The sequence below is a fragment of the Campylobacter sp. MIT 97-5078 genome (genome assembly GCF_006864455.1).
Lineage (GTDB): Bacteria > Campylobacterota > Campylobacteria > Campylobacterales > Campylobacteraceae > Campylobacter_D.
This window is the reverse complement of sequence record NZ_QHLK01000002.1, coordinates 1-115,343: the sequence shown is the minus strand read 5'-3', so window position 1 is coordinate 115,343 and position 115,343 is coordinate 1. Positions and strand designations below refer to the sequence as shown.

Annotated in this window: 116 protein-coding genes and 4 pseudogenes (1 of these 120 running past the window's edge); 61 read left to right on the top strand and 59 right to left on the bottom strand. The window is 34.0% G+C overall.

Annotated elements, in window-relative coordinates:
- Together lon and bamD are read right to left on the bottom strand one after the other, a co-directional pair.
- Positions 1–2,091, bottom strand: the 5' portion of a protein-coding gene (gene lon / locus DMB91_RS01830) for an endopeptidase La (RefSeq protein ID WP_034905210.1). Its footprint begins 279 nt before the window's first position; 2,091 of the gene's 2,370 nt are visible here — the first part of the coding sequence; the start codon lies at positions 2,089–2,091; its stop codon lies off the left edge, out of view.
- A gap of 12 nt (positions 2,092–2,103) precedes the next feature.
- Positions 2,104–2,742, bottom strand: coding sequence for an outer membrane protein assembly factor BamD (gene bamD, locus DMB91_RS01825; RefSeq protein WP_034905212.1), 639 nt, complete (start codon positions 2,740–2,742; stop codon positions 2,104–2,106).
- Positions 2,743–2,893: 151 nt separating this feature from the next.
- Between bamD and fliW the strand changes: the two genes are divergently transcribed.
- The 14 genes from fliW to DMB91_RS01755 all read left to right on the top strand — a co-directional run bounded on the left by fliW (position 2,894) and on the right by DMB91_RS01755 (position 14,534).
- Positions 2,894–3,286, top strand: coding sequence for a flagellar assembly protein FliW (gene fliW, locus DMB91_RS01820; protein ID WP_034905213.1), 393 nt, complete (start codon positions 2,894–2,896; stop codon positions 3,284–3,286).
- 5 nt (positions 3,287–3,291) lie between these two features.
- A complete protein-coding gene (locus tag DMB91_RS01815; RefSeq protein WP_081946922.1) occupies positions 3,292–4,038 on the top strand; it encodes a pyrroline-5-carboxylate reductase in 747 nt (248 codons plus the stop codon).
- The gene (locus DMB91_RS01810) at positions 4,031–4,336 is read left to right on the top strand and encodes a type II secretion system protein J (protein WP_034905216.1); all 306 of its coding nucleotides are present in this window, start codon (positions 4,031–4,033) and stop codon (positions 4,334–4,336) included. The genes DMB91_RS01815 and DMB91_RS01810 overlap by 8 nt, the downstream gene beginning before the upstream one ends.
- Entirely contained in the window at positions 4,320–5,054 is a 735-nt protein-coding gene (locus tag DMB91_RS01805) for a hypothetical protein (protein ID WP_034905218.1), read from the top strand. Before DMB91_RS01810 ends, DMB91_RS01805 begins: the two co-directional genes overlap by 17 nt.
- Positions 5,051–5,485, top strand: a complete 435-nt coding sequence (locus DMB91_RS01800; RefSeq protein ID WP_034905220.1) for a hypothetical protein — start codon at positions 5,051–5,053, stop codon at positions 5,483–5,485. Before DMB91_RS01805 ends, DMB91_RS01800 begins: the two co-directional genes overlap by 4 nt.
- Before the next feature lie 252 nt (positions 5,486–5,737).
- A complete protein-coding gene (locus DMB91_RS01795) occupies positions 5,738–7,030 on the top strand; it encodes an MFS transporter (RefSeq protein WP_034905222.1) in 1,293 nt (430 codons plus the stop codon).
- A complete protein-coding gene (tcuA, locus tag DMB91_RS01790; RefSeq protein WP_052043211.1) occupies positions 7,005–8,432 on the top strand; it encodes an FAD-dependent tricarballylate dehydrogenase TcuA in 1,428 nt (475 codons plus the stop codon). The genes DMB91_RS01795 and tcuA overlap by 26 nt, the downstream gene beginning before the upstream one ends.
- On the top strand, positions 8,429–9,496 hold the full coding sequence (tcuB, locus tag DMB91_RS01785) for a tricarballylate utilization 4Fe-4S protein TcuB (RefSeq protein WP_034905225.1): 1,068 nt from the start codon (positions 8,429–8,431) through the stop codon (positions 9,494–9,496). The genes tcuA and tcuB overlap by 4 nt, the downstream gene beginning before the upstream one ends.
- A 212-nt stretch (positions 9,497–9,708) precedes the next feature.
- On the top strand, positions 9,709–10,152 hold the full coding sequence (gene rplI, locus DMB91_RS01780) for a 50S ribosomal protein L9 (protein WP_034905543.1): 444 nt from the start codon (positions 9,709–9,711) through the stop codon (positions 10,150–10,152).
- Positions 10,152–10,697, top strand: a complete 546-nt coding sequence (hslV, locus tag DMB91_RS01775; protein ID WP_034905545.1) for an ATP-dependent protease subunit HslV — start codon at positions 10,152–10,154, stop codon at positions 10,695–10,697. The genes rplI and hslV overlap by 1 nt, the downstream gene beginning before the upstream one ends.
- Positions 10,694–12,013 carry an HslU--HslV peptidase ATPase subunit gene (hslU, locus tag DMB91_RS01770; protein WP_034905547.1) on the top strand — a complete coding sequence of 440 codons (1,320 nt, stop codon included), beginning with the start codon at positions 10,694–10,696 and terminating at the stop codon, positions 12,011–12,013. The genes hslV and hslU overlap by 4 nt, the downstream gene beginning before the upstream one ends.
- Positions 12,010–12,879: a GTPase Era gene (gene era, locus DMB91_RS01765; RefSeq protein WP_034905549.1), complete on the top strand. Its 870-nt coding sequence runs from the start codon at positions 12,010–12,012 to the stop codon at positions 12,877–12,879. The genes hslU and era overlap by 4 nt, the downstream gene beginning before the upstream one ends.
- Positions 12,869–14,011 carry a hypothetical protein gene (locus DMB91_RS01760; protein ID WP_034905551.1) on the top strand — a complete coding sequence of 381 codons (1,143 nt, stop codon included), beginning with the start codon at positions 12,869–12,871 and terminating at the stop codon, positions 14,009–14,011. Before era ends, DMB91_RS01760 begins: the two co-directional genes overlap by 11 nt.
- Positions 14,004–14,534: a hypothetical protein gene (locus DMB91_RS01755; protein WP_034905553.1), complete on the top strand. Its 531-nt coding sequence runs from the start codon at positions 14,004–14,006 to the stop codon at positions 14,532–14,534. Before DMB91_RS01760 ends, DMB91_RS01755 begins: the two co-directional genes overlap by 8 nt.
- Before the next feature lie 180 nt (positions 14,535–14,714).
- Here the strand turns inward: DMB91_RS01755 and DMB91_RS01745 are convergent, their stop codons facing one another.
- The 15 genes and pseudogenes from DMB91_RS01745 to rpmH all read right to left on the bottom strand — a co-directional run bounded on the left by DMB91_RS01745 (position 14,715) and on the right by rpmH (position 30,165).
- Positions 14,715–14,921 (bottom strand): hypothetical protein, encoded by a 207-nt coding sequence (locus tag DMB91_RS01745; protein ID WP_034905556.1) that lies wholly within the window; start codon positions 14,919–14,921, stop codon positions 14,715–14,717.
- A gap of 216 nt (positions 14,922–15,137) precedes the next feature.
- Positions 15,138–15,764: pseudogene (locus tag DMB91_RS01740) on the bottom strand (methionine ABC transporter permease); the annotation flags it as partial.
- Between the two features lie 32 nt (positions 15,765–15,796).
- The gene (locus tag DMB91_RS01735; protein ID WP_034905560.1) at positions 15,797–16,759 is read right to left on the bottom strand and encodes a methionine ABC transporter ATP-binding protein; all 963 of its coding nucleotides are present in this window, start codon (positions 16,757–16,759) and stop codon (positions 15,797–15,799) included.
- Complete coding sequence (locus tag DMB91_RS01730) at positions 16,746–19,367, bottom strand: valine--tRNA ligase (protein WP_034905563.1); 2,622 nt, start codon at positions 19,365–19,367, stop codon at positions 16,746–16,748. The genes DMB91_RS01735 and DMB91_RS01730 overlap by 14 nt, the downstream gene beginning before the upstream one ends.
- A gap of 220 nt (positions 19,368–19,587) precedes the next feature.
- Entirely contained in the window at positions 19,588–20,466 is an 879-nt protein-coding gene (locus DMB91_RS01725) for an OmpA family protein (RefSeq protein WP_052043221.1), read from the bottom strand.
- 199 nt (positions 20,467–20,665) lie between these two features.
- Positions 20,666–22,201 carry a bifunctional phosphoribosylaminoimidazolecarboxamide formyltransferase/IMP cyclohydrolase gene (purH, locus tag DMB91_RS01720; RefSeq protein ID WP_034905565.1) on the bottom strand — a complete coding sequence of 512 codons (1,536 nt, stop codon included), beginning with the start codon at positions 22,199–22,201 and terminating at the stop codon, positions 20,666–20,668.
- A gap of 80 nt (positions 22,202–22,281) precedes the next feature.
- On the bottom strand, positions 22,282–22,551 hold the full coding sequence (locus tag DMB91_RS01715; protein ID WP_143116781.1) for a hypothetical protein: 270 nt from the start codon (positions 22,549–22,551) through the stop codon (positions 22,282–22,284).
- Positions 22,544–23,332, bottom strand: a complete 789-nt coding sequence (locus tag DMB91_RS01710; protein ID WP_034905568.1) for a TerB family tellurite resistance protein — start codon at positions 23,330–23,332, stop codon at positions 22,544–22,546. The genes DMB91_RS01715 and DMB91_RS01710 overlap by 8 nt, the downstream gene beginning before the upstream one ends.
- Positions 23,332–25,527 (bottom strand): phosphoribosylformylglycinamidine synthase subunit PurL, encoded by a 2,196-nt coding sequence (purL, locus tag DMB91_RS01705; RefSeq protein ID WP_034905570.1) that lies wholly within the window; start codon positions 25,525–25,527, stop codon positions 23,332–23,334. The genes DMB91_RS01710 and purL overlap by 1 nt, the downstream gene beginning before the upstream one ends.
- Before the next feature lie 17 nt (positions 25,528–25,544).
- Positions 25,545–26,888 carry a tRNA uridine-5-carboxymethylaminomethyl(34) synthesis GTPase MnmE gene (gene mnmE / locus DMB91_RS01700; protein WP_034905604.1) on the bottom strand — a complete coding sequence of 448 codons (1,344 nt, stop codon included), beginning with the start codon at positions 26,886–26,888 and terminating at the stop codon, positions 25,545–25,547.
- Entirely contained in the window at positions 26,881–27,786 is a 906-nt protein-coding gene (locus DMB91_RS01695) for a Jag N-terminal domain-containing protein (protein WP_034905573.1), read from the bottom strand. The genes mnmE and DMB91_RS01695 overlap by 8 nt, the downstream gene beginning before the upstream one ends.
- A complete protein-coding gene (yidC, locus tag DMB91_RS01690) occupies positions 27,783–29,393 on the bottom strand; it encodes a membrane protein insertase YidC (RefSeq protein WP_034905575.1) in 1,611 nt (536 codons plus the stop codon). The genes DMB91_RS01695 and yidC overlap by 4 nt, the downstream gene beginning before the upstream one ends.
- Before the next feature lie 6 nt (positions 29,394–29,399).
- Complete coding sequence (gene yidD, locus DMB91_RS01685; RefSeq protein ID WP_034905577.1) at positions 29,400–29,720, bottom strand: membrane protein insertion efficiency factor YidD; 321 nt, start codon at positions 29,718–29,720, stop codon at positions 29,400–29,402.
- Complete coding sequence (gene rnpA / locus DMB91_RS01680) at positions 29,708–30,031, bottom strand: ribonuclease P protein component (RefSeq protein WP_052043222.1); 324 nt, start codon at positions 30,029–30,031, stop codon at positions 29,708–29,710. The genes yidD and rnpA overlap by 13 nt, the downstream gene beginning before the upstream one ends.
- Positions 30,031–30,165 carry a 50S ribosomal protein L34 gene (gene rpmH / locus DMB91_RS01675; RefSeq protein ID WP_004277342.1) on the bottom strand — a complete coding sequence of 45 codons (135 nt, stop codon included), beginning with the start codon at positions 30,163–30,165 and terminating at the stop codon, positions 30,031–30,033. Before rpmH ends, rnpA begins: the two co-directional genes overlap by 1 nt.
- Before the next feature lie 142 nt (positions 30,166–30,307).
- Between rpmH and DMB91_RS01670 the strand changes: the two genes are divergently transcribed.
- The 3 genes from DMB91_RS01670 to DMB91_RS01660 are packed head-to-tail and all read left to right on the top strand — an operon-like array spanning position 30,308 to position 32,471.
- Positions 30,308–30,784 (top strand): GNAT family N-acetyltransferase, encoded by a 477-nt coding sequence (locus DMB91_RS01670; RefSeq protein WP_034905583.1) that lies wholly within the window; start codon positions 30,308–30,310, stop codon positions 30,782–30,784.
- Entirely contained in the window at positions 30,781–31,395 is a 615-nt protein-coding gene (locus tag DMB91_RS01665; protein WP_034905585.1) for a uracil-DNA glycosylase family protein, read from the top strand. Before DMB91_RS01670 ends, DMB91_RS01665 begins: the two co-directional genes overlap by 4 nt.
- A 32-nt stretch (positions 31,396–31,427) precedes the next feature.
- Positions 31,428–32,471, top strand: coding sequence for a hypothetical protein (locus DMB91_RS01660; protein ID WP_052043223.1), 1,044 nt, complete (start codon positions 31,428–31,430; stop codon positions 32,469–32,471).
- On the opposite strand, the gene DMB91_RS01655 is transcribed toward DMB91_RS01660, so the two are convergent.
- Genes DMB91_RS01655 through DMB91_RS01630 form a run of 6 tightly spaced genes read right to left on the bottom strand, consistent with a single transcriptional unit; the run spans position 32,452 to position 37,781 of the window.
- Positions 32,452–32,841 carry a YbgC/FadM family acyl-CoA thioesterase gene (locus DMB91_RS01655; RefSeq protein WP_034905587.1) on the bottom strand — a complete coding sequence of 130 codons (390 nt, stop codon included), beginning with the start codon at positions 32,839–32,841 and terminating at the stop codon, positions 32,452–32,454. The genes DMB91_RS01660 and DMB91_RS01655 overlap by 20 nt on opposite strands.
- A 27-nt stretch (positions 32,842–32,868) precedes the next feature.
- Complete coding sequence (locus DMB91_RS01650) at positions 32,869–33,747, bottom strand: 1-aminocyclopropane-1-carboxylate deaminase/D-cysteine desulfhydrase (protein ID WP_034905589.1); 879 nt, start codon at positions 33,745–33,747, stop codon at positions 32,869–32,871.
- On the bottom strand, positions 33,737–34,579 hold the full coding sequence (locus DMB91_RS01645; RefSeq protein ID WP_034905591.1) for a hypothetical protein: 843 nt from the start codon (positions 34,577–34,579) through the stop codon (positions 33,737–33,739). The genes DMB91_RS01650 and DMB91_RS01645 overlap by 11 nt, the downstream gene beginning before the upstream one ends.
- Positions 34,576–35,886, bottom strand: coding sequence for a MotA/TolQ/ExbB proton channel family protein (locus DMB91_RS01640; protein ID WP_034905592.1), 1,311 nt, complete (start codon positions 35,884–35,886; stop codon positions 34,576–34,578). Before DMB91_RS01640 ends, DMB91_RS01645 begins: the two co-directional genes overlap by 4 nt.
- Before the next feature lie 6 nt (positions 35,887–35,892).
- Entirely contained in the window at positions 35,893–36,957 is a 1,065-nt protein-coding gene (gene fbaA, locus DMB91_RS01635; protein ID WP_034905593.1) for a class II fructose-bisphosphate aldolase, read from the bottom strand.
- Positions 36,957–37,781, bottom strand: coding sequence for a peptidylprolyl isomerase (locus DMB91_RS01630; RefSeq protein WP_034905594.1), 825 nt, complete (start codon positions 37,779–37,781; stop codon positions 36,957–36,959). The genes fbaA and DMB91_RS01630 overlap by 1 nt, the downstream gene beginning before the upstream one ends.
- A gap of 76 nt (positions 37,782–37,857) precedes the next feature.
- Here DMB91_RS01630 and nth point away from each other — a divergent pair, with 76 nt between their 5' ends.
- The 3 genes from nth to DMB91_RS01615 are packed head-to-tail and all read left to right on the top strand — an operon-like array spanning position 37,858 to position 40,047.
- Entirely contained in the window at positions 37,858–38,484 is a 627-nt protein-coding gene (nth, locus tag DMB91_RS01625; protein ID WP_034905595.1) for an endonuclease III, read from the top strand.
- A 47-nt stretch (positions 38,485–38,531) separates the two neighbouring features.
- Positions 38,532–39,455, top strand: a complete 924-nt coding sequence (cmoB, locus tag DMB91_RS01620; RefSeq protein WP_081946931.1) for a tRNA 5-methoxyuridine(34)/uridine 5-oxyacetic acid(34) synthase CmoB — start codon at positions 38,532–38,534, stop codon at positions 39,453–39,455.
- Positions 39,456–39,459: 4 nt separating this feature from the next.
- Positions 39,460–40,047 (top strand): hypothetical protein, encoded by a 588-nt coding sequence (locus DMB91_RS01615; protein ID WP_231549677.1) that lies wholly within the window; start codon positions 39,460–39,462, stop codon positions 40,045–40,047.
- Here DMB91_RS01615 and DMB91_RS08780 read toward each other — a convergent pair whose 3' ends face one another.
- Together DMB91_RS08780 and DMB91_RS01610 are read right to left on the bottom strand one after the other, a co-directional pair.
- Positions 40,048–40,221, bottom strand: a complete 174-nt coding sequence (locus DMB91_RS08780; RefSeq protein WP_185900250.1) for a hypothetical protein — start codon at positions 40,219–40,221, stop codon at positions 40,048–40,050.
- On the bottom strand, positions 40,221–40,760 hold the full coding sequence (locus DMB91_RS01610; protein ID WP_034905597.1) for a thermonuclease family protein: 540 nt from the start codon (positions 40,758–40,760) through the stop codon (positions 40,221–40,223). The genes DMB91_RS08780 and DMB91_RS01610 overlap by 1 nt, the downstream gene beginning before the upstream one ends.
- A gap of 119 nt (positions 40,761–40,879) precedes the next feature.
- Between DMB91_RS01610 and DMB91_RS01605 the strand changes: the two genes are divergently transcribed.
- Entirely contained in the window at positions 40,880–41,935 is a 1,056-nt protein-coding gene (locus tag DMB91_RS01605) for a hypothetical protein (protein WP_034905598.1), read from the top strand.
- A gap of 236 nt (positions 41,936–42,171) precedes the next feature.
- On the opposite strand, the gene rpsR is transcribed toward DMB91_RS01605, so the two are convergent.
- From rpsR to DMB91_RS01575, 6 genes are all read right to left on the bottom strand, one after another.
- Positions 42,172–42,432, bottom strand: coding sequence for a 30S ribosomal protein S18 (gene rpsR / locus DMB91_RS01600; protein ID WP_034906620.1), 261 nt, complete (start codon positions 42,430–42,432; stop codon positions 42,172–42,174).
- A gap of 12 nt (positions 42,433–42,444) precedes the next feature.
- Positions 42,445–42,996, bottom strand: coding sequence for a single-stranded DNA-binding protein (locus DMB91_RS01595; RefSeq protein ID WP_034906617.1), 552 nt, complete (start codon positions 42,994–42,996; stop codon positions 42,445–42,447).
- 9 nt (positions 42,997–43,005) lie between these two features.
- Complete coding sequence (rpsF, locus tag DMB91_RS01590; protein WP_034906615.1) at positions 43,006–43,380, bottom strand: 30S ribosomal protein S6; 375 nt, start codon at positions 43,378–43,380, stop codon at positions 43,006–43,008.
- A gap of 213 nt (positions 43,381–43,593) precedes the next feature.
- Positions 43,594–44,190 (bottom strand): NAD(P)/FAD-dependent oxidoreductase, encoded by a 597-nt coding sequence (locus tag DMB91_RS01585; protein ID WP_034906613.1) that lies wholly within the window; start codon positions 44,188–44,190, stop codon positions 43,594–43,596.
- Between the two features lie 69 nt (positions 44,191–44,259).
- Complete coding sequence (gene holA, locus DMB91_RS01580; RefSeq protein WP_034906610.1) at positions 44,260–45,240, bottom strand: DNA polymerase III subunit delta; 981 nt, start codon at positions 45,238–45,240, stop codon at positions 44,260–44,262.
- Positions 45,240–47,174 (bottom strand): RNB domain-containing ribonuclease, encoded by a 1,935-nt coding sequence (locus tag DMB91_RS01575; protein WP_034906608.1) that lies wholly within the window; start codon positions 47,172–47,174, stop codon positions 45,240–45,242. The genes holA and DMB91_RS01575 overlap by 1 nt, the downstream gene beginning before the upstream one ends.
- A 128-nt stretch (positions 47,175–47,302) precedes the next feature.
- On the opposite strand from DMB91_RS01575, the gene DMB91_RS01570 reads away from it, so the two are divergent.
- The 4 genes from DMB91_RS01570 to DMB91_RS01555 are packed head-to-tail and all read left to right on the top strand — an operon-like array spanning position 47,303 to position 50,483.
- Positions 47,303–48,466: a divergent polysaccharide deacetylase family protein gene (locus tag DMB91_RS01570; RefSeq protein ID WP_052043253.1), complete on the top strand. Its 1,164-nt coding sequence runs from the start codon at positions 47,303–47,305 to the stop codon at positions 48,464–48,466.
- Positions 48,459–49,232, top strand: coding sequence for a DNA-processing protein DprA (locus DMB91_RS01565; RefSeq protein WP_034906626.1), 774 nt, complete (start codon positions 48,459–48,461; stop codon positions 49,230–49,232). Before DMB91_RS01570 ends, DMB91_RS01565 begins: the two co-directional genes overlap by 8 nt.
- A complete protein-coding gene (gene ruvX, locus DMB91_RS01560; RefSeq protein WP_034906606.1) occupies positions 49,229–49,606 on the top strand; it encodes a Holliday junction resolvase RuvX in 378 nt (125 codons plus the stop codon). The genes DMB91_RS01565 and ruvX overlap by 4 nt, the downstream gene beginning before the upstream one ends.
- Complete coding sequence (locus tag DMB91_RS01555; protein ID WP_143116780.1) at positions 49,593–50,483, top strand: RsmB/NOP family class I SAM-dependent RNA methyltransferase; 891 nt, start codon at positions 49,593–49,595, stop codon at positions 50,481–50,483. Before ruvX ends, DMB91_RS01555 begins: the two co-directional genes overlap by 14 nt.
- A 158-nt stretch (positions 50,484–50,641) precedes the next feature.
- Here DMB91_RS01555 and DMB91_RS01550 read toward each other — a convergent pair whose 3' ends face one another.
- The 7 genes from DMB91_RS01550 to DMB91_RS01520 form a co-directional block, all read right to left on the bottom strand.
- The gene (locus tag DMB91_RS01550) at positions 50,642–51,205 is read right to left on the bottom strand and encodes a 2-oxoacid:acceptor oxidoreductase family protein (RefSeq protein WP_034905988.1); all 564 of its coding nucleotides are present in this window, start codon (positions 51,203–51,205) and stop codon (positions 50,642–50,644) included.
- On the bottom strand, positions 51,202–52,047 hold the full coding sequence (locus tag DMB91_RS01545; RefSeq protein WP_034905991.1) for a 2-oxoglutarate ferredoxin oxidoreductase subunit beta: 846 nt from the start codon (positions 52,045–52,047) through the stop codon (positions 51,202–51,204). The genes DMB91_RS01550 and DMB91_RS01545 overlap by 4 nt, the downstream gene beginning before the upstream one ends.
- A 1-nt stretch (position 52,048) precedes the next feature.
- Complete coding sequence (locus tag DMB91_RS01540; RefSeq protein WP_034905994.1) at positions 52,049–53,173, bottom strand: 2-oxoglutarate synthase subunit alpha; 1,125 nt, start codon at positions 53,171–53,173, stop codon at positions 52,049–52,051.
- Positions 53,174–53,178: 5 nt separating this feature from the next.
- The gene (locus tag DMB91_RS01535) at positions 53,179–53,493 is read right to left on the bottom strand and encodes a 4Fe-4S dicluster domain-containing protein (RefSeq protein WP_034905996.1); all 315 of its coding nucleotides are present in this window, start codon (positions 53,491–53,493) and stop codon (positions 53,179–53,181) included.
- Positions 53,494–53,530: 37 nt separating this feature from the next.
- A complete protein-coding gene (locus DMB91_RS01530; protein ID WP_034905998.1) occupies positions 53,531–54,433 on the bottom strand; it encodes a malate dehydrogenase in 903 nt (300 codons plus the stop codon).
- Entirely contained in the window at positions 54,430–56,637 is a 2,208-nt protein-coding gene (locus DMB91_RS01525; RefSeq protein WP_034906001.1) for an NADP-dependent isocitrate dehydrogenase, read from the bottom strand. Before DMB91_RS01525 ends, DMB91_RS01530 begins: the two co-directional genes overlap by 4 nt.
- Before the next feature lie 108 nt (positions 56,638–56,745).
- Complete coding sequence (locus tag DMB91_RS01520; RefSeq protein ID WP_034906005.1) at positions 56,746–59,115, bottom strand: AsmA-like C-terminal domain-containing protein; 2,370 nt, start codon at positions 59,113–59,115, stop codon at positions 56,746–56,748.
- A 124-nt stretch (positions 59,116–59,239) separates the two neighbouring features.
- Between DMB91_RS01520 and mltG the strand changes: the two genes are divergently transcribed.
- From mltG to DMB91_RS01495, 5 genes are all read left to right on the top strand, one after another.
- Positions 59,240–60,208: an endolytic transglycosylase MltG gene (gene mltG, locus DMB91_RS01515; RefSeq protein ID WP_409513459.1), complete on the top strand. Its 969-nt coding sequence runs from the start codon at positions 59,240–59,242 to the stop codon at positions 60,206–60,208.
- Between the two features lie 176 nt (positions 60,209–60,384).
- A complete protein-coding gene (gene flgB, locus DMB91_RS01510) occupies positions 60,385–60,816 on the top strand; it encodes a flagellar basal body rod protein FlgB (RefSeq protein ID WP_034906021.1) in 432 nt (143 codons plus the stop codon).
- A gap of 10 nt (positions 60,817–60,826) precedes the next feature.
- On the top strand, positions 60,827–61,321 hold the full coding sequence (gene flgC / locus DMB91_RS01505; RefSeq protein WP_034906009.1) for a flagellar basal body rod protein FlgC: 495 nt from the start codon (positions 60,827–60,829) through the stop codon (positions 61,319–61,321).
- A 15-nt stretch (positions 61,322–61,336) separates the two neighbouring features.
- A complete protein-coding gene (gene fliE, locus DMB91_RS01500; protein ID WP_034906012.1) occupies positions 61,337–61,639 on the top strand; it encodes a flagellar hook-basal body complex protein FliE in 303 nt (100 codons plus the stop codon).
- 3 nt (positions 61,640–61,642) lie between these two features.
- A complete protein-coding gene (locus DMB91_RS01495) occupies positions 61,643–63,430 on the top strand; it encodes a peptidoglycan D,D-transpeptidase FtsI family protein (RefSeq protein ID WP_034906015.1) in 1,788 nt (595 codons plus the stop codon).
- 7 nt (positions 63,431–63,437) lie between these two features.
- Here the strand turns inward: DMB91_RS01495 and DMB91_RS01490 are convergent, their stop codons facing one another.
- The 4 genes from DMB91_RS01490 to DMB91_RS01475 all read right to left on the bottom strand — a co-directional run bounded on the left by DMB91_RS01490 (position 63,438) and on the right by DMB91_RS01475 (position 69,423).
- The gene (locus DMB91_RS01490; RefSeq protein ID WP_143116779.1) at positions 63,438–66,347 is read right to left on the bottom strand and encodes an FAD-binding and (Fe-S)-binding domain-containing protein; all 2,910 of its coding nucleotides are present in this window, start codon (positions 66,345–66,347) and stop codon (positions 63,438–63,440) included.
- A gap of 194 nt (positions 66,348–66,541) precedes the next feature.
- The gene (hemH, locus tag DMB91_RS01485) at positions 66,542–67,453 is read right to left on the bottom strand and encodes a ferrochelatase (protein ID WP_034906116.1); all 912 of its coding nucleotides are present in this window, start codon (positions 67,451–67,453) and stop codon (positions 66,542–66,544) included.
- Complete coding sequence (locus tag DMB91_RS01480) at positions 67,453–68,337, bottom strand: Gfo/Idh/MocA family protein (protein ID WP_034906117.1); 885 nt, start codon at positions 68,335–68,337, stop codon at positions 67,453–67,455. The genes hemH and DMB91_RS01480 overlap by 1 nt, the downstream gene beginning before the upstream one ends.
- Entirely contained in the window at positions 68,338–69,423 is a 1,086-nt protein-coding gene (locus DMB91_RS01475; RefSeq protein ID WP_081946936.1) for a DegT/DnrJ/EryC1/StrS family aminotransferase, read from the bottom strand.
- 92 nt (positions 69,424–69,515) lie between these two features.
- On the opposite strand from DMB91_RS01475, the gene alaS reads away from it, so the two are divergent.
- The 3 genes from alaS to DMB91_RS01460 are packed head-to-tail and all read left to right on the top strand — an operon-like array spanning position 69,516 to position 74,556.
- Positions 69,516–72,050: an alanine--tRNA ligase gene (gene alaS / locus DMB91_RS01470; protein ID WP_034906123.1), complete on the top strand. Its 2,535-nt coding sequence runs from the start codon at positions 69,516–69,518 to the stop codon at positions 72,048–72,050.
- The gene (gene maf / locus DMB91_RS01465) at positions 72,050–72,622 is read left to right on the top strand and encodes a septum formation inhibitor Maf (RefSeq protein ID WP_034906126.1); all 573 of its coding nucleotides are present in this window, start codon (positions 72,050–72,052) and stop codon (positions 72,620–72,622) included. The genes alaS and maf overlap by 1 nt, the downstream gene beginning before the upstream one ends.
- Positions 72,622–74,556, top strand: coding sequence for a penicillin-binding protein 1A (locus DMB91_RS01460; protein WP_034906134.1), 1,935 nt, complete (start codon positions 72,622–72,624; stop codon positions 74,554–74,556). Before maf ends, DMB91_RS01460 begins: the two co-directional genes overlap by 1 nt.
- Positions 74,557–74,613: 57 nt before the next feature.
- Here DMB91_RS01460 and DMB91_RS01455 read toward each other — a convergent pair whose 3' ends face one another.
- Both DMB91_RS01455 and DMB91_RS01450 read right to left on the bottom strand, forming a co-directional pair.
- Complete coding sequence (locus DMB91_RS01455; protein WP_034906136.1) at positions 74,614–74,916, bottom strand: TRL-like family protein; 303 nt, start codon at positions 74,914–74,916, stop codon at positions 74,614–74,616.
- A 356-nt stretch (positions 74,917–75,272) separates the two neighbouring features.
- Entirely contained in the window at positions 75,273–77,846 is a 2,574-nt protein-coding gene (locus DMB91_RS01450) for an ATP-dependent Clp protease ATP-binding subunit (RefSeq protein ID WP_143116778.1), read from the bottom strand.
- A 403-nt stretch (positions 77,847–78,249) separates the two neighbouring features.
- Between DMB91_RS01450 and DMB91_RS01445 the strand changes: the two genes are divergently transcribed.
- From DMB91_RS01445 to DMB91_RS01400, 10 genes are all read left to right on the top strand, one after another.
- Positions 78,250–78,645: a capsular biosynthesis protein gene (locus tag DMB91_RS01445; RefSeq protein ID WP_034906940.1), complete on the top strand. Its 396-nt coding sequence runs from the start codon at positions 78,250–78,252 to the stop codon at positions 78,643–78,645.
- A complete protein-coding gene (locus DMB91_RS01440; RefSeq protein WP_034906943.1) occupies positions 78,642–80,204 on the top strand; it encodes a hypothetical protein in 1,563 nt (520 codons plus the stop codon). Before DMB91_RS01445 ends, DMB91_RS01440 begins: the two co-directional genes overlap by 4 nt.
- Complete coding sequence (locus DMB91_RS01435) at positions 80,201–80,956, top strand: glycosyltransferase family 2 protein (protein WP_034906945.1); 756 nt, start codon at positions 80,201–80,203, stop codon at positions 80,954–80,956. Before DMB91_RS01440 ends, DMB91_RS01435 begins: the two co-directional genes overlap by 4 nt.
- 163 nt (positions 80,957–81,119) lie before the next feature.
- A complete protein-coding gene (locus DMB91_RS01430; RefSeq protein ID WP_034906891.1) occupies positions 81,120–81,755 on the top strand; it encodes a hypothetical protein in 636 nt (211 codons plus the stop codon).
- Positions 81,742–82,374 carry an HAD family phosphatase gene (locus tag DMB91_RS01425; RefSeq protein ID WP_185900249.1) on the top strand — a complete coding sequence of 211 codons (633 nt, stop codon included), beginning with the start codon at positions 81,742–81,744 and terminating at the stop codon, positions 82,372–82,374. Before DMB91_RS01430 ends, DMB91_RS01425 begins: the two co-directional genes overlap by 14 nt.
- The gene (locus DMB91_RS01420; RefSeq protein ID WP_034906884.1) at positions 82,371–83,096 is read left to right on the top strand and encodes a glycosyltransferase family 2 protein; all 726 of its coding nucleotides are present in this window, start codon (positions 82,371–82,373) and stop codon (positions 83,094–83,096) included. The genes DMB91_RS01425 and DMB91_RS01420 overlap by 4 nt, the downstream gene beginning before the upstream one ends.
- On the top strand, positions 83,089–83,256 hold the full coding sequence (locus DMB91_RS01415; RefSeq protein WP_143116777.1) for a nuclear transport factor 2 family protein: 168 nt from the start codon (positions 83,089–83,091) through the stop codon (positions 83,254–83,256). The genes DMB91_RS01420 and DMB91_RS01415 overlap by 8 nt, the downstream gene beginning before the upstream one ends.
- A gap of 100 nt (positions 83,257–83,356) precedes the next feature.
- Positions 83,357–83,689 (top strand): hypothetical protein, encoded by a 333-nt coding sequence (locus DMB91_RS01410; protein WP_034906881.1) that lies wholly within the window; start codon positions 83,357–83,359, stop codon positions 83,687–83,689.
- Positions 83,685–84,410 carry a glycosyltransferase family 2 protein gene (locus tag DMB91_RS01405; protein ID WP_034906897.1) on the top strand — a complete coding sequence of 242 codons (726 nt, stop codon included), beginning with the start codon at positions 83,685–83,687 and terminating at the stop codon, positions 84,408–84,410. Before DMB91_RS01410 ends, DMB91_RS01405 begins: the two co-directional genes overlap by 5 nt.
- Positions 84,411–84,453: 43 nt before the next feature.
- Positions 84,454–85,311, top strand: a complete 858-nt coding sequence (locus tag DMB91_RS01400) for a hypothetical protein (RefSeq protein WP_052043264.1) — start codon at positions 84,454–84,456, stop codon at positions 85,309–85,311.
- A gap of 172 nt (positions 85,312–85,483) precedes the next feature.
- Here DMB91_RS01400 and DMB91_RS01395 read toward each other — a convergent pair whose 3' ends face one another.
- Complete coding sequence (locus DMB91_RS01395; protein ID WP_143116776.1) at positions 85,484–85,756, bottom strand: metal-sensing transcriptional repressor; 273 nt, start codon at positions 85,754–85,756, stop codon at positions 85,484–85,486.
- 160 nt (positions 85,757–85,916) lie between these two features.
- Here DMB91_RS01395 and DMB91_RS01390 point away from each other — a divergent pair, with 160 nt between their 5' ends.
- The 6 genes from DMB91_RS01390 to DMB91_RS01365 are packed head-to-tail and all read left to right on the top strand — an operon-like array spanning position 85,917 to position 90,646.
- Complete coding sequence (locus tag DMB91_RS01390) at positions 85,917–87,209, top strand: S41 family peptidase (protein ID WP_052043256.1); 1,293 nt, start codon at positions 85,917–85,919, stop codon at positions 87,207–87,209.
- 4 nt (positions 87,210–87,213) lie between these two features.
- Complete coding sequence (gene purC / locus DMB91_RS01385) at positions 87,214–87,924, top strand: phosphoribosylaminoimidazolesuccinocarboxamide synthase (protein ID WP_034906707.1); 711 nt, start codon at positions 87,214–87,216, stop codon at positions 87,922–87,924.
- Positions 87,925–87,932: 8 nt separating this feature from the next.
- Positions 87,933–88,169, top strand: a complete 237-nt coding sequence (gene purS, locus DMB91_RS01380; RefSeq protein WP_034906709.1) for a phosphoribosylformylglycinamidine synthase subunit PurS — start codon at positions 87,933–87,935, stop codon at positions 88,167–88,169.
- The gene (purQ, locus tag DMB91_RS01375; protein WP_034906712.1) at positions 88,166–88,810 is read left to right on the top strand and encodes a phosphoribosylformylglycinamidine synthase subunit PurQ; all 645 of its coding nucleotides are present in this window, start codon (positions 88,166–88,168) and stop codon (positions 88,808–88,810) included. The genes purS and purQ overlap by 4 nt, the downstream gene beginning before the upstream one ends.
- Positions 88,810–89,964, top strand: a complete 1,155-nt coding sequence (locus DMB91_RS01370) for a hypothetical protein (protein ID WP_052043257.1) — start codon at positions 88,810–88,812, stop codon at positions 89,962–89,964. Before purQ ends, DMB91_RS01370 begins: the two co-directional genes overlap by 1 nt.
- Positions 89,939–90,646, top strand: coding sequence for a lysophospholipid acyltransferase family protein (locus DMB91_RS01365; RefSeq protein WP_034906715.1), 708 nt, complete (start codon positions 89,939–89,941; stop codon positions 90,644–90,646). The genes DMB91_RS01370 and DMB91_RS01365 overlap by 26 nt, the downstream gene beginning before the upstream one ends.
- Before the next feature lie 169 nt (positions 90,647–90,815).
- On the opposite strand, the gene DMB91_RS01360 is transcribed toward DMB91_RS01365, so the two are convergent.
- The gene (locus DMB91_RS01360) at positions 90,816–91,727 is read right to left on the bottom strand and encodes an FkbM family methyltransferase (RefSeq protein ID WP_143116775.1); all 912 of its coding nucleotides are present in this window, start codon (positions 91,725–91,727) and stop codon (positions 90,816–90,818) included.
- A 164-nt stretch (positions 91,728–91,891) separates the two neighbouring features.
- Positions 91,892–92,056: pseudogene (locus DMB91_RS01355) on the bottom strand (peptidase C39); the annotation flags it as partial.
- A gap of 82 nt (positions 92,057–92,138) precedes the next feature.
- On the opposite strand from DMB91_RS01355, the gene DMB91_RS01350 reads away from it, so the two are divergent.
- Both DMB91_RS01350 and DMB91_RS01345 read left to right on the top strand, forming a co-directional pair.
- Complete coding sequence (locus DMB91_RS01350) at positions 92,139–92,357, top strand: hypothetical protein (protein ID WP_143116774.1); 219 nt, start codon at positions 92,139–92,141, stop codon at positions 92,355–92,357.
- A gap of 86 nt (positions 92,358–92,443) precedes the next feature.
- Positions 92,444–93,406, top strand: coding sequence for a hypothetical protein (locus DMB91_RS01345; RefSeq protein ID WP_143116773.1), 963 nt, complete (start codon positions 92,444–92,446; stop codon positions 93,404–93,406).
- Positions 93,407–93,454: 48 nt separating this feature from the next.
- On the opposite strand, the pseudogene DMB91_RS09265 reads toward DMB91_RS01345, so the two are convergent.
- Positions 93,455–93,562: pseudogene (locus tag DMB91_RS09265) on the bottom strand (hypothetical protein); the annotation flags it as partial.
- Between the two features lie 264 nt (positions 93,563–93,826).
- On the opposite strand from DMB91_RS09265, the gene DMB91_RS01335 reads away from it, so the two are divergent.
- The 10 genes from DMB91_RS01335 to hisIE all read left to right on the top strand — a co-directional run bounded on the left by DMB91_RS01335 (position 93,827) and on the right by hisIE (position 104,021).
- Entirely contained in the window at positions 93,827–94,459 is a 633-nt protein-coding gene (locus tag DMB91_RS01335; RefSeq protein ID WP_143116771.1) for a hypothetical protein, read from the top strand.
- A gap of 6 nt (positions 94,460–94,465) precedes the next feature.
- Positions 94,466–95,665: a Cj0814 family flagellar-dependent secreted protein gene (locus tag DMB91_RS01330; RefSeq protein ID WP_143116770.1), complete on the top strand. Its 1,200-nt coding sequence runs from the start codon at positions 94,466–94,468 to the stop codon at positions 95,663–95,665.
- 496 nt (positions 95,666–96,161) lie between these two features.
- Positions 96,162–98,009, top strand: coding sequence for a molecular chaperone HtpG (gene htpG, locus DMB91_RS01320; RefSeq protein WP_034906491.1), 1,848 nt, complete (start codon positions 96,162–96,164; stop codon positions 98,007–98,009).
- On the top strand, positions 98,006–98,356 hold the full coding sequence (locus DMB91_RS01315; protein ID WP_052043247.1) for a rhodanese-like domain-containing protein: 351 nt from the start codon (positions 98,006–98,008) through the stop codon (positions 98,354–98,356). Before htpG ends, DMB91_RS01315 begins: the two co-directional genes overlap by 4 nt.
- Positions 98,353–98,799 carry a hypothetical protein gene (locus DMB91_RS01310; protein ID WP_034906495.1) on the top strand — a complete coding sequence of 149 codons (447 nt, stop codon included), beginning with the start codon at positions 98,353–98,355 and terminating at the stop codon, positions 98,797–98,799. The genes DMB91_RS01315 and DMB91_RS01310 overlap by 4 nt, the downstream gene beginning before the upstream one ends.
- 480 nt (positions 98,800–99,279) lie before the next feature.
- Entirely contained in the window at positions 99,280–101,022 is a 1,743-nt protein-coding gene (locus DMB91_RS01305; RefSeq protein ID WP_231549686.1) for a Na/Pi cotransporter family protein, read from the top strand.
- 305 nt (positions 101,023–101,327) lie between these two features.
- Positions 101,328–101,912 carry an imidazole glycerol phosphate synthase subunit HisH gene (hisH, locus tag DMB91_RS01300; RefSeq protein ID WP_034906499.1) on the top strand — a complete coding sequence of 195 codons (585 nt, stop codon included), beginning with the start codon at positions 101,328–101,330 and terminating at the stop codon, positions 101,910–101,912.
- Positions 101,912–102,649 (top strand): 1-(5-phosphoribosyl)-5-[(5-phosphoribosylamino)methylideneamino]imidazole-4-carboxamide isomerase, encoded by a 738-nt coding sequence (gene hisA / locus DMB91_RS01295; RefSeq protein WP_034906502.1) that lies wholly within the window; start codon positions 101,912–101,914, stop codon positions 102,647–102,649. The genes hisH and hisA overlap by 1 nt, the downstream gene beginning before the upstream one ends.
- Positions 102,631–103,398 carry an imidazole glycerol phosphate synthase subunit HisF gene (gene hisF, locus DMB91_RS01290; protein WP_034906504.1) on the top strand — a complete coding sequence of 256 codons (768 nt, stop codon included), beginning with the start codon at positions 102,631–102,633 and terminating at the stop codon, positions 103,396–103,398. The genes hisA and hisF overlap by 19 nt, the downstream gene beginning before the upstream one ends.
- A 2-nt stretch (positions 103,399–103,400) precedes the next feature.
- The gene (gene hisIE, locus DMB91_RS01285) at positions 103,401–104,021 is read left to right on the top strand and encodes a bifunctional phosphoribosyl-AMP cyclohydrolase/phosphoribosyl-ATP diphosphatase HisIE (RefSeq protein ID WP_034906506.1); all 621 of its coding nucleotides are present in this window, start codon (positions 103,401–103,403) and stop codon (positions 104,019–104,021) included.
- A gap of 86 nt (positions 104,022–104,107) precedes the next feature.
- Here hisIE and DMB91_RS01280 read toward each other — a convergent pair whose 3' ends face one another.
- From DMB91_RS01280 to DMB91_RS01235, 11 genes and pseudogenes are all read right to left on the bottom strand, one after another.
- Positions 104,108–105,043 (bottom strand): FkbM family methyltransferase, encoded by a 936-nt coding sequence (locus DMB91_RS01280; RefSeq protein ID WP_143116769.1) that lies wholly within the window; start codon positions 105,041–105,043, stop codon positions 104,108–104,110.
- Between the two features lie 2 nt (positions 105,044–105,045).
- Positions 105,046–106,245 carry a methionine adenosyltransferase gene (metK, locus tag DMB91_RS01275; RefSeq protein WP_143116768.1) on the bottom strand — a complete coding sequence of 400 codons (1,200 nt, stop codon included), beginning with the start codon at positions 106,243–106,245 and terminating at the stop codon, positions 105,046–105,048.
- Positions 106,246–106,317: 72 nt separating this feature from the next.
- Positions 106,318–107,295, bottom strand: a complete 978-nt coding sequence (locus tag DMB91_RS01270; RefSeq protein ID WP_260604865.1) for a DUF2972 domain-containing protein — start codon at positions 107,293–107,295, stop codon at positions 106,318–106,320.
- Positions 107,273–107,719 carry a hypothetical protein gene (locus tag DMB91_RS09035; protein WP_260604864.1) on the bottom strand — a complete coding sequence of 149 codons (447 nt, stop codon included), beginning with the start codon at positions 107,717–107,719 and terminating at the stop codon, positions 107,273–107,275. Before DMB91_RS09035 ends, DMB91_RS01270 begins: the two co-directional genes overlap by 23 nt.
- Positions 107,720–107,732: 13 nt before the next feature.
- Positions 107,733–108,260 carry an adenylyl-sulfate kinase gene (locus DMB91_RS01265; protein WP_034906750.1) on the bottom strand — a complete coding sequence of 176 codons (528 nt, stop codon included), beginning with the start codon at positions 108,258–108,260 and terminating at the stop codon, positions 107,733–107,735.
- On the bottom strand, positions 108,254–109,027 hold the full coding sequence (locus DMB91_RS01260) for a sugar phosphate nucleotidyltransferase (protein WP_034906749.1): 774 nt from the start codon (positions 109,025–109,027) through the stop codon (positions 108,254–108,256). The genes DMB91_RS01265 and DMB91_RS01260 overlap by 7 nt, the downstream gene beginning before the upstream one ends.
- 21 nt (positions 109,028–109,048) lie before the next feature.
- Complete coding sequence (locus DMB91_RS01255) at positions 109,049–109,666, bottom strand: gamma-glutamyl-CDP-amidate hydrolase (RefSeq protein WP_034906746.1); 618 nt, start codon at positions 109,664–109,666, stop codon at positions 109,049–109,051.
- Positions 109,657–111,993, bottom strand: coding sequence for a PEP-utilizing enzyme (locus tag DMB91_RS01250; RefSeq protein WP_034906762.1), 2,337 nt, complete (start codon positions 111,991–111,993; stop codon positions 109,657–109,659). The genes DMB91_RS01255 and DMB91_RS01250 overlap by 10 nt, the downstream gene beginning before the upstream one ends.
- 38 nt (positions 111,994–112,031) lie before the next feature.
- On the bottom strand, positions 112,032–112,805 hold the full coding sequence (locus DMB91_RS01245; RefSeq protein WP_143116767.1) for a class I SAM-dependent methyltransferase: 774 nt from the start codon (positions 112,803–112,805) through the stop codon (positions 112,032–112,034).
- Between the two features lie 81 nt (positions 112,806–112,886).
- Positions 112,887–113,659 (bottom strand): annotated as a pseudogene (locus tag DMB91_RS01240) (class I SAM-dependent methyltransferase).
- Positions 113,660–113,750: 91 nt separating this feature from the next.
- Positions 113,751–115,343 (bottom strand): DUF2972 domain-containing protein (locus DMB91_RS01235; RefSeq protein ID WP_143116766.1); only part of this gene is annotated, 1,593 nt, incomplete at its 5' end.

The following is a 115,343-nucleotide window of genomic DNA, read 5'->3' as shown; positions in this document are numbered from 1 at the left end:
ACCCGCACTTGGTCCATCTTTTGGAGTTGCTCCATCTGGAACATGTAGGTGGATGTTGTATTGATCATAAACATTTTCTTTTAGCTTGTAAAAAAGCTTTTTAGGCACTTTAAGCTTATTTTCATCGATTAAAACCTTCACTACGCTAAAAGCTATGCGCGCACTTTCTTTCATTACATCGCCTAATGAACCAGTAAGCACAAGCTCGCCCTTACCTTTGATCTTAATAGCTTCGATTTTAAGCACATCTCCACCCACAGCCGTCCAAGCAAGTCCATTGACTTGTCCGATCTCATCTTTTCCATTTTGTTTTTCGATCTCATAGACTTTTTTATCTAAAAAAGCATTTAAATTCTTAGCTGTGATGCTGATCTTTTTATTTTCTTCAAGTAAAAGTTTTTTTGCTGCTTTGCGACATAGCTCAGCTATTTTTCGCCTTAGTGTTCTTACCCCTGATTCTCTTGTATATTCGCTAATCATCAGTTCAGTTACTTCTTTACTAATGCTTAATTCTGTGCTTTTTAAGCCATGTTTTTTAAGTTCATCAGGGATAAGATAGTTTTTAGCTATAGCAAATTTTTCACTTGGAGTGTAAGAACTAAGCTCTATAAACTCCATTCTATCTCTTAAAGGTGCTGGAATTTGGCTAATATCGTTTGCTGTAGCGATAAAGATGATCTTGCTTAAATCTATATTGAAATTCAAATAATAATCCCTAAATTTAACATTTTGTTCTGGGTCAAGTATTTCTAAAAGGGCTGCACTTGGATCGCCTCTAAAGCTTCTGTTGATCTTATCGATTTCATCAAGCACGACAACTGGATTGATCTGCTTTGCCTCTATAAGCCCTTGCACTATGCGTCCGGGCATGGCTCCTATATAAGTTCTTCTATGTCCTCTTAACTCATTTACATCCTCAAGTCCGCCCAAAGCTATACGTATAAGCTCTCGTTTTAAAGCCTTAGCTACTGAGTTTGCAAGGCTCGTTTTACCAACACCAGGAGGTCCATACAAACACAAAATTACCTTAGCCCCGTCCTTATCAGCAATCCCTCTTTTTTCCAAAAGTTCACGCACAGCAAAATACTCTTCTATTCTTTCTTTTGGCTTATCTAGAGCGTAATGATCTTTATTGAGCTGTTTATGCACTTCTTTGATATCAAGCTTTTTTTTTGCTAGCTTTTCAAAAGGCACTTCAAGAGCTGTTTCTATATAGGTTTGAAGCATACTTGCTTCTGAGTTATCTTGATGAATGCGTTCAAATTTTTCGATTTGCTTTTTGATTTCTTTATAGGCTTCTTCATATATGAATTTTTTCTTCGCCTCAAGCTTGGTATGATAATCCCTAGCTTCGTCCTCTTTTTGTGCGTCAAAACCAAGCTCTTTTTGAATTTGTCTTAATTGCTCTTTTAAAAAATACTCTTTATTGACTTTATCGATCTTTGAATGCACCTTACTTTTGATCTCTTTTTGAAGCTTGTTTGTTTCTATTTCTTCAGCGATTAAAGCGATGAGTCTAAGCATTTTTTGCTCTAAATCAACCTCTATAAAAAATTCATACGCCGTTTGTTTTTTAATGCGTATAGTATTTAAGATAAGATCGCAAATTCTTGCACTATCAATGCCTTCTTCTATACTTCTTAACAAATCAGGACTAAAATAATGGCTCATTGAAGCTAAGGCACGCACTTTTTCTTTTAAAACAGCAAGTAAGGCTTCGTTTTTACTGACTTCTGGGATTTTTTGTTGGATCAAATCAACTTCAGCCGTTAAAGGCTTTTGTCCGCTTTGTTTGATGATCTTACCCTTAGCATAACCTTGAAAAAGGATTTTTATGCGTCCATCAGGTAAAGGCACTTTACGCATAATCGTACCTATAACCCCACAATCATAAATTTCATTAAAGGTTCTTGCACCTTCAAATTGAGAAGGAGCGACAAAGATCATACTTTCATTTTTAAGTGCAAGCTCAAGAGCTTTGATATTGTCAATATCGCTTAAAAAAATCGGCGTTATCATAAAAGGATATAAAAAAAGTTCATCTTCAACCAAAACAGGAAGTTTGGCTGGGTAGTTTTGCACCATTTGCATTATCGTTTTTCCTTATTCAAAAATTCGTCTATACCAAGCAACTTTAGCCTTAATCATAGGCACATCGTTAAATTCAGACTCTTGCAATCTTTGCTGATAAACTTCATAGCTTTGTTCTCTATCCGTGCGTTTGTAAAGGCTGGCTATGTTTTCATCTAAAGCAAAAATGGCAAGGTTAAATTTCGTAAGCATGGTTTGCACCAAAGGAGCATACTCAGTTTGTGGATAAGTCTTTGAAAATGTAGCGATTTGATCCCTGCCAGCTAACAAAAGAGCTTGTTCTCTGTTTGGCTGAGCAAAGGCTTCAAATTTAGCCTTAATTTGCAAATAACGGATAAAATCAAGATTTTGAGAATTCCCAAATTTTTTCGCATTTTCTTCCAAATAAAAATCAGCAAGTTTATATTCTTCTTCTTCAATATGCATTTGAGCTAATATAAGCTGTATAGGCTCTAGCAAAGCATCAGCACTATGCTCGCTCGCCATAGAAGTATAATGTTCGTCAGCTTTTTCAAGATCATTATCCTGTATATCTTTGATGATTTGTTCGTGCCACTGCAAGGCACTTAGGTTGTAAAGTTCATCATTTCTCGTGCTACATGCTAAAAATAAAAAACTTACACTTAAGAAAAAAAGAAGTCGTGTTTTCATAAAAATTTACCTAAATATTTTGTATTTTATTTGATTTTTTCAAAATTATAGTAAAAAAAAATAAATAATTTAGTTTTTTGGAACCCCTTTTGCTTATTTTATGGTAGAATTCTTAAATGAATTCTAAATCAAAAAAACAAAGGATGCAAAGATGAACCTTGCTGTAAAATGCCCTATATTAGGGTTTGAAGAAACTAAAACTATGGAATTCAAGCCAGTAGATGAGCTTTTTGCCGAGCTTAAAAGTCTAGATGGAAGAGACTTTAAATTCGTTCTTGTCAATGCTCAAGTGATCCGCCCTGGCTATGACTTTGAAGTGCCAACGTATTATCAAGAATTGCTTGATTTAAATGCTGATTCAAAAAGAGAAGCTTATATCATCATGGCTATGCACAAGGATTTAAGCGAATCAAGTTTAAATTTCCTTGCTCCTATCGTGATCAATTGGGATAATAACTCCTTAGCTCAAGTGATCTTAGATTCAGCAACTTATCCGGAATATTTTCAAGCGGATAAAATTTCAAATTATGTAAAGAAAGATTAAAACCCTTGAAAGAGCTTTTTATCCTTGCAAGCGGAACTATGGCTAGAGCTCTTGCAAATGGGCTAAAAGATAAGTATAAGATCAGCTTCGTAGGACGCAACATTACTCAGCTTGAAGCCCTAAAACACGATGGTTTTAACACGATTTTGTATGAAGACTTTAACTTAGAAGGCAAGGACATTATACTTGCTTTTAAGCCTTATGCCCTAGATGAAGTCTCAAACAAACTTAAAGCTAAGGCTCGCTTGCTTATATCTGTGCTTGCAAACACCGATCTTAAGAGTTTAGAAGTGATAAAAGCGGATAATTACGCACGCATAATGCCAAACATCGCAGCTACTTTTAAGGCTTCGACTACGCCTTTTATTTGCAAGAATGAACTTTTTAAAGATGAAATTATAACCATTTTACAAAGCTTTGGACAGGCTTTTGAGCTTGAAAAAGAAAGTCAAATGAATGCAGCCATGGCACTAAGTGGTTGTGCTCCAGCCTTTTTGGCAATGGTAGCTGAAAGTATGAGCAATGCTGGTGTATATGAGGGCTTAAGTGTTGATTTAAGTTCAAAGCTTATGAAAGCAACTTTTCAAAGTTTTTCTGCTCTTGTGCAAGATATACACCCAGCTCTCATTAAAGAGCAAATTTGTTCCCCCGGTGGTGTTACGATCAAAGGCGTGCGTGCTTTAGAAGATAAAAACCTTCGCTCAGCTTTTTTTAAAGCTATTCACGCAAGCGCAAATAATCTTAATGACTAGGGCATTCTCCTTACTTGAAAGCGTTTTTGCCCTACTTGTTTTAGCCCTAATTTTTTCTTTTGCTTATTTTGCCTTAAACCAAATTCTTAAAAATCAAAACATCTCTTTGCAAAGCTTATATGAAGCTCAAAAAGAGCTTAAAAACGCTCCTTTAAAGCCATTGCGTTTAAAACCTGACGAACTTCTTGAGCTTGAATTTAAAGAAAAAACAAGTTCAAACTCAACCTTTAAACTTAAAAGTTTAAAGCCAGCACATAGACATTATGAGGCAGAATTTAAAGATGAAAAAAGCTTTTAGTCTCTTTGAATGCTTACTGGTGCTTGTTTTATCTTGTGCATTTGCATTTATTATTTTTCAACCCTTACAAAATCTTTTTTCTTTGTATTCATCACAGCAAAGTCAAAAAGCTTTAGAGCTTCACTCAAGCTTTACATTCATAGAAAAACTTTTAAGACGTTGTATCAAACTTCAAATTTCTTCTCAAAACATATCTTGTCTTTTAGAGGATAAAAACAATATCCTATTACAACGTTCTTTACACACTTTTATTGGTAGTTCAGGACTTTTACTTCAGGATCAAAACAAAAGCTTTTATGCTCCTAAAAGCCATTTTATTCACGAAATCGTAAGCAATAATAAAAAAATACAAGTTGGCGTTTTAGCCCAACAACTCGCCCTTAGAAACCAAAAAAATCATTTTTTATACCTTTACAACCTTGAAACAAAGCAGATTTATGAGCTTGAAGTTTTAAGTGATACAGAACTTAAATTTAGTCAAAATACTGAATTTAAGGGCTTTTATAAACTTGTTGAAGCAAATATACTCATTAGTTTTCAACAAAACTCGCTTAGCTACGAGTACACAGCTTATTCAAGCACAAAATCTCAAAAAGCCATTCTTTTAGAAGAAGTGCAAAGCTTTGCTATCAGCCAAAATGCTTCAACTTATACCATGAAAATCTGTCTTTTTGATAAAACAAAGCCTATTTGCTTAGAAAAAGAGCTTTTGCTATGAAAAAAGCTTATATTTTACTTGCTAGCCTTGCCTTACTCGCCTTTTTTAGCTTTACTATCATCTTTTATCTCAAGCAAACAAGCTACACGCCAAAAAGGTTAAAAGATGCTATTTTACACACTCAAGCTCAAATTCTCTTGCAAGACTTTAAAGAGCTTTCAAAACTTTTTTTGTATGAAGCCAAACTTCAAGGCAAAGACTGCCTTGAAAGTGTGAGTTTAAACTACCCAAATCCAAATGATTTTATCGTTATTAGGTATTTTTACCCATTAGGCAAATGTGAGAATTTTAAGCTTACTCAGCTTAATACAGACGCAAATTTAAGCAAAGATAAACTCATCATCGCTCACATCAACATACTCTTAAACAGTCAAAAGGTTGTTAATGATGAAATTTTTATTCAAGATACTTTCACATTGTATCCAAAGTGAGAATTGACTTGAAAATTTCAAAGTCAATTGTGAGTTCAATCTTGAGAAGTCATAAACATAACGAATGTCGGTTGTTTCTGGTTGAATAATTTTTTGTCGTTGATAGCTCGCATTGCCGTCTTTATCAACAAATTATACCCCTAGCAAAAATCTTCTGTATAGTTTTGAAACTTAAAAAAAATACTTTATGAATATTTTAGAACTAAAAAATCCTAAAACTGATTTATAATGGAATAAAAAAAAGGAAACTATATGGAAAGAAGGTCTAAAGGCAATGCTCGAATTATTTTTAGTGTTGCTAGTGGTAATTTTTTAGAGATGTATGATTTTGCGGTTTATGGTTTTTATGCTGCTTTTATTGCCAAAGTATTTTTTCCTGCTCAAAATGAGTTTATTTCTTTAATGCAAAGTTTTATGGCTTTTGGGGTAGGCTTTTTGATGCGTCCCATCGGAGCTATAGTTCTTGGGTCTTATATGGATAAATATGGTAGAAAAAAAGGACTTGTTGTAACTTTAGGTATTATGGCTCTTGGAACCTTAACTATAGCTTGTTGTCCTGGTTTTGAAAGTATAGGAATTTTGGCTCCCATTATAATAGTAATTGGAAGGCTTTTGCAAGGTTTTAGTGCTGGAGCTGAAATAGGAGGAGCAAGTATTTATTTAGCAGAAATTGCACCAAAAAATTTACGTGGTTTTTATGTTTCTTGGCAAAGTGGATCTCAGCAAGTCGCCACAGTTTTTGCAGGTGCTTTGGGTGTATTTTTACATTATCTTATGGGTGATGTTATTATGCAAACTTGGGGTTGGAGAATTCCTTTTATAGTTGGATGTTTAGTCGTGCCTTACATTTTTTATATAAGGAGAACTCTAGATGAAACACCTGAATTTAAAGCCAAAATTCACCAAGCTCCAAAAACTCTCGGAGCTATTTTCAAAAGTATTAGAGAAAATATATCTATAATAGTTTTTGGAATTATGTTTGTAATGATGACGACAATAACTTTTTATTTTATTACTTCTTACACTCCAACTTTTGCTAATAAAGTCTTGCATTTTACTAAATTAGAAAGTTTTACAATCACTGCTATTATAGGACTTAGTAATCTTTTTTGGTTGCCACTTTCAGGCTTTATAGGCGATAAAATAGGAAGAAAACCTATTTTACTTGTGATCACTTTTTTAGGAATCATCAGTGCTTATCCTATGCTTAATTTTTTAACTCATAATATATCTTTTACAAATTTACTTATCGTTGAATTATGGTTTAGTTTTATTTTTGGTGCTTATAATGGAGCTATGGTTGTTTCATTATCAGAAATTATGCCAAAAAATGTAAAAGCTATGGGTTTTTCTTTTTCTTATTCTATAGCAACAGCGATTTTTGGAGGATTTACTCCTGCAGTTTCAACTTATTTGATAGAAAAAACTAACAATCCTGCTTCTCCTGCGTTTTGGCTTACTTTTGCGGCAATTTGTTCTTTTATAGCTTCTTTGGTTATTTTTAAAAAAGGTGGGGTTTATGAAAAACAACAAAAAGGAGAATAAGATGGAATTTGATGTAGCTGTTATAGGCGGTGGTAATGCGGCTCTTTGTGCAGCTATAGCAACAGCAAGCCAAAAAACAAAGTTAAAAATAGCACTTTTAGAAAGTTCTCCAAAGGAATGGCGTGGTGGAAACTCCCAACATACTAGAAATTTACGCTCTATGCATGATGCACCTACAGACGTCTTGGTTAAAACTTATAGCGAAGATGAGTTTTTTGAAGATGTTTTTAAAGTAACCAAGGGACAAACCAATGAAGAATATGCTCGTTTTGTCATCTCTCATACGCCTAAAGCAGTGGAATTTGCCAAAAAACATGGAGTGCGTTTTCAACCTTCTATGCGTGGAACTTTGCACCTAGGACGCACAAATGCTTTTTTCTTAGGGGGTGGAAAATCTTTGATTAATGCTTATTTTAATGCCGCAATAAATTTAGGTGTTGAAATTTTTTATGAATTTGAAGCTTTGGATTTAATCATAGACAAAGGAATTTGTAAGGAAATTTTAGTTTTCGATAAGAAGCAAAAACGAGAAGTGAAATTTAAATCTAAGGCTGTGATTATTGCAAGTGGAGGCTTTGAGTCTAATTTGGAATGGCTTGAAAAAGCTTGGGGAGAAAAAGCAAGAAATTTCATCATTCGTGGGACTCGTTTTAATCAAGGTAAAATGCTAAAAGCTTTACAGAAAAATCGTGCACAAATCATAGGTGATCCCACTCAAGGGCATATGGTTGCTATCGATGCAAGGACTCCAAAATACGATGGGGGCATTGCTTCAAGGGTAGATTGCGTATCCTTAGGTATAGTGGTGAATAAAAAAGCACAAAGATTTTATGATGAGGGTGAGGATTTTTGGCCAAAACGTTATGCAATTTGGGGGCGTTTGGTGGCAAATGAAGAGGATCAAATTGCTTATTCTATAACCGATTCTAAAGTGCAAAAATGTTACATGCCCTCACTTTTTGAACCTATAGTGGCAAATTCTATTGAAGAATTAGCCTTTAAGATAAACTTAGATCCAAAGGCTTTAAAAATAACTATAGATGAATATAATCAAAGTGTTGTAGAAGGAGAATTTGATCATACTATACTAGATAATTGCCACACTCAAGGTTTAAAAATAGAAAAAACGCATTGGGCTTTAAAAATAGACACTCCGCCGTTTTATTGTTATCCTTTACGTCCAGGAGTTACTTTTACCTATATGGGGGTGAAAGTGGATAAAAATGCAAGGGTGTATCAAGAAAATGGAGAGCTTTTTAAAAATATCTTTGCAGCCGGTGAAATCATGGCAGGAAATATTTTAACCCAAGGCTATGTTGCAGGCTTTGGTATGAGTATAGGAAGTGTTTTTGGACGTTTAGCCGGCGAAAATGCATTTGAGTTAGTAAAGGATATGAAATGAAAATTACAAAAAATTATGAAGAAGTGCATAAATCTTGTATTATATGCAATTCTTGCCGCTATTGCGAGGGGCTTTGTGCAGTGTTTCCAGCTATGGAAAAAAAGCGTGAATTTTCCTTAAAAGATATGGATTATTTGGCTAATTTATGCCATCAATGTTCTGAATGTTTTTATGATTGTCAATACGCTCCACCGCATGAATTTAACGTTTCTATTCCTAAACAATTTGCAGCTCTTAGACAATACAGTTATGAAAAATACGCTTTTCCTAATTTTTTAGGCTTAGCTTTTAGGAAAAATGCAGTTTTAAGTAGTGCTATTTTGATCTTTTCCTTATTTTTTGGATTTTGGAGTGCTAGTGTTTATAAAGGTGAAAACACTCAAGGAGATTTCTTTGCTATTGTTTCTTATGATTATATGGTGAGTGTTTTTGGCATAGTTGTGCTTTTGATGGTTTTAGCTTTGGCGGGCAGTGTAGCAAAATTCTACCATGCTATAAAATTAAAAAATCTTAATATTGCTGTTTTTATAAAAAGCTTAAAAGATGCTCTAAGTCTTAAATATCTAGGTGGGCATAAAAACGAGGGTTGTACTTATCCTAATGAAAAGCGTTCTAGCGTAAGAAAAATATTTCATCATTTTACTGCTTATGGTTTTTTATTTTGCTTTATAGCCACATGCTTAGGAGCATTTTATCATCATTTTTTAAATTTAGCAGCCCCTTATGATTTTGCCCAACTTCCTAAAATTTTTGGGGTCATAGGAGGTATTATGCTTTGCATAGGCACTTTGGGACTTTTTGTTTTAAAATGTATAGCAGATAAAAACATAGTAGATGATCAAAGTGTAGGGATGGATTATGTCTTTATTTTCATGCTTTTTTTAGTAAGTTTTACAGGACTTTTACTTATGTGTTTGAAGCAAAACTCTTTATTGCCTTATATGCTTTGGTTGCATTTAAGTTGTGTTTTGGCTTTTTTTATCATGGCACCTTATTCTAAATTTGTGCATATGTTTTATCGTTTTATTGCACTTTTAAAATATAATAGCGAAGAAGAAATTTGATATAATAATGCTTTTTTTAAGGCATTATTTATGAAAAATATTTTTATGTATTTTAAAAAACAAAATTATATTTTTGTGAAATCAATTTAGAGACTTTACACGCAAAAACTGCTTTGATTTTATTACATTATTAAATTCCAAATTTTCAGCTTTTAAAACCAAGATTAAACATAAAAATGTTAAAATATTTGTTTTCAAAAAAAGGATAAGCAATGAAAGTATTACTCATTAAAGATGTTAAAGCTCTTGGTAAGGCTGGAGAGATCAAAGAAGTCAAAGATGGCTACGGACAGAATTTTTTAATTGCTAAAGGCTTAGCTAAAGCTGCAACAAATCAAGTTTTAAAGCAGTTTGATGCCGAACAAAGAAAAAAGGCTGAGAATTTGCGTTTTGAGCTTGCAAATTTAGAAAAACTTAAAAGTGAATTAGCCAAAGTAAGCTTAGAGATCAAAAAGCCAGTCGGTGCGAATGGCTCGCTTTTTGGCGGGGTTACAAAAGATGAGATTGCTATAGCTTTAAAAGAACAATGCGGTTTTGAGCTTGATAAAAAAAGTTTAGAATGTGAAACTATAAAAACGCTTGGTTTGCATGAGATTGGCGTTAAGCTAGGACACGCTATACATGCAAGCTTTAAGCTTGAAGTAAAGGCTGAGTAATGTTTCACGCAACAACTATACTCGCTTATAAGGGCAAAAACAAATCAGTCATAGGCGGGGACGGACAAGTAAGCTTTGGCAATACTGTGCTTAAAGGCAATGCTGTAAAAATTCGCAAACTCAATAACGGCAAGGTTTTAGCCGGCTTTGCAGGAAGCACAGCTGATGCTTTTAATCTTTTTGATATGTTTGAAAATTTACTCAGTGCTTCAAAGGGTGATTTACTTAAGGCTGCGATCGATTTTTCTAAAGAATGGCGAAAAGACAAATACCTAAGAAAGCTTGAAGCTATGATGCTTGTGCTTGATAGAGAACATATCTTTTTGCTTTCTGGCACAGGTGATGTGGTTGAACCAGAAGATGGGCAAATCGCAGCCATAGGAAGTGGCGGAAATTTCGCCCTTAGTGCAGCTAGAGCCTTAGCTAAACACACAGAGTTAGATGAAGAAGTACTGGTAAAAGATAGCCTACAAATTGCAGGCGAGCTTTGCATATATACAAATACAAACATAAAAACTTATAGCATAAAGGATACAGAAAAATGAATTTAACTCCAAAAGAAATCGTTGAATTTTTAGATGATTATGTTATAGGACAAAAAAACGCCAAGAAAATCATAGCCATAGCCTTAAGAAATCGTTACCGAAGAATGAAGCTTTCTAAAGAACTTCAAGAAGATATCACCCCTAAAAATATCTTGATGATAGGCTCAACTGGTGTTGGAAAAACTGAGATCGCAAGGAGATTGGCTAAGATGATGGGCTTTCCTTTTGTCAAGGTTGAAGCGAGCAAATACACTGAAGTTGGCTTTGTAGGACGTGATGTAGAAAGCATGGTAAGAGACTTAGCAAATGCAGCTTTAACTTTAGTTAAAAACGAACAAAGAGAGAAAAATCAAGAAAAAATTGATGAATTTATAGAAAATAAAATCCTTGAAAAACTCCTGCCGCCCCTACCAAAAGGCATAAGCGAAGAAAAACAAAACGAATACGCAAACAGCCTTGAAAAAATGCGTGCAAAGCTTAAAGATGGCAAGCTTGATGAAAGCGTGATCGAAGTAGAAATTTCACAAAGTATGTTTGATACTAATCCAAATTTACCGCCTGAAATGGGAGCTATGCAAGATATAGTAAAAGTTATAGGCGTTGGAAGCAAAAAAGTCAAAAAAGAAATGAAGATAAAAGATGCCAAAAATGCTCTTCAAAACGAAGCAAGCGAGAAAATTTTAGATATGGAAAGCATTAAAAGCGAGGCTTTAAAAAGGGCTGAAAATGAAGGCATTATCTTTATCGATGAGATCGATAAAGTCGCTGTTTCAAGTGCAAACTCAAGCAGACAAGATCCAAGCAAAGAGGGTGTGCAAAGGGATTTGCTACCTATAGTAGAAGGCTCAAGCGTGCAAACAAAAATCGGCACGCTTAAAACCGATCACATACTTTTCATAACAGCTGGAGCTTTTCACTTAAGTAAGCCAAGCGATTTAATCCCAGAACTTCAAGGACGTTTTCCTTTAAGAGTAGAACTTGACAGCCTTGATGATAAGGCACTTTATGCCATACTTACTCGCCCTAAAAATTCGCTTCTTAAACAATACAAACAGCTTTTAGCTACTGAAAAAGTAAAACTTGAATTTAAAGACGAAGCCATTCACAAAATCGCACAAATCACAAGCAAAGCAAATAAACAAATGCAAGATATAGGTGCAAGAAGATTGCACACTGTGATTGAAAAGCTCCTTGAGGATTTAAGCTTTGAGGCTGATTTACACGCTGGTAAGAACTTTGTGATTGATGAGGCTATGGTTGAAGAAAAACTTGGCTCTATCATAGAGGATAAAGATTTGGCAAGATATATATTGTGAGAAGTGGTTTTATAAGTGTCATCGGGCGAACAAATGCTGGCAAAAGCTCGATGATCAATTCCTTGCTAGGTGAAAATCTCACTATCATTTCTCATAAAAGAAATGCCACGCGTCGCAAAATCAATGCCATTATCATGCATGAAAACAATCAACTCATTTTCATCGATACACCCGGACTTCACAAAAGCCAAAAAATTTTTAATCAAAAACTCGTAGAAATCGCTCTTAAAAGCATAGAAGGGGCTGATCTTGTGTTTTTTGTAGCAAGCGTTAAAGATGATTTAAGTGAATACAAAGACTTTTTAAGCTTGGCTTGCAAAGTTCCACATATCGTGATTTTAAATAAGGTTGATTTGGTGGATAATGCGTATTTGCTTACAAAGATGAATGAGTATTCAAGCTTAAGCGAGCATTTTAAGACTTTGCTTCCCTACTCAAGTAAGCAAAAAAGTGCCAAAAAAGCTTTACTTGATGCTGTAGTTAAATTCTTACCTGAACACCCACACTACTATGATAGCGAACTCTTAAGCAGTGCAAAAGAAAAGGACATTTATAAGGATTTTATACTTGAAGCGATTTTTCAGAGCTTTAGTGATGAGCTTCCTTATCAATGTGAGCTTGAAATTTCACGTTTTGAGGCAAAAGAACATATACTTTTTATTGACGCAAACATCATCACTTCAAGCCATAACCATAAAGCTATGATTATTGGCAAAAACGCTACAGCTTTAAAAAGACTTGGCAAAAACGCAAGGATAAGGATAGAAAAATTTGCCCAAAAAAAGCTTATGCTAAATCTTTTCGTGCAAGTGAAAAAAAATTGGGATAAAGATGAAGACTTTCTTAAGCAAATTCTTGAACTTTAAGCCCTTTAAAACCCAAGACATAAAAATACAAATTGTCGCGTTTCAAGATATTTTATACACCAATTTCAGGCTTGATAAGCTCGAAAATATCGATGAAGAAAGCTTGTTTGAAAGGGCTTTAGCCGAATTTGATATACAAGAAAATCTAAGCTATGTGATGAGCTTTATCAAAAGTAAAGAAAGGGTGCATATCTTTTTAACTCTTTTTGAAAATTTATACACAAAAGAAGATTTTGCCTTAAGTGAAGCTGTGATTTTAAGAAATTTGCAAAACCTGTATGTGGATTTAAACCAAACATTTGCAGTGCTTGTTTTACAAGATAAGTATGCTTTTATCGCCTTTTTTAAGCAAGATGAACTTTTGTATTGCAAAAATATCCCCAAACTTTGCCTTAATGTTTTTAAAAATAAAAATACTCAAGAACAAGAAAAATTTTTTATAGAAATTTTACTCACTCAAGCCAAATGTGAGACGCTTTTAAAGCAGTATCAAAGCCAAACACTTTTGATTATCAATGATCATTTTAATCTTAGTAAAATACTTCAAAATAAGCTTTTTATACAAATTTATAAAGATGCAACAGAGCAAGATGAGCTTTACAAAAAGCTTGCAAAACTTGAGATAGAGCAAAATCAACCCCAAGCTAATTTTTTAAGAAATACAAAACAAAGCTCATTTAGTGCTTTAAAAGGCTTGGTTTTGAGTTTTTCATTTGCTTTTGTGCTAAGCTTTTGTGGTGGTTTAATCCATGCTTATCTTACACACCACACGCTTAAGACAGACTTTCACAAGCAAGTCGATCAACCTTCATTAAACGAGCTTGAAGAGCTTACTCAAAGCATAAATTTAAAACTTGAGCAAAAGCAAAATTTAATCAAAAGCTTAGAATCAGAGCTTGCTAGCACGATCACAAGCCCTCTTTATACTCTTAGCAAGCTCTTTGCTTTTTTAGATGAAAATGATATAAAAATCATAAGTTTAGAGCTTGAAAATGAAAACTTAGTTAAAATCGTTACGCAAGGTAATGAGAACAAATTTGAAAAACTTTATAACAATGATGATTTTATACTCAAGCAAAAAATAAGCAAAGATGATATACATGAGTTGCATTTAAGGATAAAAGATGAGTGAGAAGTTGGGCTTTTATCTTGATAGATTAAGCTTAAGAGAAAAAATTCTTCTTGGTATTATAAGTTTGCTTTTGGGTGTATTTTTAGGCTTAAAATTAGCTCAAATATTGAGTTTTTGGTATTATGATCCACAAAATTTAGAACGCTTTTCAAACGAACAAAGACAAATTCTAAAACTTTCTTTACTCAAAGAAGAACAAAAACTTAATCTTAATGAGCTTGAAAAAACACTTTTAAATTTTAAAGTTCCCTATCAAAAGCAACTTGATGAGCTTTATAAACTTGCCAATGCCAAGCACATACATTTTAATTCTATCAAAGATAAAAAAATAGAAAAAGAGTATTTTATAAGTCATGAACTTGAGCTTAAATTTGAGGCTGAATTTATGAAAGCTATGCAGTTTTTAAAGGCTTTAGAGCAAATAAATATTGGTTTAAAGGGTTTAAATCTTGTAAAAGATCAAGATAAAAAAGGACTTAAAGTCGTGATTTATCTTGATTTTCTTGTTTTGAAAGCTTATTGAAGGTGAGTTTGTAAAGCTGGCGATTCAAAGCACAAAACGTTTTTGCTCTTTTTAAGCTCAACACCCCCTCCTTTTTTTTAAAAAAAGAAGCTAAAAGTGCATTTTAAAACGTCATTGCTTCTGGATCACAAAGCATCTTCGTGGAGCCTGAATTTTCAGCAACGCTAAGCTTATTTTTATCTAAACTAAATTCGCCAAAAAAGTAGCTACAATCCCGAATTCGCCCTTTGAGAAGTTGATATTTGGCTTTTCTTCGCCTTTATACTCAAGTTCATTACCCAAAGCTACGATTTTAGCAATCGTAATTTCTTTATCTTCAAAGTCTAAAACCTGATCTTCACAGCCCAACAAAAACCTGCGAGCAAGCAAGCTAAAACGGTTTTTCATTGTTTTTCTTACTCATTATATGTTAAGTTTATGGCATTTTCATAAAGCATTATAAAGAAAAAGATTACCCACAAAGTGTAATTTATACAGAGTTAAAACAAATTTTGAGCTACATTTAAAGAAATGTGAATTGAGGTAGGGAAAGGATAAAATGCTGTATATAAATTTAAGAAAGGAAAGTGCTAGGCTAGAGCCTTATAAAATTAAAAATTATTTTTTAGTAATTTTATAGGCTAGATTTCCTAGAATTTGTATAACTTGCACCAAAACAAGCAAAACAATCACGGTTAAAACCATCACATCGCTTTGAAAACGCTCATAACCATATCGTATAGCCACATCACCTAAGCCTCCGCCTCCAACCGTACCAGCCATAGCTGAAAAGCCTACTACTACGATAAGCGTTAGTGTTATGCCATTAATAAGGCTTGGCAAGCTTTCTACAAACATTACCTTAAAGATGATTTGGGCGTTGCTTGCTCCATAAGACTTTGCCGCTTCTATAATGCTTTTATCAACTTCTTTTAATGAACTTTCTATCATTTTGGCTAAAAATGGAGCTATACCCAAAGTTAGCGGCACTATGGTCGCTGTTGTGCCTATGCTTGTGCCTGTGATGATACGCGTTAGTGGCATTAAGACTATGATTAAGATGATAAAAGGAAAAGAACGCACTATATTGACAAAAAAATCAAGCACAGCATATAAGCTTTTATTTTCACTGAGTCCTCCTTTATCCCACACCGCAAGTAAAACGCCAGGGATTATAGCCAGTAAAAAACCAGCAAAGGTTGAAACAAAAGTCATATACAAGGTTTCAAGTAAAGCTGGACTTAAAATATCTAGTAGTATCATTTCTAATCTTTCAGCTTGCATTAGGCTACCTCCCATAAAACGCCACTTTTTTGAATAAAGTTAAGCACTTTTTCTTTATCCTTTTCAGCTACATTAATCACTAAATTTCCTAAAGCGATGTCATTAAGCTTTTCTATCTTGCCCCAAACTATGTTAAAATCTATATTTAATGCCCTTGCCATACTTGTGATCACGCTATGTTGAGCCACTTCTTTTGGAAAGAAAAGCTTGATATTTACTCCTGTTTGAGGCAAAAAGTCGTTTTCGCCTAAAAATTCTTGCATTTTAGCATTTGGTTTTAAGAAAAGCTCGTGAATTTCCCCACTTCCTATGATATGTCCGTGGTCAAGCAAAGTAGCCTTGCTTGCGATTTCTTTTACTACTTCCATTTCATGAGTGACTAAAACTACGCTTATGCCAAGCTCATTATTGATCTTTTTGATAAGCTCTAAAATATTTTTGGTTGTATTTGGATCAAGTGCTGAAGTTGCTTCATCACTGAGTAAAATTTTAGGCTTTAAAGCCAAAGCTCTAGCTATAGCTACTCTTTGTTTTTGCCCTCCGCTTAGCTCGTTTGGATAGGACTTTGCTTTTTGTTCCAAGCCTACCATAACAAGGAGTTCTTTTACTCTTTTGTCAATCTCGTCCTTTTTAAAACCATGAATTTGCAAAGGCATAGCCACATTTTCAAAGACATTTTTTCTACTCATCAAAGCAAAATGTTGAAAAATCATACCTATATCTTTACGAAACATTCTGAGTTCTTTAGGATTTTTTGCTACTTGCGAAATTTCTTTACCAAAGACTTTTAAAGAGCCATTTTGATAATTTTCAAGCGCGTTTATGCACCTTAAAAGTGTGGATTTTCCAGCCCCACTATGCCCTACTATAGCAAAAATTTCTCCAGCCTTAACACTTAAACTTACCTCATCGATGACAAGTTCTTTGCCGTAGTATTTTTTTAATTTGTTAATCTCTATCATTTTTACCCTTTAAATTTTCAAGTTCAAGTTCTATCTTTTCAAGCTGGACTTGAAGCGTGTTTAAGGCTTCTTGATTTTGTGCGATAACTTCTTTTGGAGCCTTGCTTATGAATTTTTCATTTTTAAGCATATTTTCAAGCTTGCTTTGCTCTTTTTGAATTTTAAGCTTTTGATTTTCAAGCCTTTGTAAAACTGCACTAAGATCAATATTTTCAAGCGGTATAAATACGCTCAAGTTTTCACTTACATCAGCACTTGCATTGCTTACTTTTTCAGTGATAAACTCCACTTCCTCACTCTTTGAAAGCAAGGTAATAAAATGTGTGTAAGCTTTTAAAACCTCATTTAAGCTTATATCATTGAGCTTGATAAAAGCCTTTTTGATCTTGTTTTGCTCAATCAAGGCTTTAGCACGGCGGATACTCACTATGCTTTCTATGATGAGCCCAAAAAGCTTTTCACTTTTTTCATTTTGTGCTTTAAAACACGGAAATTTTGCTATCATCAAAGAAGGGGCGTTTATAAGCTCTGTATTGCTAAGCTTATGATATAAATACTCGCTAATAAAAGGCATAAAAGGATTTAAAAGCTTTAAAGCCTCTTTAAATATACTGCCAAGCTCTTTTACACTGCTTTTTTCAGCCTTGCTTAGCTCTATACCCCAGTCGCAAAACTCGTCCCAAAAGAAGCGATAAAGAGTATTTGCAGCATCATTAAAGCGGTATTGCTCTAAATTTGCTCTTAGCTCTTTTATGCAAGCTTCAAGCCTACTTTGCATGTATAATCCAAGCTCACTTTTTAGCTCTATCTTTTCTAGTTCAGCAAAGCTTTGTTCATTTAGGAGTAGATAATTTGCAGCATTATAAAGCTTGTTTGTAAAATTACGAATTTGCATAAGTTTATCATTACTTAGCCTTATATCGCGTCCTTGCACGGCTGAAATAGCTAGAGTAAAACGCAAGATATCTGCACTATATTCTTTGATAAGTTCATTTGGATCGATGATATTACCAAGTGATTTGCTCATCTTTCGCCCAAGCTCATCTTTAACTAAGGCGTGTAGATATACCTGCTTAAATGGTAGCTTGTGCAGTGCGTTTGTGCTTTGAAAGAGCATTCTTGCTACCCAAAAAAAGAGTATATCAAAGCCAGTGATAAGTAAAGAATTTGGATAAAAGTCCTTTAAATCATCTTTTTGATAAAGCTTACCCTCTCCTAAGCCTTCATTGCCCCAGCCTAAAGTGCTCATCGCCCAAAGTCCCGAGCTAAACCAAGTATCAAGCACATCTTCATCTTGCTTAAACTTTACACTCTTGCATTTTGGACACTCACTTGGCATTTTTTCGCTTGCAAACTCAGCCCCACATTTACAATAAAAAACTGGAATTTGATGCCCCCACCAAAGCTGTCTTGAAATACACCAATCCCTCAAATCTCTCATCCACGCATTAAAAGAATTGATCCAATGGCTTGGAAAAAAGCTTATTTCTCCAGCATTTACCCTCTCAATGCTTTCTTTAGCCACTTTAGCACTGACAAACCATTGCTTTGAGATATAAGGTTCAACCACGCTTTTACAACGATAGCAAAGTCCGATTTGATTGTCATAATCCTCTATCTTTTCAACAAAGCCGTGTTTTTCAAGTTCATTTATGATAAGCTCTCTTGCTTCAAGCCTTTCAAGCCCCTTAAACTGCAAACAATGATCGTTTAAAATGCCTTTTTCATCAAAGATAGTAATAAATTCTAAACCATGCCTTAAGCCCACCTCATAGTCGTTATGATCATGAGCTGGTGTAACCTTAACCACTCCTGTTCCAAAGCCCATATCCACATGCTCATCAGCGATAATCTCAAGTTCTTTATTTACAAGGGGTAAGATGAGTTTTTTACCTACTAAATGCTTATACCGCTCATCGTTTGGATTGACCATTACAGCTGTATCGCCAAAATAAGTCTCTGGACGCGTAGTAGCCACGACAAGATAGTCTTTGCTTTCTTTTAAAAAATACCTTAAATGATAGAGTTTGCCCTTATTTTCTTTATACTCAACCTCTATATCGCTTAAAGCGCCGTCCTTACAGCACCAATTAATCATTCTATCACCTCTAAAGATCAAGCCTTGATTATAAAGTGAGATAAAAGCTTTTTTTACAGCATTTGCAAGCTCTTGATCCATGGTAAAACGCAAACGACTCCAAGCCGGGCTAATGCCAAGAGTTTTCATCTGTTCTACTATCTTACCACCGCTTTGTTCTTTCCACTGCCATACTTTTTTGATGAATTCTTCTCTACCGATTTGCTCTTTTTTTATGCCTTGAGCTAAAAGCTGTTTTTCAACTACATTTTGAGTGGCAATACCAGCATGATCAAGTCCGGGTTGATACAGCACCCTAAAGCCGTCCATTCTTTTATAACGCGTGATAATGTCTTGCAGGCTAAAAGTAAGCGCATGTCCTATGTGAAGCACACCTGTAACATTAGGTGGAGGCATCATAATGCAAAAATTTTTGCCTTCGCTTTGTAAATTTAAATTCCCATCAATTTCAAAATACCCTCTCTCCTCACATATCTTATAATACTCTTGTTCAACGCTTTTATCATACATTTTAAAATAGCCTTTTTACAATAAAATAGCTAGATGATACCCAAATTTGCCTAAGTTTTTCTTGAAAAAGAGCCAAGAATAAACAAAAAAAGCGGAAGAAAAAGATATTCTACACGAATTTAAGATCATGAAAGAAAACTCAAAAAGCTTGTTTGAATAGTAAAAAAAGCTTGACAAACAAACAACCATAGAAAAAAAGAGCTAGAATATCTTTTGTTATTTATTCAAAAAGGGTTTCAACGCGACGGTTGATATAACGCTTACTCTCGTCCATATCGTGAGTAAGTTGCTTGTCTTTTCCATAGCTTTGAATAATGATTTTGCCACTTATCCTTAAAAACTCACTTGCTACAGCTGCACTTCTTTTAAGCCCGAGCATATAATTATATGCCGCATTTCCTATCTCATCGGTATGTCCGCTTAAAACAATGCTTTTAATCTTGCTTTGTGGCTTAAGCGTAGCTTTAAGATCATTGATATAAAAGCTATTTTTAATGCTTTGCATTGAGCTTTGGTTGAATTTAAACCAAAGAGGTGGTAAGGGTTTGAAACTTGTGATAAAGTTTATTTCATCAAGTAAGCTTTTATTAAAAAGCGTGATTTTAATATTTTCTGTGTTTGCTTTTTCAACAAATAAAGCGTATTCTAAAAAGCCTCCTCTTCTGGAAAGCGTGGTAGTGATAGAATTGATCGTTTTTCTTTCATTTGCATGAAGCTTTTGCGAATCAACAATATACACATCATATCTTGGCTCGCCAAGACTTCTATCATGTTTAGAACGTTTTAATAAGGCTTCATACTCGCTTCTTAAGCTCTGCATTGCTGGGGCTGAATTTGGCTTTGAATCTCTTTGTGTGTTTGCTAGTGTGTTTTCCTCAAAAGCTTTGTTTTGAGAAAAGTTTTGAGCTGGCATAGTATTTTGTTGTGGTGGAATTTGTTGGGGTTGAGCTTGACTTGTTTGAGCACTTTGAGGGGAAGTTTGTGTTTTTGGCTCGTAAAAACTGATATTTTTAGGTTCTGAACTCGTAAGCACATAATATCCAACAGCACACAAAATGAGCACCGTAAGAATAAGTAAAATCATAAGCTTATTTTTCATCATTTTTCCTTAAGATGTATAAATTGCAAAAGCTATTTAAATGCCAAATTTTAAAGCATTTTAATTGAATAGTTTCCTTTTTCATAACACTACCAAAAAAAGCCTTATTTGTCAAATTTATACGCAAGCCCTTGTCAATTTCACATAGAAATTCTTTACAGCAAGCTCAATCAAAAAAAGCTCTGATTTGTGCTTAAATTTAATGCAAAAAATGCCTTACACCAGTAAAATATAAAGCCATGCCATGCTCATTGGCTGCTTGTATAACCTCATCATCTCTTATACTGCCTCCTGGTTCTACTATAGCTTTAACCCCAACCTTACTTGCCTCATCTATGCTGTCTCTAAAAGGGAAAAAAGCTTCACTTGCCAAAACACAGCCTTGCAAATCAAGCCCTAAATCTTTAGCTTTAGCGATGGCTACCTTTGCTGCATCAATGCGGCTTGTCATACCCATACCAATGGCTAGCATGGCTGAATCTTTAACATAGACTACATTATTTGACTTAGTTAAAGCTGCTATTTTAAGAGCAATTTCTAAGTCTTTAAATTCTTCTTTACTAGCTGCTCTTGTGCTTTTTAAAGACGCTTCTTTAAGCTCGTTTAAGCCTACCTTATCACTGCTTTGATACACAAAGCCCCCACCTATGTGTTTAAAATCAAAGTCATCATAAGCAGGATTCAAAAACTTACTTTCTTGAGTAAAAATTTTTATACGCTTTTTATTCTCAAATACTTCCAAAGCCCTTTTATCCACACTTGCAGCAATGATAACCTCAACATAAATTTCATTTATCTTTAAAGCTAGAGCCTCATCTAAAGCACCATTTATCGCCACTACACCACCATAAGCACTCACTGGATCACATTTTAAAGCCTGTATATAACTTTGCATTAAGTTTTCTTTCACAGCAAAACCGCAAGGATTAGCATGCTTTATAATAGCTACAGCTGGCTCTTTATCAAAACTTGAAGCTAAATTTAAGGCTGCGTTAATATCGGTAAGATTATTAAAACTTGCTTCACCCTTTAGAGCTTTAAAATGCTTGCTGAAAAAATCTTCAAATTCATATAAAGCTCCTTGCTGATGAGGATTTTCGCCGTATTTGGTGTCAAAAACTTTGCGTCCTATGATAAATTTTCTTGTTCCAAAGCCTTTGTTAAAACGATCGTTAAGATAATTTGCGATAAAACTATCATAATTTGCACTATGCTCATAGGCTTTTATCATTAAAGCTAGTCTAAATTTCTCATCAACCCTGCCCTCTTTTAAAGCAGCTAATACTTCAGCATAATCAGCCTTATCACAAAGCACTAAAACACTTTTATAGTTTTTTGCCGCTGCTCTTAGCATACAAGGACCACCTATGTCTATGTTTTCAACAATCTCATCAAAATCATCAGTTCTTTTAGTCGTTTCTTTAAAAGGATATAAGTTCACACATACTAAATCAATAGCCTCAATGCCTTGCTCCTTAGCTTCTTGCTCGTGAGCCTTATCCTCTCTTTTATATAAAATACCCCCATGAATTCTTGGGTGCAAGGTTTTAACGCGTCCTTCAAAAAGCTCATTTTGTCCTGTAAAATCACTCACTTCTTGCACTTTTAAACCCTCTTGCTTAAGCAAATTATAAGTGCCTCCAGTTGAAAGCAAGTCAAAGCCTAGATTTTCAAGCTCTTTGGAAAATTCTACTATGCCCTCTTTATCACTTACGCTTAATAATGCTTTTTTCATTGTATTCCTCCTTATTTTCAATACATAAAATAAATTTTCATCTATCTTGTATATATCCTTTTAAAAACTCATAGGCTTCATTAATATCTTTCATTTTTTATCTTTGTATTTGTTATATTTATTTTCCTCTTCAACGCGTCTGTAATGCCAATCTTGCAAGAAATTATAAATTTAATGAAAATAGCAACAAGAATAGAATGCTCTAAACTCATAAATTTTAAAAAATCAAAAATAGCACCTTTTTTGAATTGATAATAAGATATAGCCATCATAATAGAATTCCAAAGTGCCGATATACCAGATACAAGATAAAACAAAAAGATGATAATGTCTTTTAATCCTTTAAGCATAATTATCACTTTCCAAATGTTTTTTAAGCTTTTCATAAGCTTCGTTAATCTCTTGAAACCTTGCTGCGCCCTGTTTAAGCTCTGCTTCACTGACATTATTTGCATTTAAGATATCTGGGTGGTATTTTTTAGCTAAGGCTCTGTATCTTTTCTTAAGCTCGTTTATATCAGCATTTTTATCAAGTTCTAGCACCTTATAGGCTTCATCAAGGCTAAGTTCTTTGGAGCTTGAGTTATACCTAAAACTTGCGATGAAACTTTCAAGCTCTGAAGCACTTACACCAAAGGCTGAAGCGATGAGGCTTAAAAGCTTGATCTTAGTATCATTAATCACTCCATCTATACTTGCAACATACACAAACATTCTTAAAACATTCAAACGCTCATTTTGAGGCAGTGGCACCTCACGCATAAACTCATACGCCACGCTTTGCGTATCATTAAGCTCGTTTTTATGCTCGTTAAAACTTGCCTTTAAAAAAGCTCTTTCTTTCTCATCACTTGCATTAGCATTTAAAATTTGAGTGATCATATCCGCTTCGCTTTGAGAGACCCTACCATCGCTTTTTGCGATCTTAGCCAAAAGTGCAACAACATAATAATTCATCTTTTTTTTGTATTCATCAAGTCTTTGCTCATAAATGCCTTGAGCAAAACTTTTGCCAAAGCCTTTGCTTGCTCTTGTGAATTTTTGAAAAGTGCTTGATGATTGCCCTGCCATGTGGTTTTTATAATACCAAACAAAGGCAAAAATTGCCAAAAGTAAAAGTATAAAAGCCATTATAAAAATTCCTTTTTAAAGCTTGAAAAATAAAGCTCATTAAGCTCTTGCTTGCTTAAATTAATATCATTAAGCCTAAAAAATTGTTCTTTTGTGCTTACGCCAAGTTTAGTATAATTTACTCCAAATTCTTTTACAAACACTTCAAAACTCGCCTCATCACTTACGCCCACTACTGCCCTACTTGCACTCTCATCAAAAAGCAAAGCTTCATCGCTTGTTTTTGGGTGTTTAAAGCAAATATCAGCTTTTATGCCAAATTCACTAATAGCACACATTTTTGCTAAACATATAGCCAAACCTCCTACACCAACGCTACTAGCACATTCTAAAAGCTTATTTTCATTTGCCTTTAAAAGCAAATCCCAAAGTTTAAGCTCCGCATTAAAATCAAGTTCATTTAACTTGCCCTCGCACAGCTTATCTTGCACCTTTGCCACAAGCGAGCCTGCAAACTCACCTTTGGTATCGCCAAGCACATAAAGACTGATATTTTCTTTTTCAAGGCTTGATTTTAAGGAGTTTTGAGCATTCTCATTTAAGCCAACGCACACTATAGTCGGGCTTGGGTAAATGCTTGTCCCATCAGTTTCATTATACAAGCTTACATTTCCACTCACAACAGGCGTATTTAAAGCCTTACACGCTTCTTTTATACCCTCGCAACCTTGAGCAAATTGCCACATTACCTCAGCATTTAAAGGGCTACCATAATTTAAACAATCACTAATCGCCAAAGGCTTTGCCCCAGCACACGCTACCTTGCGTCCAGCGTTCATCACATTTAAAGCTGCACCTTTATACGGATCGATGAAATTTAGCCTTGAATTACACTCCACAGCCATAGCTAAAGCTGCATTATTTTCTTTAACACGAATCACGCTTGCTCCTAGCTTGCCATCAGCTTTGATTGTGTTTGTTTGCACGCTTGAATCAAATTGATCATAAATGAAAGCTTTATCAGCGATATTTTCATTGCTTAGAAGCGTTTTAAACGTATGAGTTGTTGGGTTTTTAAGCACAAAAGCAAGCTCTTTCATAAGCCCTAAATACTTTGGCTTTTGCGTTTTTCTATCTAAAATAGGTGCTTTTTCGCTCAAAGGTGCAATCGGTATCTCTCCCACAAGCTCATTATGCCAAAAAAGCTCCATTTTGCCTGTATCGCTTACCTCACCGATTACTGCTGCATCAAGAGCGTATTTTTCAAAGATCGCAATCACTTCTTTTTCTTTGCCCTTTTTTGCACAAATAAGCATTCTTTCTTGACTTTCACTCAACATAAGCTCATAAGGACTCATACCCTCTTCTCTCATCGGCGTTTGATCAAGGTAAAGTTTCATACCAGAGCCACTTTTGCCAGCCATTTCAAAAGAGCTTGAAGTAAGCCCAGCCGCACCCATATCTTGAATGCCGATGATAAGGTCTTTTTTAAATAGTTCTAAACAACTTTCCATTAAGAGTTTTTCAGTGAATGGATCGCCAATTTGCACAGTTGGACGTAAGTTTTTACTATCTTGACTAAAACTATCACTTGCCATAACAGCACCACCAAGCCCATCTCTACCTGTCTTTGAACCCACATAAATCACTGGATTTCCCACACCTTCAGCCTTAGCATAAAAGAGCTCTTCTTGCTTGCAAATGCCAAGTGCAAAGGCATTAACTAAGATATTGCCATTAAAGCATTCATCAAAATTACATTCTCCACCTATAGTAGGCACACCCATGCAGTTTCCATAATGTGCTATGCCACTTACCACGCCTTTAACAAGGTATTTTTGATGTTTAGTTATCTTAGCATCGTGTATATCGCCGAATTTTAAAGAATTTAAGCTAGCAACCACGCGTGCGCCCATAGTAAAAACATCACGCATAATCCCACCCACACCAGTGGCTGCTCCTGCAAAAGGCTCAATAAAGCTTGGATGGTTATGACTTTCTATTTTAAACACGGCTGCCATACCTCCGCCTATATCGATTACACCAGCATTTTCTCCGGGTCCTTGTATCACCCAAGGCGCTTTTGTGGGAAAGCCATTAAGATATTTTTTGCTCGACTTATACGAACAATGCTCGCTCCACATAGCTGAAAATACACCAAGCTCAAGTAAATTTGGCTCTCTGCCTAGAATTTTAAGTATTTCTTTATACTCTTCATCGCTGATTTTATGTGCTTTTATAATGTCCTTATCCACACTCACTCCTTTTAAATTTATTTACCCAAACAAAAATGGCTAAACATTGCATCAAGCACTTCGCTGTGTTCTATCTTTTGCGTATATTTAGCGATTTCATCTAAAGCCAAATGAAGTTCAAAAGCAAAAAGTTCAAGTGAATTTTCTCCAATTAAAACCTTAGCCCTTTGCAAAGCCTTACTCGCCTTTTCAAAAGAATGCACTAGTTCTAAATTTGGCAAAACAAACTCCACACTTTCTAAAGAATTTAAATATAGTTCTAAAGCCTTTAAAAGCTCATCTAAAGGCTCTTTGGTGCAAAGTTTTATGGAAGATAAGTCCTTTGGAAAATCAAATTTGGGCTCTAAATCGCTTTTATTGAGCAGTAAAAAAACTTTTTTTTCGCTTTTATCACTCAAAAAAGGCTTAACAAGCTCTAAAATTTCAGCATCTTCTTCATCAAAAGCCCTTGAGTTATCAAACACAGCAATAATAATATCAGCCTTTACAATGGCTTCTTTACTCAGCTTTATACCCATTTGCTCTATAGTATCACTTGAGTTTCTAATGCCGGCTGTATCGATGATTTTTGCTAGATGAGAGCCGATTTTTAGGCTTTCTTCTATGGTATCTCTTGTGGTGCCAGCTGTATTTGAAACTATAGCTCTTTCATAGCTTAGAAGAGCATTTAAAAGCGAGGATTTACCAACATTTGGCTTGCCAATGATAGCGATTTTAAAGCCCTCGATAAGTCCTTTTTTTGTTTTTGAGATTGAAGCGATTTGCTCAAGCTTTTTGGCATTTTGCTCGCACATACTTTGAATATCTTTGAGTAAATTCAAAGGTAGATCATCATCAGCATAATCAATGCTTGTTTCAACAAAAGCAAGGCTTTTAAGCAGATCATTTCTCATTTGTTCTAAGAGCGTTTGAAGCCTGCCTTCTAAATTCCTTGCGATAAGTTTTGCACTAAAGGCTGATTTGGCTTTGATAAGCTCGCTGATATGCAAGGCTTTTAAAAGACTCATTTTATCATTAAGATACGCTCTTTTACTAAATTCACCAGCATTTGCCAAACGAACCCCATACTTCAAAAGCTCTTCAAGCAAAACAAAAGCGACACTAAAGCCACCATGGCTTTGAAACTCAACTACATCTTCACCTGTAAAGCTATGAGGAGCTTTAAAAAAAAGAAGGATTACTTCATCGATAAGTTCATTGTCTTGAGTGTAAATTTTGCTTAAATGAGCGTAGCGAGGTTTTAAATGCGTTCTTTTACTTATCAAAAGTGCGATTTCATAAGCTTTAGCCCCACTTAATCTAACTATAGATATGGCAGCTTCGCCTTGAGGCGTTGCTATAGCAGCTATGGTTTCATTCATCTTTTTTGAAAAAGTCATTCACCACAACGAATTTTTGATCACCGTTTTGTCTTATGCCTACATATTTGTTTGGAAAGCGTTCTCTTAGCTTTTCAAGAGCGATTTTTACAAGCACTCCATCTAAATGTTTGGTTTGTGCGCGTCCTATAGCCTCAACTTTTTCGATGATATTTTTAAGATAAAAGTCCATGCCTTGTTCTTGATTTTTTAAAAATTCAGCAATTTCAAGTCTAACCAAAAGCTTATATTTTGAATTGATCCAGTTATGAAGCAAATAAGACAAAGCTTTATAACGATACCCTTCCTTACCTATCAAAAGTGCCGCATCTTCGCCGTCAAGCTTAATATAAATACTATCTTTGCTATATACTCTAAGCTCGCTAATAGCTATCTTAAAGCCTGAAATAGCCATTAGGTTTTTAAGCTGGGTTTTGATCTCCTCAAGATAAAACTTCGGATCTTTAAGCTCTTGCTCTTCTTTATGAAAGCTTACAAAAATGCTTTCCTCTTTGATCGTGTATGATGGGGCTTTGAGTCTTTCTTTGCTTTTGTATCCTTGAGTTTGTTTTTCAAGTGTTTTATCGGTATTTTTTTCACTTGCCCTTTCCTCTAATCTTTCATCATAAGACTTAATATATGGCTTTTTCTCATAAGAAAAGTTTTTATCTTCAAAACTTTGGGGCATTTTATCAAATTCTCTTTTTTTGTTTTGTCTATCTGCTTTGTGATAAGGCTTTTTCTTGTTTTTTGCTTCTATGATCGCATTTTTTTGAAAAAAACCCAAAAAGCCTTTACTTGCTTGTTGAATAACTTCATATTCTAAATCCATAACAGAACAAGATAAGTTCTGTGCTGCCTGCGTTAAGGCACTTTGTAAATCTTTTGCTTCAACTCTCATTGTATTTTTTCCACTTCTTTATTTTTGTGATGTTCTTTTGCGAAAAGCTTATTTATAACCCATTGCTGCAAAAGCGAGCAAAGGTTATTGGTGCACCAATACAGCGTAAGTCCAGCCGGAAAAGTAATGAAAAAGAAAGTAAAGATGATAGGCAAAAACTTCATAATCTTAGCCTGAGTTGGATCTTGTATAGCCATAGGTGTGATAAGCTGCTGTAAAAACATAGTCGCTCCCATAAAAATAGGCAAGATAAAATACGGATCCATCACAGACAAATCATGTATCCAAAGCGCCCAAGGAGCAGCTTTAAGCTCGATAGCATTTAAAAGCACACGATAAATCGCAAAGAAAATTGGAATTTGCAAAAGTATAGGCAAACACCCAGCAAAAGGATTTGCTCCGTGTTTTTTGTATAGCTCCATCATATGAGTATTCATTTTTTGCGGATCGCCTTTGTATCGCTCACGAATTTCTTTCATCTTTGGAGCTAAATCCTTGAGCTTATTCATAGAAATCATTGATTTGTAAGTTAGTGGAAATAATATGAGGCGGATCACAAGCACAAGCACAACTATAGCCCAGCCCCAATTTCCAAGATAGCTATGTAAATAATTTAAAAACCAAAATACCGGCTTAGCGATAAAGGTAAACCAGCCGTATTCTATGACGTTAATCAGCCTTTTATCAATACTTTCAAGTATGATATGTTCTTTTGCACCTATGTATGCTCCACTTTTAAATTCATTGTTTGAACTCACAAAGATCAGTGAATTTCCTGCCTTATCCTTGCTAATCACAGCATTTAAGCCTTCATTAAAATTATAAAAAAGCGAGGTATAATAACGATCAAAACCAGAAGCAAGATACACCAAACCAACACTTTCATCATCTTTTACATCGCCATCTGCAAAGGTATGAATAGTATCTTCTTTATCAAGGAACAAAGCTCCATGAATCGTATAAGAATCAACCGTCTCACTCGGACGCGAACCGGGGGTGATAAAGTATTGTGCGTTTTTACTAAGTTTTACTTCTATAGTGTAATTACCCTTTGCGTAAAAAGTAAGAATTTTTTCAATGCTAAGCTCTCCTAAATTTTGAGTGAGTTTAAGCGTAGCAGGGGAGTTTTCGCTTACAAGAATTTCATTTTTATCGCTTGTATAGCTGGTGCTAAAAGCAAGTGCGTTGATACGAGCATCATTAAATCTTAGCTCTAAAGGCAAAACTTGAGCGTCTTTAGCGATAAGATTAATCGCTTCTTTTGCTTCGTTTTGATATTTGCTGTCTTTTAAAATAAAACTTGAAATGCGTCCTAGCTCATCGATGCTTGCTTTAAAATGCTCGCTTTGGATATTAGCGATAATTTTTTTACTCGCACTTTCTAAAGCGCTTGCTGGACTTTGTGAATTTGAGCTTACTTGAGTGTTTATGCTTGGAGCTTGATTTTGCGTAGAGATGAGACTTTCATTGACTTCTTGGCTTATATTTTGCTCGACATGAGCTGGTTTGCTTACAAAAAATTCTCCATACACAATGAAAAATAAAAAAGATAAAACAACGGCGAGAATGACTCGTTTTTGCTGACTTGGATTAGATGAATTCACGATTTTCCTTTAAAAAACTTTTTTAACGATATAAAATTTTTGATGTGCGTAAGGGATATAAAAAAATTTAATCTTTATGTCTGCTTTGTATGAACTAGGTTTAAAATCAAGCTTAGCGATCTTTGGATAATCAAATCCACCTTGAAAATAAGGATTACACCTTAAAATTCGCCACAAACTTAAAACAAAAGCGACAAAAAAATTTCTTTTTTCAAATTGCCATTTAGCGTATTCAGAACAGCTTGGATAAAAGCGACAAACTCTAGGTTTTAATGGGCTTAAAAAATGCTGATAAAAAGCTATAGTCTTAACGCAAATCATCTTAAACATTGCAATTTCTTAAGCCCCCATTTGATATTTTTCTCAAGCTTGTGAAAATTTAGCTCATTGATCTCATCTTTGGCAATAAAGACATATTTGCCCTGTATGAGTTCTTTTTCTACCTTACAAAAGAGCTCCCTTAAAAGCCTTTTTGCTCGGTTTCTTAGCACTGCTTTGCCAACTTTTTTGCTTGCAACTACTGCCATTTTATTGCAAAAATGGGCTTGATAGTAGATGATAAAGCCTTCGCAGTGCCACTTCTTCCCTTCTTTGTAAAGGCGTAAAAATTCCCCAGCATCATTTATACTCGGTGTTTTCACTATACAGCCAATCTTTTTCTGCCCTTTGCTCTTCTTGCATTAATTACCTTGCGTCCGTTTTTTGTTTTCATACGCACTCTAAAGCCGTGTGTGCGTTTTTTAGGCGTCTTATGCGGTTGGTAAGTTCTTTTCATTTATTATCCTTAAAAATATAAAATTTAAAGCTTGCTATTATAATCAAATATTACTTAAATTTGCTTTTAATTCACATATTTTAAGAGTATTTTTTATAATAATTTGTTAAATTTCATTTTCAAATCAAAAAAAGGAATCAAAATGTTCAGCATACAAGAAGCATGTAAAGAAGATTTAAATGAAATTTTAGAAATGGTAAAAGAACTCGCCGAGTATGAAGATATGCTTGATGAGCTTGTTTGCACCAAAAAAGACTATGAAGAAAGCTTTTTTAAAGACAATTACGCTAAAGCTCTCATCTTAAGAGAACAAGGCAAAGCAGTTGGTTACGCGATGTATTTTTATACCTTTTCAAGTTTTTTAGGTAGAGGTGGGATGTATCTTGAGGATTTATATATCAAAAAAGAATTTCGCAAAAAGGGCTACGCAAAGGCTGTTTTTAACCATCTTGCAAATATATGCAAAGAAAAGGGTTTGAAACGTCTTGAATGGGTTTGTCTTCACGATAATGAACTTGGCATTAATTTTTACACACGCTTAAATGCTGAAAATATGTCGCTTAAATGGCGAACTTACCGCCTAGCAGGCGATATGCTCAGTAGGCTTTTTCCTCAATGAATAATATTCGCTCTTTGTATTATCTTAAGGCTTTTGGGTATGAATTTATCGACAAAAAACTTGATTTTATGCCTCAAAGTAAAGATTATGAAGAGTTGCGTTTAAGGGTGCAAAACTGCCAACTTTGCCCGCTTTCAAAAAGAAGACGATTTTGCATTATGCAAAATACTTTTAAGCACTATGACTTAATGGTTGTTAGTGATTTTTTATCAACAAGTGAAAATGAAAGCAAAACACTTTTAAACTCTACTGAAGGTATGAAACTTAAGCTTTTACTTAAAGAAAATTTAGGTTTAGGGCGAGAGGATTTTTATATGAGCTATATTTACAAATGCTATAGCCAAAACAAAGACGATGATTTTGCACTCAAGCAATGCTTGCCCTATCTTTTTGATGAACTTTTTTTTATCAACCCAAAGATCATTCTTTGTCTTGGAAAGCAAAGTTTTTATCATCTTGGCTTTGAGGATTTTACGCGTCTTAGGGGCGAAATTTTACATTTACATCAAAGCTTGATTATGCCAAGCTTTGATGTAAAATTTATACTCAAAAATCCAAGTTTTGAACAAGAATTTATCAAAGATTTAACAAAACTCAAAGCATTTTTATGAAACAATAAGTTTTTAATACTCAAGGAGAAAAGATGAAAAACATTTTTTATACTCTTGTAATAGTCGTTTTTTTCAGTGCTTGCACACTTACTCAAGCTCCAAAAACGATCATTGTTGGCGAAAGCAACACAAGCAAAAAAGATTTTTCTAAAGATTCTTTAAATAAGCTTGCTATCATTATTCCAGAAAAAACGATAAAAAGCTACTCAAACACCATTATCAACGCGAGCTTTGCTTACCTTTTAAGACAAAATGCAAAGATTGATACTAAGGTTTTTCTTATCGGCACCGAAGATGAAGCAAGGATCAATCAAGTTTTAGCAGAGCTTGAAGCTGAGAATTTCCGTTTTGTAATCGCTGGTTTTACCTTAAAGGGTGCAAATATACTTGCAAAACATTCAAATGATATGATGTTTTTTATCCCTACACTACATAAAAAAAATACTAACATAGACGCAAAAAATATCTACTTTGGACGAATTGATTATGATGCTCAAATAGATAAACTTTTAAGCGAAGTAAATTCAAATAACATCGCTAGTTTTTATGATAATTCTGTGCTTTCAAACACGCTTCATCAAAGCATACTAAAAAAAGTCCCAAATGCAAGAACTTATAAAATCGAGGGCGAAAAGATTAATTTTGCTTCTGTGCTAAAGTCTAAGGGTCCTTTGCGTGGATCAAATATTTTTTTAAACACACCTTTGGTTACAAGTGCAATCATAAGCTCTCAACTTAGAGTTAATGATATAGAAGTTCAAAACATACTTTCTACGCAGATTGGCTACAATCCTATGCTTTTAAGCCTTACACAAAAAGGAGATAGAGCAAAACTTATCATTGCAAATTCTATAGCCAACAAAGATAAAATTCTAGCCTATTTAAATGAAAATTTTTCTCAAAGCATAGAATACAACTGGCTTGCATACGCCACTAGTGTAGGACTTGACTTCTTTTATACTTCTTTTATGGATAAAAGAAGCTCTTCTTTGTTCAACGAAAGCATAAAAGATACTCAAGTCGTTTATAATATAAAGTTGATGAAGGCTTTAGAATTTAACTTTGCTGAGTATTAAAAAGCCTTATAAATGTCTCTTTAAGTTCCTTGCTCATCGCTTGGGGCTTACTTTCTTTTACATATACAAGCACAAATTCAGCACTAAAAACTTTCTCTTTGCCCCTAAACAACTCTTGCTTAAGTAAAACAGAAGCATTTTTAACTTCTAAAAGCTCATTTTTAACTTCTAAAATATCGCCTAATTTTGCTGACTTCACAAAAGTACAATTTGCCTTTGCAAGCAAAAAATGTCCTGCTTTTGCTTCAAAAATACTTGGATAAAGCTCAAAAAATAGCTCACTTCTTGCCCTTTCGCAAAATTTTAAATAATTACTATGATACACCACCCCGCCCGCATCAGTATCTTCATAATATACTCTAATTTTCATTGTCTTTCCTTTCTTTTGTATTATATCCTAAAAAGAACCGAATTTGTGCTTATAACGCTCAAGCATACTTTTATTTCCTAACAATCCACCTTGATGGATGTATAACACAGGCTTTGTAAAAGCTTTTTGATGAGCTAAAAGCGTTAAAAGTGCCACACTATCATACAAAAGATCAAACTCGATTTTACATTGCTTTAAAGCCTTATGATAGATATTTAAAAGCTCTTTTTGAGGCTTTGCAAAATGAAGTTTCAAAGCTGGCTCTAAAAAAAACAAATTTGAAAAATCATAATGCGGAATAAGCTTTGTAATCTGGGCCTTCACATATGCCTTATCACCTACACATGCACATGAAAAAACCTTAAAACAAGAATGTTTTGCTAAAAAAGCCGCACTTGTGCCTGTGCCTGAAGGCAAAAAAAGATCAAATTCTAAACCCAACTGCTCACTTTGCCTTTCAATTTCTTCAGCAAGCTTTTGAAGCCCTAGTTCAGCTTGTTTGCATGCCACTCCACAAGGGATAAAAACATCATCTTTTTCAAGCAAGCTTAAAGCCTTTTGCTCTAAACTTAAATTTGAGATATTTTCGACGATAAATGCTTGATTTTTAAGAGCATAAGCAAAATTACCTTGAGGATTTTCTTTTAAAAAATTTGAAATTTTTGGTGTAATAAAAAGAAGCCTAAAGCCATTTTGTTTTGTAAAATCACTCAAAGCAGCCAAAGCATTACTTTGTGTTGAACCAAAACTTACAAAACGAGTGTAAGGCTTGTATAAAGCCTTATTTTGCAAAAAATAATACAATTTTCTTAATTTGTTGCCATTGATTAGTCCTAAGGCATCATCTCTTTTGACATAAAATTCAAAGCCTTCAAGCGTAATTTTTTGTATAATGCTATCTTGCATCAAAAAACTGCTCAAGTCTTTTCAATAAAGCTTGGTTTGAAATACTAAAATCGATCTTTATATAAGAATCTTTATTATCGATTTTTGGGCTAACAAGCAAGAGTTTTTCCAAACGTTCATCTTTATAAAAAGAAAAAATAAAACTCATTAGCTCAAATGCCCTTCTTGAGGATAAATCAAGCCTATATGCAAACGAAGAACCTTCGTTGCTATAAGTTTCAATAATGATATTTTCAATACTTAAAGCCAAATTTTCATCTTTTAAAAGCAAATCAAAATACTCAGTTAAAACCTGCTTTAGCCTTGCTTTTACATCTTCTTTAAGCACATAAGAGCCTTCATCAAAAAGCATATTTGCGTTTAAATTCATCGAAGCAGTGTCTAAATCAAGCGTGATTTGAGAATCAAGCTTGGCTTGAAGTTCTAAGATCAAAGCACTTTTTTGCACACCAAAGCCATTAAGTTCGTCTTTAAGTTTGTTAAAATCAGCCCTAAAAGAGCTTAGTTGCTCTTCTTTTTCATTTAAATGTGCTAGAAGGGTTAAAAACTCCTTATCTTGAATGCTTAAGGTGCTTATATTAAAGTCTTTTCCTAGCTTCTCTCCAAGCTCATAAAGGCGGTTTTGACTTTGAACAAATTCCTTTTTTTCAAGCTCAAATTTTTCTTTTTGATTTTTTAAGTTTTTTTGTTCGCTAACAATTTCAGTTTTTACAAGAGAATTTTTAAGCAAGAGCACCACAATAATAAGCAAAAAAACAAAAAGCAAGCCAGCTAATAAATTTGCATAAGTCAGATAAAAAAGACCACTATCTTGCTTATTTTGTTTTTTCATTTCTCTTCGCTGTTTTTGTTTAACTTGGCAATCACTTCACTTGCTTCATTATCAAGCTCGCTCATTTCAGCTTTAAGCTGACTCATCATTTCAATCTTATCATCTATACTTTTTTCTTCTTCATACACTTCTTTAAATTCACGCATACCCTGAAGCAAACTATTTTTAAAACCTATAAAAATCTTTTCTTGATTTTCAAGCATAAGGTCTTGATAATGCTCAAAATTGCGTTTGAAATTCTCGATCTTTTCATCTAAGGAAAGCAAAGTTCGATCAAGATGTTGAGTTTTTTCAGAACTAACATCTAAAAGGCGGTTGTATTGTTCGCTCATCCTTGCGGTAATTTCTTTTAAATTTTGATTGAGTGTATTGATATTTGTCGTCATTTCAAGATAAATTTTACTTAAATCTTTTTGATTTCTGTGTGCTCTATTAAGCTCGCTCATCGTTTGTTTGATATGCTCACTACTCACTCGAATAGCCTTTTCTTCAACATTAAGCATTTCTTGAAACAAGCCAAATTTTCGCTCTATACTATGATCAAGCTCTTTGAAAAACTCTTCATTACTGACTTGCTCAAAAACCACAGCAATTTTTTCAAAATGCTTTAAACCCTGAGTAAGATACCTTTGCTCAAGTTCTTCTTTGCTCCAAAAAAAGCCGCTTGTAGAACTTTTTTGTCTGTCTAAAAGCTTTTGAATCTTACTTTGTCCAAATTTTTCAAAAAATACCCACCACAAAGCCAAAAAAATTCCATAAATGCTGACATAAAAAGCTGTAGATATACTACTTAAAAACTCAGAAAGTGCCAACTCAAAAGAACTTAAATCACTGCCCTTAAAGCTTGGCATAGATAAAGCTATGCTAATAAAAGTGCCTAAAATTCCCATCACAGCAAAGGAGCTTGGTGCTACGCTTGCAAAATTTTCATTACGATTAAAACGTATATAAGTATAAGCAAAATCATCAAAGCTCGCATTTGACTTTGTTTCTTTACCTATGCTAAGAAAATTTTTCATAATATAACGTTTTAAGGCTTGTTTAAATTCATCTTTTTGCTGCCAAAATATACAAGAAGCGTATTCTGCATTATGTCTTGCAAAAAACAAGGCGATAAATAAAATAACACCCATTAAAATGAGATCGCGAAGCTCTACCTTAAAATCAATATAGTCAAAATAACCAGCCACAAAAAAAAGATAGAGCAAAATAGGAAAGAAAACGATCTTTGAATATACTAAAAAATCTTTTCTCTCCTTGAGCTCTGGTAAAATAAGTTCTGAAATTTCTTGCTTATCTTTATCCATAAACGCTTAATTCCTTGCTATGCAGTTTAAGTCCTCAAAGGCTATCTCAAGGCGTTTGATCATACTTTCTTCTCCTGCTCTTAGCCATACTCTAGGATCATAATACTTTTTATTTGGTTTGTCTTCACCTTCTGGATTGCCAATTTGAGCTTGTAAATACGCCTTATTTTTCGCCTCATAACCACGCACGCCATCCCAAAAAGCCCACTGCGTATCAGTGTCGATATTCATCTTAATCACACCATAACTCACAGCGTCTTTGATATCTTTTAGCTCACTTCCGCTTCCACCATGAAAGACAAAATTTACAGGCTTGTTGCTTGCAAGTTTAAACTTCTCTTTAACAAAAACTTGTGAGTTTTTCAAAATTTCAGGCTGCAAGCTTACATTGCCCGGTTTATATACTCCATGCACATTACCAAAACTCGCGGCGATTGAGAAATTTGGGCTGATTTTTAAAAGTCTTTCATAGGCTAAAGCCACATCTTCAGGCTGAGTGTAAAGCTTAGCATTATCAATGCCTGTATTATCCACGCCATCTTCTTCACCACCCGTACAGCCAAGTTCTATCTCTAAGCTTATGCCAAGTGAAGCAAGTTTTTTAAGATAAGCTTCGCAAGTGCTTAAATTTTCTTCTAAACTTTCTTCACTTAAATCAAGCATATGAGAACTAAAAAGGGCTTTTCCGTATTGCTTTTTATGATCCTCGCTAGCCTTAATAAGCCCATCAATCCAAGGCAAAAGTTTGCGTGCTGCATGATCTGTGTGTAAGATCACAGGCACACCATAATGTTTAGCAAGCAAATGCACATGTAAAGCACCACTCATCGCTCCTAAAACATCAGCATTTTCGCAGTTTTTTCCAGCTACAAATTTAGCTCCACCATTACTAAACTGAATGATAACGGGCGAATTGACTTTTTTTGCACTTTCTAAAACAGCATTGATTGAATTTGTGCCAACGACATTTACAGCCGGTATTGCAAAACCTTCGCTTTTGGCGTATTCATAGACTTTGTTAAGCTCATCACCACTAACTACGCCAGCTTTTACAAATTCTAAAACGCCCATTATTTAATCTCAACTTTTGCTTTTGTGAATAGTTCTTGAGCCTTTTGTTGCAAGATTTTATTCACTTCTTCTTTTTTAAGTTCGTTTTCTACAACATCACGCACTTGTTTATCTTTTTCAGTGTATTGTTTTCTTGCTCTTGAATCTTCTTTAAGGATGATATGGTAGCCAAATTGTGTTTTTACCGGTGTTTTTGAAATTTCACCCTTTTTTAAAGAAAAAGCTGCATCAGCAAATGGTTTTACCATACTTTGAGCATCAAACCAACCAAGATCGCCTCCTTTTGCTGCTGAACCCGGGTCTTTTGATTTTGTGCGAGCAAGTTCGGCAAATTTTTGAGTTAAAGCATCACCTTTGAGGTTTTTAAGCTCATTAATAATATTTTTTGCTTCAGCTTCATTTTCCACTAAGATATGACGTGCTTTTGCAGCGGCTGGATCAACAAAAGCTTGTTTGTTTTTATCATAAAAAGCTTTGATTTGTGCGTCGCTTATTTTTACATTTTGAGCAAGTTTTTGTTGATACACAATCATAGAAATCTGGTTTTTAGCTCTTTCAAGTTCTTTTGCATACAAAGGATCTTTTTCAACATTGGCTTTTTTAGCTTCTTCGAGTATAAGTTGTTCAGCTATATACTGGGTAAGCACCATTTGTTTTTGTTGAGCTGGTAGGGTAGTAATGCTTTGTCCTCTTAAAAGTGGAGCTAAGTCTTCATTGACTTGAGTATCTGTGATATCTTTACCATTAACGCTTGCGACTACGGCGGCATTTGCAAGTGTGCCAGCAACAAGTAAACTTGCTGTGATGAGTGAAAGTTTTTTCATTATTTTTCCTTTTAAAAATGAGATTTGTTTAAATTATAACGAAGTTTTGTTAAGGCTAATTAACTAAAATAAAAAAATGAAAAGAAACTTAGAAATCAAAAATTTATTTTTAAAGCATTTTGATAAGGCTAGGACAGAGCTTGTGTTTTCCAACCCTTATGAACTCATAGTTTGTGTTATGCTCTCAGCACAATGCACTGATAAAAGAGTGAATTTAATCACGCCGTCTTTGTTTCAAGCTTATCCAGATGTAAAAAGCCTTGCAAAAGCAAATTTAGCAAGTGTAAAAAGCTTCATTCAAAGCTGTTCTTTTTTTAACAACAAAGCTGAAAATCTCATCAAAATGGCTAAAGCAGTGTGCGAAAAATTTAAGGGTGAAATTCCACTTAATGAAACGGATTTAAAGTCTTTAGCTGGCGTAGGACAAAAAACAGCTCATGTGGTGCTTATAGAATGGTGTGGGGCAAATTTTATGGCAGTTGATACGCATGTATTTCGAGTCTCTCATCGCTTAGACTTAAGCAAGGCAAAAACTCCTGAAGCAACTGAAGAGGATTTAACGCGAATTTTTAAGGATAATCTCAACACCCTTCATCAAGCTATGGTGCTTTTTGGGCGATATACCTGCAAGGCTAAAAATCCACTTTGCAAAGAATGTTTTTTAGCTCATTTATGCAAAAGTAAAGATAAAATTCTAGCTTAAAAATACCTTATATTTGGAATAAAATCGAATATATAAAAGAGGAAAAAATGAATAACATTCAAAAACAACTCCTTGAAAATAAGGAGTTTAAAGCTATAAATGAGCTTAATCATTTGCTTACGCCAGATTTTAAAGCAAATCTAAGTTTTAACGAGGCCGTGAATTTAAACTTTGATGAAACCCATTTAAAACACTCAAATTTAAGCTTAAAAGCCTTAAACGAAAGAATAAAGGAGCTTGCTTTAAGACTAAAACCTTGGCGAAAAGGACCTTTTAAAGTCAATGAGCTTTTTATCGATAGCGAGTGGCAAAGCTTTGTTAAATTTAATATTTTAAAGCCTTTTATGAATAATCTTGAAAATAAAATCGTTGCTGATGTGGGATGCAATAATGGTTATTATATGTTTAAAATGCTTGAATTTAAGCCTGCAAAAATCATAGGTTTTGATCCTTGTTTGCGTCCTTTTTTGCAATTTTATCTTTTAAATACGCTTGCAAAATCCAAAATTTGCTTTGAGCTTTTAGGCGTTGAGGATTTAAGTGCATTTTGTGTGCAAGCCAAGCTTAAATTTGACTTTATTTTTTGTCTTGGTGTTTTATATCATAGAAGCAATCCGCTTCAAACTTTAAAACAATTAAAAAGTGCTTTAAACAAAGGTGGAAGCGTATTTTTAGATACCATATATATAGAAGATGAAAGAGAAATTGCTTTGATTCCTCGAAAAACTTACTCAAAAATTGCAAATATTTTTTTCATTCCGTCGATATTAGGCTTACGCAATTGGTGTGAAAAAGCTGGTTTTTCTCATTTTGAAGTATTAGCTACTAGGGATACGGACGAATTTGAACAAAGAACAACAGCTTGGAGTGAAGGATACTCGCTTAAGGATTTCTTAAGTGAAGAGGATCATAAGAAGACTTTAGAAGGTTATGATGCACCTAAACGCGTATATGTTAAATTAAAGGTTTAAGATGATCAAACAAAATTCAAATTTTGACGATTTTACTCAACTTGAGCAGTATGTAAATCAAGAAGAACTTGCTCATATCAAAACCGAGCTTATGACTTGCCCTGAGATAAATAATACTTTGTGCGGCACGATATGCGAGCTTTCTAAAAATCATGCCAAATCTGTTTTTATCAGTTCTCCTGAAATGGTAATTGATGATCAAGGCTTGATCTTTGAAGGTTTTGTCTTTGCTGCTGCAAATTATGTCGCTCAAGCCGCTATAAACAAAGAATACTCCATTATCATATCAGCAAGGTCTTCATTTTACGCCCCTTTAAAACTAGGTGATGTGCTGATATTTGAAGCCCAAGCTTTATTTGATGAGACTTCCAAAAAGCGAGAAATACGAGTTGTAGGGCATGTAAAGGATATAAAAGTATATGAGGCAAGCATGCAAGCTGTGGTAACTGAACAGCATATATTCAAGCTCAAACGCCCACCAAGCAATATAATTCAAGCTCCAACAACCGAAGAAAAAAATCCAGCAAATCCAGCACCAGCGGTAAATCCTGACGCAATAGCCCTTGCCACGCTTAATTCACCTGGCAAATAATTATCTTGGTGCAAGGGGCAGGTTGATCCAATTCTTAGGGCATTCTTCATGATAAGTCCCGCTTGCATCATAATAAGGCTTGCAATCATCATAAAAGCGATTTGATATGCCCCTTTCGCTGATATAGCAAGCACTTAACGCAAGCACACACACACACAATGCTAACTTTTTCATTATTTTTCCTTGAAAGAATGAGTTTTTCGCCATTTATAAGGCTCTATAGGCTTTTTATCCGCCCAAAGCCCGAGTTTTTTGCTTTTGGCTAAGTTTTGCTCAGCAACATAGGCTTCCGTATAGTAACTATACGCCCATGCAAAGCCATTTTCTACCATTATTTTATTGATGTCTTTACCCTCAAGCTCGATCACGGCTAAGGTTCTATTATATTTATCTGTGTCTTTTTTGATAATTTTTACTTCTTTACCAGCGACAAGCGAGGCTAAAAATTCCTTTGATTTTTTGCCAAAGGCTTGATTTGACTCGGGTGCGTCTATGCCAAAAAAACGCACTCTATAATTTTTCTTATTCTTATCTAAAACCTCGATAGTATCACCATCTATCACTCTTACAACTTGGGCTTTAAAGCTGGTATTATAGCTCGCAAAAGAGTTTAAAAGAAAAATCAAGCCAAAGGCTATGAGTAAAAGTATAAGGCGTTTTGGATCGTTAATTGCTTTTCTTAAATTCAACGCATTTTTATAATTTATCTTCATTATAAGCCTTGTGTTTTTTGTAATTATAGTAAATTTTTATGCAAATTATGGTAAATTCTATTTTTATTTAATATAATATCTTGCGATATGCCTTTATTTTGAGTGTTTGAAGTATGTTTATGCGTTGTATTTATATCATTTTTTTTGCAGTTTTGAGCTTGTATTTTTTAACTCCGATTTTTTATAGCTCAAATCAAAATATAAATTTAAAAGAACAAAACTTGAGCATCATAGAACAAAACTCAAGTTTTGTTTTAACCGAACTTAATAGCACCCAAACCCAGCCCCAAATTCAAGACAATAATACAAGCAAAACAATACAAGAAAAAAGCTTACTTGAAATTTTTGCTTTTGTGCAAGATGATGAAAGTATTTATTTTTCATGTGAAAAAAAAGATGAAAATACGAGCTGCAATGAAGCTAAGCTTGACTTTTTTATCAATGAAATTCAAAGCCAAAGTTTAAGAGCTATACAAAAAAATAAAGATTCTTTTATTTTTGAAAATTCCTTTTATCTTTATGAGTTTATACCCAAACGCCACATTCTTAAAATCAAAAATAAGACAAATTTACTTTTTTCTCAAGAGTTTGTTTTACATAAAATGCCTTTTTTAAAAACAAGTTTAACACAAAGTAAATTTAAGCCCGATGAGCTTGTGTTTGAAAGCTCAAATTTAAATCTTGAAAAAAAGCTTTTTGATGATGAAATGAAACTTTTTAGCGACAAAAAGCATTGGCAATTATGGCGAGATAATAGCTTAAAAAACTATTATCTACACACGCTCATCAATTCAACTTGGTATCTCTATCAAAATGAATTTAACAAAGCTTTTTTAAGTGATGAATTAAGCATAACTTTACAAAAAAAGGATAAGGACTTTTTCATCGCTTTTGTTACGCCAAAGCATTATAAAAAAATGCGAATTTTAGATCTAAAACATATTGAAAATTTATATATTTTTAAGCTTGATGGGCTTGATTTTATGCTTGTGGCTGAGATGATAAATGCTCATTTTACACAATGGTGGAAAATAAAACTTGATGCTATGGGTGTAAGAGCAAAGACTTTTGGCACGCAAGATCCAAACGCTCTTTTTAGCAATAATACGCAAAGCTTGGAGCTAAGACTAAGTGATATGGGATGCAAGGATTGTAATGAAATAAATGAAGAATAAATAAGGCTGATGAAGCTATCTAAAAATCAAAAATCACTAAACATTAAAGTTAAAAAATAAGCTCTCATCGATATAAGTTTTAAAGATAAAAATGCCACATTGCCTTAGACTTTTAAAATCCTGCAACAATAAATAATTTTTGCACGCAAGACAAATTGAAAAAGTTTTTATAAAGCTGTCTGAAATAAAAATTAAAAAATATAAGCATAAAAAGCCCTTGCAAGGGCTTTTTATAATCACAAACCTTCAAAAGGATTTGTAACTACATTTTTTCTATCAACGATATATGGGATCAATGCAACATGTCTAGCACGTTTGATCGCTTTTTCTACCATTTCTTGGTATTTTTTGCTTGTGCCTGTTAAACGACGTGGCATAATCTTAAATCTCTCAGATAAAGCGTGCTTAAGCATCGCTGTGTCTTTATAGTCGATAAATTCAACCTTTGCTTCAGTGTATTTGCAATATTTGCGTGAGTATTTTCTCTTTTCAGCCATTGTTTTTCCTTTTTAAAATGGTAATTCGCTTTTATCATCGACATCATAATCATCAATATCGATTTCTTTTAGCTTTTCTTCTTGATAATTTTGGTTTTGATTGGCTCGCTTGCTGGCGTTAAAATTACTATTTGAAGTATTTTTATTCATATCGCTTGCGTATGGATCATAACTTTGTTGTGCTTTATTTGGTGCATAATTTTGATTTGTATTGCCTGCGAAATTTCCTTGTGGGTTTGGACTTGAGCCTAGCATTTCCATACTTTCTACATATATGCTGTGTTTTGAGCGATTCTGTCCGTTTTGATCGCTCCACTGCTCAAATCGAAGCCTTCCTTCAATAAGCACTTTACTTCCCTTTGAAAGATATTGATTAGCTACTTCTGCTGTGCGTCCAAAAAAACTTATATCGATGAAACAAGTTTCTTCTTTTTTTTCGCCATTTGCTCCACTATACTTTCTTGTTACAGCGATCGCTGAAGAACCTATAGCACTGCCTGAAGGCATATAACGCATTTCTATATCTCTGGTTAAATTGCCTACCAAAACAACTTTATTAAACATTGAATTTCCTTAAACTTCTGGAGCGTCTAAAGGTTTGATTTCCTTTTTAGTTTGTTTGATACCATCACTAAGCTTTTCCCAAGCAGCGATTTCTTGCTTATTTTCATACTTAACGATTAAGAATCGTATCACTTCTTCGGTGATTTTAAGCACTCTTTCAAGCTCGGTAATAAAACTTGGCTCGGCTTTAAAATAAATCACAAAATAGGTCCCTCTTTCGTATTTTTTGATCACATACGCAAGCTTTCGTGTTCCCATTGGGACAACAGACTTAATTTGTGCGTTATTTCTAGTGAGGAGTTCTTTAACGAATTCCAACTTTGCATTCACCTCTTCTTCGGTGAGCGTAGGTTTTAAGATAAATAAAACCTCGTAATGTCTCATTTTTTCTCCTTATGGATAATATAGCCTATTTTCATAGGCAAGGATTTTGCTTTTTTTAGAGCAGGGTTTTATTATATTAAAATTTTACTTAAGTTTTAATGAAAGCAAAAAACTTTAGTTTTTTAAGGTAATATGTTAAATTTTTTGAAAAAATTAAATTTCAAGATAAATAAAGATTAAATAAGCTCAAGCCAAAAGACTTGAGCATAGGTTTTATGCACGACTTGTTGGTGTGTCATGCACTATGCTTACCGCACATTTTATATCACTAAGCACGGCACAAGCTGCTTCTGCACCACTTCCCATTGCACAAGTTACCATAGTTGTAACCCCAGAAGCCAAACCACCTACATAAATACCCGGTTTTACTTCTTGGCGTCCGCTGTAGGCAAGGCGAATTTTACCCGGTTTGTTCATCAACTCATGAGGCTTAACTATATCGCCTAAGCCTGAAATTTCAAACCTTGAAGCACCTGTAGCAAGGATAATATACTCAACTTTTATCTCCTGACTAGCACCCTTAAGGCTAAAATCTCCCTTAGAGCCACTAATTTCGCTAATCGTACCACTTACATACTTCACTTTTAGCAGATCATCGATTTGTTTTTTTGTGTGTTCAATAATTTCTTTACCTTGAATTCCTTTTGGAAACAAAGGCACATTATAAATCGCGACAGCCTTCAAATCTGCCTTGTCATCATCGATAATAGTGATTTCAAAATCAAGTTCAGCATTTTTTGCCGAAGCTAAAACTAAAGCCGCACTCAATCCTGCTATACTTCCACCAACTATGGCTACTGATTTTTTCATCTTTTCTCCTTTTATTTTAAATATGAAAAAATTGTAACAGCGAAGCTTAAATAAATGATAAATAAAGCCTTATTTAAATTCTTTTTTATTTTTAAGGATTTGACTAAGCTCGAGCAAAGTGGAGATAAGAAACTCTTTTTTGGTAAGTTTTGAATTTGTTTTAAGTTCATATTCGCTTTGCAAGCATAAAAAAAAGATTTTTTGATATTGAGCTAGACTTAATGCAAAGGCTTGTGTTTGAAGCTTGCTAGCTACATTTGGTGGTGGAACATAGCCTAAAAGTTCTTTTAAATCAACCTTGCCGTGAATTTTAGCGTATAAGTTAATCTTAAAAAGACGATAAAAATTGCTTGATAAAGAGTTAAGCAAGGCAATTTCGTTGAAATTTTCTAAGAATTTTTCAAGCTCAACTCTTAAGTCCTTGCCTTGCAAAAGCTGTTCAAAAAAACTTTCAAAACCAAGCACACTAAGACTAAAACAATACTTTTCAACCATGTTTTCATCTATACTTAAACCAGCAAATTTATTAAGCTCACTTGAAGCAAGATATAAGTTTTCATCAAAATTTTGATATAAAAAAAGCAAGGCATTATGCGTTGCGTTAATGTCAAGTTCTTTTGCTTTTAAACTTAAAAGTTCTATACCTTCTTTGGCTGAGTTTGGTTTAAAAAATCGTGCAAAATTATTCTCAAAGCTTTTTTCAAGCTCATTTTGTTTGCTTGATTCATCATATAACTCAAATAAAAAGAAATTATCTTCGCTTTGCTTGCAAAGACTGATTAAGGCTTCAAGCTCTTTTTTGCTGGGCTTTTTAAAGCATTTTAATTCAAGCAGTTTTTTTTCACTAAACAAAGAAGTGCTCGCCAAATAATCGCTCGCCCTTGCAAAATCATACTCCTCAAAATAAAGCTTTAAGCATTCATCAACGCCAAATTTTTCTTTGATAAAGCTTGCAAAAAGCTCGGTTTGAAAATCATCTGCCCCATATAAAGCAAAAAAATGCGGAAAATAATTGCCTTTTAATAAATTCTGCAAATCCTTTCTATACATTATTTTCGCTCCAAGCTCTCTAAATTTTGTGTAATTTTAGCAAAAATTTTCGCCATTATAATATCAACATCACAAATTTCAAGCTCAACTTTCTGAAGCAAATTGACACTTTCATCAAGCAAAATCAACTCTGCACCTTTAAACTCATCATCGAGCTTGGCTATGTTAATATTGATATTTTCACTCACGAAAGCTCTGAAACGCTCGTGCAAATGTTTTTTTGCCCAGCGAGCAAATTTCCTATCCATAAAGTCAAACGCTACCTTATCAGCTTCTCTTTCAAGCACGCTTAAACTTTCACAAGTGTTATTTATATTTAAAAGCAAATATTTAAATGTTTTTTCATCTTTTCTTAATTTTGCTTTTAAAAGTCTATGCAAAACAAGATCAGAATACCTTCTAATAGGACTTGTAAAATGAGCATAACGCTCAAAACCCAAGCCAAAATGTCCTAAATTTTCACTCGCATATTCAGCCCTTTTTTGTGCTTTAATGATAAGTTTATCAACTTCTTCTCTAATGCCTAAATCTTGAGCTAAAGCTTGCACATCTTTGATAAACTCAAACAAATTTGCTTTTAATTTTGCGTCAATGCCAAGGCTAGCTAGCTCTGCGATGAGTTTGGTGATTTTTTTGCGATCAGCTGGAAGATGATTTCTAAAAACACCCGTTTCTATGAGCTTTGCAGCCGCTTTGTTTGCCAAAAGCATACAATCTTCGATCAAAGCATGCGAGGGCGTATCGCTCTCATAACGTGTAGCTACAAGCTCTTGCTTTTCATTTAGGATCATTTTAAGCTCTAAAGTATGGAACTCAAAGGCATTTTTAAGACGTCTTTTTCTGAGTATTTGCGTCAGCTTAAAAAGCGCATAAAGCCAGTTAAACGCACTTAAATTTGGCTTTTTCTCCAAAAATTCATCAACCTCATCATAATGAAATCTTGCTTTTGAATTAATAATCCCCTCAAAAAGCTCTTTTTTAAGCACTTCGCCAGTTTCATTAAAACTAAATTTAAAACCAAAAACAAGACGATCTTCATTTGGCTTTAAAGAACAGATATTTTCGCTTAATTTTTGAGGCAACATAGGAATGGCTTTATGTGGAAAATAGATCGAAAAACCCCTTGCTCTTGCTTCTTTATCTAAGGCACTATAAGCAGCCACATACTCGCTCACATCAGCAATCGCCACAAAAAGTTCTCTTGCTTTTTCATCATAAAAGATCGCATCATCAAAGTCTTTTGCGTCGATTGGATCAATAGTGCAAAAGTTTAAATGCCTCAAATCAAGCCTATCTTCATACATACTTGCTTCAACAAAATCCCCATATGCTTCAGCTTCCTCAAGACAACTTTGCGTAAAAACCTCGTTTTTATTATATAAAGCAAGTGAAATTTTTTCATCAACACATTCATCATCAATATGTCCTAACACCTCAATTATGGTATTGTTTTCATTTTCTACCTTAAGTATAGTGCCAAGTGGCAGAGCTTTAAGGCTTTTTTGACTTGCTTTTAAGTTTTGCATTAAGCCTGTTTTGATATTCATGCCAAGTATAAGATTACCTTGTTTTTTACTAACAAGCAAGGAGCTTTTATTTGCCCTTTTAAGCACCATTACAACTTTAGCTTTTGGACGTTTTTTACGCGAGGGCAAAAGCTTGCAAACGACTATATCTTGATAATTTGCTGTGTTTAAGTCTTTGTGTTCTATAAGCAAATCTCTTTCAAAGCCTTCATTAAAGACTTCTAAAAAGCCTGTTTGTTTGCTTGAAATATCTATTTTTCCAAAAACAAAGCTGTTGTTAAGGTAAAATTTATGCTTGTATTCTTTAACTATGTCTTTTGAAACAAGCTCTCTTAAAATTTGTTTAAATTCATTGAGAAGCTGTTTTTCTTCAAGTCCAAAGCTGAGTGCTTTTAAAAATTCTTTCACTTTTTTTATCTTTATAAATACGTATTTTAGGTTTTAAACACAATTTTACACAAAAAATATTTAAAAAGAATGTTTATTTGTTATAATTTCCTAATTTTTTAAAAATAAAAGGCTGAATACAATTCATTATGTTTAAAAATAAAACCCTTATTCTTTTTATATTTATTGGCATTACCCTGCTTTGCGGGCTATTTTTTGTTTTTATGGATTTTAATCCTAAAAAAGAACTTAAACTCGCACAAGAAGATACGCTTCATCAAATTCAAACACAAGAAGAAAATGAAAGTAAAAAGCTTATAAAAGGCTTATTTGCTGATTATATAGCTGATGATGAAAATAACACAAACAAAGACACCTCCGCTCTTTGGCAAAGTCAAGAAAAAAACACTACAGAAACAAATGCTACAAATGAATTTTTTGCAAATTTCAAACTCAATCAAAATCAAATTTTACTTAATCAAAAAGCATATTTTGACTTTTTTGCATTTCCTTTAGAACCCTTAAAAGAAGAAAATTTAAGCACTTTTTCAAATAAAAACGAAGCAAATATCACACTTGAATTCAATGCAAGTTTAAGTCAAAACGACGCGTCACAACTCCCTCAAAAACCACAAAACATAAATTTCAAAAATGATACAAAAAAAGCCAAACTCGCTATCATTATCGATGATATGGCAAGCAAAGATCAAGTAAAAGCACTCAAAAAAACAGGGCTTAAACTCATACCCTCTTTTTTCCCAAGCGATAAAAACCACCCTCACACGAAGGAATTTGCAAGAGAATTTGACTTTTTTATGGTGCATTTACCTTTAGCTGCTCTTCATTTTAAAAGAGAAGAAAGAAGAACTTTGCAACCAAACGATACTCAAGAACAAATTGATGCAAGGATAGCTGAAATTTATAAAGATTTTACTGGCTTAAAATTTATCAATAACCATACAGGGAGCTTATTTACCAGTGACGAAAAAGCAATGGAAAAGCTATTTAAAGCTTTTAAAAAATACAATTTTATCTTTGTAGATTCTATAACTATAGGCTCGAGCAAAGCTGTTAAGCTTGCACCTCAATTTCAAAAGTTGTATATCAAAAGAGATATTTTTCTTGACAATGAAGATGAGGTGAAAAAGATCAAAAAAGAACTTGCAAAAGCTGTTGCCTTAGCTCAAAAAAAAGGCTTTGCTATAGCCATAGCACACCCACGCAAAAACACTTTTAAAGCTTTAGAGCAAAGCAAAGATCTGCTTCAAAGTGTTGAGCTTGTGTATTTGAATGAAGTGTATAAGTATGATTAAAGTGCTTAATGATCTACCAAACGAACTCTTAAGCCTTAAAAATCCACCTTCAAAGCTGTATTACAAAGGCAATATACACTTACTGAAAAAGCCAAAAGTTGCGATTATTGGTTCAAGAAAAATGAGTGTTTATACCAAAGAATGTGTTTTAGAGCTAGCCTCTTTGCTCTCAAAACTTGGTGTTTGCGTGGTAAGTGGCGGAGCAATCGGCGTTGATATTAACGCTCATTTAGGAGCTATGCCTTGCACTATAGGTATTTTTGCTAATTCACTTGATTTGATTTATCCTCAAAGTAATGCCCCTATCATCAAACAAATTTATGAAAAAGGTTTAGCCCTAAGTGAAAAAGAAAAAAAATATAGCCCAAAACGCTACGACTTTTTACTAAGAAACCGCCTTATCATAGCACTTTGTGAGCATATTATCATCGCTGAAGCGGATTTGAAAAGTGGTTCTTTTGCAAGTGCAAATTTAGCCTTAAAGTTTGAAAAAAAACTTTTTGTGCTGCCACAAAGAAAGGGTGAAAGCGAGGGCACAAATTTTTTGCTTGCCCAAAATAAAGCTCGTCTTATTTATGACTTTCATGACTATGCCTCGCACTTTGGCACGATCATGCAAAAAGAACAAAATGATGAGTTTTTAAGCTTTTGCAAGCAAGGTGTAAGCTTAGAAGAGGCCTTAGCTCGATTTGGAGCAAAAGTCTATGAATATGAGCTTGAAGGCAAAATAGACATACAAGGCGTGTTTATAAAGGTGCTTGATTGAATGCTTTAGTGCTTGATTGGGGTTTAAAACGCATGGGTATCGCACTGTGCATAAATTCTCAAGTTGCTATCCCTCTTCAAGCTATATTAAGAAAAAATCGCAATCAAGCCGCAAATGAGCTTAAAAAACTTTTAAAAGAGTATCAAATTTCGCTCTTGCTTGTTGGCAAAGGTTCAAATTCTGATGAAAGTATGCAAAAAAGGATAAAACATTTTATCTCTTTGCTTGATTTTAAGGGTGAAATTTGCTTTATAGATGAAAGTTTTACAAGCAAAGATGTTTCAAAACTTCGCTCTTTAAGCACACAAAAAGACGGCAAGAGTGATTCTTTAGCAGCTTTACTCATGGCAAAGGATTATTTTGGCTTACTTTGACTTAAAAGCTTATCTTATAGAACTTTACGGACAAGACTTAAGCCAAAGAATTTTACACTCTTTTACACAAAATAAAGACATAGGCGTGTTTGTAAATAGTTTAAAATGCAATATTTTAAATTTTGAAAAAGAACTTACAAAAGCAAATATCACTTTTAAAAAAATCGATGAAAATTTTTATAAAATCGCCTTTGGAGACAAAGGCATACTCACTCATCTTCAAATTTTCTCGCAAGGCTTTTTTTATGTGCAAAATTACAGCTCATACTTGTGTGCAAAAAATCTTGATCCAAAAAGCGATCAAAAGGTGCTTGATCTATGCGCAGCTCCGGGTGGAAAGAGTATAAATTTAGCCAATTTTATGTGCAATAAAGGCGAATTAGCTTGTGTTGAGGCAAGCAAAGAACGCTTTTTCACACTTAAAAATAATCTTTTACGTTATGGGATAAAGGCAAAAGCTTTTCATAAAGATGGCAAAATCATAGGGCGACTTTGTCCTTTGAAATTTGATAAAATCTTGCTTGATGCTCCATGCTCAAGTTTTGCAAAATTTGGACTCAAACTAGAAAAAAATCCAAAAGAACTTAAAAACATAGCCTTGCTTCAAAAAAAGCTCTTGCATTCTGCTTTAAAAGCCTTAAAAGTAGGTGGTGAGTTAGTATATAGCACCTGCACTTTTTTAAAAGAAGAAAATGAAGAAGTGCTTGAAAATGCTTTAAATAGTGAATTTAAATTTGAGTTTTTGCCTTTAAAGCTTGAAAATACTGCAAGCATTCAAGCCTTTTCAACACATAAAAACCTTGCAAATAATGCTAGAAGAGTCATCGCTGATGATTTTAATGATGGCTTTTTTATGGCTAAGATTAAAAAGTTGTAAAGGCTTATTTTATTTCTAAGGACTATGGTCTGTAGTCGTCTGTTTTGTATTTTTTACATTTTTTAGAATATACTCTTTAAGTAATGGATATGTATTAAGTTTGAACCTTAAAAATAAGGCTCAAGAAGAAAAAACAAGAAAGAATCTTTACAAAATTATTAATCAATTTTTTTAGGCTTTGCCTCTTTAGCGTATTTAAGCCCTAAATCATAAGCTTTTGCATTTGCTTCTCTTGTTTTTGGTGGCACGCTTTCAAGCATGATTTCTTTTAAAAGCTCTAAATCTATACACTTGCTCATAAAAGCTGCTATTGCTAGAGCAACGACAGATTGAGTAGCCACATTGCCAGCTTCATCTTTGGCTATAGTGATGATAGGAATTTCAAATATCTGCCATTTTTTATAATCCTCATCCTTTGCATGTACCAAATTTGGCTCGATAACAATGATACCTCCAGGTTTTACTCCATCTTTAAAGCCATGATAGCCCTTATTAGCAGTTGCAAGCATAAACTCGATCTCACCTTCTGTTGCATAAGGAAAAAGTATGTCCTTATCATCAATAACTATATCAACTTTTGTAGGACCACCTCTTACTTGAGAGGTGTAGGTTGAAATTTTAAAAGCAAAACGCCCACTTTTAATCGCCGCGTCAGCTAAAATTTCACCAGCTGTAATTACACCTTGTCCGCCTTCGCCTCCAAATCTAAGCTGATGTCTCATTTTAACACTCCTAAATCAACCATTCTTTTTTCTTTCATCGCCCTACGCACTTCTTCATACGCATGACAATACTCTGCCCTACTTTCATCTTGATGAAGTATGCCTGTAGGGAATTTATCCACCCTTTGCTCATAATCCATCTTTTCAAATTTATCCTTATCCACAACCCTGCCCTTAATCCAATCAAGCATTTGCACAGCTTCACCCATCTTGTTTTTGCGTCCTAAGTTAATGTGGCAGTTTGAAAAAACATCAACAAAGCTATAGCCATTATGAGCTAAGGCTTTATAAATGAGATTTTCAAGCTTAGTTGCTTCGATAACATTTCCTCTTGCAACAAAACTTGCACCAGCTGCGATAGTAAGCTTACATGCGTCAAAATTTGGATCGATATTGCCCTTTTGAGCTGTAACTGTGTAAAAACCAAGCGGAGTTGTAGGCGAAGTTTGCGAATTTGTAAGTCCATAAATGAAGTTGTTAATTAAAATATGAGTTAAGTCTATATTACGTCTGCAACCATGTATGGTATGATTGCCACCAATTGCCAAAGTATCGCCGTCTCCACTTACCACGATGACTTTTTTGTTTGGATTTGCCAACTTTATGCCTGTGGCATAAGCAATAGCCCTGCCATGCGTTGTATGAACAGTGTTACAATTCACATAAGAACTCATACGCCCAGAACAGCCAATACCAGAAACTAAACACACATCATCCATCTTCCAGCCTATCTTTTGCACTGCTCTGATGATACATTTTAAAACCACTCCATCTCCACAGCCCCAGCACCATTGTGTAGGCATCTTATCTACGCGTAAATATTCATCATAATCAAAAGCCATTTTATAAATTCTCCTTAATCTTTACCATAATCTCACTTGGTGTTAAAGGGCGTCCATTTGCTCTTAAACAAGGGATAAGATCATCTCTTTTACTCGCTCTTTGCACTTCTTCAAGATACTGCCCCATATTAAGCTCGCATACCATTACTTTTTTGAACTTATTTACCACTTCAGCGATCTTTTTTTCATGCACTGGATAAAGTGTGATGGGACGGAAAAGCCCTACTTCTATACCTTGATCTTTAAGCCTTGTAATAGCTTCCTTTACTGATCTGCTCGTGCTTCCATACGCGATGATGAGAAGCTCGGCTTTTTCTAGATTGTATTCTTCAAATTTACAAATTTCATCTTTGCGGCTGTGAATTTTGCCAAATAAACGCTCGATATTATATTTGACTATATCGCCATCTTCTGTTGGAAAGCCTATGTCTCCGTGATGAAGTCCAGTAATGTGATAGCGGTAGCCCTCAAAGAAAGGATTAAGCGTAGCTGGCTCATTCATAGCTGCAGCATAAGGCTTATACTCTTTTTTATCGCCACTAAATTTAGCTCTATTAATGATCTCAAGTTCATTTAGTTCTGGTAATTTTGCCTTGCCATTCATATGTCCTACGGTTTCATCAAGAAGTAAAAATACCGGAGTCATAAGCTTTTCAGCCAAATTAAAAGCACGAATAGTTTCAGTGTAGGATTCTTCTAAACTTGCTGGAGCTAAAGCAATGCTTACAAAATCCCCATGTGTAGGAGCTTTTGCCTGCCAAAGATCGCCTTGTGCTACGCGTGTAGGAAGTCCAGTTGAAGGACCGCCTCGCATAACATTTACGATAACCAAAGGAATTTCAGCGATAAAAGCATAGCCGATTTGCTCGCTTTTAAGTGAAATTCCCGGACCCGAACTTGCCGTCATAGCCTTAGTTCCACTCATTGAAGCACCTATACTTACGCTAATGCCTGAAATTTCATCTTCCATTTGAATGAAAGTGCCATCATTTAAAGGTAAAAGCTTTGAAAGCTCATGTGCGATTTCTGAACTTGGAGTGATAGGATAGCCTCCAAAAAACCTACAACCACATTCTATGGCTGCTTTTGCCACTAGGACATTGCCCGTTGATATTAATTCTCTCATTATAATCAGCCTTGTAATTTTTTATATTTATTTTGCTTTACAGCTTCTGCTCTTTCTTTGGCTTCTGAGGTAAGTTTTGCGAATTTAAACTCATCTCTTTTCGCCACCATAATAGCAAAATCTGGACAATGCACCTCGCATTCCATACAACCTATACAAGCTTGAGGATACACAACCTCGATCATCTGACCTAGCACAGCATGAATATCATCACGCATAGCCAAAACACCAGCAGGGCAGTAGCTTACGCAGATATTACATGCTTTGCACCTTCGCTCATTCACCCAAACGGGCGTATCTTTAGGAGCAATAACACTCATTTTTTTTCCTTATTATTTTTTTTAAACACAACTCAAATTAATCTTTTATATAATTATACTTTTGAAGTGATTTTTTAAGCTTGTTTTTTTCTTCTTCATCAAGTTCAAGACTTAAAAGTTCAATCACTCCATTTAAATTTATCCTTGCTAAAACCCCAAAAGCTTTATTTTCTATGCCAAATTCGCCATGCAAAATCACGCTCATAGGCAAAAATTCACCTGTTCGAATAGCTTCTACCATTCTTATACAAGCTACTGCTGGGGCAAGATAAGCTGAAGTTTTAAGATGCTTTATAACCTTTGCACCACCTGTTTTTACTTCATTTTCTATATCGTCAAATTCCTCTTCGTCTAAAAGCTCGCTAATCTTTTGTCCTTTGTATAGTGAATGTGATTTTAAAAGCACCATATCATCATTATGAAAACCCAAAAGCTTTGTATCTATGTCTTTAGTGTTACACTCGAATTTCTTGGCAAGCTCGTATTTAAAGCGCGCATTATCAAGTGTGCCTGCCATAGCAATGATCTTTTTAGAATCAAAGATATTATGCTCAAAAAGAGTATTAAGCAAAAAATCCACCGGATTAGTCAAGATAATAAAAAGCGGATCATTCACAAAGACTTTCACCTTTTTTGCACAATTAAGCATAATATCGGCATTTACCTGCAAAAGCTCATCTCTACTTTGTCCGTCTTTTCGTGCAAGTCCAGCACAAAAAATAACTATATCACTTCCCGCACATTCATCATATTCGCTTGTGCAAGTAAGCTTGATATTTAAATTTAAAGCTGCTATGCTTTGTCCAAGCTCTAAATCCCTAGCAAGCAGTAAAGTTTCATTTCTATCAATCAAAACAAGTTCACTTGCGACATTTCTTAATATCATCGCATAGGCAACGCTTGATCCAACATTACCAGCTCCAATAATCGTTATTTTCATCTTCCACCTATGCTTTCTAAGATCTCATTAAAAGTTTTACTTGCTCTCATCACAGCATTTGCTTTTGTATCATCAAATTTATAATAGCCCCCAAGATCGACTTTGTGTCCTTGAGCATCGATAAATTCAGCTCTAATTTGATCTTCATTTGAACTTAGGGCTAAAGCTACTTCCTTGAAAGTATTTTGGATACTTTTTTCATTGCCTTGTTTTGCTAGCTCGTTTGCCCAGTATAAAGCTAAGTAAAAATGGCTTGTTCTATTGTCATCTTCTTTAACCTTTCTTGAAGGAGCTTTATTGCTCTCAAGCCACAAACCTATAGCTTCATCAAGACATTGTGCAAAAACTCGAGCTTGATAATTTTGTCTTTTTTGAGCAAAAAACTCAAGTGCAGCTTGCAAGGCTAAAAACTCACCCAAACTATCCCAACGCAAGTGATTTTCCTCTATAAGCTGTTCAACTTGTTTTGGAGCTGAGCCACCTGCTCCTGTTTCAAACATCGCTCCGCCAGCAAGCATAGGCACAACTGAAAGCATTTTGGCACTCGTGCCAAGCTCCAGTATAGGAAAAAGATCGGTTAGATAATCCCTTAAAACATTGCCCGTAATACTGATGACATTTTTACCCTCACGAATAAGCTCTAAGCTTCTTAAGCACGCTTGTCTTGGACTTAGAATTTTTAAATTTTCGCCCTTTTGTGCTAATCTTTGCTTCACAAGATCAATCATAATCTTATCGCTTGCCCTTTTTTCATCAAGCCAAAAAATAGCTTCCTCGCCACTTAATTTTGCTCTTTCAATACCCAAATCAATCCAATTCACAATAGCATCATATTTAGCCTCGCAAGCTCTAAAAATATCGCCTTTTTGGACTTTTTGCTCGATTAAAAGCTCATTTTCTTGAGTAAGTATGCGAAAAACTCCGTCTTCTTTGGCGATGAAAGTTTTATCGTGCGAGCCGTATTCTTGAGCTTTCTTCGCCATTAAGCCTACATTTGAAACACTGCCTAATTTACTTGGATTAAGTGTGCCATTTTTACGCAAATCCTCAAGCACAGCTTCATACACTACAGCATAAGTTTTATCAGGGATCAAAGCATTTGTATCTTGCACTTGCCCTTTAGCATTGTAAAGCTTTGCACCATTTTTAATCATCGCTGGCATAGAAGCATCGACGATCACATCACTTGGAACATGTAAATTTGTAACACCTTTATCCGAATTGACCATAGACAAAGCCGCACTTTTACTTAAAATTTCTTCATAAGCTTGTAAAATTTCAGCCTTTTTGCTTGAATTTTCAATCTTGCTTAAAAGCTCGCTTATGCCATTGTTTTCATTGACATCCAAAGTTTTAAATTCATCTTCAAAGCGAGCAAAAAGCTCCTTAAAATATACCCTCACACAATGCCCAAAAATCACCGGATCGCTTACTTTCATCATCGTTGCTTTAAGGTGTAAAGAAAGTAACAAATCCTCATCTTTGCTTAGCTTGATTTGCTCTTCATAAAAGCTATCAAGTGCTTTTGCACTCATAAAAGAAGCATCTAAAATTTCATTTTCTTCAAGCTTGATCTCATCTTTTAAAATGGTTTTTTCGCCTTTGTTGTTTGTAAATTCTATACGAGCTATACCTGACTTTGTGACCAAAACTGCTTTTTCATTAGAGAAAAAATCGCCCTCTTTCATATAAGTTACTCTTGTTTTTGAACTTTTTTCAAAAGGCACGACTTTATAGGGATTGCATTTAGCGTATTCTTTTACTGCTTTTGTTGATCGGCGATCTGAATTACCCTGTCTTAGCACAGGATTTACAGCTGAACCTAAAACTTTAGCATATCTTGCTTTAATCTCTTTTTCTTTTTCATCTTTTGGTTCATCAGGAAATTCTGGCAAAGCAAAGCCTTTTTCTTGAAGCTCTTTAATGGCAATTTTAAGTTGAGGGATAGAAGCTGAGATATTTGGTGTTTTAATGATGATAGCTTGTGGGCTTTTTACAAGCTGTGAAAGCTTATCAAGCACATCTTCACAACGTTGTTCTTCTTTTAAATACTCAGGAAAACTTGCAAGTATGCGAGCAGCTAGTGAAATGTCAGCTGTTTTTATAGTGATATTTGCCGAAGCTAAAAAAGCTTTGATAATCGGTAAAAAAGAGTAAGTCGCAAGAGCGGGGGATTCATCAGTGAGCGTGTAAGTCATCGGTATTCCTTTGTTTTTTCATTTTCAAGCTTAATTATACACAAAAAGCAAAATTTTTGAGCTCTTTTTTAATAATAAGCTTTTTAAAAAGTGTATTTTAAGCATTTTATAAGTTTATTGAAACCAAGTTGAAGGTATGTCAATGATGTTTTTAAGCAGGCTAAAAGGGAGCTTTAAAGTCTCTTTGATGATTTGGGTTTTAAACTTTGGATTATCAAGATCACCTTCAACTAAAATTTGTGTGGAAATGACACGATCTTTGCCAAGTATGATTTGGTTGATGATAGGCACTTTTGAAATAATATCTGTGACGGATTTCAGCGTTTGAAGTTCAAGTTCAAGATCAAGTTTTTTATTATCAAGGTTTATATCCCCAACACCTAAAATATCAACACTATCTCCATCAAGAGTAAGGGCTTTAATGATAATTTTATTTTTTTGCCTTTCAAAAAGCACGGCACCTTTTTGTATGCTTAAGCCTTTTTCATTAAAGGTTGGACTTTTAAAAAGCAATAAACTCGGTATAGTATCAACAAAACTAATAAGCTGATTATGAAATTTAAGCTCTTTAAAATAAGTATCATTCATGATAATCTCGCCATTAAAATGCTCAAAACCGCTTCCTTTGATATGAAGTTCAAAATTTCCTTTTTCAACTATATTTGAGCCAAAAAATTCATTAAGCATTTTATCATTTACCTTACTGATCTTGCCAACAAGTTGTTTTTCATCCTTATCAAGCTCATATATAGCCTCATTTCTTTTAGCCCTTAGGCTCATTTTTTGCTTATCCATATCAAAATGAAGCTCATCAAAGCTCAGATTCTTACTAGAATTACTTGCACTTTGCAAAATAATGCCGGAATTTAAAGCCTCAAGCTCAAGTTTAGAGCTAAGATTAACATCGTTTATTTTTTGAGTATCTTTAAGAATATAGTATAAATTTTTTATCTTCGCCTTTATCACATCTTCATTCAAGCTAATATCTAAGCTCTCGCTTGCACTTTTAATATGCGTAGTTTTAGCATCCTTGCTGATAAAAAAATCATCATTTTCATAACTTGAACCATCGCTTTTTTGCAAATCATTTTTAAAATTTGTGCCTTTAAGTTTGATTTGGAAATTAACAAAATCCGCAGTTTTTAAATAAAAATTATTCACATTTTCTATGCCAAGCTTTTGCATTAGTATTGAATTTTCTTTAAAGCGGCTTAAGGTTGAAGCGCTTAGTTCTAAACCTTGGGTTAGGTTCATATCAACATTAAAATTTTGAGCTTTTAAAAGTATATCTTGTGAATAATCAAGTTCGAGATTTTCTTGCGCGTTTTTAATATCAAGTAAATCCTTAAAATAAAGCCTTGAAATTTCAGTGTTAAAGTGAGCTTTTTTGGCATCTAAATCAAAACTTGCATTCACATCAGCTTGCAAAAAGTTGTTTTTCACCACAAATTCATTTAATTTTAAGATAGTGTTTTCAAGGCTAATATTACCTTTTTGCACCAAAAAATTTGCCATATCAAACTGAGTGTTTTCAAGATCAAAATTAGCTTTAAAGCTGATTTTTTCGCTCTTTGCGAAGGGGATGTTGATGATAAAATCTGTATTAAGCTTACCTGAAAGCTGTTTGAGTGGAAGTTTGATATCATAAAGATTGAGTATATTTAAAAGCTTTTGATCAAGCATAAGTTCATTTGACTTAATTTGTATGTAAATGCCTGATTTTGAGGCACTTGTAGGTTCATATACATAAATTTTGCTTTGACTTAAATCCTGCTTTGCAAAACTTGCCTGATCGAAGTTTAAATCAAGTCTTTTTTTATTTAAATTTAACTTCAGTTTTGGTATCAGTATGCTTTCGACATTTTTACCAAGCTTCACTTTTAAATTTTTTACCTCTCCTGCACCCTCAAGCTCTTTAATACTGAATTTTTTACCCAAATCCATAGAAGCCTTAAGATAGTTAATAGAATATAAATCGGCAATGAGTTTTTGAGAAAACCACTCATTTAGTTCTTTATTTAAACTTAAATGTTTGCCTACTGCGTGAAACAAAAAAGCCATATTGCTTGCATTAATATCTTTAAGATCAAGATTTAATTTATCTTTAGCGTAAGTAACATTAAAGTCAAAATTTAAATTTTGCGATCTTAAAACGCCTATAAAATCATAACTATCTTTAGCCGAGTTGATCAAAATCTGTCCGTCTGCACTGGCGTTATAATCCTTAAAAAACAGCTCTTTAATATTGGCTTTAATCTCTTTTCCTGTCCTATTTAATGCTAAATTTAAAGAAAACTCATCATTATTCAAAAAAAACTCATCATCTTTAAATAAAAAACGAGCATTTTGTCCGCCAAAACTTAAATTTTGTATATCAAGTTCTTGAAAAAATATATAAAGATATTCAATCTTTTGCACCGCATCAACGATTTGCGTTGAAACAGCCGAGCTTGAATTTAAATCCCCTAAATCAAAAATACTCATTTTTTTTGCTTTTATGATCAATTTTTTATCTAATTTTATATATAATTCGTCTGCATTAAAAATATGCGTTTGAAGTGTAGATATGCTAAAACCTGTCTTAAGAATAACAAAAAGGATTGCAAAAATGATTAAAACTACTGCTAAATCTGCTAAATACCACCAACTTTTTTTTATCTTCATTCAACTCTTTCTCATTTTGCTCATCGCCTTGTTTTATTATATGATTTTACCTTTTAAAAGTGAATCTGTAGTTTATATCCCTCAAGGTTCTGTGAGTAAAATTATAGCTGATTTAAATCAAAATAATTATAAAATGAGCAGGATTGATAATTTTATTTTAAGATTTTTAGGACGCCCTCAAGCAGGCTGGATCAATATCGGCACTAAGCCCCTAAATAGAGCCGAATTCTTATACAAGCTCACCGTAGCCAAAGCCGCACTTGAAAGTATTACTTTAATACCGGGCGAAACAACTTATATTTTTTTAACCCAGCTTGCCAAACAGCTTAATCTTGACCAAGAAAAACTTTTTGCAAGCTACACAACAAAAGCAACATACAAAGAAGGTTTGTTTTATCCAGAAACTTATAAAATTCCAAAAGGTATTAGTGAGGATTTGCTTATCGATCTGCTTTTAAAGCATTCGCAAAATGCTTTTAGACAAGCTTCAATGAAAATTTTTGGTGATTATAATGAAAAAAAATGGCATAATTATGTCATCATCGCTTCGGTTATACAAAAAGAAGCTGCTTCAAATGAAGAAATGCCAATCGTTGCTTCAGTCATTTACAACCGCCTTAAAATCGGCATGAAACTTCAAATGGACGGCACGTTAAATTATGGAGCATATTCACATCTTACAATTACACCTGAACGTATCAGAAACGATCAAAGTTCTTACAACACCTATAAATTTGAAGGCTTGCCAGAAGATGCGGTGTGTAATGTATCTTTGCAAGCCATTAGGGCAGCGATTTTTCCAGCAAAAAGCGAGTATTTGTATTTTATGCGAGATAAAAGCACTGGAAAGCATATATTTACCACTAATGCAAGCGATCACAATAAAGCCGTAGCAGCCCAAAGAGGAAAATAATACATACAAAAGCGAATTCGTGCTTGTTTTATTTACTTCTTAGCTGTAAAATACTTAAATATTTTATAAAGATTTATAGTCTTTTAAAAGTTGAAGCTGAAAGCAAAAACTTGGAACACTTTTTGCTTTATTTAGGACATGAATTAAAGAAATTTAAAGAAATTGAGGATAAAAAGATGATTACTCCATTTAAATCAAAAGAACTTGTTAGTAGTGCTTTAGCAGGTAGAAACCTTAGAAACCAAATGATTAATTCAAATTTAGCCAATGTTGATACACCTTTTTACAAGTCAAGAGATATAGAATTTGAAACAGCTCTTGTCAATAGAGCTAAAGAAATTTTTAAAAAAAATGATAATAAAGAACTCAAGCTCGCTCAAACAAATAGCGGACATCAAGAGCCTTGGAAATTTCCTGATCCAAATAAATCAACGATTTATCTAAGAGATGGACATTTAGCAAGAAATGACGCAAACACTGTTGATCTTGATGTGGAAACTACCGAGATGAGTAAAAACACAGCGATGATTACCGCACTTGATGGGGTATTAAGGAGACAAAGCAATATCTTTGGCTCTATCATCGATGCAAGCTCAAAGCTCAGCTAAGGAGGGGTAAATGGCATATTTAAGTGATTTTGATATAAGCGGTTATGGGCTAAGTGCGCAACGTTTTCGTTTAAATGTTATCAGCTCAAACATAGCCAATGCAAATACCACCAGAACAGCTGAAGGTGGACCTTATAGAAGAAGAGAAGTGATCTTTAAAGCCACTGATTTTAGTGAGCTTTTAAATAAACAAATCAAAGAAGATAACAATCTTTTAGAGTATGAAAACCCACTTAAAGATCCAAGCTCTCAAAAAGACGCTCATCCAGCAGTAATGAGCGTAGTCGTAGATAAAGTCGTCCGCGATGATAAGGAATTTCGTCTTAAATATGAACCCGGACATCCAGATGCAAATGCTGAAGGTTATGTAGCTTACCCTAACATCAACCCAGTAGTTGAAATGGCAGACTTAATCGAAGCAACAAGAGCTTATCAAGCCAATGTTGCAGCATTTAACAGCACAAAAGCTATCGCTCAAAGTGCCATAGATTTATTAAAAGGTTAAAAAAAAGGATAAAAGATGAACGAGATAAACAAACTTAATTCTTTAAATAGTATTTCAAATACCCAAAATTCAAACAAAGCAAATGAAGCTGGTATAGGTGATGAATTCGCCAAGCTCTTAAAAAGCTCAATCAGCGATCTTGATACAGCACAAAAAGAAGGCGAAGCAGCGATGACTGATATAGCCACAGGCGAGGTTAAAGACTTGCACCAAGCCGCCATTGCTATCGGTAAGGCTGAAACAAGTATGAAATTTATGCTTGAAGTAAGAAATAAAGCAATTAATGCCTACAAAGAAATCACGAGAATTCAAATTTAATTAATGCAAGAAGCAAATAAAACAAGAGTTTCTAAGGTTGCTTTTGCCTTTATTATGGCTTCTTTTTTTATGCTTTTATTTTTAAGCTCAACCTTTTTTCTCACTTCTAAACGCAATATCCCAAACACCGAAAAAGACCAATACGACACAGCCCTAAGGGGTAATATCATCACAAGCGATCATTTTATCATCGCTTCTTCAAAGCAAATTTATCGAGCTGAGGTTGATTTGAGGAGTTTAGATAAAGGCAAGCTTGAGCTTTTTTTAAAACTTTTTGAAATTTATAGCGGCTCAAGCAAAGCACAAATGCAAGATATCAAAAAACGTCTCGAACTTGCTTTTAAAAAAAGCACTTATAATTTCATACTTTCTCAAAATTTAGATTCAAAGCACGCAAGCTATCTTAAAGAACTTTCTAAAAAACTCTATGTGCAAGGCTTTTTCAAAGCTTTTGCAAACAACAACAATAAAGTTGAAACAAGAGGCTTAAGCATAAGTTTGCACAAAGAAGATAGAAATTATATGTCAAAAGATACCTTAACACCAGTTATTGGCTACACCAGAGCTTTTTTTGATGAAGAAAGTAAAATGCTTAAAAATATAGGCGTAAAAGGACTTGAAAAATACTATGATGAGTGCTTACTTCCTTTCCAAAATGAAAAAGTGCAAGGATTTAAAGATATAGGCGGAAATATCATTTTAAATTTAAACTCCGTGCAAAAACGCAAAATTAATGGCTGTGATTTATATACTAATCTTCACCTTAAACTTCAAAAAACTATAGAAAAAGCCATCGATCAAAGAAATGCCGATCTTAATGCAAATGAAATTATCGTCGGCGTTATGCAAAGCAATACCGGTAAAATTTTAGCCCTAGCAAGCTCAAGAAGATATGATCCAAGTAATCGCGGAAAAGATTTAAGCGTGCTTAATGCAAGTGCTGTAGAATATGCTTATGAAACAGGCTCTGTAATCAAGCCTTTTATATTCACAACAGCCTTAAGACTCAATAAACTTCAGCTTAACGAGCATATCAACACGCATAATGGTTATTACAAGCTTGGACGCTTCACCATACAAGATGATCATAAGGCAAAAAGTATGAGTGCTGAAGAAGTTTTAGTATATTCTTCAAATATAGGCATGATACAAATCGCTAAAAGACTTAGCAATTTTGAGATCGTTTCTGGACTCAAAATTTTTCGTTTTGGTGAAAAAAGTGGCATTGATCTGCCTTATGAGCAAAAAGGAGAACTGCCAAACCCTAGTCGCTTAAGAGATATAGAAAAATCCGTTTTAAGTTATGGATATGGGCTAAAAACAACTTTTATGCAACTTCTAGCAGCGTATAATGTCTTTAATAATGATGGCGTTTATATCACACCAAGCCTTGCAAATGCCTTTTATCAAAATGGTAAAAAAGTGGATTTGAGTGCTGAATTTAGTAAAGAAAAAATACTCTCAAGCACAGCTGCAAAACAAATTCAAAATATCCTCATCGCCACAACCGAGAAAGGCACAGGGCGAAAGGCTTTAACTGAAGGCATTATCATAGGTGGAAAAACAGGCACAGCAAGGATAGCTCAAAAAGGTGGCTACTCCACCACTCGATATAATGCAAGCTTTTTTGGCTTTGCAAATGACGCAAAAAACGCTTACACCATAGGCGTTTTAGTAAGAACACCTACAAAGCCTTATTCTTACTATGCTGCACAAAGTGCTTTGCCTATGTTTAAAGATGTGGTGGATATACTCATACAAGAAGGTTTTTTAGAACCTATAAAACCTTAAATAATTCTTAATCTGTGCAAGCATCCACAAGATAAATGATATGCTGCCATGCAAAATGGCTTTTGGTGCTTAAGCCTATCTCACAGGTGCTTGAGCTACTAAAACCTTTTATGATACCTTTAAAAACATCATTTCCCTCATCATCTTTTCCAAAATTTCTTAAAGCACTTTGATTAAGTTCTGGGGTTAAAAAGCCTTTGTTGCCGGCAAAACCACAACATTTTACTTTTTTATCCTCACAAATTTCAGCCCCGCAAAGTTTTGCAAGCTCAAAAATAGCACTTTCCCAAGCTAAATTTTGTTTTTTAACAAGTAAATTTTGAGTCGAGCAAGGTGCATAAAGAGCTATTTTTTCTTGATTTTGCCTAGAAAAGCTTAAATTTGAACTTAAATACTCTAAAACAAAGGCTGGCATATCAATGATATTTAATTTAAGCCCTGCCTTATTTTCATACTCCTTTGCATATTTTAAAAGCTCTAAAGAACACGCGCTATGATCGCACACTATAGGCAATTTGGCATTTAAACTTGCTTCACATAAACTTTGAAAAGTTTTAAAAGCTAAGTTTTTGGCTTCTTTTTCGTGATTTTTAAAGGCTTTTGAACAACAAAGATTGCTTAAATTTGAAGGATAGATCACACTAAAATCAGCCTTTTTACACAAATTCTCAAACACTTGGGCTATACTTCTTTGATCGGGTGCTTTTTTGCTTGGATTAAATATTCTATTTAAGCATGAACTAAAATACACCACTTGCTTTTCATTTGTTTGTGTAAGCTTGGAGTGAAGTTTGTAAGTATTTTTACTTGGAAAAAATGCACTAAGCAAAGGTGTATGACAAAGTCGGTTCAGTTTTTCACTCATACCTTGCACAAACTCAGCACCAAAGACATTTTGAGCTAAATTTGCACCACTTACACCAAAACCAGCAAGCTTAGTTGTAAAAGCCATATTTTTAGCTAAATTTGAAGCGATTTTTGAGCTTAAAAAACCCTTAACTTGACTTGCTTTTGAAGCGATTTTCGCTGTGTCTATTTCAATCGGACAAAGCGTAGCACACATAGAACAAGTCGCACAAGTTTTTACAACAAGGTATTCAAAGCCTTTTTCAAGTTCGTTAAGCTCTTTTTGTTCGCTTGGGGTGCGAGTCTTACTTTTTAAGCGAGCAATTTCTCTATATACGGCTATACGTTGGCGCGGAGTAAGGCTTAAGTCTTTGCTTGGACAAATTTTTTCACAAAAACCACACTCCATACAAGCATCTAGGTAATCTTCTATCAAATTCGCGCTGGCTGGTTTAAAATTTTTAAGATGGATATTTTGATCCTCACTGATAATGACATCTGGGTTAATGAGCTTTTTAGGATCAAAAATTTCTTTGATAGCTAGGTTGAATTTATACGCTTTTTCGCCCCATTCTTGCTTCACAAAAGGAGCCATCATGCGTCCTGTGCCATGCTCTGCTTTAATACTACCATTATAACTTACCACAAGATCAACCAAATCTTGCATGAAAATACCAAAACGCTCACTTTCTTCTTTTATACCAAGTAAGGGCGTGATGATAAAATGCACATTGCCACTTAAGGCATGCCCAAAGATAATGCCCTTAAAATTATGCTTTTGCAATAAAGCTTCAATGCCCTCAATCCCAGCTGCAAAATGATCTATCTCAAAACAAATATCCTCAGTGATAACCGTGCTTGCACTCGCCCTTGTAGCTACTGTTAAAGGAAGCAAGCCCTTACGCACCTTCCACCAAGACTCTTGCTCTTTTGCATCAAAACTAAACCGCACTCCAAAAAGGCTTTGAATACTTGCTAAACTCTGACTTATAAAAGCGATATTGTGTTCAAGTTTTTCTTTGTCATCTTCTTCAAGCTGGATCAAAATAGCACAATTTTTTGGCTTTATTTGCTTAATTTCAGCAGGCAAACTCTCTAAATTCTGCACACTTAATAAAGAAGCATAGTCCATAATCTCGGCAGCACTAACCAAATCATCATTTTGAGCTAAAATTTTTATAGCCTTAGCAGCACTTAAAATATCCTCATAAAAGATCAAAGCACAGGCTTTATGTTTAAAATCCTTCACACACTCAAGCTCAACCCTTGAAACAAAAGCCAGCGTGCCCTCAGCACCGATAAAGATATGATTAAGTATATCTTTAAGCTCTTCAAAATCAAGCAAGGCATTTAAACTATAGCCGGTGGTATTTTTAATCTTGAATTTATGTCTGATAAAACTTGAAAGCTCACTATCAGCTAAGAGTTCAGTCCTTAATGCCAAAAGTTTTTCGACCATATCTGCATAAGTATTCATAAACTCAAACACACTTTGTTCTTGCGAAGTATCAAGCACAAAGCCATTTTGCAAGATAACACGCACTGATTTGATGGTTTGATAAGTGTTTTGCTTTACCCCACAGCACATACCACTTGAATTATTTGAAAAAATTCCACCTATAAGAGCATTATTTATCGTGGCTGGATCAGGACCTATCTTTTTTGCATAAGGTTTTAAAGCTTCATTTGCACTTGCTCCTATCACACCACAATCACACCAAATCGAACTTGGCTGTTTAGTCTCATCAAAAACAAGCTTGATCGTTTTCCAGTGAGTATTACATAATACTAAAATACTATCACAACAGGCTTGTCCGCTTAAAGATGTCCCAGCTGCTCTAAAGCTTAGTGCTAAATCAAGCTCATCACTAAGCTTTAAAATTTGCACGATTTCATCTTCATGACTTGCAATAATAACTATTTTTGGGATATAACGATAACAAGAGGCATCGATACTATAAGCAAAGCAACGTAAATAATCCTTAAAAATTCTATCTCCTAAAAAAAGTTTCGCCCTCTCATAAAAAAGTTCATAAGAAGAAATTTTGAAAACAGGTTCTGCTTTACTCATACCTATCCTTTAAAAAATAATCCTTATTCATTGTAGCTTAAATCAAAATACAAGCATAAAGTATAAAAACAAAGTTTAAAAGCTTGATACTTTTTGAAACACTTCGTCTTTTTATGTGTGAATTTAGAGTGTTTTTAAAGGATTTGACAATGCTTGTTTTTTAGAGTTTTTAAAAATAAGCACAAAAATAAGGCTTAAAAATACTGCTTAATAAATTCAACAAACTCGGCACTATCATTTGGACAAGCAACGACTTTATAGTCTTTTGAGGCAATTTTTCTATACTCTATCTCAAGTTCAAAAACGGTTTCAGAACAATCTATACAAAAAGCAAGCGGATAAATCAAAGCCTCATTATCTAAATTTGCGATAATATCGCTTGTATTTGGCTCAAGCCATTTTACAGGACCAAGTTTGGATTGATAAGCAAGCTCTATCTTCTCAAAATACGGCTCAAGCTCTTTTTTAAGCGTATTAAAATGCTCATTAATGTGCTTTTCATATACATCGCCTTTTTTGATGATAGATACAGGCAAAGAATGCGCTGAAAAAATCAAATGTTTTTTATGCCCCTTTTTAAAATCCTCGTTTGCTTTTAAGATATGTTTTTTGATAAGTTCATTATAGCTTTTATCTTTATAAAAAACATCAATTTCACTGACTTTGCTTTGAATTTTAAGATCTTTTATCGCCTTTTTAAGCACTTCTAAAGATGAAGTAACTGTGGTTTGAGAATGATGCGGATAAAGGGGAAAAAGCACAAGTTCATCATCTTTGCCAAGCTTATATTTACTTAAAATTTCTTTTGCAAAAGGAGGCACATATAAATTTGCAAAATCAAAGCAAATTTTTCCTTTAAATTCCTTATTGAGCTTATCACAAAGACTTTGAGTAAGTTCGTTTAGGGGAGATTTTCCGCCTAAGTGCTTATAGTTTTCTTGCATAGCTTTAACTCTTGCTTTTGTGATACAAAATGCCACAAAAGCCCTTAAAAATTTGTTTTTAATAGTCAAGATATAAGGATCGTTAAACATATTTTTTAAAAAAAGCTCACAATCTTTTAAATTCTCAGCCCCACCCATATTTAAAAACAAAACAAGCTTCATCACTCAAACCATTTTTGCACAGCTAAGGCATCTTGTATAGTTCCTAAAGCACTCAAACGCTCCTGTTTATGCGGTATTTTTTCATTTGTTAAATTTAACTTTGCTAATTCAATAAGAGCTTCATGCTCTGCTAATAAGGGACTTTTTTCTTTGATAGGCATAGCTTTATCATTTTTAAGCAAAATAAAATCATTTAAATTCGCCTCAAAAAAGGCATTTTCAGTGATAACACTAACCCTTCTTAGTTTTTGTGTGCTATTCCAGCTTTGATGAGCATAAGCTAAAAAACCATCGCACTCACAAAGTTGTGTAGCCTCATCTTCTCTTTTTAAGTCTTTCTTATAAAGCTTTTTAAGCTCACAATGCTTAATATCTTGTCCTGATAAAAAGGCTATAAGATCAAGATCATGCACAGCTAAATCCTGCAAAACGCCCACATCGCTAATCCTTTGTGGATAAGGTGAAAAACGTTGTATATCTATGCTGATGATTTTTTCACTATGCAAAAGCTCTTTTAAAGCCACTATACAAGGATTAAACCTCTCGCTAAAGCCCACAGCTACACGAACGCCATATTCCTTAGCCAAGCTTTCAAGCTCTTTCATTTGAACTAAATTTAAAGCCAAAGGCTTTTCGATCAAAACACATTTTACACTCTTAAACACTTCTTTTGCTAAAGCTAAATGCGTCTTTGTAGGACTTGAAATGATGACAATATCTAAGTTTTGAGCTAAAAACTTGGCTAAATCGCTAAAAAAAGGCTCATTAAAATCTTGCTTCAATTCAGTATCATATAAAGCATAAATTTGAAATTGTTCATTTTTTTGAAGCTCTTTTAAATGGTTTTGCCCCATTTTACCAAGTCCGGCTATGCCTATTTTCACTTAGTTTTCCTCATTAAATGTAGCTATAACCTGCTCTTGATCGCCTTGCTTTAAAAAGGCACTCATAGGTAAGGATAAAATTTCTTCACTGACTAGCTCAGTATTTGGCAAACTTCCTTTTTTATAGCCTAAATCCTTAAAAGTAACTTGCAAATGAAGCCCCAAAGGATAATGAATAGCACTTGGAATGCCTGCTTTTTCAAGTTTAGCAACAACTTTATTTCTATCTTTTGCTCGCACGCTAAATTGCGCCCAGACACTTTTAAAGCCTTCTTTTACCCTTGGCAAAATGCAGTTTTGCAAATTTTCAAGATACACGCTAGCCTTTTGCTCTCTTAAAACAAGCTCTTCGTCTAAATGTTTTAATTTTACATTTAAAATCGCTGCTTGAAGAGTATCTAGCCTGCCGTTAAAGCCTATGTATTCGTGCATATAACGTTTAACTTGCCCGTGATTAAGATAAATTCTAATTTTTCTTGCAAGCTCATCATCATTTGTAAAAACAGCCCCAGCGTCCCCATAAGCTCCAAGTGGCTTAGAAGGAAAAAAGCTTGTGCAAGATATATGAGCTAAAGAGCAGGATTTATGTTCGTTTTGCTTTGCACCAAAGCTTTGAGCACCATCTTCGATCAAAATGAGATTTTTGTTTTTACAAAATTCTTTTAAGGCAAGAATATCAGGCATTTGTCCAAACATACTTACAGCAATTATGGCTTTAGTTTTTTCACTCACTACGTTTTCTAAAGTGTTTATATTAAGATTATAATCTTCTAAACTTATATCAGCAAAAACAGGCTTTGCACCAACAAAACTCACCATTTCAGCCGTAGCTATAAAAGTAAAACTAGGCACGATAACCTCATCTCCTGCCTTGATATTTGAGGCTAAAAGTGCCAAAAGCAAAGCTGAAGTGCCACTAGAACAGCCTATGGCGTGTTTTATACCTACATAATTGGCTAAATTAGCTTCAAATTCCTCAAGCTTAGCCCCACCTATAAAAGAAGTGCTGTGTAAGACTTCATTAATCGCTGTTTGAATTTCATCTTGATAGCTTAAATATTGTGCTTTTAGATCAATAAAAGGAATATTCATCTTTTGCCTTTAATGCTTTTAAAAACGAAATTATACCTAATTTTAAAGTATTTTTGGTATTATAATGCAAAAAATAAGGAAAAATGATGAATGTCAGGGCTGAATATTTGAATTTTTTTGAATCAAAAGGGCATAAAATAGTGCCTTCAGCACCCTTAGTGCCAGATGATGCAAGCTTACTTTTTACTAATGCTGGCATGGTGCCTTTTAAAAGCATTTTTACAGGCGAAATGCCTCGCCCTACTCCACCAAGAAACACAAGTTGTCAAACCTGCATAAGAGCTGGAGGCAAGCACAATGACTTAGACAATGTCGGCTACACAGCAAGGCATCATACTTTTTTTGAAATGCTTGGAAATTTTAGCTTTGGGGATTATTTTAAAAAAGAAGCGATTAGCTATGCTTGGGAATTTGTAACCAAAGTGCTAAAACTTCCTAAAGATAAACTTTATGTGACTGTGCATGAAAGCGATGATGAAGCATATGAGCTTTGGCAAGAACATATTGCAAAAGAGCGAATTTATAAATTTGGCGATAAGGATAATTTCTGGCAAATGGGCGATACTGGACCTTGTGGACCTTGCTCTGAAATCTTTTATGATCAAGGAGCTGAGCATTTTAACTCGGCTGAGGATTATATGGGAGGAGACGGCGATCGCTTCCTTGAAATTTGGAATTTGGTGTTTATGCAGTATGAAAGAAGCAAAGATGGCTCTTTAAGCCCTTTACCAAAGCCTAGCATTGATACAGGCATGGGACTTGAAAGAGTTACGGCTATCAAAGAGAATAAATTGAGCAATTTTGATAGTTCTTTGTTTATGCCTATCATAGAAGAAATTGCCAAGCTTTGTGGAAAAACTTATGAATATGAAAGCGGGGCAAGTTATAGAGTCATAGCTGATCATATACGTTCAAGTGTATTTTTGCTCGCTCAAGGAACAAGTTTTGATAAAGAAGGCAGGGGTTATGTTTTAAGAAGGATAATGAGAAGGGCTTTAAGGCATGGATATTTGCTTGGGCTTAAAGAACCTTTTATGCATAAGCTTGTTGATGTGGTTGTAAAACTCATGGGGGATCATTATACTTATCTTAAAGAAAAACAAGAGCTTGTTAAGGAGCAGATCAAGCTTGAAGAAGAACGTTTTTTAAGCACCATAGAAAATGGTATAGAAATGTTTAATGAAGAGCTTGCAAAAACTCAAAAAATCTTTAGCGGCAAGGTAGCTTTTAAGCTTTATGATACTTATGGTTTTCCACTTGATCTAACCGCTGATATGCTTAGAGAAAAAAATCTCAAGCTTGATGAGGCTGAATTTGAAAAGCTTATGAATGAACAAAAGCAAAGAGCAAAGGCAAGCTGGAAAGGAAGCGGAGATAAGGCTGTAAATGGGGATTTTAAGGAGCTTTTAGAACAATTCAAAGAAAATGAATTTATAGGCTATACTGAGAGTGAAAGTAAAAGTAAGGTTTTAGCCTTGCTTGATGAGGATTTTAAACAAATTTCGGGACTTAAAACAGGCATGGCTGGCTGGGTTATGCTTGATCGCACTCCATTTTATGCCACAAGTGGGGGACAGGTTGGAGATAATGGTTTTTTAGGCACGAGCAAGGTGCTTGACACTCAAAAATTCTTTGGCTTAAATTTAAGTAAAATTGAGGCTAAAGAAGAACTTAAAGTTGGCTTAAATATCAATGCAAAGATCGATAAAGAAAAAAGAGAACAAATCGCAAGGCACCATTCAGCCACGCACTTGCTTCACTATGCCTTACGTGAAATTTTAGGCTCACACATAGCTCAAGCTGGCTCACTTGTAGAGGCAAACAAACTGCGTTTTGATTTTACACATTCTAAGGCTGTAAGCAAAGAAGAACTTGAAAGAATAGAAGAGCTTGTTAATGTGATGATTAATGAAGCAAATATGCAAAAAACAGAACTGATGAGCTTAGAAAAAGCCAAACAAAGCGGAGCCATAGCTTTATTTAACGAGAAATACCAAGATGAGGTAAGAGTTGTAAGTCTTGGTGCGAGTAAAGAGCTTTGCGGTGGCACTCATGTAAAAAGCACAGCTGAAATAGGAAGCTTTTATATCACTAAAGAAAGCGGAGTAAGTGCTGGAGTAAGACGCATTGAAGCTGTGGTAAGCAAAGCAGCTTTTGCTTGGGCGAAAAAGCAAATAAATGAGCTTGAAAATGCAAAAGAAGAGCTTAAAAACAATGATATACAAGCTGGTATAAAAAGGCTTAAAAACGAACTCACAGCCCTTAAAAATGAGCTTAAAAATGCAAGCAAAAATGAGCTTGGTTCACAAGATGTCAAAGGTGTAAAAATTTGTGTGCAAGCGGTGCAAAATGGCGATATAAAAGCTATGATTGATGATTTTAAAAACGCTCATGAAAAGGCTGTGATTTTGCTCGCTCAAATCAAAGATGAAAAACTCGTCTTTGCCGCTGGAGTAAAAAACGCTAAATTAAAAGCTGGCGAGCTTGTTAAATGTGTAGCTATCGTGGCTGGAGGCAATGGAGGCGGCAGGGCTGATTTTGCTACTGCTGGAGGTAAAGACTTAAGCAAGCTTGATGAGGCTTTAAAAGCTGGATTTGAGCTCATCAAAAAAGAGCTTTAATGCTTTATCTTGCCTCAAGTTCAAGCTCAAGAGCAAAGCTTTTAAAGCAAAATAACTTCGAGTTTTCACAGCTTCAAGTTAGCTTTAATGAAAGCGGTGTTGATAAAAACTTAAAGCCAGAACTTTATGTGCAAAAAGTGCTTGAGCTTAAAGAAAAGCTTTTCTTTGAAAGCAAAGAATTTGAGGCTTTAAAAGCTCATTTTGATGAAAAAAACGATAGCATACTATTTGCAGATAGTATAGTCAGTGTTGATGATACTATACTTACTAAAGCTTATAATGATGATGAAGCCTTAGAAATGCTTAGCTTACAAAACACTAAAAAAGTAAGCATTATCAGTGCTTTAAGCATTATTTCGAGCAGAAAAATCACCACTTTAAGCCTAGCAAAACTTACACTTGCTCCTTTTGAAGAAAACGAGCTTAAAGCTTTTATCGCTTCAAAAGCCTACCTTGGCAAGGCAGGTTGTATTGAGTGCGAGGGCTTTCATAAAAAATACATTCTTAAGCTTCAAGGCGAGCTAAGCACAGCCTTAGGGCTTGATATATCCATTTTAAAGGCGTATTTATGATGAAAATATTTAAATTTTTATTTTCTTTAGTTTTACTCTGCGTTTTAGCAGGAGGCATTTATGTGTTTGTTTTGTTTTCAAATATTGGAGTTGAAAACTACATTTTTAAAGACTTTAAGCCAAATTTAACCACACAAATTTTTGATCGAAATGGCAAACTTATAGCCAATATCTTTGATAAAGAACATCGCTTTTATGCAAATTATGATGAACTTCCGCCAAGACTGATTGAAGCCTTAGTAGCTATAGAAGATACTGCCTTTTTTGAACATGATGGGGTGAATATAGACGCTATTGCTAGGGCTGTGATTAAGATGATACAGGCTGGACGAGCTGTTGAGGGGGCTTCAACACTCACTCAACAGTTTATCAAAAACACCGAACTTACTCCTGAAAAAACGATCACACGAAAGATCAAAGAAGCCTTACTCGCATACAAACTAGAAAATGAACTAAGCAAAGAGCAAATCATCGAACGCTATTTAAATCATATCTTTTTTGGGCATGGGTATTATGGGGTTAAAACTGCTGCTAGAGGGTATTTTAGAAAAGAGCTTAACAGCTTAAGCTTAAAAGAAATCGCTATACTCGTGGGCTTACCAAAAGCCCCAAGTTCCTATGATCCAACAAGAAATCTCAATCTTTCTCTCTCAAGAGCAAATGCTGTAGTGCAAAGAATGTTTAATCTTGGCTGGATCAGCGAAGCTGAATACAAACAAGCCTTAGCTGAAGTGCCAACAATTTATGATGATACACTCACTCAAAACGCAGCTCCTTATGTGGTTGATGAAGTGATCAAACGACTCAGTCCTGTTCTGCCTGATCTTAAAAGTGCTGGTTATAAAATAGAGCTTAATATAGATTTAAACGTGCAAGAACTTGCTCAAAATGCCTTAAAATTTGGCTATGATGAGATAGTAAAACGCGACAAGGACGCCAATTTAAGCATTTTAAATGGGGCTATGGTGGTTATGGATCATCAAAATGGCGATGTCTTAGCCCTTGTTGGCGGAGTTGATTATAATAAAAGTAATTTCAATAGAGCCACTCAAAGCTTAAGACAGCCCGGAAGCACCTTTAAACCTTTTGTATATCAAATCGCCATTGATCTAGGATATAATCCTATGAGCAAAGTAGCTGACATCTCTCGTGTGTTTGAAGGAGGAGAAGGCGAGAAAGACTGGAAGCCAAGCAATCTTGGTGGAAGCTTGCAAGGACTTATTACGCTTAAAGATGCTCTAACGCGTTCAAGAAATCTTGCGACTATAAATTTAGCCCTTGATATAGGACTTGATGTGCTCTATCAAAGAATACTTGCCTTTGGTTTTTCTGATAAAATTCCAGCTGATTTAAGTATAGTGCTTGGAAGCTTTGGAATTTCACCTTTAGATTTTGCTAAGTTTTATTCTATGTTTGGAAATTACGGCGTTATTGAAGAACCTCTTATCATTAAAAATGTCAAAAATGCAAATGATGAACTCATCTTAAGTTTTGAAAGCAACTCCACAAAAGTCGCTGAACCTGAACAAATCTTTTTAACGCTTGATATGATGAAAAATGTCGTCAATCATGGCACTGGTAGCAATGCTAAAGTAGCTGACATAGAAGTGGCTGGAAAAACCGGCACAAGCAATGAAAGCGTAGATACTTGGTTTGTAGGCATTACACCAGAAATCGAAGCCCTCATTTGGTATGGCAATGATAATAACAAGCCACTTAAAAGGATAGAAGGTGGCGCAAGAACAGCTGCTCCTGTGTTTAAAACTTTTTTAAGCGAATATATCAAGCTTTATCCACAAACAAAACGAGTTTTTAACGTGCCAGATAAGGTAAGAAAGGGAATATATGATGGGCAAAGTGAGTATTACACACCTAAATCACCATTCCCACAAAAAAGTATACATTCGCTTGGCGAAGATGAAATGCTGTTTTAAAAGGATTGGGTAAGAAGAAGACAGGATTAAAATGCCCCCCCCCCAAATTTTTATTAATCATTTGCCCTTTACGATAGTCGTGTAAGTGCCATAAATTCCAAGTATATTATTAGCTTCATAATCTATACTTTGAATTTGGGTGATACCGCCATTTTTAGCCGCTGTTGCAATTGAGCAATCATCAATTGCAATTAAAGCTAAGATACTCTTGCAAGTGGCTCTTCCTTCTTTAGAAGCATCTATGCTTGAAGTCGCTTCAACTGGAAGCTTTGCATTTGTAAAAGCTACACCAACAGGGTAAGTTGATGCACAAGCTGTAAAGAAACCCGTAGCTGCTGCTACAAATAAAACTTTTTTCATCGAAAAACCTTTCATGATTGTTTTTTTAAGCAATCCTTTAAAAGCACAACTCAAAGTCATATTCTACTTAAAATATGGTTAATAAAACAAAGTATTTACACCTCACTCAAAAATTCAAAACCTATTTACTAAAGCAAAATTCAAGTCCGCTGAAAAAAGGCTTTGTTTTTATCATTGCAAACAAAAAAAAAGGGGGGGGGGCTATTTTTAATCCAAAAATGAAAAATACTTTGTTTATTTAAATTTACACTTTTTTACTAACTCTTTATTTGTTGAAGTTTTTTATACTTTGAAATTTCAAAAAGCCCTTATTTGAGTGTTTTAAGGCACAAGCAAAAAGCCTATGCCTTAAAATTTTAAACCTTTTTAATAACTATACTCTTCTCATCAGCATCAATTAAAATTTTATCATCAAGATTAAGCTCATCATTAAGTATCATATCGCTTAATTTATCCTCTATAAGATCATAAATCGCCCTTTTTAAAGGACGTGCTCCAAAGTCAGGATCAAAGCCAGCTTGGGCTATGAAAAGGGTGGCGTTTTCACTTAAGCTTGACTCTATGCCCTTGCTTGCTAAAGAGCTTTGCAGGTCTTTAAAGAGCAGTTTTACTATCTCAAAGGCTTCATCATTTCCTAGAGTGTTAAAAGTGATAATATCATCAAGGCGGTTTAGAAATTCTGGCTTGAAAAACTTCCTTAACTCAGTTTTTACCGCACTTTCAAGCTCGCTTCCTTTTAGGCTCATGATGGCGTTTGAGGCTATATTTGAAGTTAAAATGATAATGGTATTTTTAAAATCCACACTCACGCCCTTGCTATCAGTTGCCCTGCCATCATCAAGTATGCCCAAAAGCACATTAAAAACATCTTGATGAGCCTTTTCTATTTCATCAAACAAAAGCACGCTATAAGGCTTTCTACGCACCGCTTCAGTAAGCTCTCCACCTTCTTCATGCCCCACATACCCCGGAGGTGCACCAAGCAGTCTTGAAACGCTGTGTTTTTCCATAAATTCACTCATATCAAAACGTATCATTGCCTTTTCATCATCAAATAAAAACTTAGCCAAAGCCTTAGCTGATTGAGTTTTGCCAACTCCTGTTGGACCTAAAAACAAAAAGCTTCCAATTGGCTTGTTGCTATCATTTAGTCCTGCCTTATTGCGTTTTATGGCTCTTGCTAGAGCTTTCATTGCTTTATCTTGCCCTATGACGCTTTGTTTTAAATGCTCTTCAACTTGTAAGAATTTTTGCTTTTCAGAAGTAAGCATTTTTTGCACGCCTATGCCTGTCCATTTGCTCAAAATCCCAGCTACTAAGTCCTCATCAACTTGATTTTTAAGCAAAACACCGGTCTCACTCATTTGACGCCATTTTTCATCATAGTCTTTTACCTCTTTTTCAAGGGCTGGAATTTTGCCATATTCTAGTTCAGCTGCCTTTTGAAACTCACCCTTTGCCTTAGCTAAACTTGCTTCATTTTTAAGACTATCAATTTCCTTTTTCTTTTCACTAATAGCATTAAACACAGCCTTTTCATTTTCAAAACGCGAATTAAGCTCTTTTTGCTTTTCTTTAAGATTGGCTAGTTCTTTTTCTATTTCAGCAAGCCTTTTTTCATTTTTATCCTGTCCTTCCATTTTCAAGGCTTCATTTTCCACCTCTAAAGTTTCAAGCTCCTTTCTTACTTTTCTTAAAGAGCTTGGCTCGCTTTCTATTTGCATTTTAAGTTCAGCTGCAGCCTCATCGATCAAGTCAATCGCCTTATCTGGCAAAAAGCGATCGGCTATATATCTTTTTGAAAGCTTTGCAGCAGCTACAAGAGCTGAATCGCTAATGCGAACATTATGATGAATTTCAAGCTTTTCTTTTATACCTCTAAGCATGGCTAAAGCTTCATTGACGCTTGGTTCATTAACACTTACTGGCTGAAAACGTCTTTGCAAGGCTGCGTCTTTTTCAAAATACTTGCGGTATTCTTTTAAAGTCGTTGCACCTATGGTGTGAAGCTCGCCTCTTGCAAGAGCTGGTTTTAAGATATTTGCAGCGTCCATACTTCCCTCACTCGCCCCAGCTCCTACTATGGTGTGAATTTCATCGATAAATAAAATAATATTTTCATTTTTAATCACCTCATTTACCACAGCCTTAAGCCTATCTTCAAACTCGCCTCTATACTTTGCTCCAGCTATCAAAGCACTCATATCAAGGGCGATGAGTTTTTTATTTTGAAGGCTAGTTGGCACATCTTTTGAGATTATCCTTTGAGCTAAAGCCTCTACTATGGCTGTTTTGCCAACTCCTGGTTCTCCTAGCAAGATAGGATTGTTTTTGGTTTTGCGTATGAGAATTTGCATCACCCTTTCTATCTCTTCTTCACGACTAATGACTGGATCGAGCTTGCCCTCGCTTGCTTTTAAGGTAAGATCAATGCCAAATTTATTTAAAGCATCAAGGGTTTCATCGCTTGTTTTATTTTCTATCTTTTTCCCTGCTCTTAAGCTTTCAAGCTCTTTTTTAAACTCGTTCAAAGTAAGAAATTTGCTTAAAATTTCCTTAATAGGATTTGCCTCACTTGCGCTAAAAAGCCAAGTATCAACGGCTAAATAGCTATCTCCCCAAATACTCATTAAACCCTTAGCCTGCTCTAAAGAGTTGATAAACTCACTTGAAAAACGCAAGTTCTCACGGCTTACATTAGAAGAAGTAGCTAAACTTGCTATTTTACTTTTAATCTCAAGCTGCACTGCTTCTTTTGAGATATTCATTTTATTAAAAACTTGATTTAAAAGACTTGTGCTATCTACACTTAAAGCCCAAAAAAGATGCAAAGGCACAATTTCAGTATTTTTAGCATGAATAGCTAAAGAAGCTGCACTTTCAACATTTGCCAACATAGAATCAGTTAAAAAATCTTGTAAATTTGCCATTTTTTACTCCTTGATATAATGAATTTCAAGCCAGATAAAAGACTTTTCAAATCTAGCCAAAAATTCAAACTTTATATAAAGTGTATTATATAACTTTAGTCTATTTTTGTCAAGTTTTCTAAGTAAAAATTTTAAATTTTATGAAAAATTTGATTTTCTATAAAATTTGCCTTTTAAAAATTTATTTTTTGGTATAATATTTACTGCATACAAAACTAAAAAATAAGGCTAAAAAATATGAATAATTTTTGCTTACTAAATAAAACTTATCGCTGGGGGGGGGGGCTTTACTTTTCAAACAAAGCTAAAATAATACTTTCTTATTATATTTTTACACTTACTCTAAATATCATTTTTATATCCTTAACTTTTCTTATCTTTGCTTTTCTTTCAAGGTAAAATCATGAAAAAACTTGTCATTGATCTTGATGGAACTTTAACTATTGATGATCCAAATGTTGATTATATCAATAAGAAGCCTAATTTAAAACTCATATCCATCCTTCATAACTATAAAAAAATGGGCTTTTCCATAAGTATTTTTACAAGTAGAAATATGAGAACTTATGAAAATGATATACAAAAAATTACAGCCTATACTTTGCCCATCATCACATCTTGGCTTGATAAACACAATGTGCCTTATGATGAGATCGTTGTAGGTAAGGTTTGGTGTGGGTTTGAAGGTTTTTATGTTGATGATAAGGCTATTCGTCCCAGCGAATTTACAAATCTTAGTTTTGGTGAAATCAAAGCTCTCCTAGCCAAAGAAAATCCCTATAAAAACGAAAAACAATGATACTTATCACCTCAGCTCAATACTCACCGAATGAATTTCAAGCTGAATTTGGACGCTTACCGCCAAGCTTTTTGGCTTTTGGAGGAAAGAGGCTTTATGAATATCAAATAAAGCTTTTTAAAGAAAAATATCCTCATGAAAAACTGATTTTGTCTTTGCCAAAAAGCTTTTCTTTAAGCGATTTTGAAAGGCAAAGGCTTCAAAAACTTGAAGCTGAACTTATCTTCGTTGATGAAAATTTAAGTTTAGGGCAGAGTATAGCGTATTGTTTGAGTTTAAATTTGCCTCTTCATGAGCCTTTGCATATACTTCATGGCGATACTTATCTTGAAAAACTTGAAACAAAAATAAATTGTTTGGGAATTTCAAAAAGCTTAAATAGCTATGAATGGGCAAGCTTACTTGAAAACGATCGCTGTGCTTATAAACTTACAGATAAAAACACAGCTAAACTTAAAGAGTATATTCTTAATGGATATTTTCATATCAAAGAACCTCATCATTTCATCAAAAATTTAGCACTCACTCAATATCATTTTCTTAACGCTTTAAAATTATATTCTCAAGAATTTGCCTTTGAGCTTGCATTTAATGATACTTGGCTTGATTTTGGACTTGTAAGTTCGTATTTTCAATCCAAAACAAAACTCACTACACAAAGAGTCTTTAATGAGCTACAAATTAAAAATAATTTCGTGCAAAAAAGCTCAGAGCTTAAAAATAAAATACAAGCTGAAATCGCTTGGTTTGAGCATGTTCCAGAAGAACTCTCATTTAATATCCCAAAAATTTTTGCAAGTAAAGATAAACTAAGCTATAAAAGCGAATATCTTTATTTTAACACACTTTCAGAGCTTTTTGTTTTTGGTAAACTCCACAGCTACACTTGGGAACAAATTTTTCGATCCTTAAAGAACTTTTTGCATAGGCTTCATAGCTTTAAAAGCAAGGAAAAAAATATCAACTTTGATTATAAAGAAAAAACCTTACAACGTCTAAAAAGCTTTACAAAAATACGTAGTTTTTCTTTAAAACAAAAATTTATCATCAACGATCAAATTTGTCCAAGCCTTGAAGATATAGTGCTTAATCTTGAAAATTATATTAAAGAGACAAAGAATTTTCATTTTATACATGGGGATTTTTGTTTTAGCAATATTATGTTTGATTTTAGAAGTCTTGAGATTAAAACCTTTGACCCAAGAGGACTTGATTTTAATGCCAAAATAACACCATTTGGTGATAAAAGATATGATTTTGCTAAACTTATACATTCTTGTTTGGGACTTTATGATTTTATCGTTTTTGGCTTTTTTGAGTGTGAGCTTAAAGACAATACATTTAAATTTCACATAGAAGTAAATGATGATATAAAAGCTATTCAAAGAGCATTTTTAAAGGTATTTGATTTTGAGGATTTAAAAGAACTTTTAGCGATTAATATTCATTTATTTTTATCCATGCTTCCACTTCATAGTGAAAATTTAAACAAGCAAAATGCCCTACTTGCAAATGCTTTATCTTTATATATCAAGCTTAAAAATGAGGATTTTTTATGAAAATCATCTTTACTATGGCAGGACTTAGCTCAAGATTTGCAAAAGCTGGTTATACAGAAGCAAAATACAAGCTCAAACTTCACGAGCAAAGTGTATTTTATTATGCAGTTTTAGGCTTTAAAAAATATTTTAAAGATACAGAGTTTATCTTTATCTACCGCGACATTCAAGATACAAGCAAGTTTTTATTTCAGGAATGTAAAAAACTTGGTATCAAACAATGTAACTTCGTAAAGCTTCCTCACGAAACACTAGGACAAGCTCACACTGCCTATCTTGGACTTAAAAAGTTAAATTTAAACGATGATGAGAGCATACTGATCTTCAATATTGACACCTTTCACCCAAATTTTAGCCTGCCACATCTTGATTTAACTCAAATCGATGGATATTTAGAAGTATTTAAAGCAGGAGGGGAGAACTGGTCTTTTATCTTGCCTCAAGCAAATAGCGATAAGGTATTAAAAACAACTGAAAAAGAACGAATTTCAGAGTTTTGTAGTAGTGGGCTTTATTATTTTAAAAGCGTTAAAGACTATAAAACAGCCTTTGAAAGCCTCAAAAAGCAAAATTTAACAAGCAAAAACGAATACTATATAGCTCCTATGTATAACGAACTCATCAAAGCAAACAAAGACATAAGATATGTTGAAATAGCCTTTGAAGAACTTATATTTTGTGGCATTCCGCAAGAGTATGAAACACTTTTAAAAAATCCAAGCTTTATAAAAAAATTCACAACAAAAAAGTAAATCATTATTTTGATATAATAAAGACTTGTTTTTTAAAAGGCTAAAAATGAATCTAAAAACAAAATATCACGATATAGCGACGAGGGGGGGGGGGGAGCTTTATTAGCTCTTAAGCCTTTTTCTTCTGCTTTTCTTGCTATTTTAAGCTTTGAAAAGGCTTAAAATGATCTTGCTTTCTCATCGTGGTTTATGGCACAATAAAGACGAAAAAAATAGCTTTTCTAGCTTTGAAAAAAGCTTTAAACTAGGCTTTGGTACTGAAACTGATATAAGGGATTTTAAAGGCGAGCTTGTAATCTCTCATGATATAGCTCATGCTGGATGCTTAAAGCTTGAAGACTTTTTAAAACTTTACACAAGTATAAATCCTCATTTATTTTTAGCACTTAATATCAAAGCTGATGGACTTCAAAGTTCTTTAAAAACTCTTTTGGAACATTACAATATCAAAAATTATTTTGTCTTTGATATGAGCGTGCCTGATGCTTTAATGTATTTAAAAGCTGGTATAAAAAGCTTTACAAGACAAAGTGAATACGAAAAAGAGCCTAGTTTTTATGAGTTAGCTTGTGGAATTTGGCTTGATGAGTTTCATTCACACTGGATAAATAAAAACATTATCCAAGAGCATTTAGCAAAGAATAAATTTGTATGTATAGTTTCACCTGATTTACACCAAAGAGAGTATTTGCAAAGCTGGCAAGAATACAAACTCATAGCCAAAGAATTAAAAAGCGATAAATTAATGCTTTGCACCGACCATATCTTAGAGGCAAGGGAGTTTTTTGATGAAAATTAAGGCTATTATCTTTGATATGGATGGGGTTTTAATAGAAGCTAAAGACTGGCATTTTGAAGCTCTAAATAAAGCTTTAAAGCTTTTTGGACTTGAAATTAGCAGATATGATCATTTAAGTGTATTTGATGGTTTGCCTACGCGTAAGAAATTAGAACTACTCTCACTAGAAGGCTCACTTCCTCAAGGCTTACATAAATTTATCAACGAAATGAAACAAGAATATACCATGCAAATCGTTTATAGCTCATGTAAACCAAGATTTTATCACGAATTTGCACTCTCAAGGCTTAAAAATGAAGGCTATAAAATGGCCGTGTGTTCAAATTCTATAAGAAATACCATAGAAATGATGATGCAAAAAGCGGCTTTAAGCGAGTATTTTGGTTTTTATATCTCAAATGAAGATGTAAAAAATGGCAAGCCTGATCCTGAAATGTATAAAAAAGCTATCAAACGCTTGAATTTAAAGCCTCATGAATGTCTCATCGTTGAAGACAATGAAAACGGCATTAAGGCAGCACGAGCAAGTGGGGCAAATGTGATGATAGTAGAGCAAGTAAGCGAGGTCAATTACGCAAATATCAAAAAGCATATCAAGCATTATGAGGAACAAAGATGATCAATATAGTCGTGCCTATTGCTGGAAAAAGTGAATTTTTTGATGAGAGCGGGGCATCTTTTCCAAAGCCTTTTGCTGAAATTTGTGGCAAAACTATGATAGAGCATTTTATTGAGAATTTCAAAGGTATTGAAAATAAACGTTTTATTTTTATACTTAAAGAAGAATATATCAAACGTTTTCATCTTGATGAGGCTATACGCGTTTTGCTTGAATGCAAATGCGAATTTATCAGTGTGAAAAAAGAAACTCAAGGCATGGCATGCAGTGTGATGCTTGCAACTGAGTTTATAGATAATGATGAACCTTTAATCATTTCAAATGCTGATCAAATCATAGAAAAAAATCTTTCACTTTTGCTTGATTATTTTAAGGACTTTGATGCTGGAGTGGTCGTTTTTGAATCTATTCACCCTCGTTTTGCTTATGTAAAACTTAACGCACAAGATCAAGTTTTAGAAGCCTTTGAAAAACAACCAAGAAGCAAAAATGCTGTGGCTGGGTTTTATTATTTTGCTAAGGGAAGTTATTTTATGAGAGCAAGTGAAAAGATGATTAAAAAAGATGTCAATTTTGAAGGCAGATATTTTATCGCTCCTTGTCTAAACGAACTTATACTAAATAACGCAAAAATCAAAGCCTTAAAACTTGAAAAAAACGAATTTCACACCTTTTACAGCCCAACTAAAATTACAGAATATGAAAGGATAAAAAATGCTTGAACTTACAAAAAGCTATATAAAAGCCTTTAATGAAAAAAATTTAAATACTATTGCGAGCTTAGTTGATGAACAATTTATCTTAGAAGATCCAGCCGTTAAGCACCTAGAAGGTAAAAATGCTTGCCTAAAAGCTATAAATTCACTTTACTTGGCACAATGATAAGACAAAAGAGCTAAGATCGTATTTGTATGGAATGAAATGATGATTGAAAAAACTGATGAATAATTTTGATTTCATCTTTTATAAAAAAAGGACAAAAATGCAAAAATTTAAGCTTGAAGATATGATTAGAGGTTGGTTTGTTGGGAATTTTTCTCCTTGTGCTTTTAAAAGTGAAAGTGTGGAAGTTGGTATAAAAAGCTATAAAAAAGGTAAATGCGAACAAAGGCATTTTCACAAAGTTGCTACAGAACTTACCGCCATCATCTCAGGCAAAGTTAAAATGAATGGCACTGTCTATGAAAAAGGCGATATAGTGCTTATAAAACCAAATGAAAGCACAGACTTTGAAGCACTTGAAGACAGCATAAATGTTGTTGTTAAGCTCCCTGCTGCAAAAGATGATAAATACTTAGGACAAAGCAATGATTAATATACTCATACCTATGGCTGGGCTTGGAAGCCGTTTTGCTAAATCTGGTTTTACAAAGCCAAAGCCCTTTATCGATGTTTTAGGCAAGCCCATGATAGTGCGTGTGCTTGAAAATCTTGCTTATAAACAAGCTAAATTTATACTTATAGCACGAAATGAACATTTAGAAAAAGAAAAAGAACTTGTTCAAAGTATAAAAAAGGATTTTAATGCTGAGTTTATCGGCATAAACGCACTTACTGAAGGCACAGTTTGCACCATACTTTATGCAAGAAAGCTTATTAATAACGATACGCCTTTACTTGTGGCTAATTCAGATCAAATCGCAGATCTTGATATAGCTGATTTTATAGATGATTGTTTTAAAAGAAAACTTGATGGCTCGATACTAACTTTCATCGATGAAGAAAAAAATCCAAAATGGTCTTTTGCAAAATTAAAGGACGATCTTGTCATTGAAGTTAAAGAAAAAGAAGCCATTTCTAGCTTTGCTACGGTTGGAATTTATCTTTTTAGCAATGGTAAATTTTTTGTCGATGCTGCAATTGACATGATAGCAAGAAATGATAGGGTAAATAAAGAATTTTACACCTGCCCAACTTATAATTATATGATTAAAGATAATCTTAAAATAGGCATTTATAACATAAAAGCTACGCAAATGCATGGTATAGGCACACCTGAGGACTTGCAAGCTTTTGTAGCAAAATATAAAAAATAAGCTATAATATCAAAGATTTTTTAAAAAATAAAAAGGACTTCATATGCTTGAAAATCACCTTACTAGCAAGAGGAGGGGGGGGGGGCTTTATAAAAAGCTTGCTATTCATCTTACTGGACATTTAAGAACTTTTGAACAAACCCATAAAAGCTTTTTTAAACACTTAGTTAAACCAAATCAAGATGATGGTTTTGAAATTGATATTTTTATACATACTTGGGATAAACTCTGTGCTGATCCTAAAGGAGCATGGCATTCACCAAATGGAAGCGAGTCTTATAGCGAACTTATCAACAAATCTACAGATACGCAACAATTTTTAAAAATTTACAAACCCAAAGCTCACCTTGTAGAACATCTAGAAAATGGGGTTTATGGAGCCTCTATAAGCCGATCAAAAGTGCATGAGCTTAGAGCTAAATATGAAGCTAAGGAAAATTTCAAATATGATTTTTATCTTACGACAAGACCTGATTTATTCTTTTTAAGTGATTTAAAAATAAAATTTTATCTTGATCTTTATCAAAATAATGAAGAGCTAAAACATGTAAAGTTACCTGATAAATTTATGTTTTGTGCGACAAGTCCTTTTCGACTTGGTATTATGGATGCTAGATATTGTAATGAGGCTGATTTATTGTTTTGGAGCAATTGTGGTGAAATTATCCATCCCTTTAGAAATGCTATAGGAATAAATATTTTTATGGATTATTTGCATGGAAGGCACTTCGAAATTTTTCGAGAAAGAGATAAATTACACGAACAAAGCTTCAAACCTGAACTTTGTCAAGAAGTAGGCAAGGTTTTCTTAAAACGATACAATAGACGCTATAAAGGTGGGCTTTTTACTTTCTTTTTTAAAGACTTGTCTAAAATATTAAAAACAAATTTGAACAAATAAATAGACAAAATAAGTGGGAAGGGCACTTCTCACTTATTTTTACCGATGAGAGTAAAAAACTATAATTTAAGCTTGAGTTTAAGACTTCACTACCGAAATAAAAAGCATTCAAATAAAGCCAAAGCGTAAAAATCTATACCTCCAACCCCCCCCCCCCATTTTTTTTTAATCCTCACTTCACAAAACTATCAATCGCTTTTTCAAGCTCTTCGACTCGCCTCATATCACCTTCTTCTATGGCGTGGATTATGCAGTGACTTAGGTGTTCTTTTAAGATAGCTTTGCCGGTATTGTTAATCTCGCCTCTTACTGCGGCAAGTTGTATAAGCACTTCAGAGCAATCCTTGCCATTTTCTATCATCTTTTTAATGCTCTCTAAATGTCCTATACTCTTGCTTAAGCGATTGATCATCGCCCTATCATGCCCTTTAGAATGAGTGTGCATTATGTTTATCCTTAAAAAATTTAAAAGTTTTTAAAGTATTTTAGCCTAAAATCGCATTCTTTTTAAAGATATTTACGATTTTTTAAAAAAAATTGACTAAAATAAAGCTTCTAAATTTTAAGAAAAATGGGAGTTTATTTTGAAAATTAAAGCAATTTTGATGAATATATTAGGTTTTACAAGTACTTTGTTGATTTGTTTTTTTCTTATAAGTCAAGCTAATGCAAAGCCAAACGAGTCTTATAACAAAGATCAAGTGCAAAAACGCCTTGATGCTTTGGAAAAATACACAAAAACCCTTGCCATAGTTGAGCAATACTATGTTGATGATGAAAATGTCAGCGATTTGATCGATAAGTCTCTTTCTGGTTTGCTTTCTAATCTTGATGCACACTCTTCTTTTCTCAACGAAAAGGAATTTCAAGACTTAAAAATTCAAACAAGTGGTGAATTTGGCGGACTTGGTATAAGCGTGGGTATGAAAGATGGAGCTTTAAGCGTTATCGCACCGATTGAAGGCACACCAGCTGATAGAGCTGGTATAAAGGCTGGCGATGTGATTTTAAGGATAGATGGCGAAGCAACTTTGGGAATGAGCCTTAATGACGCCGTTGATAAGATGCGAGGTAAGCCAAAAAGCACAATTAATATTACTATTTACCGAAAAGGTAGCGAAAAGCCTTTTGACATAAAGCTTACAAGAGAGATTATTAAAATAGAAAGCGTGTATTCAAAGCTTATTGAAAACGAGGACATACTCTATCTTAGAGTAACAAGTTTTGATAAAAAAGTCAGCGAAGAAGCCAAAAAGCAAATCCAAAAAAATCCAAAAATCAAAGGCATAGTTCTTGATCTTAGAAATAACCCGGGCGGGCTTTTAGATCAAGCTGTTGGACTTACAAATTTATTTGTTGATAAAGGCGTGATCGTCTCACAAAAAGGCAAAAATGAAGCTGACAATAAAGAATACCCAGCCGATCCAAGACAAAAGGTTACTGATGTGCCTTTGGTTGTGCTTGTCAATGAAGGTAGTGCAAGCGCAAGCGAGATTGTAAGCGGAGCCTTGCAAGACTTAAAGCGAGCCATTATCATCGGCACAAACACCTTTGGCAAAGGTAGCGTGCAAAGCATTATCCCGCTAAGCAACACTCAAGCCTTAAGGCTAACGGTGGCAAGGTATTATCTTTCAAGTGGGCGTACTATACAAGCAGTTGGTGTTAAGCCAGATATCGAGGTTCTAGCTGGTAAAGTCAATGTCATCGATAATAATTTTAGCATTAAAGAAAATGATTTAAAGCTTCATCTTGAAAGTGAACTTGAAAAAATTCAGCCAAATGAGAAAAAAACAAACTCAAAAACTGATAAAAATATCATCACTCAAGCTCAAATTTATGATGATGCACAACTTAAATCAGCCATTGATGCGATAAAAGTCTTAAACATTAAAGGATAAAGCCATGCAAAAAAGAACCTTGCTTTATGAAGGAAAAGGTAAAAAGCTTTACACAACAGATGATGAAAATGCTTTGATTAGCGAATTTAAAGACGATCTTACCGCTTTTAATGCTGAAAAAAAAGGTTCTGAGCAAGGAAAAGGAGCGTTAAATTGTCAAATTTCAACACAAATTTTTAAGCTCTTAGAAAGCAAAGGCATAAAAACTCATCTTATCAAGACCCTAAATGAAAGCGAACAACTCGTGCAAAAATGCCAAATCATACCCATAGAAGTCATAGTGCGTAATGTCGCTACTGGCTCACTTACTAAAAGACTTGGCATAAAAGATGGCACAAAATTAGCTTTTGCTTTGGTTGAGTTTTGCTTAAAAGATGATGCACTAGGCGATCCTTTTATCAATGATGAGCATTGTAAGCTTTTAAATTTAATACGTGATGACAAAGATATAGAAAAGATCAAAGACCTAGCAAGAAAGATCAATACCATTTTACTTGAGTTTTTTGATAGCAAAAACTTGCGTTTAATTGACTTTAAAATCGAGCTTGGTTATAATCCTCAAGGCGAACTTGTTTTAGCTGATGAGATCAGCCCTGATAGCTGTCGTTTTTGGGATAAAGCGACAAATGAAAAGCTTGATAAGGATCGTTTCCGTCAGGATTTAGGCAAGGTCAAAATGGCATACGAAGAAGTTTTAAAACGAATTTTAAGCTAGGAATTATCATGCAAATCATCATTAATATATCTTTAAAAAATGGAGTTTTAGATCCGCAAGGTAAGGCTGTTGAAAAAGCTTTGCACGCCTTAGGCTTTAATGGGGTTAGTGGGGTAAAAATCGCTAAGCAAATTAAACTTGAACTTAATCAAACAAATAAAGAAAAAGCTCTAGAAGAAGTAAAAAAAATGTGTGAAGAGCTTTTGGTAAATTGTGTTATCGAAGATTATGAGATCGTGTTATGAGAGTAGCTATACTTCAGTTTCCGGGCACCAACTGCGAGCATGATACAGCCTATGCTTTTGAAAAAATTGGCACAAAAACACAAATCATTTGGCATGAAAAAACTGACTTTGAAGCTGATCTAATCGTGCTTGCTGGAGGATTTTCTTATGGGGATTATCTAAGGTCTGGGGCTATTGCGAAGTTTTCACCAGCCATTAAAACTTTGCAAGAGCATATTCAAAAAGGCGGCTTTGTTTTAGGAATTTGCAATGGTTTTCAAATTTTACTTGAACTTGGCATTTTAAAAGGAGCGATGAAGCATAATGAAAGCTTGAGCTTTGTTTCAAAAATGCAAAAACTTAAAATCATCTCAAATGACAATGCTTTTTTAAAAAACTTCCAAAAAGATGAGATCATCAGCCTGCCTATCGCACATGGAGAGGGGAATTTTTACGCTGATGATGATACCTTGCGATACCTTTATGACAAAGATATGGTGCTTTTAAAATATCTTGATAATCCAAATGGTTCAAGAGATGATATAGCTGGAATTTGTGATGAGAAAAAACGTATATTTGCCCTTATGCCCCACCCTGAAAGAGCTTGTGAAAGCTTGCTTGGAAGTGAAGTTGGGCTGAAAATGTTTAAAGGCTTTATGTGATGAAAAAAATCCTTTTACTCTGCCTTGCTATTTTTGTAAGTTTTGCAGTCAATCTTGATGATAAACAAAAGCAAATTTATCAAAGCATAGCTCCAAGCGATGAAATGGACAATTATAAAGAAAATATCAAAGATACTTACATAGCAACAAGTTCTTTGGTTTTAAGTGTAAAAGATTATAAAAAACAATATTTTGTAGGTGAGGTATTTAGCCTAGAACTCAGTGCTAAAACGACTGAAAATACTGAATTTGACTTTGAGCTTTCTTTTAATAAAAATAAAGAGCTTATTTTTTTAAATCCAGAAGCAAAATGGCAAAAAAATGGCGATGAATACAACATAAAGCTTTATTTTGAAGCTCAAAACTCAAATGCAAAACTTGAAAGCATAGAAGTTGCGTTGAGCAGAAATAAAGAAGTTTTTCAACGCTCAAGCTTACTTTTAGAACCTTTAAATTTCAAACGCGTGAATGCTGATAAAAATTATTCACAAATTGTAGCAAACGAACTTTCAGTAAAACGCACGCGAACAAGCTATTTTGATGATAAAAATCTAATGATGATTATCGAGCTTTGGGGCGAAAATACAAACTTAAACGATTTTCATCTTAAAGATGAAACACTGATCAAACAAAGGATAGATAATGTCAGGGGCGATTTTAACAGCTCGATTGCCTTTTACTCAGCCATTTTTGCGCCAAATAAAAAAAGTCTTGATTTTTCATACTTTAACCTCAACACTCAAAAGCTTGAGACACTAAGTATAGCTGTTGAGCTAAGTGCTGATGAAAGCGTAAGCACGCAAAGCGATTTAAATCCCAAAAATAATGATCTTGTTTTTTATAAACAACTTGGACTTTGGATCGTAGCTGGCTTATGTCTTGTGTTTTTTGTCTTTAAACGCTCATACATAGCTTTAGCTATTGCTATTTTAGTGCTTACATTGAGCTTTTTTATCGATACAGATACGCAAACAGGCGTGGTAAAATCTGGTGCCAATGCTAAAATTTTACCAACTGCAAATTCAACCTATTTTCGAACAAGCAAGCAAGATGAAAAAGTCGAAGTGCTTGCAAAAAGACAAAATTATATCAAAGTACTTTTTGAAGATGGGACTATAGGCTGGATAGATGAAAAAGATTTACAAGAGAATTAAAGCTTTTTTGTATTTGTTTTTTTTCATAATAAGCGTTTTAGTGGTATTTATCTGCTTTTATACCACTTCTTCGCAAGATAAAATTTGGCGTATTCGTAAGAATTGGGCAAAGCTTCAAGCTAAGATTTTTAACTTTGATTATGAGTTGGAAGGCGAATTTGATCCAAATGTTCAAATGATACTTATGAATCATCAATCAATGCTTGATATTATCGCTCTTGAAGCTTTATATCCAAGAAATTTGTGTTGGATCGCCAAAAAAGAACTTGGTGAGCTTCCTATCTTTAAAATTGCAATGAAAAAACCAAAACTTCTTTGCATAGATAGAAAAAATCCAAGAGATTTAGTGCGTATCTTAAAAGAAGCAAAAGAAAGACTGAACGAAAATCGTGTTTTGGCTATTTTCCCAGAAGGCACTCGCTCAAAGACGCCAAAAATGCTTAAATTTCAAAGTGGAGCAAAAGCGCTAACTGAAAAACTAAACTTAAAAGTTCAGCCCATACTCATCGTTGATTCAGCCTTAATCCTTGATAGCAAAGCTTTTACCTTAGGCAGTGGCACACTCAAGCTCGTCGCCCTACCTTGCGTAGATACGAGCGAGGCAAAATGGCTTGAAAACACCAGAAAAAAAATGCAAGAACTTTTAGATATACAAAGATCAAAAATAAAAACTGAAGATTAAATCAAAAAATCTAATTTGATAAAACACACCAAAATTAGACCTAGTTAGCAAAAAATTGACTTAGATTTAAAATCAAGCAAGGTAAAATACAAAAAACCCAAAGCCAAATTTAAAAGCCAACTTCCCTAGTTAGGATATTTTTAAAACCGAGCTTCTATAAAATCAAGTCTTAAATCCAATCAAGAGCGATATTTTTTGCTCCACTTTGAGCTATAAGAGTCTTAAGCTTTTGCATCTTTTGCACTCCATCTTCAAAGCCCCTTTCATGTGTTTCACAAGCTATAAAATCAATCTTTTCATGCAATTTGTGCTTTAAAAGTTTATCCATAATATCAAACTCAGCTCCCTCAACATCAAGCTTTAAAAAATAAATTCGCTCATACTTGCTTAAAAGCTCTTGCTTTATAAATTCTATCAAGTCGATCACTTCCACCTTATATCCACTAGTTCCACCCCAAGCTAAGTCCTTGACTATAGTGCTACCATCGCTAACAAGGCTATCATTATCCCTAAATTCGGTTATATAATTTCCATTTGAAACAGCTTTTTGATAAAGTTGCATATCTTTAACACCTTGATATTTATGCTTTAAGAAAGCGTGCAAATAAATATTTGGCTCAAAAGCATACACTAAAGCTGATGTATGAAGGAAAATATCACTAATTGCACCTTTATGAGCCCCACAATCAATACAAACCATTTTTTTACCCGTACTTTGAGTTAGATAAGGAATTTTATAAAAAATATCATAATAATGACGAGGAACACAAGCACTTTCAAGCATAAAATCAAGCATATAAAAGCCTTTTGGATCAGCAAAAGCTCTTAAGCTTTGTTTAAAATCTTTGAAGAAAAGAACTTTTTTTCTATACTTATTTTTAATTTTAAAATAATAAAAGAACAAAAACTCCAAATAACCATAGTAAAAAACTTTTTTATACTTCCTTAAGAACACTTCCCCAAGTTCTATGGCAAGCTCATCTTTTAAATTTGAACTATAAAGAGGATTTTGATTGCTAAAATTTTTATATGAGTTTAAGATTTTTGAAATTTGGATAAAAGAAAAAGGATTTTTAAGCAAAATAAGCCCAAGTTCATAAGCTAAATTTTTCTTACTAATGCCCCCCCCCCAGTGTGCTTAAATCCATAAAAACTCCTAATTTATAAATGATTTAAAAAGCTAGATTAAAACATAAATTTTCTTACACAAAGCTTAAATCTTCTAAAAAGCTCTAACTTAAACGATCATATCGACCTTTTAGGGAGATTAAGAGTAAAAACTTTTAATTCTTTTTTAGGGGCTATGATTAAAGCATATCCTCCTTTATTGTCTTTATCCCATACACTAAAAAACTCTCTTTTAGAACTTATATATTCTCCGTGACTTGGATCAAGAACTTGCAATAATTTAAGTTTAGCTCTTACTTTTGGGCTTGTTGGTGCATTAAATGCACAAGATGTTGATGTTCTTGCTCTTGTAACAAAAGGTGCAGTGAGTGATAACTCTAAAGGTGTTAAAGTTCTTAGCCTTGATGAGATGAAAGAGGTTAAGGGTGGATGGAAAATTGGTAGTGTAAATTGGCAGGCTTATACATTTATTGAAATGCCAATTAGAAACAATATCAATGCAAATAAAAATCCAGGAAGCAAGCAAGCAATACTTTCAAATGCTTTTATGTGTTCAACTTATAGCATTGGTTGTGGATTTTAATTAATGTGGGTGTATAAACCTTTTTAATTTTCTGCCGATTTTCTATAATAAAAGGCAGAAAAGTATATTATTTTAAAGGTGTAAAAATGATAACCTTTAATAATACGCAATTTATTAATATTGATGAATTGCGTTCAAGCATAGTTTATACAGCTTTAAAGGGCAATATAAGCAGAAACACTTATCAAACTCCTATTAAGGTTAGCAATGATTCTTCAAGCTCACCTAATTTAACAAACCAAATTTCATTTACAGATAAAATTAGCGGACAAAATATTACCCTTAAAATCAGTGATGAGAATTTAAACAAACTTCAATCAAAATTCAGCTCTAATGATTTTAGCAAAGACGAAAATGGTCATCTTGTTTTAAAAGGAGAAGCGGGGGATTTTGTATCTGGCTGGTTTGGCGATATAGCTTATCAAAGAGGCTATTTAAAAGCTGATTATAATCAAGATGGTTTTTTAAATGAAAATGAAAGAAAAGAAACTCTTTCAAATTATGGAAGTGATGTAAGATATTGCATAAGAAAAAAAGATTCTAATGTGGTTAAAATAACTGCAAAAGGTGTGTATTCATACGAAAAAGGTTCTACTACTAAAAGTAATAATTCCATAGAAAATGAGCTTAATAACACTATACAAAAAGATGCAAATATGGATGGGGTATTAAAACTTAGTGAATTAGAAAGCATAGGGCAAACAATCTCTGATATTAAAAAAGTTGTAGAAAAAAAAGAAGATACAAACCCTTTAGCTAAAACACCTTCTGCTCTTGATTTACCCTCCCCTGAAGAACTTATCGAATACCTCAAAAAAGAAAAAGAAAACCAAGACAAAGCAGAACAAATACTTGAAAACAACGAACTTGAAAAAGCATTACAGCAAGATTATCTTGCTGTAAATACAGTTGATATTTCAAAGCTTAGTAAAAACCAAAAAGAAGCTCTAAAATCACAAGAGCTTAGGCAAAATGATGATATGCTAGATTTAGCTTCAAGCATAAAAGATAATATAAAAACTAATTTAAGTATTGATAAGAGAGTGTAAAACCCTAAAATCCCCTAAGCAAAAGAATGAACTCTTTTGCTTAAAGCTTTAAAACTTCCTCCACAAACTCAAACCAAACACGCTATCAGGTGCAGCAGAACTTCCTCCAAAATCAGCACTTACAGAAATGGCAGTATCTGCATTAATGCTAAATGAAAAGCTAGTAATGCTTCTTAAGCCTATTTGCTTTTTAAACAAATTGTCTATATTTAACTCATCGCTAGCAAAAACACAAGTGATTAAAACTATAAATGCTAAGAAACTTCTTTTCATCTTATTACTGCCTTTAAAATATTTTGTAACAATTTCCATAAAAACAATGAATGTTCCAAATTTTTAAAATCAAAATTTGACTTTACTTTAAAAAAATTGTTAGAATTGACGATATTTAATTAAAAGTTACTCAAAAAAGGATAACTTATGTTAAAGAAAATTCTTAGCCTTGTAGCATTAGGTTCTTTGTTTGTAAGTTCAGCTTTAGCAGATGATTTTTTAGCTAAAGTTACTCAAGGTGCCTTAAGTGATAACTCTAAAGGTGTTAAAGTTCTTAGCCTTGATGAAATGAAAGAGGTTAAGGGTGGGTATATAGCTTATTCCAAACAAATAGACAATATGGAAATAGCTGCTTATGCTGTTTTGCAAATAAACGCCTTGGATTATGGTATAGACCAAGGCAGTGAAATCACTTATGACAGAAATGGCAATTTTGTATTAAATAGAAGTGGCGTTTGTTCAGCTGGTGTAACTCATTGCTATATGTTTAATGACACTAGAACACAATATGGACAAAACATACAAAGATTAAGAGAACTTATGGCTTTAGTTGGCGATCCTGTTCTCAATTCAATAGCTTTTACTGTTAAAGCACGATATATTTACACAAGAAGTGGCAAGGAGATGATATTTTCTTATGGGGCTGGGGTAGTAAATAGGCAAGTAGGAGCTTTTTCAAGACTGCCAATAAATGTTTTAGAAACAAATTTTGTTGTTAAGGATTTAAGAGCTAATTACCAAGGTCTTTTAGAAAGTATGCTAAAAAATCAATATAGGTAAAAATTAATGAGAATTGATAATAGTTTTTTATCTAATACATATTCTAGTTTAAAACAGGAAAAAGGTTTGTATTTTGAAAACAAAGCTAAAAATGAAAGCGAAGTAGTAGGCCAAGTCTTAGGTTATGGAGTAGATAAAGAGGGCTTTTTTACAAGTGATTTTAATGAGGCTGCAGGATTGCCAAAGGATTATAGGATTCATAGCGACATTACAAAATATTTTGATAAAATTTCAAATTATCATTTAGCTCCTTTTTCAAGCTTTGATTTGGCTAGGACTTTAGAAAAAGCTTATCAGGCTTTTGAGCAAGTTTTCATTGGAATTAATGCCAAACAAAGCATAAGTGAAGAGGACTTTTTAAACTTACCTGCGGCGTTTGATTATAGCTTTGATAATGGAAAATTTAAGCTTCATAAGATATATAACTTGGACGAATACCAAAGTGATGTGCGGCAAAGAACCTCTGGAAAAAAACAGCTTCAAAGAGGCGTTTTTCAGACCTCTCTTTTTTTTGCAAACGATCCTATTTCGTCAAAAGACTTTACCAAACTTGACTTTGCAAGTGCTTTTAAGACAAATAAAGACGGCACTATCAACAAGGGTGAGCTTTTAGTGCAGTTTTTCATTGAAGCAAATTTAGGTATAGTTGGAGAAACGAGTATAGCAGGAAAAATTATGGGTGCAAGTGGGGATAAAATAGCCGAAGAGTTGCGTAGTTTTATCAAGCAAAATCCCCTTTTTGACATCGATATGGGTGATTTGATTCCTGAAACTCCTCAAACAAGAGCCTTGCTTAATTCAAATCTTAGCGTTGAACAATTTAAAGAAAAATGGCTTGAGCTTCAAGCTAAGCAAACTCAATATACTGAGGATTTTAGAAAACAAAACGAAGAAAATATAAAAAAAGAAATGGCAAATCAAATTCCACAAACAACCCAAGAGAATAGTCAAACCCAACAAGCCCAAGAAACAAAACCTTTCAAACCCATACAAGGTGAAAGTAAAAACAAAGAAACTTATAAAGATGACAATATAAGAAGTGAATTTTTAAAAAAACTCTTAGAAGATAAATTTAGCACAAGTGAAGAGTTAAAAATTCTTTTTGGTATGAAAACAAGTGATGATAATACAAGTAATGATAATTTTAGAAAGATTATTTCTCAAATGGGTTTAAATAATATAAAGGGTATAGATATAAGAGCTTAAGAATATTAAAACTTTGATTTAAAATGATATTATAATACAATCAAGTAAAAAGAGTTTTATATTTTTAAGCCTCTTTAGCTTTTAAAACTCTAGCTTTATCTAAATAAACAAGCTCTTCAGCTTTGTCTTTAAGTTTTCAAGGCTTTGTATGTCTTTGAAGTTTTTAACTTCAAAGGCTACAAATTTATTATCATCTTTTCTTTTGTATAGCACAAAATTCTTTAATACTTTTTCCCTGTGTAACAAGCCTTTCTACCTGTATCAATAACAATACTATCAAAATTTCCTTTCATTCTTTCTATAGAATTTCTTAAGCTCGCATTAAGCCTTGAAAAATCCATATCCTTTGCCTTGTCTTCAATTTCCTGGCAAGCAAATCGGCAAAAAACATTTTTCTTTTAGCTTTTGATCAAAAAGAGTAAAAAACTATGTTAGCAAAATATTTAAATTTTTATTATACAATCAGCCTTTAAATTCAGCAAAACAAGGAGAAAAAATGCAGTTTCAAACTGAAGTAAATCAGCTTTTACAGCTTATGATTCACTCTTTATATTCAAACAAAGAAATTTTTTTAAGAGAACTTGTATCAAATGCAAGCGATGCCCTTGACAAGCTTACTTATCTCAGCGTAAGCGATGATGAATACAAAAACTTAAAATTCACAGCTCGTATAGACATTAAATTTAACAATGAAGCTAAAACTTTAACCATAAGCGATAATGGCATAGGCATGGATAAAGACGATCTTATCAATCATCTTGGCACCATAGCAAAAAGTGGCACTAAAAGCTTTTTGGCGAATTTAAGCGGAGATGCTAAAAAAGACAGCCAACTCATAGGACAATTTGGCGTCGGCTTTTACTCAGCCTTTATGGTGGCAAATAAAATCGAAGTTCTAAGCAAAAAAGCCCTTGATGAAAAGGCTTATCTTTGGACAGGCACAGCTGAAGGCTATGAAATAGAAGAAGCAAACAAAGAAGATCAAGGCACAGCAATCACACTTTTTTTAAATGATGATGAGTTTTTAAACCCTTACCGCATAGAAACTATTATCGCAAAATACTCAAACCACATTCAATTTCCAATTTTCATGGAAAAAGAAGAATTTATCCCACTTAGCGAAGAAGAACAAAAGCAAGAGCCTCGCCCAGAACCAAAAAAAGAGCTAAAAATAGTGCAAATTAACACCGCAAACGCTCTTTGGAGGCAAAATAAAGCGAATTTAAAAGCTGAGGATTATGAGAAATTTTACGAACAAACCTTTCATGATAGTCAAAAACCGCTGCTTCATATCCACACCAAAAGCGAGGGTAAATTTGAGTATAATACCCTTTTTTACATACCAAGCACAGCTCCTTTTGATCTTTACAGAGTAGATTATCAAAGCGGACTTAAGCTTTATGTTAAACGCGTCTTTATCAGTGATGATGATAAAGAGCTTTTGCCTAGCTATTTGCGTTTTGTGCGTGGAATTATTGATGTTGAGGATTTACCACTTAATGTAAGCAGAGAAATTCTACAAGAAAATGTGATCTTAAAAGCCGTGCAAGAAGCAAGCGTAAAGAAAATTTTAAGCGAGCTAGCCAAGCTTAAAACAAAAGATGAAGCAAAATACAAAGAATTTTTTACTACCTTTGGCAAAGTGCTTAAAGAAGGGCTTTATGGCTTTGGCAATGATAAAGAAAATTTAATCAAGCTTATGCTTTTTAAAAGCACAAAGGCTGAAGGACTAACTAGTCTTGAATCATATAAAAGTCGCTTAAAAGCTGATCAAAAAGAAATTTTTTATATTTGTGGGACAAATGAAAGCTTGCTAAAAAGCTCGCCTTTGCTTGAAAGCTACAAAAGCAAAGATATAGAAGTGCTCTTGCTTGATGATGAGATTGATACTATCATCGCACCAAGTTTGCCTGAGTTTGAGGGGCTTAAATTTGTAGCGATTAACCAGCAAACTGATGAAACTCCGCTTGATGAAAAAACTCAAGAAGAATTTGCACCTATCTTAGCACAATTTAAAGAACTTTTAAAAGATGAGGTTGATGATGTGCGTGCTACTTCAAGATTGAGTGAAAGTCCAAGTTGTATAGTGTATGATAAAAATAAGCCAGATTTTGCTATGCAACAACTCTTAAAACAAATGGGACAAGAACAGCATATCAAGCCTATTTTAGAACTTAACCCTAAACACGCTATCTTTGAAAAACTTAAAAATAACCCAACTTACGCTCCTGATATAGCTCAAATTCTTTTAACTATGGCAAAACTAAGCGAGGGTATGGGTATAGAAAATCCAGCCCAGTTTAACCAAAGCTTAAGTAAAATCGTCTTGAAAGCCTTGCAATGATTCAAAGTGTGATGATTAGCCAAGATATTTTAAAGGATTATCAAGTCTTTGATATACGCAATAAAAACGAATGGAGAGAAAGCGGAGTTATAGAAGGAGCCGTGCTTTTAAGCTTTAATCTAAGCAATGGCTCGCCAAATCCGGACTTTATCAAAGAATTTCAAAGGCTAAGAGATGAAAATAAAACTCAAGCCCTTGTGTGTGCAAGTGGCTTTCGTTCAGCTTCAGCAACAAATTTAATCAAAGCTAAACTCAATATAGATGCGATCAATCTTAAAGGCGGAATGCATGCTTTATTTGATCAAGGTTATAAAAGTGTGCCTTATAGAGGGCAGGATTTAGTATGAGTGTGGGCATTTATATACTTATCGCCGCAGTGGCATTTTTGATGCTTTATTTTGCTATCAAAAAACTCACTTTGCAAATCGATGAAAAAGCCCTTTTAGAACCTATAAAAACAAGCTTATATCCTGAATTTTGTGATTTTATCGATGAGAAAATAGGCGAGCTTAAAAGTCAAATAGAAGCTGATTTAAGCTTGTTTAAAGATGAAAACTTAAGAGCTGAGTTTTTAGAAAAACTTGGTGATTTAAGCAGAAAACTTACCTTTATACAAACCATGAATTTAAGCAAAAAAAATGATGAAACGTGGCAAAATGAACTTTTTGAGTTTCTAAAAACACTTGAAAGTGTGATAGAAACATATCTTAAAGATGGCGAAGCAAAGGCTGATGAACTAAGAATAACACTTATGAATAAATTTAAAAGTTTGCAAGAAAAACAAGCCTAAATTTAGCTTTTGACATTATTTTTGGCTTGAAAGCTGAACTTGACAAAAATTATATTTTGAGCCTAGATTTTCAAAAAGTTGAATCATTTCTTGCAATACCTGTTATAACTTAGGTTTAAGTAAGACAGATGATGTTTCAGTAGCTAGCCAGCATAAATTCGCAAATCTTAGGAATTTTAAAGGCAATGAAAACGGACTTTAAGCGGAGAAAAACCACAAATTTCCTCGGCTTTAAAAAGCAAAAACTTTTGTCATTTGACTAAACGACAAAAGTTTGTAAATATTTATAGAACAAGTTAAAAATTTGTTATAATGCACAAACAAAAATATAAAATTTTCTACAATTACATAAACATTTTTTACTTTAAGTTTGATTGAAAAATAAAATATATTTTTATTTAATTAATGTTCTATAAGGAGTGCATATTGCTTAAAAAACTTGATTTAAATGAGTATAAAAAAATCGCCACTTTAATTTTTATGGTAATTTTAGCCTATATTTTGGTGGTATTTTCTCAACTTGCAACGATTTTAGCTGGAGTTGCGATCTTGCTTATCGGTATGATGAATTTAAGCACTGGTTTTAAGGCTTTTGGTGGTGGTTTTCTTGAAAAAATTCTTGCCAAATTTACAGATACTAAGCTTAAAAGCACTTTTTTTGGAGCTATTAGCACACTTATTATGCAGTCTTCTTCTTTGGTTTCTGTGATCACGATTTCTTTTCTTTCAGCTGGACTTATCACGCTTGTGCAAGGCATTGGCATTATCTTTGGTGCAAATTTAGGCAACACAGCAAGCTCGTGGATCATCGTAGGCTTAACTAGCACCAAAATCTCTACACTTGCTGTGCCTTTAATCGTGATTGGGGTTTTGCTGTATTTTCAACAAGATAGCTTATTTAAGGGCTTAGGTTCGATTTTTATTGGTATTGGTTTTTTCTTTTTGGGTGTGGATTATATTAAAAATGGCTTTGAAAATATAAAAGAAATTTTGAATTTAGCCCGTTTTAATTTCGAAGGCTTTAAAGGTATTCTCATTTTTACGGCACTTGGAGCTTTACTTACTGGCGTGATACAATCAAGCACTGCAACAATAGCCTTAATCATCTCAGCCCTACTTTCAGAGCAAATCAGCTATGAAAATGCCCTAGCAGCTACACTTGGCACAAGCGTAGGCGGTGTAGTTACTGCACTCTTAGCCTCTTTGGGCACAAACATAGAAGGTAAAAAACTTGCTTTTGCGAACTGCATTTTTAACTTTGGTATCGCTATCATCGTGCTTGCAGTTTTTCCGTATTTTGTGCGTTTAATTGATCTTATCGCTAGTATGCTTTATATCTCGCAAGATAACCTTACGCTTAAAACAGCTTTATTTCACACCTTGTTCAACCTCATCGCTATCATCATTTTTACGCCTTATAGCGAAAAAATCGTTCACTATCTTAACAAAAGAATCAAAGCACCAAAAGACAAAAATAAAGACAAGCCACTTTATCTTGATGAAAACTTGATCAAGTATAGCGACACAGCAATTGCTGCACTTGAAAAAGAGAGCATGCATCTGTATGAAAATACCTCAACAATCATCGCTTATACCATAGGTTTAAGTCGTGGCGATATAGTGGGTTCAAAAAGTTTTGATGAGATCATTAAGGCTAAAAAATGGATAAATAAAAATGTGGATTTGGATTATTTATACAAAAGCAAGATTAAGGTGCTTTTTGAAGCCATTATAGACTTTTCAACGAAAGTGCAACTTTATGTTGATGATGAAACAAAAAACAATAGAATTTTCCAATTCAAACTCGCCGCAAAACACCTCAGCGAAGCAAGCAAAAATCTTAAAATTATTCAAAGCAATATGAAAAAATACGCCAATTCAAACAACCCTGATCTAGCTTCGCAATATCATTTTATGAGGATTAATCTAGGCGAACTTTTAAGAAGTATTGAGGAGCTAAGAAAAGTCGATGAAGAAAAGGCGTATTTGATCGTTAAAAACTTTGAAAAAGCCAAAATTATGCTTAAAGAAGTGGATAATGACTCTTTAAAACAGATCGAAAATCTCATCTCAAAAGGCAAAATCAGCACCGCAGAAGGCATTTCTATACTTAATGATACAACCTTTAGTGCAAAAATAGCCGAAGAGCTCATCGAGGCTATAGAAATCATTTTTACCAAAGATGAATGGGAGAAAAAAGCAGAAAAAAATGAAAAAACTTGATAGAAAGCTTAAAATTTAATTTTATAAAGGCTCTAGCCTAGCACTCTCCTTTCTTAAATTTATATTTAGATAGCATTTTTCATCTTTTCCCTACCTCAATTCACATTCCTTTAGCGGAATTTCAGCGATTTAGCCCTTGCTCTTTTAAAAACAGGCGAAAGTTTTATCTTTTTTTTCATATTTTCCTTGGATAATGCCTTAAAGACTTGAAAAATACACAAAATTTAAAGCAAGAGTTAAAATAAACAAAATTATAGTGTTTTTCAGCTATAATTTTGTTTTCAAATACAACTTCAAGGTAGAAAATGAAACTAGCCATCATTGATACAGCTTGTGCGAATTTAGCTTCTTTAGAATTTGCCTTTCATAGACTTGGCTTTACTTGTATGATCTCAAGAGACATAAAAGAACTTGAAAAAGCTGATAAACTCTTTTTGCCCGGTGTTGGAACAGCTCAAAGTGCTATGCTTCATTTACATAAATTTAAACTTATAGAATTTTTGCAAAATACTAAAAAGCCACTTTTAGGCATTTGTTTAGGTATGCAAATTCTTGGGGATTTTAGCGAGGAGCTTCATCAAAATACTCTAGGCGTTATGCCTTTTAAAACTGAAAAATTCAAGCCTAAAGCTAACTTTACTTTGCCACATATGGGCTGGAATGATGTAAAAAGTAATCATACTCTTTTTAAGGGGTTAAATGGGGCGTTTTTTTATTTTGTGCATAGTTATTGTGTGGCTGTAGCAACTGAAACAATCGCAACTTGTGAATATTCTCAAAGCTTTAGTGCAGCATTAGCAAAAAATAATTTTTATGGCGTGCAGTTTCACCCAGAGCGAAGCGGGGAAGCTGGAGAGCTTTTGCTTTTAAATTTCATTAAGGATATATAATGACAGAACTAATTGCAGCTATTGATCTTATCAATGGCAAGGTAGTGAGGCTTTTTAAGGGCGATTATAAGCAAAAACAAGTTTATACATATGACGCCCTAACAAAGCTTAAAGAATACGAACAAGCAGGGGCAAAATGGCTTCATATCGTTGATCTTACAGGAGCAAAAGAGCCAGCCAAAAGACAATTAGACCTCATCAAAAAACTCACAGCGACTTTGAATGCAAATTTGCAAGTTGGCGGGGGCATAAGAACTAAAGCAGAAGTAAAAGCCTTGCTTGATAGTGGTGTAAAACGCATTGTCATAGGCTCTTTAGCGGTAAAAAATAAAGAACTTTGCTTAGAGCTTTTTAAGGAATTTTCAAATGAAACCTTAACTTTAGCCCTTGATATTCAGCCTTTTGAAAATGATTACTTCGTAGCTGTGAATGCTTGGCAGGAAAAAAGTAACGAAAGGCTTTTTGATTTGCTTGAATTTTATGCAAAACAAGGTTTAAAGCACCTTTTATGCACGGATATTTCAAGAGACGGGACTATGCAAGGAGCAAATATAGAGCTTTATAAGCACATTAAAAGTAAGTTTTCTGAAATTCAAATCCAAGCCTCAGGTGGAGTTTCAAAGCTTAATGATTTAAAAGCCTTAAAAGCAAGCTGTAGTGGTGTGATCGTAGGCAAGGCTTTGCTTGATGGGGTATTTAGTATAAGTGAGGGCATAGCATGCTTACAAAACGCATAATTGCTTGCCTTGATGTAAAAGATGGACGCGTAGTTAAGGGCGTGCAGTTTAAAAACCACCGCGATATGGGTGATATCATAGAACTTGCAAAGTTTTATTCAAGTGAGGGTATAGATGAATTGGTGTTTTACGATATCGCAGCAAGTGCTAGAAAAGAGCGAATTTCAAGAACTTGGGTAAGCAAAGTCGCCCAAAACATCAATATCCCATTTTGTGTAGCTGGAGGCATAAAAAGCGAAGATGATGCAAGGGAGCTTTTAGCAAATGGAGCAGATAAAATTTCTATTAATTCTCCAGCCTTAAATGATCCCAACCTCATTGAAAGGCTAGCAAAAAGCTTTGGGGTGCAGTGCGTGGTAGTAGGCATTGATAGTTTTAAAGATGAAAACGGAAATTTAAAGGTGTATCAATACACAGGCGATGAAAGCACAAGCAAACAAAGCGGTAAAAATACGCTTGAATGGGTAAAAGAAGTTGAGGATCGTGGAGCTGGTGAGATCGTGCTTAATATGATGAATCAAGATGGTATGAAAAAAGGATACGATCTAGCTCAACTCAAAGCAGTGCGTGCAGTATGCAAGCTACCACTTATCGCAAGTGGTGGAGCTGGTGAGACGAGGCATTTTTTAGAAGCTTTTAAACTTGGTGTTGATGGAGGCTTGGCTGCTAGTATTTTTCATCAAAAAGTCGTTAATATAAAAGAGCTTAAAGCCTATCTAAAGGTTCAAGGCTTAGATATAAGGATATAAATATGCAAGAAGAACTTATTTCAAAAATAAATTGGCAAAAGGTAAATAACCTTGTACCTGCTATCATTCAAGATCATAAAAGTGCTGAAGTGCTTATGCTAGGTTATATGAACAAGGAGGCTTTAAAGGAAAGCTTAAGGCTTAAACGAGTGGTATTTTTCTCACGCACCAAAAATAGACTTTGGCTTAAGGGCGAGGAAAGCGGGAATTTTTTAGATATCATCGAACTTGGGCTTGATTGTGATAATGACACACTTTTGATCTTAGTTAAACCTTGTGGAGCAACTTGTCATACAGGAAGCATTTCTTGCTTTGAACAAATTTCTAAAAAAGCTGATATGGTCTTTCTAGCAAGACTTGAAAAGCTTATCAACACACGCAAAAGTGCTTTAGCTGAAAATTCCTACACAGCAAAGCTTTTTCAAAGTGGCACAAAAAGAATAGCCCAAAAAGTTGGCGAAGAAGGTGTAGAAAGTGCCTTAGCGGCTGTAGCTGGCGATAATATAGAACTTTGTAATGAAAGTGCGGATCTACTCTTTCACCTCAACGTGCTTTTAGCTGATCAAAATTTAAGCCTAAGCGATGTTATATCCGTGCTTAAAGAGAGAAATAAAAGCGAATAATCAATTTAAAAATTAATCTAAAACAAAAAATAAAAGGCTCATCGCAAAACAAGCCTTTTATTTAAATTTGTAAGTTTTTCACTTCATTACTCAAAAAGCACAGGAATTTCAGGCACAGCAACATCTACTGGATAGTCAAGTCCTTTTAAATTCCCACTTTTCCTTAAAACTAAATTTTTACCAAATTGTTGTTCAAGTATATCTTTTCTTACATAGCTTACTTCTATAGTAGTGCTAAAAAATAAGCCCTTGCTATAGAAAATTTTACCATGATTGTTAAAGTGAAAATGTATGCTTGCAAAGTTTTCATTTAGCTTATGTAAAATTTCTAATTTTTCACTTACAGCATCGTTTTCTTCTGGATTTAAGCCATGAAATTCAAAAATCACTTGAGAAAAATACTGATTTAACAAATTCATATCAGTATATTTAAGCACTTCCCATTCGGCATATTCTATATCAATTTGCAAGATATTATGAGCTTTTTCATCAAGCTTGTTTTGCTCAATCGCATCCTTAAGGGTGATGCTTTGTTCATCTTTATTTGCATTGATAAAGAGTTTATGAAAACTGATATTTTCGTGAGTGTAGGGGGATTGTTCTATGCTTGCGTCATATTCTATAACTTTATAGCCTAAATTCGCCATTTCCAAATCCCAAGGCGAACGCAAAGAAACGCCAAGCGATAAAGCTTTATTTACTCTATCATCATTGAGGGGGGGGGGGGGAGTTAGCATAACATAACCCCCATCTTCTTTGCCCCCTATTCTACTTAAAGATGAAAGATCAAGCTCTAGCGGACGCAAAGCTGCAAGATAGGCTTTGATATTTTCAAAGCACAATTCGTTGTGGTTGATACGAATATAATTTCTATCCCTATGCTGAAGGAGTAAAAACAAAAGCTTTTTATGCTCTTCTTGTATATCTTGATTTTCAATCACTTTTGACATTAAGATGTTATAGCCCAACTCATTTGAAAGCTTAAGCTCATTTGCAATTTCTTTGAGTAATTTTTCTTGCATACTTAACCTTTTAAAGCCTTAAAATCAGCCACAGCATCAAGTTTTTCCCAAGGATAATCTTTTTGCCCAACCTGCCCTCTTGCTGCTACATCAGCATAGCTAAAATGTCCAGCTTTTGGCTTATCTAGTTCGAATTTATTTTTGATCCAATTTGGGGTCAATGGATAGTTTTTCATCACAAATTCACTTAATTTATTATCATCAATATCTTCATTTGTCCCCATGCAATCAACACTTACTGAAGTTGGTTCAGCCACTCCTATAGCATAGCTTAACTGCACTACGCATTTTTTAGCAAGCTTTGCTGCGACTATATTTTTAGCAAGCCATCTTGCTACGTAAAGTCCGCTTCTATCAACCTTAGTATAGTCCTTGCTAGATTGTGCACCTCCACCAATTGGTGAATAACCTCCAAAGCTATCAACGATGAGCTTGCGTCCGGTTAAACCACTATCATGCAAGGAGGAGTGGTTAATATATTTTCCTGTAGGATTGATTAAAATACGCGTTTTTTGTGGATCAAAAAGCTCTTTTGGTAAATTTGAATCCAAAATAAGCTGCATGATCAAAGTTCTTACCTCGTCGATATGTAAGCTCTCTACACTTGGAGCTGAAACGACTATAGTATGTATGCTTTGGGGCTTGCAGTTTTCAAAATTACTCTTATTGCCATAGTCTATGGTAACTTGAGTTTTTATATCAACACCAAGTTTGTTTGGATTTGTCTTTGCGTAGTTATACACCTTATCGCAAAGCATTCTAGCATAAGAAATGGCTGCTGGCATATACTCATCAGCCTCACAACTTGCAAAACCAAACATTATACCTTGATCGCCAGCACCTATTTCTCCGCTTTCTTGATCTACGCCTTGATTGATATCAGGGCTTTGTTCGTTTAAAAATACAAGGGTTTCTACCTCATCAGGATGTAAGCATTGAGCCTTTGTAAAATAGCCCTTACCATCATAGCCTATCTTAGCTAAGGCGTTTTTAACTAAGTCTTCATAGTCTTTGAAGCTTAACTTGTGTTTTGACTTGACTTCTCCGCCGATGACAACCTTGTTGCCTGCAACAAAGACTTCACTCGCCACTCTTGAGTTTTTGTCATGACTTAAGAGTATATCCACTATAGTATCAGCGATAATGTCCGCACACTTATCAGGGTGTCCTGGACTAACAACTTCAGAAGTGAATAGATACATTGTTTTCCTTTTGGATTTATTTGTCTGAAAGACAAGAGCGATTATAGCGAAAAATTATTCTTTTAAACTTAATTATAAATCTAAGTCTTTGCAAAGCTTTTCAAAGCTTAAGTAATATTTCCAAGAAGCAACGATGTCAGGACGCATTTTTTTGATGAGTTTTAAATCCTCATCAAGCAGTTTTTTAAACTCTTTTCTTTGATTTTCATTGTGTTTTAAGAAGTCTAAAAGCTCTTCTTCTTTAAGTAAATTTTGCTCAGTTTCATCAACGACTTTTTGCAAACCTTTGCAAAACTCGCTCATATAAGCCTTTGTGGCTTTAAAAAGCTCTTTATCGGCTTTCAAATGCTTAAATTCAACCTTAGTTGTGTAAATTCCCATATGTTTGTTAAGCTCGCCTTCATAAAATTCATTCATGATATTAAGCATATTTTTATGATCAAAAAGCTGAGAAAAGAGCAATACAAAACTATTTTCTTTGTTGATAGTGCTGTTTTTAGTATTATTTGGTTTTTTAAGGCTAAAAACTTGCTTGATATCTTTTTTATTTATAAAAAGTTTTAAGGGAAATAAATACCTTATATAGCCTTTAAATTCCTTCACTCCAAAAAGTGCTCTTTTACTTTCATCAGGCTGTGTAAAATTAAATTTCAAGGCTAAATTTTTCATCGTCTCTTCAGCCTTATCAAAACTAAGCTCGCTCATATCCATAAAATGAACTTTAGATAAATCAAAATGAGGCAGCAAGGCATGAGCCAAAAAACTACTATTTTTAAGCTCGCTAAAATTGATACTAATCTTTGGCTTTTTATGCCTTAAAAACTCCAAATACGCTCTAAAATCAAAGCTTAAATCAAACTCAGGCACAAAATTCCTTTCAACCTTGCTCCAATCCCTACCAACGCAGTGTTTAAGTAAGCTTATAGGATCACGAAGAGCGTAAATAATATTTGTATTTTTATCAAGCAGGGCAAGGAATTTATCAAAGTCTTTGACATTAAGTTCAGAAAGATTTAAGGCTAAATTTTTAAATCCCCCCCCCCCCAGCATTTAAATACATAAAATGAAAGATAAATCTTTCTTTTGAATCAAAGGGCAAAACCCAAGAAGCTACACAAAATACTCCACAACATTGATTTAAAAACCTCAAAAAAGCTGCCGCACCACTTCCATGTGGAGAAATATAAATAAATTTATAATGCTTTGGCAAAGGCAGATTTAAATCCCAAGCAAGCTCAGCACAATGCCTACTTGAATCAGTATCAACAAAATTAGGATTTAAAAGCGGAGCATAGGCTAAATGAGCGTAATTTTGAGCAAATTCGCTTGAATTCAGCCAAGTAATGATGTGTTCTAAATTCTCAAGCACGAAGTTAAAAAAATCTTCTCTTTGTGAGTTTTTAAGGGCGTTTAAAAGTAAGTTTGCTGCTTGAGGGCTTAGTCTTTGATTTAAGGTTCTTAGGAATTCTTGCAAGTTTTTCCTCTTTTTAAAGCAAATGAAAGGTTTTATTAAAACTTGAGATTATGCTTTGCACCTTTGCTTCAAGCTCGTTTAGTTCAGTATTATCAAGCACCAAATGAGGCTTTGGCTCATCAAATTCTATATCAACGCCGACTACATTTTGTATTTGTCCGCTTAAAGCCTTGCTATAAAGGGCTTTTTTATCGCGTCTTTTCAGCTCTTCAAAATCACATTTCACATAGACTTCAAAATAATTTTGCAAATTCTTACGATTATACGCATAAATTTCATTCCACATAGAAATGGCACTTACCACAACTATCATACCTTGCTTGCTTAAAAAATCTGCAAAAGCGCTTCTTCTTAAAGATACTTCAATGCGAGCTTGTTTATCATAGCCAAAATGCCCCAAAAGCTCTCTTAGCTCATCTCCGTCTAAATAAATCACATTTTGTCTGTGCTTGCGTAAAGCCTTGCAAAGTGCCTCAGCTATATAGCTTTTACCACTGCCTGCTAAACCTGTAAGCCAAATTACTGCTCCTTGAGCTAGCATAAAAAGTCCTTTATATCAAGTTCCAAATCGCTTTTAAAATCAATCTCACACCAATTGCCTTTTAATTTTACTGCTTTAGCATTATGAAATTTATCAATTAAGCCTTGTAAAAAGCTTGTCATATAAATATTATTATATGCCTGTCCATCATACAAGGCATTTTTATCTAAGCTATCAAAAAATTCTATAAAAGAAGGTAAAAAATCATACGAAATTTTAAAAAGCCCCATATACTGAGCTTCAATTTCAGCTAGGCTTTTAGGTTTTTTGCCAAGTTCTTTGATGAACTCTCCATCAAATTTCAAAGTCTCAGCATCGCTTAAAATATCATCAAACCTCGCTTCCCACAATTTTTGCCAGTTTAAATCCACACATATACAAAGCTCGCCCTTAGCCTGCTTTAAAGCCTGAACACTATCTTTAAAATACACTATATCAGCATAAGAAATAATTAAGTCTTTTTTTTCACTTATGCAACTTTGTAAAAATGCTCTTGCACTAAAAAGCGAATGCAGCATATTTGTGCTAGCATAATTTTTATTTTCAAAAAAAGTATCAAACTTAAATTTTTTGCTTACAAAGTCCTTTAAAACTTCAAATTTATAGCCTCCAACTACGGCTATTTCATCTATACGAGCTTCTTTTAAGGCTGAAATTTCATACTCAATCAAGCTTTTATTTTTATAATCAACCATAGTTTTTGGCTTATCTTGAGTAAGGGGCATAAGCCTTGAGCCAAAGCCAGCTGCTAGGATTAATGCTTTCACTTTTTTCCTTTTTTCTTAAAATTAAGCCTTGTTTAAGCTTTTCTTAAACTCATCTAAAACTTGAGTATTTTCAAGCCCACCAGCTCTTTCTATATGCCACATTGTAGCATAAATATCAAAGTTTTTATGCTTAAAAGCTTCTATACTCTCATCATCTGCCTTAAATAAACCCTGTAAATCCTGCCCTAAAGCACAAATGCTAAAATTATGAAAAGAATTTACCTCAAAGCTAAGCTCTTCTTTCATATCTTTTACTTCGTGCTTGCCTATATGATCTTCACATTTTTTTAAACTTGAGCCAAAAAAGCTTGCTATGAGTTGAGCACCTCTGCAAATACCTAAAACCGGTTTATTTTTAAGCATGCAAGTTTTTAAAAGCTCATTTTCATAAGCATCGCGTTTTTTACAAAGCTCATTTTCATTAAATATGCTTAAATCATTGCCCCCGCTTAATATCACTCCAGCTAAAAAAGGCTCATATAAAGCAAAATCAAGCTCATAGCTTAAAGGCAGGGGTAAAAAACCTTGCATTTGCTTTTTAAAAAACACTCCCCATTCTAAACTTAAAGCCTCTCTAAGTTCAAAATAGCTTTCATTTTGCACTAGTCTTTGACTTATGCCAACAAATTTTAAAGACAAAATATCAACTCACTTTCACATTCTAAACGCAATTTTTTTGCACTTAAATATTTTTTAAAATTTTCCTCCCCAACGCCTATTACAGCTGGTAAGCCAAGCTCACTCGCTCTAATTGCCATATGCGAATTTGCTCCTCCATAACAAGTGATAAAGCCAGCTATATTTTTAGAAAACAAATAATCATAACCCGGATCAGCAGCGTAAATTAAGACTATCTTGCCCTCAAGCTCTTTTTCATTTTCTAAGGCTGTATGAGCGATTATGCTTTTTTGAGTGATGAAATTTGGAGCTAAGGTAGGCGTAAAAAAGCTAAAAATTTGCTCTTTATCGGTGATGAGGCTTGGTAATTTTAAAGCTTGAGCAAGTTCAAATTCGGCTTTATTGATAGCTATTTGACTTAAAAGCCTTTTTTTAGGGCTTTTTGAGTATAAAGACGAGTAGAGATTTAAAAGCTCTTTAATGTCTAAGTGTGCTAAATCCTCTTTGGCTATATCATAATGTCTGCCAAGTTCTTCAATGAGTTTTAAGACTAAGGAAAGTAGCTTTGAAAACTCAAATTTAAGCTCTTCTCTACCTTCAATCGCTGTTTTTAAAAACTCAAAAAACTCTTTTGCATTGATGATTAGTCCATTTTCTTTGAGCAAAATATCAAGTTTTTTAAGCCTTTTAGCACTAAGTTTAAAGGGTTTTTCTTGATTTACTTGTGCTTTGTTTTGTTTTTCATCAAAATATAATTCAAAGGCTTCATCATAACGAGGTGAAAGTATATTATAAGTGCCTGCTCTTAGGTGTCCAAAATGAGCTAAAAAGGCTTCTTTGTTAGAAGAGTTTAAATTGCAACTTGCAAGGCTTAATTTCTTACTAATGGTTTGCAGTGAGTTTAAAAATAAGGCTTTTTCTTCTTTGCTTAAAAAACCTATGGCAACAAGGGAATTAAGCATTTGCATAGCCACAAAAGCAGCCCTTGCTACTCCTGCAAAAGGCAAAGTGCCATATCTTTTGCAATCTTCTATAGCCCAATAAATCTTATCTATGAGTGAAATTTTACTTTTTTCTAGTTTTTTAAAGCTTGTTTGAAGTTTTTTGCATTTTCGTATGTCTTTAAGATAGAGCCCATTTTTTGGATCAATGATGGAATTTGTAAGATTTAAGAGGCTAAATTCTATGCGTTTAAGTTCATTTTCATTAAAGCCTTGCTCTAAAAGTGGGGCAAGTTTGCAAGAAAGATTAAAATCATAGCTTGAAAAGACAATTTCAAATTCGATCTTATCGTGCAAATGAGGATTTTTCTCAAGCTTGCTAAGATAATAATTAGCAAGTTTTTCAGCTACATTTGCTTCTAAGTCTTTAGGGATAAAAGAATTAAAAGAAAGCCTCACATCTATATAAGCAATGCCTAAAAATGAGTGCATTAAAGGATGAGAGCGTAGGTTTTTATAGCCATAATTATCCCTTTGATACGCCCAAATATGATCAGTTATAATTTCTTTATAAAGACTAAGTGCCAAACGCTTTGGCTTTAAGCCTATGATTTCAGCTGGATTCCAATCAGGCATAACCCCAAAAATCGCCTTTTTTCCATATACTCCAAGCCTTGAACTTTGCAAGGACTCAAAACGTTTAGCAAATCTGCTTAAAGCCTCTTTTGGCAGGGACTTGAAAAGATTGACTTTGTTTTTGCTCACTAAGGGACGCACCTGCAAGCAAAAAAGCTCTTCCTTGTTCTTAAAATGTGCAAAAGCAAATTCAATATCCAAAAAAGGACTATCAAAAAGCCTTTCAAGCTCTTTAATGAGTATGATAATCCTCGCTAAACGCTTATCTTTAGGCAAACTTGCACTTCTATAATGAAAAAAGCTCGTAAGCTCTTTAGCGCTGCCATCGGTTATGCTTGCATTTGAGCCGCTTTTATCATACTGGATACAAAAATAAGGGCTAAGATTATCCTTATCTACGCTAAAAGCTACCCCACAAAGCTTAATTTGAGTAAGCATGGCTTGAATGAGAATTTCATCATCTTCATGAGGCATAGAAGCACCTACTTTTTTTAAGGCATCAAGCAAGGCTAGCTCGTCATTTGCTTTAATATTTGCAAGACTTAAAAAAGCTCCTGCATTTGAATGAGTCTCGCTATCCTCGCTTTTTGAAGAGCTTCTTATGATTAAAGTGTGAGCATGCAAGGACTTAATCTTTTTAAGTTCAGCCTTTTGATCTTTTTTAAGCTTGTTTAAAGAAGTGATGACGCAAGGTAAAACCTTAGCACTTTTTAAAACGCTTTGTAAAGCAAGTAAATTCCTTGCTTTGCTTTGAAAGTTTAGTTTTTGCATGCTTTGTTTCATTATATTTTTTCCTTAAATTTAAGCCTTTAGCCTTGCTTTTTCGCACTCCAGCTTCTGGTGGTGTATTTTATCTTAAATTCGCTTGGAAGTTTCTTTTTAAACTCTTCACAAATGGCTTCAAAAAGCTTTTTACCCTCATTTGTATCTAAGTCCCAGTAAGGATTTTTCACGCTTTGCCATGCTAAAATATAATTTTGCAAGCTTTGATGAAAATAAAAATCTTCTTCTAAATACACTATAGTATCAAAAAGCTCTTTATGCTTTTCTATAAAGCTTCTTTGTTCTTCTCTGCGAACACCTCTTTCATAACTTGGCACAAAATGCGTGATAATAGCCTCAACTTCTTTTTGCACCTCATCATTTAAATCCCTATGATTCCACATGCATGAAAAATACGCCCCTTTTTTAAGCACTCTATAGGCTTCTTTTAAGGCTAGGTTTCTATCCATGACATTAAAACTACTACCAAAGGTAAGCCAGTCAAAATTCTCATCTTTTAGCCCAGATTCAAGCCCTGTAGCGCGAATCCACTCTATATCCTGTCCCTTTGTCCTTTGAATACCAATTTCTCTCATAGCATCATTTGGCTCAACAGCTACTACCGTGCAACCTCTTTCAAGCAACATTATACTTAAATTTCCTGTGCCAGCTCCTATATCAGCTACCTTTAAAACATTTTTGTTTTCACCCTTTGCCAGGCATAAAAGCATATCTATGCTCTTTGGTGCGTAGTTTGGGCGGTATTCATAAAATTTAGCGTGTTTGGTATAATCCCAATTTTGTTCAACAAGTTTTTGCATTTTTTCCTCTTTTTTACGTGAAAACTCAAGCTTAAAAAGAGAAAAATTTGCTTAAAAACTCGTCCTTATTTATTAGCCTTTCTAACTAGCCTTTTTAGCCGTCCATGCACGAATTTTATAAGGCACGATAAGTTCATCAAAACAAGAAATCTTTGCCTCAATCATGGCTAAAATTTCCTGCCATCTTTTCTCTCCTGCTTGAGCTTGTATATCATTTACAGAGTGCCAAGCTCCTAAGTAACGTTCTTTACTCCATTTTTCACTATAATCACACTCCATAAAAAAGCAGTCTGTAAAATCCCCAGTTGAAATGAGAACTTCCTCCCATTTCTTGGTGTTTTGCACCCCTGAACTCACACGAGCAAGCTCTGGAACAATATTCTTAATTTCCTTTTCAATCTCATCAAAAACAGAGCCTTCTACTATATGTCGTGGATTGTAGATGATAGAAAGGTAAGCCCCCCCCCCAACACTCTGGCAAACTCTGGCAAGGACTTTTGCGGATCAGTCCAGTGAAAAGAACTTGCCATTATCAGCCAATCAGCTGAATTTGAAGGTAAATTGGTTTGCTCTCCACTACCTTTTAGCCAAGTAATGTCAAACCCCTTAGTATCAAGCTCGCCCTCAGTCCTCATAGCATCATTTGGCTCAACAGCACTGACTTTAAGCTTAAAATCCTCGCAAAGCATACGCGTAAGCTTACCAGTGCCAGCTCCAACCTCAGCCACTCTAAGCTCGCTTCTTGGCTTTTGTGTGTCATTAATGCAAGCAAGTAATTTTTCAAGCAAAAAAACGCTATAAGCAGGGCGGTTGTGGTAGTGCTTGGCAACCTCTGTAAAATCCCCTTGTTTCATTGTTTCTCCTTTTTTTAAGTATAGCATTTTGTTAATTTTTCAAAACAAAACATAAAAAGCAATTATAGCCTAAATTGATATGCTTTTAAGTTTATTTTTCTATTTTTTCATCCAACTCCTCGCACATTTTTTCAAATTCATTATAGTATTTCCAAGAAGCAACTATATCTGGACGATGCTGTTTGATGTGTGTTAATTCTTTTTTAATATTTTTTTCTATGTTTTTGATAACTGATTTATTATTTTTTAAAAAATATAATATTTTTTCTTCATTTATCAAATGTTCTTTTTTTATACTAATTTTTATTTCAAGTTTGCTTATAAATTCTTTTATGTAAGATTTAACACAACACACCATATTTATATTGTTTTTAAAAGAAGAGATTTTTTCTTTAGAAATACAAAAAATCAAATTTTCAAAAGCTATTTTATTTTCAAATAAAATAAAGTTAATTTCGATATAGTTTTTTATTTTGTGTAATTTAAAGAGTTGTTTAGTTGTGATTAAAATTTCAAATGTTTCATCGATATTATTTTTATCTAAGTCTTTTAAATTTGCAATTAATGTCATAGGGAATAAAACGCCTAATTCATCATATGCCATACCATTGTCAATATCCTTTTGAGAAAGTTTTTTTCTAAAATAATATAAAGTATTTAATTCACTAAAAGTACAATAAGCATATTCAGGCTTAATACTAGCCATATCCAAATAAGTAATTTTTTCTGTTTTAAAAAATTGTGTTAAAAAATTTAGTCTAAAAAAACTCTCGGCATAGATCCAATAGGTTTTTATATGATCACAGGTTGGCACAGGAGATCCAAAATAATATGTATCTCTGTCCAAAACTCTATCTATAGGCGTATTAAGATAAAACCAATCAAGTTTATCAATTTTAAAATTTATATGATTCAATCCAGTTTTTAATCTTGAAATTGGATCTCTAACCAAATATAACACAGGTTTATTTTTATCTAAAAGATTTAAAAATCTTGCAAGATCTTCTCTGGAAACATATACATGAGTATAGTCAGTGTATGCTATGATGTTGTATTTTAAAGGATTGTTTAGTAATTGCATTAAAATATTAGAATATATAATATATGGATCATAATGGATATATTTGCAAATATTTATATCACAAAGTTCCAAATACATCGTCATTGCGCCATGCCCTGACAAAGCGGAGCATAGCCACACAAACTCATAATTATCCGGTAAGGGTAAATTCATTTCCCAAGCAAGTTCAGCAGGTATGTTGCGATAATTAATTTCTTCATTTTCATCATTTAATTTTTTAGGATCAAGTAATGAGGGATAAGGATGGTTTTCTTTTTTATATTTTTCATTAAAATCATCTGATAATAACCATTCTTCTATAAGATCAAAATTTTGTATAAAATAATTAAAATTATGAAAAATATTATCCAGTATGGCTTTATAATCTTGATGAATTTTTAATACATTTTTTATTCTTGAAAATTCTTTTAGGAATAATTGTTTATTATCTATCAACCCTTGAAGGATACTAGAATTAATCTGTTTAAATTCTTTAAAAATTTCTTTGGAAATTTGAAATTCTTTTTTAGCTTCTTTAATAAACTTAAAGACTTTTAAATAGCCTCCCTTATACCAAGTCTTATCAGCTTTTATAAAAGCTTGTCCTAAAAGATAGGCTAGATG

Excerpts from the sequence above, each read along its gene's own strand:
- bamD (WP_034905212.1), bottom strand. The coding sequence starts at position 2,742 with ATGAAAACACGACTTCTTTTTTTCTTAAGTGTAAGTTTTTTATTTTTA.
- fliW (WP_034905213.1), top strand. The coding sequence starts at position 2,894 with ATGAACCTTGCTGTAAAATGCCCTATATTAGGGTTTGAAGAAACTAAA.
- DMB91_RS01810 (WP_034905216.1), top strand. The coding sequence starts at position 4,031 with ATGACTAGGGCATTCTCCTTACTTGAAAGCGTTTTTGCCCTACTTGTT.
- DMB91_RS01805 (WP_034905218.1), top strand. The coding sequence starts at position 4,320 with ATGAAAAAAGCTTTTAGTCTCTTTGAATGCTTACTGGTGCTTGTTTTA.
- DMB91_RS01800 (WP_034905220.1), top strand. The coding sequence starts at position 5,051 with ATGAAAAAAGCTTATATTTTACTTGCTAGCCTTGCCTTACTCGCCTTT.
- DMB91_RS01795 (WP_034905222.1), top strand. The coding sequence starts at position 5,738 with ATGGAAAGAAGGTCTAAAGGCAATGCTCGAATTATTTTTAGTGTTGCT.
- tcuA (WP_052043211.1), top strand. The coding sequence starts at position 7,005 with ATGAAAAACAACAAAAAGGAGAATAAGATGGAATTTGATGTAGCTGTT.
- tcuB (WP_034905225.1), top strand. The coding sequence starts at position 8,429 with ATGAAAATTACAAAAAATTATGAAGAAGTGCATAAATCTTGTATTATA.
- rplI (WP_034905543.1), top strand. The coding sequence starts at position 9,709 with ATGAAAGTATTACTCATTAAAGATGTTAAAGCTCTTGGTAAGGCTGGA.
- hslV (WP_034905545.1), top strand. The coding sequence starts at position 10,152 with ATGTTTCACGCAACAACTATACTCGCTTATAAGGGCAAAAACAAATCA.
- hslU (WP_034905547.1), top strand. The coding sequence starts at position 10,694 with ATGAATTTAACTCCAAAAGAAATCGTTGAATTTTTAGATGATTATGTT.
- DMB91_RS01755 (WP_034905553.1), top strand. The coding sequence starts at position 14,004 with ATGAGTGAGAAGTTGGGCTTTTATCTTGATAGATTAAGCTTAAGAGAA.
- DMB91_RS01745 (WP_034905556.1), bottom strand. The coding sequence starts at position 14,921 with ATGAAAAACCGTTTTAGCTTGCTTGCTCGCAGGTTTTTGTTGGGCTGT.
- DMB91_RS01735 (WP_034905560.1), bottom strand. The coding sequence starts at position 16,759 with ATGATAGAGATTAACAAATTAAAAAAATACTACGGCAAAGAACTTGTC.
- DMB91_RS01730 (WP_034905563.1), bottom strand. The coding sequence starts at position 19,367 with ATGTATGATAAAAGCGTTGAACAAGAGTATTATAAGATATGTGAGGAG.
- DMB91_RS01725 (WP_052043221.1), bottom strand. The coding sequence starts at position 20,466 with ATGAAAAATAAGCTTATGATTTTACTTATTCTTACGGTGCTCATTTTG.
- purH (WP_034905565.1), bottom strand. The coding sequence starts at position 22,201 with ATGAAAAAAGCATTATTAAGCGTAAGTGATAAAGAGGGCATAGTAGAA.
- DMB91_RS01715 (WP_143116781.1), bottom strand. The coding sequence starts at position 22,551 with ATGCTTAAAGGATTAAAAGACATTATCATCTTTTTGTTTTATCTTGTA.
- DMB91_RS01710 (WP_034905568.1), bottom strand. The coding sequence starts at position 23,332 with ATGGCTTTTATACTTTTACTTTTGGCAATTTTTGCCTTTGTTTGGTAT.
- mnmE (WP_034905604.1), bottom strand. The coding sequence starts at position 26,888 with ATGAATGAAACCATAGCTGCTATAGCAACGCCTCAAGGCGAAGCTGCC.
- DMB91_RS01695 (WP_034905573.1), bottom strand. The coding sequence starts at position 27,786 with ATGAGAGTTGAAGCAAAAGATTTACAAAGTGCCTTAACGCAGGCAGCA.
- yidD (WP_034905577.1), bottom strand. The coding sequence starts at position 29,720 with ATGTTTAAGATGATTTGCGTTAAGACTATAGCTTTTTATCAGCATTTT.
- rpmH (WP_004277342.1), bottom strand. The coding sequence starts at position 30,165 with ATGAAAAGAACTTACCAACCGCATAAGACGCCTAAAAAACGCACACAC.
- DMB91_RS01670 (WP_034905583.1), top strand. The coding sequence starts at position 30,308 with ATGTTCAGCATACAAGAAGCATGTAAAGAAGATTTAAATGAAATTTTA.
- DMB91_RS01665 (WP_034905585.1), top strand. The coding sequence starts at position 30,781 with ATGAATAATATTCGCTCTTTGTATTATCTTAAGGCTTTTGGGTATGAA.
- DMB91_RS01660 (WP_052043223.1), top strand. The coding sequence starts at position 31,428 with ATGAAAAACATTTTTTATACTCTTGTAATAGTCGTTTTTTTCAGTGCT.
- DMB91_RS01655 (WP_034905587.1), bottom strand. The coding sequence starts at position 32,841 with ATGAAAATTAGAGTATATTATGAAGATACTGATGCGGGCGGGGTGGTG.
- DMB91_RS01650 (WP_034905589.1), bottom strand. The coding sequence starts at position 33,747 with ATGCAAGATAGCATTATACAAAAAATTACGCTTGAAGGCTTTGAATTT.
- DMB91_RS01645 (WP_034905591.1), bottom strand. The coding sequence starts at position 34,579 with ATGAAAAAACAAAATAAGCAAGATAGTGGTCTTTTTTATCTGACTTAT.
- DMB91_RS01640 (WP_034905592.1), bottom strand. The coding sequence starts at position 35,886 with ATGGATAAAGATAAGCAAGAAATTTCAGAACTTATTTTACCAGAGCTC.
- fbaA (WP_034905593.1), bottom strand. The coding sequence starts at position 36,957 with ATGGGCGTTTTAGAATTTGTAAAAGCTGGCGTAGTTAGTGGTGATGAG.
- DMB91_RS01630 (WP_034905594.1), bottom strand. The coding sequence starts at position 37,781 with ATGAAAAAACTTTCACTCATCACAGCAAGTTTACTTGTTGCTGGCACA.
- nth (WP_034905595.1), top strand. The coding sequence starts at position 37,858 with ATGAAAAGAAACTTAGAAATCAAAAATTTATTTTTAAAGCATTTTGAT.
- cmoB (WP_081946931.1), top strand. The coding sequence starts at position 38,532 with ATGAATAACATTCAAAAACAACTCCTTGAAAATAAGGAGTTTAAAGCT.
- DMB91_RS08780 (WP_185900250.1), bottom strand. The coding sequence starts at position 40,221 with ATGAAAAAGTTAGCATTGTGTGTGTGTGTGCTTGCGTTAAGTGCTTGC.
- DMB91_RS01610 (WP_034905597.1), bottom strand. The coding sequence starts at position 40,760 with ATGAAGATAAATTATAAAAATGCGTTGAATTTAAGAAAAGCAATTAAC.
- DMB91_RS01605 (WP_034905598.1), top strand. The coding sequence starts at position 40,880 with ATGCGTTGTATTTATATCATTTTTTTTGCAGTTTTGAGCTTGTATTTT.
- rpsR (WP_034906620.1), bottom strand. The coding sequence starts at position 42,432 with ATGGCTGAAAAGAGAAAATACTCACGCAAATATTGCAAATACACTGAA.
- DMB91_RS01595 (WP_034906617.1), bottom strand. The coding sequence starts at position 42,996 with ATGTTTAATAAAGTTGTTTTGGTAGGCAATTTAACCAGAGATATAGAA.
- rpsF (WP_034906615.1), bottom strand. The coding sequence starts at position 43,380 with ATGAGACATTACGAGGTTTTATTTATCTTAAAACCTACGCTCACCGAA.
- DMB91_RS01585 (WP_034906613.1), bottom strand. The coding sequence starts at position 44,190 with ATGAAAAAATCAGTAGCCATAGTTGGTGGAAGTATAGCAGGATTGAGT.
- holA (WP_034906610.1), bottom strand. The coding sequence starts at position 45,240 with ATGTATAGAAAGGATTTGCAGAATTTATTAAAAGGCAATTATTTTCCG.
- DMB91_RS01570 (WP_052043253.1), top strand. The coding sequence starts at position 47,303 with ATGTTTAAAAATAAAACCCTTATTCTTTTTATATTTATTGGCATTACC.
- DMB91_RS01565 (WP_034906626.1), top strand. The coding sequence starts at position 48,459 with ATGATTAAAGTGCTTAATGATCTACCAAACGAACTCTTAAGCCTTAAA.
- DMB91_RS01550 (WP_034905988.1), bottom strand. The coding sequence starts at position 51,205 with ATGAGACATCAGCTTAGATTTGGAGGCGAAGGCGGACAAGGTGTAATT.
- DMB91_RS01545 (WP_034905991.1), bottom strand. The coding sequence starts at position 52,047 with ATGGCTTTTGATTATGATGAATATTTACGCGTAGATAAGATGCCTACA.
- DMB91_RS01540 (WP_034905994.1), bottom strand. The coding sequence starts at position 53,173 with ATGAGAGAATTAATATCAACGGGCAATGTCCTAGTGGCAAAAGCAGCC.
- DMB91_RS01535 (WP_034905996.1), bottom strand. The coding sequence starts at position 53,493 with ATGAGTGTTATTGCTCCTAAAGATACGCCCGTTTGGGTGAATGAGCGA.
- DMB91_RS01530 (WP_034905998.1), bottom strand. The coding sequence starts at position 54,433 with ATGAAAATAACGATTATTGGAGCTGGTAATGTTGGATCAAGCGTTGCC.
- DMB91_RS01520 (WP_034906005.1), bottom strand. The coding sequence starts at position 59,115 with ATGAGTATTTTTGATTTAGGGGATTTAAATTCAAGCTCGGCTGTTTCA.
- mltG (WP_409513459.1), top strand. The coding sequence starts at position 59,240 with ATGATTAAAACTACTGCTAAATCTGCTAAATACCACCAACTTTTTTTT.
- flgB (WP_034906021.1), top strand. The coding sequence starts at position 60,385 with ATGATTACTCCATTTAAATCAAAAGAACTTGTTAGTAGTGCTTTAGCA.
- flgC (WP_034906009.1), top strand. The coding sequence starts at position 60,827 with ATGGCATATTTAAGTGATTTTGATATAAGCGGTTATGGGCTAAGTGCG.
- fliE (WP_034906012.1), top strand. The coding sequence starts at position 61,337 with ATGAACGAGATAAACAAACTTAATTCTTTAAATAGTATTTCAAATACC.
- DMB91_RS01495 (WP_034906015.1), top strand. The coding sequence starts at position 61,643 with ATGCAAGAAGCAAATAAAACAAGAGTTTCTAAGGTTGCTTTTGCCTTT.
- DMB91_RS01490 (WP_143116779.1), bottom strand. The coding sequence starts at position 66,347 with ATGAGTAAAGCAGAACCTGTTTTCAAAATTTCTTCTTATGAACTTTTT.
- hemH (WP_034906116.1), bottom strand. The coding sequence starts at position 67,453 with ATGAAGCTTGTTTTGTTTTTAAATATGGGTGGGGCTGAGAATTTAAAA.
- alaS (WP_034906123.1), top strand. The coding sequence starts at position 69,516 with ATGAATGTCAGGGCTGAATATTTGAATTTTTTTGAATCAAAAGGGCAT.
- maf (WP_034906126.1), top strand. The coding sequence starts at position 72,050 with ATGCTTTATCTTGCCTCAAGTTCAAGCTCAAGAGCAAAGCTTTTAAAG.
- DMB91_RS01460 (WP_034906134.1), top strand. The coding sequence starts at position 72,622 with ATGAAAATATTTAAATTTTTATTTTCTTTAGTTTTACTCTGCGTTTTA.
- DMB91_RS01455 (WP_034906136.1), bottom strand. The coding sequence starts at position 74,916 with ATGAAAAAAGTTTTATTTGTAGCAGCAGCTACGGGTTTCTTTACAGCT.
- DMB91_RS01450 (WP_143116778.1), bottom strand. The coding sequence starts at position 77,846 with ATGGCAAATTTACAAGATTTTTTAACTGATTCTATGTTGGCAAATGTT.
- DMB91_RS01445 (WP_034906940.1), top strand. The coding sequence starts at position 78,250 with ATGAAAAAACTTGTCATTGATCTTGATGGAACTTTAACTATTGATGAT.
- DMB91_RS01440 (WP_034906943.1), top strand. The coding sequence starts at position 78,642 with ATGATACTTATCACCTCAGCTCAATACTCACCGAATGAATTTCAAGCT.
- DMB91_RS01435 (WP_034906945.1), top strand. The coding sequence starts at position 80,201 with ATGAAAATCATCTTTACTATGGCAGGACTTAGCTCAAGATTTGCAAAA.
- DMB91_RS01430 (WP_034906891.1), top strand. The coding sequence starts at position 81,120 with ATGATCTTGCTTTCTCATCGTGGTTTATGGCACAATAAAGACGAAAAA.
- DMB91_RS01420 (WP_034906884.1), top strand. The coding sequence starts at position 82,371 with ATGATCAATATAGTCGTGCCTATTGCTGGAAAAAGTGAATTTTTTGAT.
- DMB91_RS01415 (WP_143116777.1), top strand. The coding sequence starts at position 83,089 with ATGCTTGAACTTACAAAAAGCTATATAAAAGCCTTTAATGAAAAAAAT.
- DMB91_RS01410 (WP_034906881.1), top strand. The coding sequence starts at position 83,357 with ATGCAAAAATTTAAGCTTGAAGATATGATTAGAGGTTGGTTTGTTGGG.
- DMB91_RS01400 (WP_052043264.1), top strand. The coding sequence starts at position 84,454 with ATGCTTGAAAATCACCTTACTAGCAAGAGGAGGGGGGGGGGGCTTTAT.
- DMB91_RS01395 (WP_143116776.1), bottom strand. The coding sequence starts at position 85,756 with ATGCACACTCATTCTAAAGGGCATGATAGGGCGATGATCAATCGCTTA.
- DMB91_RS01390 (WP_052043256.1), top strand. The coding sequence starts at position 85,917 with ATGAATATATTAGGTTTTACAAGTACTTTGTTGATTTGTTTTTTTCTT.
- purC (WP_034906707.1), top strand. The coding sequence starts at position 87,214 with ATGCAAAAAAGAACCTTGCTTTATGAAGGAAAAGGTAAAAAGCTTTAC.
- purS (WP_034906709.1), top strand. The coding sequence starts at position 87,933 with ATGCAAATCATCATTAATATATCTTTAAAAAATGGAGTTTTAGATCCG.
- purQ (WP_034906712.1), top strand. The coding sequence starts at position 88,166 with ATGAGAGTAGCTATACTTCAGTTTCCGGGCACCAACTGCGAGCATGAT.
- DMB91_RS01370 (WP_052043257.1), top strand. The coding sequence starts at position 88,810 with ATGAAAAAAATCCTTTTACTCTGCCTTGCTATTTTTGTAAGTTTTGCA.
- DMB91_RS01365 (WP_034906715.1), top strand. The coding sequence starts at position 89,939 with ATGAAAAAGATTTACAAGAGAATTAAAGCTTTTTTGTATTTGTTTTTT.
- DMB91_RS01345 (WP_143116773.1), top strand. The coding sequence starts at position 92,444 with ATGATAACCTTTAATAATACGCAATTTATTAATATTGATGAATTGCGT.
- DMB91_RS01335 (WP_143116771.1), top strand. The coding sequence starts at position 93,827 with ATGTTAAAGAAAATTCTTAGCCTTGTAGCATTAGGTTCTTTGTTTGTA.
- DMB91_RS01330 (WP_143116770.1), top strand. The coding sequence starts at position 94,466 with ATGAGAATTGATAATAGTTTTTTATCTAATACATATTCTAGTTTAAAA.
- htpG (WP_034906491.1), top strand. The coding sequence starts at position 96,162 with ATGCAGTTTCAAACTGAAGTAAATCAGCTTTTACAGCTTATGATTCAC.
- DMB91_RS01315 (WP_052043247.1), top strand. The coding sequence starts at position 98,006 with ATGATTCAAAGTGTGATGATTAGCCAAGATATTTTAAAGGATTATCAA.
- DMB91_RS01310 (WP_034906495.1), top strand. The coding sequence starts at position 98,353 with ATGAGTGTGGGCATTTATATACTTATCGCCGCAGTGGCATTTTTGATG.
- DMB91_RS01305 (WP_231549686.1), top strand. The coding sequence starts at position 99,280 with ATGGTAATTTTAGCCTATATTTTGGTGGTATTTTCTCAACTTGCAACG.
- hisH (WP_034906499.1), top strand. The coding sequence starts at position 101,328 with ATGAAACTAGCCATCATTGATACAGCTTGTGCGAATTTAGCTTCTTTA.
- hisA (WP_034906502.1), top strand. The coding sequence starts at position 101,912 with ATGACAGAACTAATTGCAGCTATTGATCTTATCAATGGCAAGGTAGTG.
- hisF (WP_034906504.1), top strand. The coding sequence starts at position 102,631 with ATGCTTACAAAACGCATAATTGCTTGCCTTGATGTAAAAGATGGACGC.
- hisIE (WP_034906506.1), top strand. The coding sequence starts at position 103,401 with ATGCAAGAAGAACTTATTTCAAAAATAAATTGGCAAAAGGTAAATAAC.
- DMB91_RS01280 (WP_143116769.1), bottom strand. The coding sequence starts at position 105,043 with ATGCAAGAAAAATTACTCAAAGAAATTGCAAATGAGCTTAAGCTTTCA.
- metK (WP_143116768.1), bottom strand. The coding sequence starts at position 106,245 with ATGTATCTATTCACTTCTGAAGTTGTTAGTCCAGGACACCCTGATAAG.
- DMB91_RS01270 (WP_260604865.1), bottom strand. The coding sequence starts at position 107,295 with ATGCTGGGGGGGGGGGGATTTAAAAATTTAGCCTTAAATCTTTCTGAA.
- DMB91_RS01265 (WP_034906750.1), bottom strand. The coding sequence starts at position 108,260 with ATGCTAGCTCAAGGAGCAGTAATTTGGCTTACAGGTTTAGCAGGCAGT.
- DMB91_RS01250 (WP_034906762.1), bottom strand. The coding sequence starts at position 111,993 with ATGCAAAAACTAAACTTTCAAAGCAAAGCAAGGAATTTACTTGCTTTA.
- DMB91_RS01245 (WP_143116767.1), bottom strand. The coding sequence starts at position 112,805 with ATGCAAAAACTTGTTGAACAAAATTGGGATTATACCAAACACGCTAAA.